The organism is Variovorax sp. RTB1 (assembly GCF_035018765.1).
GTDB lineage: Bacteria > Pseudomonadota > Gammaproteobacteria > Burkholderiales > Burkholderiaceae_C > Variovorax.
The window spans coordinates 1-94,245 of record NZ_JASJXG010000018.1 but is presented as its reverse complement, the minus strand read 5'-3'; the positions used below and the strand labels follow the sequence as shown (position 1 = coordinate 94,245).

At 63.0% G+C, this 94,245-nt stretch carries 88 protein-coding genes, 1 tRNA gene, 2 pseudogenes and 1 riboswitch; of the genes and pseudogenes, 48 read left to right on the top strand and 43 right to left on the bottom strand.

Translation table 11 applies throughout. The features are described from left to right. Window positions 1-74: 74 nt before the first annotated feature. The 3 genes from QN397_RS13565 to QN397_RS13555 all read right to left on the bottom strand — a co-directional run bounded on the left by QN397_RS13565 (window position 75) and on the right by QN397_RS13555 (window position 2,768). Complete coding sequence (locus tag QN397_RS13565; protein ID WP_323501117.1) at window positions 75-788, bottom strand: hypothetical protein; 714 nt, start codon at window positions 786-788, stop codon at window positions 75-77. 490 nt (window positions 789-1,278) lie between these two features. Then, window positions 1,279-2,460, bottom strand: a complete 1,182-nt coding sequence (locus tag QN397_RS13560) for an AAA family ATPase (RefSeq protein WP_323501116.1) — start codon at window positions 2,458-2,460, stop codon at window positions 1,279-1,281. Next, window positions 2,418-2,768, bottom strand: a complete 351-nt coding sequence (locus tag QN397_RS13555) for a hypothetical protein (protein WP_323501115.1) — start codon at window positions 2,766-2,768, stop codon at window positions 2,418-2,420. Before QN397_RS13555 ends, QN397_RS13560 begins: the two co-directional genes overlap by 43 nt. A 132-nt stretch (window positions 2,769-2,900) precedes the next feature. Between QN397_RS13555 and QN397_RS13550 the strand changes: the two genes are divergently transcribed. Next, window positions 2,901-3,494: a hypothetical protein gene (locus tag QN397_RS13550; protein WP_323501114.1), complete on the top strand. Its 594-nt coding sequence runs from the start codon at window positions 2,901-2,903 to the stop codon at window positions 3,492-3,494. A 4-nt stretch (window positions 3,495-3,498) separates the two neighbouring features. After that, window positions 3,499-4,728 (top strand): site-specific integrase, encoded by a 1,230-nt coding sequence (locus QN397_RS13545; RefSeq protein ID WP_323501113.1) that lies wholly within the window; start codon window positions 3,499-3,501, stop codon window positions 4,726-4,728. A 97-nt stretch (window positions 4,729-4,825) separates the two neighbouring features. Here the strand turns inward: QN397_RS13545 and QN397_RS13540 are convergent. From QN397_RS13540 to QN397_RS13520, 5 genes and pseudogenes are all read right to left on the bottom strand, one after another. After that, window positions 4,826-4,901, bottom strand: a tRNA-Asn gene (locus tag QN397_RS13540). A 64-nt stretch (window positions 4,902-4,965) separates the two neighbouring features. Further along, window positions 4,966-7,143 carry a TonB-dependent siderophore receptor gene (locus QN397_RS13535; protein WP_323501112.1) on the bottom strand — a complete coding sequence of 726 codons (2,178 nt, stop codon included), beginning with the start codon at window positions 7,141-7,143 and terminating at the stop codon, window positions 4,966-4,968. 63 nt (window positions 7,144-7,206) lie between these two features. Then, a riboswitch (TPP riboswitch) is annotated at window positions 7,207-7,315 on the bottom strand. 74 nt (window positions 7,316-7,389) lie between these two features. Beyond that, complete coding sequence (locus QN397_RS13530) at window positions 7,390-7,752, bottom strand: DUF1428 domain-containing protein (protein ID WP_323501111.1); 363 nt, start codon at window positions 7,750-7,752, stop codon at window positions 7,390-7,392. 192 nt (window positions 7,753-7,944) lie between these two features. Beyond that, window positions 7,945-8,127: pseudogene (locus tag QN397_RS13525) on the bottom strand (MFS transporter); the annotation flags it as partial. Window positions 8,128-8,130: 3 nt separating this feature from the next. Next, a complete protein-coding gene (locus tag QN397_RS13520) occupies window positions 8,131-8,565 on the bottom strand; it encodes a VOC family protein (RefSeq protein ID WP_323501110.1) in 435 nt (144 codons plus the stop codon). 153 nt (window positions 8,566-8,718) lie between these two features. Here QN397_RS13520 and QN397_RS13515 point away from each other — a divergent pair, with 153 nt between their 5' ends. Then, window positions 8,719-9,390: a TetR/AcrR family transcriptional regulator gene (locus QN397_RS13515; RefSeq protein WP_261802326.1), complete on the top strand. Its 672-nt coding sequence runs from the start codon at window positions 8,719-8,721 to the stop codon at window positions 9,388-9,390. Window positions 9,391-9,437: 47 nt separating this feature from the next. On the opposite strand, the gene QN397_RS13510 is transcribed toward QN397_RS13515, so the two are convergent. The 12 genes from QN397_RS13510 to QN397_RS13455 all read right to left on the bottom strand — a co-directional run bounded on the left by QN397_RS13510 (window position 9,438) and on the right by QN397_RS13455 (window position 21,663). Next, window positions 9,438-10,508: an NAD(P)/FAD-dependent oxidoreductase gene (locus tag QN397_RS13510; RefSeq protein WP_323501122.1), complete on the bottom strand. Its 1,071-nt coding sequence runs from the start codon at window positions 10,506-10,508 to the stop codon at window positions 9,438-9,440. Further along, window positions 10,466-10,795: a ferredoxin FdxA gene (fdxA, locus tag QN397_RS13505; RefSeq protein WP_323495865.1), complete on the bottom strand. Its 330-nt coding sequence runs from the start codon at window positions 10,793-10,795 to the stop codon at window positions 10,466-10,468. The genes QN397_RS13510 and fdxA overlap by 43 nt, the downstream gene beginning before the upstream one ends. Before the next feature lie 40 nt (window positions 10,796-10,835). After that, window positions 10,836-12,182, bottom strand: a complete 1,347-nt coding sequence (locus QN397_RS13500; protein WP_323501109.1) for a sulfate adenylyltransferase subunit 1 — start codon at window positions 12,180-12,182, stop codon at window positions 10,836-10,838. Continuing rightward, window positions 12,182-13,135 (bottom strand): sulfate adenylyltransferase subunit CysD, encoded by a 954-nt coding sequence (gene cysD / locus QN397_RS13495; RefSeq protein ID WP_323501108.1) that lies wholly within the window; start codon window positions 13,133-13,135, stop codon window positions 12,182-12,184. Before cysD ends, QN397_RS13500 begins: the two co-directional genes overlap by 1 nt. 27 nt (window positions 13,136-13,162) lie before the next feature. Continuing rightward, on the bottom strand, window positions 13,163-13,789 hold the full coding sequence (locus tag QN397_RS13490) for a phosphoadenosine phosphosulfate reductase family protein (protein ID WP_187051775.1): 627 nt from the start codon (window positions 13,787-13,789) through the stop codon (window positions 13,163-13,165). Next, window positions 13,786-14,193 (bottom strand): DUF934 domain-containing protein, encoded by a 408-nt coding sequence (locus QN397_RS13485; protein ID WP_323501107.1) that lies wholly within the window; start codon window positions 14,191-14,193, stop codon window positions 13,786-13,788. Before QN397_RS13485 ends, QN397_RS13490 begins: the two co-directional genes overlap by 4 nt. Next, window positions 14,190-15,968, bottom strand: a complete 1,779-nt coding sequence (locus tag QN397_RS13480) for a nitrite/sulfite reductase (RefSeq protein WP_323501106.1) — start codon at window positions 15,966-15,968, stop codon at window positions 14,190-14,192. Before QN397_RS13480 ends, QN397_RS13485 begins: the two co-directional genes overlap by 4 nt. Before the next feature lie 427 nt (window positions 15,969-16,395). Then, window positions 16,396-16,659 (bottom strand): hypothetical protein, encoded by a 264-nt coding sequence (locus QN397_RS13475; protein WP_187051778.1) that lies wholly within the window; start codon window positions 16,657-16,659, stop codon window positions 16,396-16,398. A 180-nt stretch (window positions 16,660-16,839) separates the two neighbouring features. Next, entirely contained in the window at window positions 16,840-18,387 is a 1,548-nt protein-coding gene (locus QN397_RS13470; protein ID WP_323501105.1) for an alpha/beta hydrolase, read from the bottom strand. 175 nt (window positions 18,388-18,562) lie between these two features. Beyond that, entirely contained in the window at window positions 18,563-19,486 is a 924-nt protein-coding gene (locus QN397_RS13465; RefSeq protein ID WP_323495872.1) for a transglutaminase family protein, read from the bottom strand. Window positions 19,487-19,508: 22 nt separating this feature from the next. Further along, a complete protein-coding gene (mnmC, locus tag QN397_RS13460; RefSeq protein WP_323501104.1) occupies window positions 19,509-21,365 on the bottom strand; it encodes an FAD-dependent 5-carboxymethylaminomethyl-2-thiouridine(34) oxidoreductase MnmC in 1,857 nt (618 codons plus the stop codon). Between the two features lie 25 nt (window positions 21,366-21,390). After that, on the bottom strand, window positions 21,391-21,663 hold the full coding sequence (locus QN397_RS13455) for an oxidative damage protection protein (RefSeq protein ID WP_187051782.1): 273 nt from the start codon (window positions 21,661-21,663) through the stop codon (window positions 21,391-21,393). A gap of 144 nt (window positions 21,664-21,807) precedes the next feature. On the opposite strand from QN397_RS13455, the gene QN397_RS13450 reads away from it, so the two are divergent. The 7 genes from QN397_RS13450 to QN397_RS13420 all read left to right on the top strand — a co-directional run bounded on the left by QN397_RS13450 (window position 21,808) and on the right by QN397_RS13420 (window position 27,997). Further along, window positions 21,808-22,854: a sulfate ABC transporter substrate-binding protein gene (locus QN397_RS13450; protein ID WP_323501103.1), complete on the top strand. Its 1,047-nt coding sequence runs from the start codon at window positions 21,808-21,810 to the stop codon at window positions 22,852-22,854. A 118-nt stretch (window positions 22,855-22,972) separates the two neighbouring features. Next, window positions 22,973-23,932: a sulfonate ABC transporter substrate-binding protein gene (locus tag QN397_RS13445; RefSeq protein ID WP_323501102.1), complete on the top strand. Its 960-nt coding sequence runs from the start codon at window positions 22,973-22,975 to the stop codon at window positions 23,930-23,932. Between the two features lie 19 nt (window positions 23,933-23,951). Beyond that, on the top strand, window positions 23,952-25,133 hold the full coding sequence (ssuD, locus tag QN397_RS13440; RefSeq protein WP_323501121.1) for an FMNH2-dependent alkanesulfonate monooxygenase: 1,182 nt from the start codon (window positions 23,952-23,954) through the stop codon (window positions 25,131-25,133). Between the two features lie 2 nt (window positions 25,134-25,135). Continuing rightward, on the top strand, window positions 25,136-25,921 hold the full coding sequence (ssuC, locus tag QN397_RS13435; protein WP_323501101.1) for an aliphatic sulfonate ABC transporter permease SsuC: 786 nt from the start codon (window positions 25,136-25,138) through the stop codon (window positions 25,919-25,921). A gap of 14 nt (window positions 25,922-25,935) precedes the next feature. Then, on the top strand, window positions 25,936-26,925 hold the full coding sequence (locus QN397_RS13430; RefSeq protein ID WP_323501100.1) for an aliphatic sulfonate ABC transporter substrate-binding protein: 990 nt from the start codon (window positions 25,936-25,938) through the stop codon (window positions 26,923-26,925). Between the two features lies 1 nt (window position 26,926). Continuing rightward, complete coding sequence (locus QN397_RS13425; RefSeq protein ID WP_323501099.1) at window positions 26,927-27,748, top strand: ATP-binding cassette domain-containing protein; 822 nt, start codon at window positions 26,927-26,929, stop codon at window positions 27,746-27,748. A 33-nt stretch (window positions 27,749-27,781) separates the two neighbouring features. After that, entirely contained in the window at window positions 27,782-27,997 is a 216-nt protein-coding gene (locus tag QN397_RS13420) for a TOBE domain-containing protein (protein ID WP_323501098.1), read from the top strand. Window positions 27,998-28,024: 27 nt separating this feature from the next. Here the strand turns inward: QN397_RS13420 and QN397_RS13415 are convergent, their stop codons facing one another. From QN397_RS13415 to cyoA, 9 genes are all read right to left on the bottom strand, one after another. Continuing rightward, complete coding sequence (locus QN397_RS13415; protein WP_323501097.1) at window positions 28,025-29,032, bottom strand: tripartite tricarboxylate transporter substrate binding protein; 1,008 nt, start codon at window positions 29,030-29,032, stop codon at window positions 28,025-28,027. A gap of 140 nt (window positions 29,033-29,172) precedes the next feature. After that, window positions 29,173-30,441, bottom strand: coding sequence for a rhodanese-like domain-containing protein (locus QN397_RS13410; protein ID WP_323501096.1), 1,269 nt, complete (start codon window positions 30,439-30,441; stop codon window positions 29,173-29,175). Between the two features lie 40 nt (window positions 30,442-30,481). Next, a complete protein-coding gene (locus QN397_RS13405; RefSeq protein ID WP_323495881.1) occupies window positions 30,482-31,051 on the bottom strand; it encodes a response regulator transcription factor in 570 nt (189 codons plus the stop codon). Further along, a complete protein-coding gene (locus QN397_RS13400) occupies window positions 31,041-32,384 on the bottom strand; it encodes an ATP-binding protein (RefSeq protein WP_323501095.1) in 1,344 nt (447 codons plus the stop codon). Before QN397_RS13400 ends, QN397_RS13405 begins: the two co-directional genes overlap by 11 nt. A gap of 4 nt (window positions 32,385-32,388) precedes the next feature. Beyond that, complete coding sequence (locus tag QN397_RS13395) at window positions 32,389-33,105, bottom strand: SURF1 family protein (RefSeq protein ID WP_323501120.1); 717 nt, start codon at window positions 33,103-33,105, stop codon at window positions 32,389-32,391. Beyond that, on the bottom strand, window positions 33,102-33,503 hold the full coding sequence (gene cyoD, locus QN397_RS13390; protein WP_187051797.1) for a cytochrome o ubiquinol oxidase subunit IV: 402 nt from the start codon (window positions 33,501-33,503) through the stop codon (window positions 33,102-33,104). The genes QN397_RS13395 and cyoD overlap by 4 nt, the downstream gene beginning before the upstream one ends. After that, window positions 33,500-34,117: a cytochrome o ubiquinol oxidase subunit III gene (gene cyoC, locus QN397_RS13385; protein ID WP_323501094.1), complete on the bottom strand. Its 618-nt coding sequence runs from the start codon at window positions 34,115-34,117 to the stop codon at window positions 33,500-33,502. Before cyoC ends, cyoD begins: the two co-directional genes overlap by 4 nt. Before the next feature lie 28 nt (window positions 34,118-34,145). Then, window positions 34,146-36,149, bottom strand: a complete 2,004-nt coding sequence (gene cyoB, locus QN397_RS13380; RefSeq protein ID WP_323501093.1) for a cytochrome o ubiquinol oxidase subunit I — start codon at window positions 36,147-36,149, stop codon at window positions 34,146-34,148. 100 nt (window positions 36,150-36,249) lie between these two features. Further along, on the bottom strand, window positions 36,250-37,329 hold the full coding sequence (gene cyoA, locus QN397_RS13375) for a ubiquinol oxidase subunit II (RefSeq protein ID WP_323501092.1): 1,080 nt from the start codon (window positions 37,327-37,329) through the stop codon (window positions 36,250-36,252). Between the two features lie 163 nt (window positions 37,330-37,492). Here cyoA and QN397_RS13370 point away from each other — a divergent pair, with 163 nt between their 5' ends. The 3 genes from QN397_RS13370 to QN397_RS13360 all read left to right on the top strand — a co-directional run bounded on the left by QN397_RS13370 (window position 37,493) and on the right by QN397_RS13360 (window position 40,511). Continuing rightward, window positions 37,493-38,830, top strand: a complete 1,338-nt coding sequence (locus tag QN397_RS13370) for an MFS transporter (RefSeq protein ID WP_416352150.1) — start codon at window positions 37,493-37,495, stop codon at window positions 38,828-38,830. Between the two features lie 130 nt (window positions 38,831-38,960). Then, the gene (gene epsC, locus QN397_RS13365) at window positions 38,961-39,899 is read left to right on the top strand and encodes a serine O-acetyltransferase EpsC (protein WP_323501091.1); all 939 of its coding nucleotides are present in this window, start codon (window positions 38,961-38,963) and stop codon (window positions 39,897-39,899) included. 54 nt (window positions 39,900-39,953) lie between these two features. Next, window positions 39,954-40,511, top strand: a complete 558-nt coding sequence (locus tag QN397_RS13360; RefSeq protein ID WP_323501090.1) for a DsbA family protein — start codon at window positions 39,954-39,956, stop codon at window positions 40,509-40,511. Between the two features lie 79 nt (window positions 40,512-40,590). Here the strand turns inward: QN397_RS13360 and QN397_RS13355 are convergent, their stop codons facing one another. Further along, the gene (locus QN397_RS13355) at window positions 40,591-41,574 is read right to left on the bottom strand and encodes a ketopantoate reductase family protein (protein WP_323501089.1); all 984 of its coding nucleotides are present in this window, start codon (window positions 41,572-41,574) and stop codon (window positions 40,591-40,593) included. Window positions 41,575-41,689: 115 nt separating this feature from the next. On the opposite strand from QN397_RS13355, the gene QN397_RS13350 reads away from it, so the two are divergent. After that, window positions 41,690-42,244 carry an NAD(P)H-dependent oxidoreductase gene (locus QN397_RS13350; RefSeq protein ID WP_323501088.1) on the top strand — a complete coding sequence of 185 codons (555 nt, stop codon included), beginning with the start codon at window positions 41,690-41,692 and terminating at the stop codon, window positions 42,242-42,244. A 42-nt stretch (window positions 42,245-42,286) separates the two neighbouring features. Here the strand turns inward: QN397_RS13350 and QN397_RS13345 are convergent, their stop codons facing one another. Beyond that, a complete protein-coding gene (locus QN397_RS13345) occupies window positions 42,287-42,916 on the bottom strand; it encodes an FMN-dependent NADH-azoreductase (protein ID WP_323501087.1) in 630 nt (209 codons plus the stop codon). 148 nt (window positions 42,917-43,064) lie between these two features. On the opposite strand from QN397_RS13345, the gene QN397_RS13340 reads away from it, so the two are divergent. The 8 genes from QN397_RS13340 to QN397_RS13305 all read left to right on the top strand — a co-directional run bounded on the left by QN397_RS13340 (window position 43,065) and on the right by QN397_RS13305 (window position 49,764). Then, window positions 43,065-44,003, top strand: coding sequence for a LysR family transcriptional regulator (locus tag QN397_RS13340; RefSeq protein WP_323501086.1), 939 nt, complete (start codon window positions 43,065-43,067; stop codon window positions 44,001-44,003). Between the two features lie 122 nt (window positions 44,004-44,125). Further along, a complete protein-coding gene (locus QN397_RS13335; RefSeq protein ID WP_323501085.1) occupies window positions 44,126-44,767 on the top strand; it encodes a peroxiredoxin in 642 nt (213 codons plus the stop codon). Between the two features lie 20 nt (window positions 44,768-44,787). After that, entirely contained in the window at window positions 44,788-45,333 is a 546-nt protein-coding gene (locus tag QN397_RS13330) for an RBBP9/YdeN family alpha/beta hydrolase (protein ID WP_323501084.1), read from the top strand. Further along, on the top strand, window positions 45,330-46,343 hold the full coding sequence (locus QN397_RS13325) for a sulfate ABC transporter substrate-binding protein (RefSeq protein ID WP_323501083.1): 1,014 nt from the start codon (window positions 45,330-45,332) through the stop codon (window positions 46,341-46,343). Before QN397_RS13330 ends, QN397_RS13325 begins: the two co-directional genes overlap by 4 nt. Further along, window positions 46,340-47,230: a sulfate ABC transporter permease subunit CysT gene (gene cysT / locus QN397_RS13320; RefSeq protein ID WP_187051808.1), complete on the top strand. Its 891-nt coding sequence runs from the start codon at window positions 46,340-46,342 to the stop codon at window positions 47,228-47,230. The genes QN397_RS13325 and cysT overlap by 4 nt, the downstream gene beginning before the upstream one ends. Then, the gene (gene cysW, locus QN397_RS13315; RefSeq protein ID WP_187051809.1) at window positions 47,227-48,120 is read left to right on the top strand and encodes a sulfate ABC transporter permease subunit CysW; all 894 of its coding nucleotides are present in this window, start codon (window positions 47,227-47,229) and stop codon (window positions 48,118-48,120) included. Before cysT ends, cysW begins: the two co-directional genes overlap by 4 nt. Before the next feature lie 16 nt (window positions 48,121-48,136). After that, window positions 48,137-49,234 (top strand): sulfate ABC transporter ATP-binding protein, encoded by a 1,098-nt coding sequence (locus QN397_RS13310; RefSeq protein ID WP_323501082.1) that lies wholly within the window; start codon window positions 48,137-48,139, stop codon window positions 49,232-49,234. Beyond that, window positions 49,231-49,764: a disulfide bond formation protein B gene (locus QN397_RS13305; protein WP_323501081.1), complete on the top strand. Its 534-nt coding sequence runs from the start codon at window positions 49,231-49,233 to the stop codon at window positions 49,762-49,764. Before QN397_RS13310 ends, QN397_RS13305 begins: the two co-directional genes overlap by 4 nt. On the opposite strand, the gene QN397_RS13300 is transcribed toward QN397_RS13305, so the two are convergent. Continuing rightward, window positions 49,734-50,426: a mobilization protein gene (locus tag QN397_RS13300; protein WP_323501080.1), complete on the bottom strand. Its 693-nt coding sequence runs from the start codon at window positions 50,424-50,426 to the stop codon at window positions 49,734-49,736. The genes QN397_RS13305 and QN397_RS13300 overlap by 31 nt on opposite strands. A 71-nt stretch (window positions 50,427-50,497) precedes the next feature. Further along, window positions 50,498-51,256: a hypothetical protein gene (locus QN397_RS13295; protein ID WP_323501079.1), complete on the bottom strand. Its 759-nt coding sequence runs from the start codon at window positions 51,254-51,256 to the stop codon at window positions 50,498-50,500. A 94-nt stretch (window positions 51,257-51,350) separates the two neighbouring features. On the opposite strand from QN397_RS13295, the gene smc reads away from it, so the two are divergent. The 6 genes from smc (at window position 51,351) to def (ending at window position 59,580) form a co-directional block, all read left to right on the top strand. Next, complete coding sequence (smc, locus tag QN397_RS13290) at window positions 51,351-54,866, top strand: chromosome segregation protein SMC (protein WP_323495899.1); 3,516 nt, start codon at window positions 51,351-51,353, stop codon at window positions 54,864-54,866. A 13-nt stretch (window positions 54,867-54,879) separates the two neighbouring features. Then, the gene (locus QN397_RS13285) at window positions 54,880-55,977 is read left to right on the top strand and encodes a cell division protein ZipA C-terminal FtsZ-binding domain-containing protein (RefSeq protein WP_323501078.1); all 1,098 of its coding nucleotides are present in this window, start codon (window positions 54,880-54,882) and stop codon (window positions 55,975-55,977) included. 38 nt (window positions 55,978-56,015) lie between these two features. Then, window positions 56,016-58,124: an NAD-dependent DNA ligase LigA gene (gene ligA / locus QN397_RS13280; RefSeq protein ID WP_323501077.1), complete on the top strand. Its 2,109-nt coding sequence runs from the start codon at window positions 56,016-56,018 to the stop codon at window positions 58,122-58,124. Window positions 58,125-58,259: 135 nt separating this feature from the next. Then, window positions 58,260-58,523 (top strand): hypothetical protein, encoded by a 264-nt coding sequence (locus QN397_RS13275; protein WP_323501076.1) that lies wholly within the window; start codon window positions 58,260-58,262, stop codon window positions 58,521-58,523. A gap of 99 nt (window positions 58,524-58,622) precedes the next feature. Continuing rightward, window positions 58,623-59,021 carry a hypothetical protein gene (locus tag QN397_RS13270; RefSeq protein ID WP_323501075.1) on the top strand — a complete coding sequence of 133 codons (399 nt, stop codon included), beginning with the start codon at window positions 58,623-58,625 and terminating at the stop codon, window positions 59,019-59,021. Between the two features lie 19 nt (window positions 59,022-59,040). Further along, window positions 59,041-59,580: a peptide deformylase gene (gene def, locus QN397_RS13265; protein WP_323501074.1), complete on the top strand. Its 540-nt coding sequence runs from the start codon at window positions 59,041-59,043 to the stop codon at window positions 59,578-59,580. An 18-nt stretch (window positions 59,581-59,598) separates the two neighbouring features. Here the strand turns inward: def and QN397_RS13260 are convergent, their stop codons facing one another. Then, complete coding sequence (locus QN397_RS13260; protein WP_187051829.1) at window positions 59,599-60,003, bottom strand: DoxX family protein; 405 nt, start codon at window positions 60,001-60,003, stop codon at window positions 59,599-59,601. Window positions 60,004-60,117: 114 nt separating this feature from the next. Here QN397_RS13260 and QN397_RS13255 point away from each other — a divergent pair, with 114 nt between their 5' ends. Genes QN397_RS13255 through QN397_RS13245 form a run of 3 tightly spaced genes read left to right on the top strand, consistent with a single transcriptional unit; the run spans window position 60,118 to window position 63,196 of the window. After that, complete coding sequence (locus QN397_RS13255; RefSeq protein ID WP_323501073.1) at window positions 60,118-61,161, top strand: amino acid ABC transporter substrate-binding protein; 1,044 nt, start codon at window positions 60,118-60,120, stop codon at window positions 61,159-61,161. Beyond that, on the top strand, window positions 61,158-62,150 hold the full coding sequence (locus QN397_RS13250; RefSeq protein WP_187051831.1) for an amino acid ABC transporter permease: 993 nt from the start codon (window positions 61,158-61,160) through the stop codon (window positions 62,148-62,150). Before QN397_RS13255 ends, QN397_RS13250 begins: the two co-directional genes overlap by 4 nt. Then, a complete protein-coding gene (locus QN397_RS13245; RefSeq protein WP_323501072.1) occupies window positions 62,147-63,196 on the top strand; it encodes an amino acid ABC transporter permease in 1,050 nt (349 codons plus the stop codon). Before QN397_RS13250 ends, QN397_RS13245 begins: the two co-directional genes overlap by 4 nt. Before the next feature lie 42 nt (window positions 63,197-63,238). On the opposite strand, the gene pgm is transcribed toward QN397_RS13245, so the two are convergent. The 4 genes from pgm to map are packed head-to-tail and all read right to left on the bottom strand — an operon-like array spanning window position 63,239 to window position 69,088. Beyond that, a complete protein-coding gene (gene pgm, locus QN397_RS13240; RefSeq protein ID WP_323501071.1) occupies window positions 63,239-64,900 on the bottom strand; it encodes a phosphoglucomutase (alpha-D-glucose-1,6-bisphosphate-dependent) in 1,662 nt (553 codons plus the stop codon). A 13-nt stretch (window positions 64,901-64,913) separates the two neighbouring features. Further along, the gene (locus QN397_RS13235; RefSeq protein WP_323501070.1) at window positions 64,914-65,600 is read right to left on the bottom strand and encodes an HAD family hydrolase; all 687 of its coding nucleotides are present in this window, start codon (window positions 65,598-65,600) and stop codon (window positions 64,914-64,916) included. Window positions 65,601-65,630: 30 nt separating this feature from the next. Beyond that, entirely contained in the window at window positions 65,631-68,234 is a 2,604-nt protein-coding gene (locus QN397_RS13230; protein ID WP_323495910.1) for a [protein-PII] uridylyltransferase, read from the bottom strand. A gap of 29 nt (window positions 68,235-68,263) precedes the next feature. Then, on the bottom strand, window positions 68,264-69,088 hold the full coding sequence (gene map / locus QN397_RS13225; protein ID WP_323501069.1) for a type I methionyl aminopeptidase: 825 nt from the start codon (window positions 69,086-69,088) through the stop codon (window positions 68,264-68,266). A gap of 133 nt (window positions 69,089-69,221) precedes the next feature. Between map and purL the strand changes: the two genes are divergently transcribed. Beyond that, the gene (gene purL, locus QN397_RS13220) at window positions 69,222-73,283 is read left to right on the top strand and encodes a phosphoribosylformylglycinamidine synthase (protein ID WP_416352326.1); all 4,062 of its coding nucleotides are present in this window, start codon (window positions 69,222-69,224) and stop codon (window positions 73,281-73,283) included. 75 nt (window positions 73,284-73,358) lie between these two features. Here purL and QN397_RS13215 read toward each other — a convergent pair whose 3' ends face one another. From QN397_RS13215 to QN397_RS13195, 5 genes are read right to left on the bottom strand one after another with little or no spacing between them, the layout of a single operon-like run. Then, window positions 73,359-74,144: a peptidylprolyl isomerase gene (locus tag QN397_RS13215; RefSeq protein ID WP_323501068.1), complete on the bottom strand. Its 786-nt coding sequence runs from the start codon at window positions 74,142-74,144 to the stop codon at window positions 73,359-73,361. 25 nt (window positions 74,145-74,169) lie between these two features. Then, complete coding sequence (locus tag QN397_RS13210) at window positions 74,170-74,457, bottom strand: BolA family protein (RefSeq protein ID WP_323501067.1); 288 nt, start codon at window positions 74,455-74,457, stop codon at window positions 74,170-74,172. Then, complete coding sequence (locus tag QN397_RS13205) at window positions 74,454-74,993, bottom strand: septation protein A (RefSeq protein ID WP_323501066.1); 540 nt, start codon at window positions 74,991-74,993, stop codon at window positions 74,454-74,456. The genes QN397_RS13210 and QN397_RS13205 overlap by 4 nt, the downstream gene beginning before the upstream one ends. Then, window positions 74,990-75,406 carry a peptide-methionine (R)-S-oxide reductase MsrB gene (msrB, locus tag QN397_RS13200; RefSeq protein WP_323501065.1) on the bottom strand — a complete coding sequence of 139 codons (417 nt, stop codon included), beginning with the start codon at window positions 75,404-75,406 and terminating at the stop codon, window positions 74,990-74,992. Before msrB ends, QN397_RS13205 begins: the two co-directional genes overlap by 4 nt. Next, window positions 75,403-76,971 (bottom strand): protein adenylyltransferase SelO, encoded by a 1,569-nt coding sequence (locus QN397_RS13195; RefSeq protein WP_323501064.1) that lies wholly within the window; start codon window positions 76,969-76,971, stop codon window positions 75,403-75,405. Before QN397_RS13195 ends, msrB begins: the two co-directional genes overlap by 4 nt. Window positions 76,972-77,134: 163 nt before the next feature. Here QN397_RS13195 and QN397_RS13190 point away from each other — a divergent pair, with 163 nt between their 5' ends. From QN397_RS13190 to QN397_RS13115, 16 genes and pseudogenes are all read left to right on the top strand, one after another. Next, complete coding sequence (locus QN397_RS13190; RefSeq protein ID WP_323501063.1) at window positions 77,135-78,778, top strand: 3-(methylthio)propionyl-CoA ligase; 1,644 nt, start codon at window positions 77,135-77,137, stop codon at window positions 78,776-78,778. A gap of 182 nt (window positions 78,779-78,960) precedes the next feature. Further along, complete coding sequence (locus tag QN397_RS13185) at window positions 78,961-80,196, top strand: branched-chain amino acid ABC transporter substrate-binding protein (protein WP_323495917.1); 1,236 nt, start codon at window positions 78,961-78,963, stop codon at window positions 80,194-80,196. A 102-nt stretch (window positions 80,197-80,298) separates the two neighbouring features. After that, window positions 80,299-81,246 (top strand): branched-chain amino acid ABC transporter permease, encoded by a 948-nt coding sequence (locus tag QN397_RS13180; protein WP_323495918.1) that lies wholly within the window; start codon window positions 80,299-80,301, stop codon window positions 81,244-81,246. 2 nt (window positions 81,247-81,248) lie between these two features. Further along, window positions 81,249-82,544: a branched-chain amino acid ABC transporter permease gene (locus QN397_RS13175; RefSeq protein WP_323495919.1), complete on the top strand. Its 1,296-nt coding sequence runs from the start codon at window positions 81,249-81,251 to the stop codon at window positions 82,542-82,544. Continuing rightward, window positions 82,544-83,314 carry an ABC transporter ATP-binding protein gene (locus QN397_RS13170; RefSeq protein WP_323501062.1) on the top strand — a complete coding sequence of 257 codons (771 nt, stop codon included), beginning with the start codon at window positions 82,544-82,546 and terminating at the stop codon, window positions 83,312-83,314. Before QN397_RS13175 ends, QN397_RS13170 begins: the two co-directional genes overlap by 1 nt. A gap of 2 nt (window positions 83,315-83,316) precedes the next feature. Then, window positions 83,317-84,012, top strand: a complete 696-nt coding sequence (locus QN397_RS13165) for an ABC transporter ATP-binding protein (protein ID WP_323501061.1) — start codon at window positions 83,317-83,319, stop codon at window positions 84,010-84,012. Window positions 84,013-84,139: 127 nt separating this feature from the next. Continuing rightward, entirely contained in the window at window positions 84,140-86,245 is a 2,106-nt protein-coding gene (locus QN397_RS13160) for a 3-hydroxyacyl-CoA dehydrogenase NAD-binding domain-containing protein (RefSeq protein WP_323501060.1), read from the top strand. Window positions 86,246-86,294: 49 nt separating this feature from the next. Next, a complete protein-coding gene (locus tag QN397_RS13155; protein ID WP_323501059.1) occupies window positions 86,295-87,782 on the top strand; it encodes a M20 family peptidase in 1,488 nt (495 codons plus the stop codon). A gap of 67 nt (window positions 87,783-87,849) precedes the next feature. Further along, a complete protein-coding gene (locus QN397_RS13150; protein ID WP_323501058.1) occupies window positions 87,850-89,025 on the top strand; it encodes an acetyl-CoA C-acyltransferase in 1,176 nt (391 codons plus the stop codon). Between the two features lie 142 nt (window positions 89,026-89,167). Then, window positions 89,168-91,033, top strand: coding sequence for an acyl-CoA dehydrogenase (locus QN397_RS13145; protein WP_323501057.1), 1,866 nt, complete (start codon window positions 89,168-89,170; stop codon window positions 91,031-91,033). Continuing rightward, the gene (locus tag QN397_RS13140) at window positions 91,033-91,224 is read left to right on the top strand and encodes a hypothetical protein (protein WP_323501056.1); all 192 of its coding nucleotides are present in this window, start codon (window positions 91,033-91,035) and stop codon (window positions 91,222-91,224) included. Before QN397_RS13145 ends, QN397_RS13140 begins: the two co-directional genes overlap by 1 nt. Window positions 91,225-91,231: 7 nt before the next feature. After that, window positions 91,232-91,522, top strand: coding sequence for a Dabb family protein (locus tag QN397_RS13135; protein WP_409053090.1), 291 nt, complete (start codon window positions 91,232-91,234; stop codon window positions 91,520-91,522). A 40-nt stretch (window positions 91,523-91,562) separates the two neighbouring features. Then, entirely contained in the window at window positions 91,563-92,360 is a 798-nt protein-coding gene (locus tag QN397_RS13130) for an SDR family oxidoreductase (RefSeq protein WP_323501055.1), read from the top strand. A gap of 13 nt (window positions 92,361-92,373) precedes the next feature. Beyond that, on the top strand, window positions 92,374-92,808 hold the full coding sequence (locus QN397_RS13125; RefSeq protein WP_187051853.1) for a PaaI family thioesterase: 435 nt from the start codon (window positions 92,374-92,376) through the stop codon (window positions 92,806-92,808). Between the two features lie 36 nt (window positions 92,809-92,844). Continuing rightward, a complete protein-coding gene (locus QN397_RS13120; protein WP_323501054.1) occupies window positions 92,845-93,861 on the top strand; it encodes an NADP-dependent oxidoreductase in 1,017 nt (338 codons plus the stop codon). Window positions 93,862-93,930: 69 nt separating this feature from the next. After that, window positions 93,931-94,245: pseudogene (locus tag QN397_RS13115) on the top strand (DNA alkylation response protein); the annotation flags it as partial.

Genomic DNA, 94,245 nt, shown 5'->3' with positions numbered 1-94,245 from the left:
GGGTGAGAACTTGTTCGACTTGTTCATGGCTCAATCCTCTCAGAGTGTTGAGCCTCCTCAAAAACCGGGGCGATTCAAGCTTCAATGCGATGCAGCTCGCGTTTTGCGAGAAAGTGGCGCCGCAGCTTCACTTCAAGACGGACAAGACGCTCGCCCTGCGCGCGAATGATTTCCACCGGCGCCCCGACCGGCCAGGAGATTGTTTTCTCTTTCGTCTTGTTGTAGACGGTGATGAGGAAATCGGGGAAGTCGAAGTACAAGGTGCGGTTGGTGGTGTGCTTCTCGTGAATCTTCAGGGGAAGCATCGCGTGCAACGATTCGCCCAGTGCCTTCACTCGCAGATCGGCCTCCGCTTGGCTGCCGAGTGGATAGAGGAAGGTCAAGGTGACCGTCTCCATCGTGATGTGCTCCGCCCGCAGCGTTGCAAGCGCACCGGCGGACAAGCCCGCTTGTGCGAGGACGATCTTGACCAATTTCACCCCCGCCGTCGCCGCCGCCCACACGTTCGTCTCGTGGGTGTAGTTCTGACCGAACAGTGCGCTTGGCAGGCTCAGATCGGCAACGACGGCATTGGGCAAAGACTCGGGGTTGTCGTCAGCCTGCATGAAGTCTAGGGTCAAATTCGCACCGGAGAGAGGGCTGGCGAACTTCTTCGGCCGGAAGTATTCGGTGCGTTTCCCCACGCGCCGTCGCATGACCTGTCGTTGCGCAGCGAGCTGGCCGATCCGTTCGCGGGAGAAATCCGAAAGATGGCTTAGGTCCAGCCTGATCGTGAGTGAATCCGTCATGGGGTTAATAACTCGAAGGCGAGGTCGGAGTGTTTTGAAAGCAGTGCGTCGGCCAATCGGGACTAAGCATTGGGAGAGTCCAAAGTGCAAGCAAACAGCGCTGAGGAATGGGCTATCAATGAGCTATGAGGACTCAATGAGCTATGAGGGTTTCTGCTGTATTACATAGGCGGCGATGTCGTTGTTCGATCCATCCCGCCGTCTGCCCATTGCGGCACCTCCGCAACCGCTGCCTGCCGCTGCATCTCCGCTTTCGCCACGAAGCGCTCTAAAAAAAGCGCGCACTTAAATTCGGTAAATATGTTTACCGAGACAGGGCGAAGTCCTTGCGTTCGATCCACACTGAAGACGCGTCGGCGATGGTGCGTAGAACACGATTTCGCGCGACCAGCCCCGGCGGAGGCGGACTTCCCGTAGTGCCGAAGCCATCCCGCAATGGCGATGTCGCCGATTTCACGATTGCACGCGCTAGTGTTCGCAATCGTGAAATTCATGCCGCTGCGCCAGGGGCGCCGTGTTTGTTTGTCTTGTTCGCCTGGGGCGGTTCATGCGTTGAGCGCGCACTGCTGCGCTTGCCGGTCGGCGTAACGCTGCGTGTTTCGCCCAGCGTGTCGCGCTGCCGCCGGGCTTCCTTGATGTCCGCTTTCGTGTCCGCCGATTGCGCGCCCTTAACGCGGCTGACCTTCGCCTGCGCCACGTTGAGTGTTGTCGCGACGTTCTTGCCCGCGACGCCCTCCAGCAGCAAGTCGACAATCTGTTGATCGATTGCCGTTGGCGGCTTTTTGCCGGTCAGCTCGAACAAGTGCCGCATCTTGTCTTCGTCGGGGTCGGTGGTGAACGTGTAGCCGAAGACCTCCGGGACATCCGCATGCAGTTCGCGTTGCTTTTCCAGCGTGACCAGAAACCGGGTGCCGTTTGCAGGCTTGCCGCGCGGGTCCACGTCAAGCTTTATGAAGTAATCCAGCATGTCCTCGTGAATGCTGGAGCCGCGTTGACCTCGGCCCGATTTGCCGGTGTGATGCACCAGGAGCACCGCGATGCCGACTGTTCGCAAGCGCGCCAGCCAGCGCTTGATAGGCGCAAACGACGCACCGTCTTCCCTGCCCGAACTCGTCCATGCCGACAAGTTGTCGATGATCAGCATCCGACAATCCTCGGGCAGCATGTTCTCGATGCGGCGCTGATCCTCTTCGACATCGATGTGGCCGATGACGTCTTCCATCGCATCGCGGCCGATGATCTGCAAATTCTTGCCGGCGAGCCGACGCGTTTTCTCTTGCGGGTCGCTGTTCGTGATCATCTTCAAGCGTTGAGCCAACGTGCGCGTGTGCATCTCGCCGTCTAGGTAGACGACGACGGCGCCGGCACCCACGCCCCACGGTTTGCAGGATTTGCCACCGGCAATCGCATAGGCGATGTACAAGGCGAAGATCGACTTGCCCAGCCCGCGCTCGGCGGCGAGCATGCCGGTCGACCCGGCGGTGATCAGGTCCCCGAGCAGCGGAACTTCGTCCTCGAACGTCCAGTTTAATAACTCCGCCATAGGGATGCTGCTGGTGCGCGGAGGACGCGACCTCACGCGCAGATTGAGCCTTCGGGAGAGCAGGCCCGCTTCAGGATCGACCTTGCTCATTGCTTGTCGTTCCCGGCTTGTGTGAACGGTGCCGGCCACGGCTGCAGGGGAGCGGTCGACAGTTGCGTGCCGCTGGCACGCAGCGCTGCCCGCGAGGGCATCTGGGCCTTGAGTTCTGACGCGAGCAGTCGGCCCTGCGCGGTGCTTGTGACGCGACCTGCCGCCAACCAGCGGTCGAGATCGTTGCGGAAGTACCAGACCTTCTTGCCGCGTTTCACGAACACCGGGCCCGTGCCCTGACTAGCCATGTTCGCCAGCGTTCCGGCCGCATTGCCGGTGTACACGCCTGCACCTTGGCGGGTGGTGCGACCGTCCAGGGTCCACAGAACTTCTCCGGATTTAGACATCTTTTTTTTCCTTTGTTCGCGTTACGTGTATTCAAGTTGATATCAGCGAAATCGTAGAAGCCATTATGCGTCAAGTTGAATGTATACTAACGTTCATGATTGATCGTGAACAACCATGAACGGAGGACTCTGATGGCTATGCAACGACGCAGCGCGAGGGGCATATCGAAAAGCGAGCCCTTCGTGATTCGCTTTGACCCGAAAACCAAATACCTTGTGGAGCTTGCCGCGCGTGCACAGCGTCGCTCGGCTTCGAGCTTCATCGAGCAAGCCGTGGTGGAAGCCCTCAAGACCGTTGAAGTCGAATTGCCGAGCGACGGCAGCGTGCCGCTCGCCACGATGGGCACAGCTTTTTGGGACGTCGATGACGCCGACCGCTTCGTGATCCTCGCGACCCTGGCGCCGACTCTTCTGACGTTTGACGAACAGGTGCGCTGGAAGCTTGTGAATGAGACTTTCCGGTACTGGAAGGGCGGCTTCGAGGACAGCCCGGAGACGCGCGCACGACTGCGCCGCTTTGCTTGGCTGTTCCACATTGCCGTGGCGCACGACTACACCGCCAAGCAGCTCGCTGACGCACTGAAGGGAGACGAGGTTCTGCGCGAGGAGTTATCCGACCTTAAGAAGGAAAGTGACGGGTCTGTCGCAAGCTGGCTAGACGACACAGGGGGCTCGACACCTGAGCATTTGCCCGCGAGGAAAGCAAAAACAAAGAGCAAGGGGTAGGACCGTGGCCAAGCAGTTCACCAAGCTCGACCGCCGTGCACTGCGCCAGCTCAAGCCGGGTCATAAGGTGCAGGAGCACGGCATCGGCTTCGAGAGACTTGATAGCGGCGACGGTCTCTACACCGTGAACATCATGGTCGACGGGGAGCGCATTCACCGCGTCGTCGGGCGCGAGTCGGAGGGCACGACGCGGACAGCCTGCGAGGCCTTTATCGAGAAGGCCCGTACCGACGCGCGGCACGACCGGCTCTCGCTGCCACGAGGCCGCAAAGTCGCTTTGTCGTTCAAGGATGCGGCCACGAGGTACATCGCGAAGTTGCGCGAGGCGGGCGGGAAAAATATCGACACCAAGGATCAGCACCTGCGGCAGCATCTAGTCCCATTTTTTGGTGCGACACCGTTGTCGAAAATCAGCGCGTTCGATGTTGAGCGGTACAAGAAGCATCGCCTGGGCCAAGTGGTGCAGGCAGGAGGCGATTGGCGCAGCGGCAAGAGAGTGGCGCGAGACACCGGCAGGACAACAAGCCCCGGCACCGTTAACCGCGAACTAGCCACCCTGTCGCATCTCTTCAGTCAGTCGGGCGAATGGGGTTGGATATCGAGCGCAAAACCGAAGATGCGGCGCATGAAGGAGGGCGACGGTCGCATCGTCTACCTAACGCAAGACCAGGTGCATGCCTTCCTCGCTGCGGCAGAGCTATCGAACAGTACGCAGCTTCACCCTTTCGTGCTCATCGCGCTCGAAACGTCGATGCGGATGTCCGAGGTGCTGTCGATTCGCAAGGAGCACGTCAACATCGCCCAGCGCGTTATCTACATCCCGAAAGCTAAGGCCGGCGCACGCGATCAGCCAATGACCGAAAACCTGGCGGTCTTCCTCGAGAAGTACATCAAGCAATCGGTGACGAAGGAGAGCGAGTGGCTGTTTCCTTCGCTGACGAAAAAGGACGGAACGCCCATGTCGAAGAGCGGACACACGGTAGCGATACAGAAGCCGTTCAAAGATGCTGCGATTGCCGCGGGTCTCGACCCGACAAAGGTCGTTCGTCACACGCTGCGGCACACGGCGATAAGTCACCTGGTTCAGTCCGGCGTCGACTTGCCGACGGTCAAGCGCATCAGCGGGCACAAGACCTTGTCGATGGTTGAGCGCTACTCACATCAGAGCGGCGCGCACATCCAAGCTGCTATGGACAAGCTGCAGAGCCGCTACGCGGCAATCAAGCTCAGCTGACACGATTACACAGGAACTACACAAAGGCATTTCTGAATGACAAAAGCCCGCTATCGTATTGATAGCGGGCTTTCTTTTGCCTGTGAGGCTTTAACTATGGCTCCTCGACCTGGGCTCGAACCAGGGACCTACGGATTAACAGTCCGGCGCTCTACCAACTGAGCTATCGAGGAATACAGCCTCAGATTATAGCGTGGCTTTTTCGGGCTTCCTGGCTGGGGCTCACGCGTCGTCGCATTACAGCGACGCGGTGAACGCGAGCCTCAGCGTACGGGGTGCGCCGGGGAACAGGTAGACGTGGCCGAACTGGTAGGGCGACTCTTTCCAGTAGCTGCGGTCGGCCAGGTTTTCGACGCCTACGGTCCAGCTCGTGTTCACGTTGTTTAGCTTGGTGTCGTAGCGCAGCGCGGCGTCGAAGCGGGTCCACGACGGCAGCTGGATCGATCCGTCGGGCAGCACGTTGCGTCGGCCTTCGTGCGACATCAGCAGTTGCGTGCTCAGGCCAGGCACGGCGGCAAACTGGTAACCGACCAGCGCGCGCACTACCTGGTTGGGCACGTTGGTCGGATGCTGTCCGTTGGCGGCAGGGTCTAGCGTGCTGTCGCGACGCTTGGCGTCGATCAGGGTCACGCCCCCGCCAAAGCGCCACGGTCCTGTTGTCCATTGCGCATTGGCTTCGAGTCCGCGGTGCACGGCGCGGCCGTCGTATTGACCGCTGCACAACGCGCCGCTGGCGTCGCAGCTGTCGAGGTTGGTCATCGGCCGCGAGATGTCAAAGTACGCCACTTGCCAATTGAGGGCACCGTCCGCCACGTTGCCGCCGCCCTTCAGGCCGATCTCCCACTGCTTGGAGGTGAGGGCGGGCAAGGCTTCGCCGGCATTGCTGTACTGCGACGCCCTGTTCGGCACGATCTCCGATTCGACGCCTTTGCCCCAGCTCACATAGCCGAGCAAACCGGGCTGAAACGCGTAGCTGGCCGCGACCCACGGGGTGGTGATGTTCTGGCTGTACTGCGTCGGGTCGGAGCCGTCGGTGCGCACGCTGCCGCGACTGAGGTGCGTGTAGCGCACGCCGAGCCATGTCGTGAACTTGTCGTTCCAATGGATGGCGTCTTGCACCGTGTACTCGGTCGAGCGCTCGTCGCGATTGGTGTTGGGGATGTCCATCGTCGGGTCGGCCGGCACCACCGCCGTACCGAAGATGTTGCCGGTGCCGACGTAGTTGTAGGCCTGGTCTTCGAACCGGTTGCGCACGCGGCTTTGCAAGATGCCGAAGCCGAGCTCGTGCTTCACGCTGCCGGTCATCACGTTGCCCTTCAGGTTGACTTGGCCGGCGGTCAGTCGACGTCGTTCGTTTTCGCTCCTGAAGTCGTAGAAGTCGAAGGTGCCGTCGGAGCAGTAGCGGTCGTAGTTGCCTTCGGCGCTGCAGCCAAAAGCGTAGGCCAGGCGATCGTCGGTCTTGAGGCGCTGCTGGCCGATCTGCGCACTCCAGCGCCAGTCGGCGTTGATGGCCTGCGTGAAGCGAAGGCTGCCGGTCAGCGCATTGAATACCGAGGGTTGGGACCACGGCTGGTTGTTCAGGTTGAGGCGCGGATTCGGCACCGGAGGCAACACGTTGCCGAGCAGGCTGTAGCCGTTCTGGCTCGGCTGCGCCTTGTGGCTGTATTCGATCTCCGCTTCGAACAACGAGTCCGGCGTGATGCGCCAATCCGCCGCGAGCGAAAAGAGGTTGCGGTTGCCGTCCAGGTTGTGCGTGAGCGGCTTCAGGTTTTCGTTGACGGCATTGAGCCGGTAGCCGAACTGCTTGTCGTCGCCAAAGCGGCCGCCGAGGTCGACCGCGCCCAGCACGCTGCCGCGGCTCGTCGTTTCGATACGCACTTCGCGCAGGTCTTGCGATGTCGGCCGCTTGACGACGTAGTTGACCAGACCGCCGGGGGCGCTGGTGCCGGCCTGGATGCCGCTGGTGCCGTGCAGGATCTCGACGCGCTCCTTGTTGTCGAGCGGAATCGACGTTTCGGCGCTGATGGGCAAGCCCTCGCGCCGGTAGTTGAAGCGGTTGTCCAGCACGAAGCCGCGCACCGTCAGATAGTCCCAGTAGCCGGCCGCGTTGTAGGCATCCGTCACCGACGAATCGAACTTTGTGAGGTCGGCCAGCCGGCGTGCGCCACTGTCCTGGATCTGCTTGCTGCCGATGACAGTTGCGGTGATGGGCAACTCGCGCAAAGGCACGTCGCCGAATCCGCTGATGTCCGCTTGCAACGGTGCGGTCTGGTCGTTCACGGTGATGGCGGGCAGCGTGGTTTGCGCCTGGGCGCTCGCGGCCGCGATCAGGAACAAAGTGGCCAACGCCTGGGGAACAGGCGCAGTGCGCCATCGGGGGCCAGACTTCTTCTGGGCGGAACTGCGGGGTGCCATGACGTTCTTCCGACGTGATGGCAGGTCGGCTTGCGGAGCTTTCTGCAGACTGAGAGAAGTGCTGCGGCCCTGGACATGCTTCCCTGCGCGAGGATTACCTCAATCAGGTTCAAAGGGACTTTCTCAGTCTCGGCGCAGAAAGATCAGCGCTTCAACACCCCTAGCGGCCTTGCGCCGGAGCGCAAGGTGACCGAATTCTAGCGACAGAAAAGCAAGGGCGAGTCGTGATGCGACCCGCAAGCCCTATCAGAGTTCGACGAGTGTCTTGAAGCCGCCCCAGATCATGCGTTTGCCGTCGAACGGCATCGCCTTCGGGTCCATCATGTCAGCCAGTCGCGGGTCTTTCATGACCTTGGCGTTGACGGCGTCGCGCTGCTTGCGCGAGCTGAAAACGATCCACGAGAAGACGACCGTTTCATCGTCTTTCAGCTTGACGCTCTGCGGGAACGACGTGAGCTTGCCTGGCTTCACATCATCGGCGACACACTCGATGTACTCGAGCGCGCCATGCTCTTTCCATATCTTGCCGGCCTTGCGCGCGAGGCGCCGGTAGGCATCCAGTTTGGCGGTCGGAACCGGAACGACGAATCCATCGACATAGCGAGCCATGGCAGAACTTTCTGAACGAGGGTTGAGAGGGGAACTTGGAGAGGTAGTCGAGGGGCGCCGTCATGAGGACGGGGTGGTCGACGAGGAGGGCGATGCCGCCGCCGACGGCGAGGCGGTGCGCAGCCACACCGCGCCGATCACACCGGCCGCCGCCGCGAACAACGCGCCGACCGTAAATGCCTGTCGGTAGCCCGCATTGACGACCCACACCAACGACGTCTCGGAGAACTTGAGATCGGCGCGGATCGAAGGCAGCGCGACATTCACGATGGTCGTGTCGAGCACGATCATCAGCACGCCGAGGCACAGAACCATCAGCGTGAGCCAGCGCTTGCGCGAGTCGAGCGAACTGCCAACGCGGGGAATGCCGCTCATGTATCAGGTCGGCGATGTCGGATCGGACAAGCCGGCGTTGACCATCCACGGCGTTCCGAAGCGATCGACCGTCATGCCGAATGCTTCGGCCCAGAAGGTCTTGCCGAAGGGCATGCGCACCTGTCCGCCCTCCGCCAGCGCGTCGAACACGCGCTTTCCTTCGGCGACATCCGGGTAGGTGAGGGTGACGGTAAAGCCCTTCATGCCGTCGTATGGCATGCCGGAACCGTTGTCCGATGCCATCAGCACCTGGCCGTCGACCACGAGTCGCGCATGCATGATTCGCTCGGCGGTGCCCGGTGGAAATTTGGTGGCGTCGAAGTCGGGCATTTCGGCGTGCGTCACCATCATTTCGAGCTTGCCGCGAAGCGCCTTCTCGTAGAAGCGCATGGCTTCGGCGCAGTTACTTTCGAAGAAGATGTAGGGCTGGATGTTCATGGCGATACTCCTTGGGTTAGGGAAAAAGATGCGGGGAAATGTTGACGTTGCAGTTGGCGGCGAAGCGTGTTGTGTTTCTTCGAATCTGATTTTGTGTACGCCGTACACAATAGAATAGCAAAGAGAATGGACGCTGTCCACATGGAGAAAGCAATGCGTCCCCGCGAACACCTGGTGCCGCCCGACCCGATCGTCGTTCCCGCGCCGGCGCGCAGCACCTATCGGCATGGCGATCTGTACCGTGCCTTGCTCGACGCCGGCATTGAACTCGCTCGTGCTGGCGGCCCCGACGCTGTGGTCTTGCGTGAAGCGACCCGGCGCGCTGGCGTGGTCCCCAACGCCGCATATCGGCATTTCGCGAGTCGTCAGGAGTTGCTGCAGGCCGTCCGCGCTGCGGCGGTTTCTGCCGTCGCGGTGGCCATGGAGGCTGAACTCGACAAGGTGCCGCGAAGGCTGAAGGGCGCCGCCGCGGCACGCGCCGCCTTGCGGGCAGTGGGCACCGGATACATGCGTTTTGCGCTGGCTGAAACCGGCTTGTTCCGGATGGCTTTCGTCGCGCCGGAAAAAATCGACATCACGCATGAGGAGGCAAAGACCGGCAACACCGGACTCGATCCTTTTCAGTTGCTGGGCGCGGCCCTCGATCAGATGGTCGAAGCCGGCGTGTTAACGCCCGAGCGCCGGCCGGGCGCTGAGTTTCTGGCTTGGGGTGCCGTTCACGGGTTGGCAATGCTCACCATCGACGGCCCGCTGCGAGGGATACCGGCGGTGCAGGCAGAAGCCATGGGCCAGCGGCTTCTCGACATGGTGGAAAAGGGCATCTAGCTGGTTCTTGCTAGTTGCTAGCGCGAAGCGCGCCGAGGAGTATCTGATTAGCGCGGGTGATCGACACCCAGCAGGGTGTGCAAACGCGTGCTGGTCGTCGTGTACTGCAGCGGGATCGACTTGCCCGGAAACACGATTTCGGCTGCGCCCCAGGCCGCCAGTGTCGCCTCGTGAAACCCGCAGACGATGAGCTTCTTCTTGCCTGGATAGGTGTTGATGTCGCCGACAGCGAACACGCCGCGTTCGCCGGTTTCGAACTTTGCCGTATCGACCGGCACTTGCTTGCGTTCGAGCGCCAGTCCCCAATCGGCAATGGGCCCGAGCCGCGGCGAAATGCCGAGGCAGGCGATGAGCGCATCGAGTGGCAGATCGACTGTTTGCGCGTCGGGTGTCGTGATCTGCAGGCGGCGCTCGTCGAACGCAGTCGGTTGACCGACGCTGAAGCCGAGCTTGCCATCGGCTACCAGCATGCGAAAGCGGGCGACGGTGGCTTCTTCGGCCTGAAACCCGTCGCGGCGATGCAGCAGCGTCACGCGTTGCGCGATGTCGATCAGCCGAATGGCGGTGTCGAGCGCAACGTCGTCACCACCGTTCACCACCACCGTCTTGCCGGCAAAGCCAGTCAGTGATTCGGGGTGATAGAAAAGCCGTGTGCCTTCGAATTGCGCGATGCCGTCGATGGCGATGCGCTTCGGCACAAAGGCGCCGACACCGCCTGCAACGAACACGGTTTTCGCCAGAAATGCGGTGCCGTTGGAGGTGCTCAAAAGGAAGCGGTTGTCCGCCTGACGTTCTAGCGTCGCTACCTGCTCGCCGAAGTGAAACTCCGGCTTGAACGGTGCGACCTGCTGCAACATCGACTCCGCAAGTTGACGACCGCTGGTAACTGGCGTGCCCGGAATGTCGTAGAGCGGCTTGTCTGCATACAGGGCCACGCATTGCCCACCCGCAGCAGGCAGCGCATCGACGATGTGGCAGGAGATTTCGAGCAGGCCAAGTTGGAAGGCCTGAAACAGCCCGACCGGGCCGGCGCCGATGATGAGGGCGTCGGTCTCGATCGGCGTGCCGAGAGTGGTCAGCGCACCAGCTCCCCGATCTTGTCGGTCTTGTCTTTCCAGTCGTCGGCGTCGGCCGGCGGCGGCTTGCGCTTGGTGATGCTCTTCCAGCCGTCGGCCAGTGCCAGCTCGGCATTGAGCTTGATGAAAGCCAGCTGGTCTGCCGGCAGGTCTTCTTCGGCGTAGATCGCGTTGACGGGGCACTCGGGAATGCACACCGCGCAATCGATGCACTCGTCCGGATCGATCACCAGCATATTGGGACCCTCACGGAAGCAGTCGACGGGGCACACGTCCACGCAGTCGGTGTATTTGCAGCGGATGCACGATTCGGAGACGACGTGTGTCATGTTCTTTTGAGAGGCAAAGCGATCGGGGAAACCCTGAATTTTAACTGGCGGGTTGCACCAGCACTGCAGCCGAGGTCTTGTTGGTGGCGGTGTCGACCAGCACCAGCGAGCCGAGGGCGCGCGATTGCGAAAACGGCAGCACAGCGAGCGGCTGTTGCAACGCCAGCACGATGTCGCCGATGGCGTTGGCTTCCAACTGCGCAGTCGGCTCGGATTCGAGCGTCGTGATGTTCACTCGGTCGATGATGCGAGCGACCTTGGCCTTGACCCAGCGATGCCCTTGCAGCGCCCAGTAGATGCGGCCGGCCACCAGCGGTTCATCGTCGAGCCAGGCGACGGTGGCGGTGATTTCCCGCACCGGCTCGAAGGCGTCGGGCGCCAGCAGCCAGTCGCCGCGCGACACATCGAGTTCGCGATCCAACACGATGCCGGCGCTGTGGCCCGCATGCACGGTCTTCGGCTGACGCGTATGGCTCAGCACCTGCGCAACGGTCGCGGTCTGGTTGCTCGGCAGCACGGTCACGCGCTGGCCGGGCTCGACGTGTCCGCTGGCGACCCGGCCCCAGAAGATGCGGCGGCCTTGCGAGGTGTCGGCCGATGACGAGAACTTTTCGACCCACTGCACCGGAAAGGCAAACGGCACGGCTTCGTCTTGCGCGGTCACCGGCAGTTGCTCCAGCAGTTCGAGCAGGGTCGGACCGCTGTAGCCGCACCAGTCGGCGCGCTCGGTGCAATGCGTCGCGACGTTCCAGCCCTTCAGCGCGGAGATCGGCACGATGGCAGCGACCGCCACACCGGCCGCTTCGGCAAAGCCGTTGATCGCCGAAGAGATACGCTCAAAGGCGAGATCGGCATCGTCCATCGCGTCGAGCTTGTTGACCGCGAAGACGATCGACTGCACGCGCAGCAGGTTGCACAGCAGCGTATGCCGGCGGGTTTGCGGCAGCAGGTCCTGCTGGATCACTTCACCGTCGAGCACTTCGCCGGCCCATCCCAGCTTGGTCGCGTCGACCAGCACCACGGCGGCGTCGGCGGCCGAAGCGGCGGTCACCATGTTGCGGGTGTATTGCTCGTGTCCGGGCGCGTCGCCGATGATGAACTTTCGCTTGGCAGTAGAGAAATATCGGTAGGCCACGTCGATCGTGATGCCTTGCTCGCGCTCGGCCGACAAGCCATCGGTCAGCAACGCAAGGTCGGTTTCACCACCGCGCTGCACGCCTGCCAGCTGGTCTTGCAGCACGGTCTTGCTGTCGACCAGCAACCGGCCGATGAGCGTGCTCTTGCCGTCGTCCACGCTGCCGCAGGTAATGAAGCGCAAAGCCGTACCGGTGTCGCCTGCGTGGTTCAGGACTTCGGTCAAGTCAGGTGCGAGGGTCGTTGCGTTCATCAAAAGTACCCATCTTTCTTGCGCTTTTCCATGGAAGCCTCGGACGTCATGTCGTCCATTCGCGTGGCGCCGCGCTCGCTGACATTCACCGTCAGCGTTTCGATGACGACATCACCCGCATCGGCTGCCAGGCTGGCGACCGGGCAGGTGGTCGTGATGTCGCCCACGGTGCGAAAGCGCACGTCGCGGACTTCGATTTGCTCGCCGGCGCGCGGCGGCGTGAGTTCGGTCACCGGCACCAGCAGGCCGCGGCGCTCGACCACTTCACGCTTGTGCGTGTAGTAGATCGAAGGCAACTCGACGTTCTCGCGCTCGATGTATTGCCAGACGTCGAGCTCGGTCCAGTTGGAAATCGGAAAGACTCGAAAGTGTTCGCCGGGTGCGTGCCGCGTGTTGAAAAGCGTCCACAACTCCGGGCGTTGATCTTTCGGCTGCCACTGCCCGAACGAATCTCGGTGCGAAAAGATGCGCTCCTTGGCACGCGCCTTTTCTTCGTCGCGCCGGGCACCGCCGATGAGCGCGTCGAAGCGGAACTCTTCGATGGCTTCGAGCAGCGTGACCGACTGGTGCGCGTTGCGCGACTCGCCCGCATGCGCCAGACGCACGGTGCCGCGCGCCATCGAATCTTCGACGCTGCGCACGATCAACTCCGCTCCTAGCTCATTCGCACGGTGATCACGAAAGGCCGTCACTTCAGGGAAGTTGTGGCCGGTGTCGATCATCAGCAGCGGATAAGGAATGCGCCCCGAGCCGAACGCCTTTTCGGCGCACTTCAACAGCACCAGCGAATCCTTGCCGCCTGAAAACAGGAGGGTGGGACGCTCGAAGGCGCCGGCGACTTCACGCAGGATAAAGATCGTCTCTTCTTCGAGCGCATCGAGTTGGGCGTTGGAAAGGCGCGCGGGAGAGTGCATGTCGGGGAGCAGCAGATCGGCTTCGGTACGGGCGTTCATCGGGAGGGGCTGTTCAAGGTTGCGACGTCAATGCGCGAGGTGCAGACCACACTCGCGGTTGTCTTCGCCCTTGGTCGGGTCCACGTAGTCGAAGTTGTTGGGCAGGCCATGCGCCTCGCAGTATTCGTACAGGTCTTTCGACGACCAGTGAAGCAGCGGCGCGAGCTTGATCAAGCCATCCGGATTGAGGCTGACCGGGTCCATTTGTGCACGCACGGCGGTGTCGGTGGCACGCAGTGCGGTGAACCAGACCTTCGGTGCGGTCTCGCGCAGCGCACGCGCGAAGGGCTCCAGCTTCACCTCTTGCGTGAACGCGGCATGGCGCGGGTCGTCCAGCGCGGGCGTCGGGCCGTCCACTGCTTCGCGATGCGCACGCGAACGGCGCGGCAGGTAGATGTGCAGATTGAGCCCCAGCTGCTTTGTCACTTCATCGGCAAATCGGTAGGTAGCCTCGGTGTTGTAGCCGTTGTCCATCCAGATCACCGGCACGTCGGGCTTCGCGCGCGTGACCATGTGCAGGATCACAGCTTCAAAGGGGCGGAAATTGGTGGTGACGATCGCGGGCTGGCCCAGGCCGATCGCCCAGTCCACGAGACCCTGGGCATTGCGGCCGAGTTCGGCGTTGACGTGCTGGAGGTCGAGGTCGGTGTTCATGTCGCGAAATGCGGCGCGGTGTGTATCGCGTCGCCCTGATAGAAGCCGGAGAAACGTTCGAACTGGCGTTGCGCCGCCGAGGCGTCCACGCCTTCTTTCAATACCGCGCTGCTGAAGCCGGTGCGCTCCATCTGCACCAGCTGGTCGATCAGCACGTCGCCGGTGGCGCGGATGTCGCCCCTGAAGCCGAGACGGCGGCGCAGCAAAAAGGCCTGGCTATACGCACGTCCGTCGGTGAACTTGGGGAAGTTGAGATCGATGCGCTCGACGTCGGCCAGGCACACCTCGATCGCGAGCGGATCGGCATCGTTGGCGAGTTGCATGACCTTGGGGTCGCCGTCGTCGACATGGTCTTCGTTGGCGACGAGCTGCAATGTGTACTTCGTTTGGCTGGAGGCGGTCATGCCGTGGCCTCCACCTTGAAGCGTGCACCATTGGCCGACGCCTTGAACGGATCGTGCCCGACGCGGCGCAGCGTGTCGATGAAAGTCTCGCCCGCATTGCGCGTGTCGCGGTAGGTGCCGAGCACCGCTTCGATCACCTCCGGCACCTCGGCTGCTGAGAAGGAAGGGCCAACCGCCTTGCCGGCCTGCGGCGTGCCGCTGAGCGCGGAGCCGTCCGAGCCGCCGAGCGAGACCTGGTACCACTCCTTGCCGTCCTTGTCGACGCCCAGGATGCCGATGTGCCCGCTGTGGTGGTGGCCGCAGGAGTTGATGCAGCCGCTGATGTGCAGATCGATTTCGCCGAGGTCGTCGAGCTCGTCGAGGTCTTGATAGCGCTCGGTGATGGCTTCGGCGATCGGGATCGAGCGCGCATTGGCCAGCGCGCAAAAATCTCCGCCGGGGCAGGCGATCATGTCGGTGAGCAGGCGCACGTTGGCGCTGGCAAATCCGGCTTCGCGTGCGTTCAGCCAGAGCGCGTGCAGGTCTTCGGCATGTACCCAAGGCAGCACGACGTTCTGGTCGTGCGTGACGCGTGCTTCGCCGGCCGAGAAGCGGTCCGACAGCTGCGCGATGGTGTCGAGCTGGTCGGCATCCGCATCGCCCGGCGCCTGGTGCAGGCGCTTGAAAGACAGCGTGACCGCGCGCAGGGCGGGGTTCTTGTGCGGTGCCACGTTGCGTGCCAACCAGCGTGCGAACTGCACGTCGTCGGCCGCATGCTTCTGCAGGTCGATGGCGGTTTGCTCGGCGCTCTGCAGCACTCGCGTGGCTAACGTCGGCGGGACGAAGGTGGCGGACACGCGGTCGTATTCGGCCTTCGTGATGGTGTGCGGCGCACCGTCATGCTCGACGATTTGCGTGTATTCGGCCTCGACATCGTCGATGTAGCGCTGGCCTTCGGCCTTCACCAGGATCTTGATGCGTGCCTTGTAGATGTTGTCGCGCCGGCCGTAGCGGTTGTAGACCCGAACCACCGCTTCGAGGTAATTCATGATCTGGTCCCACGGCAGGAACTGGCGCAGTACGGTGCCGATGATCGGGGTGCGGCCCATGCCGCCGCCGACCTGAACGCGAAAGCCCAGTTCGTCGGCATCGTTCTTCACCAGATGCAGGCCCACGTCGTGCCAGCCGGTGGCGGCGCGGTCTTCGGTGGCACCGGTGATGGCGATCTTGAACTTGCGCGGCAAAAAGGCGAACTCGGGGTGCAGCGTGCTCCACTGCCGCATGATTTCAGCGAACGGCCGCGGGTCGGCAATCTCGTCGATGGCGATGCCGGCGCGCTCGTCGCTGGTGATGTTGCGAATGCAGTTTCCGCTGGTCTGGATGCCGTGCATGTCGACCGACGCCAGGAGGTCCATCACATCGGCGCTCCTGGCCAGAGGAATCCAGTTGTACTGAACGTTCTGGCGCGTCGAAAAGTGCGCATAGTGCGTCGGCAGTTTCAACGTGCCGAGCTTGCCTTGCGTCTTGAGCGCCGTCTTGTAGACCTCGGCCTCCGGCTCGTCGTATTCGCGCGCGATGCGCGCCAGTACGCGAATTTGCCTGCTCGACAGTTCGCCGTAAGGCACGGCTACGCGGAGCATCGGCGCATAGCGTTGCACATACCAGCCGTTTTGCAAGCGCAGCGGCTTGAACTCGTCTTCGGAGAGCTTGCCGCCCTGCCAGCGTTCCAGCTGGTCGCGGAATTGCGCTGCACGCAGGTGCACGAACTGACGGTCGAATTCTGTGTATTGGTACATCGTGATAAACGTTCTGGGGGCGATCGTGGTGCCACGGTCCGCTGCAACCAGGGAGCCCGGACTTTAAAAGCACGCCTTATCTAAGCAAACTATTTTTTGGTTCGCGCCTTATGCGGATAAGCATATTCTTCAACGCCCATGCGGGTTGCCGGGCGATTGGGGGCGCGCTCCGGATAAGAGCGACGTGCTGCGGAGAGACTCGGGTGAGGAATCGCGGCGCGCATTGGCACCGGATATTAGCGAGGGCGCGGCGAGGGTGCGGCGAAGCGGCGTCGAGCGGATGTCGACGGCTATCGCTGACTGTCGTCAGCGTCTGTCGCTGGACACGGATCGGCGATCGATCGGACAGCGCGCAAAAAGGCCTGTCCGGTCGACTACCCGATCGAGTCCGATCAAGGCAAGGTGCGCTCTGCGGCGCACCGGCAATTCACTGAAGCGAGGTCGGCGCGAAGTCGATGCGGGGTTGTTCGAAGTCGAGCACGGGTGGCAGCGGGCGGCGGTCGAGCACGCGGGAACTCAAGCGGCGCTGCAACGCGGTGGTGCCCGCCATCAGTGCCAGGCCGTGGCTCGGCAGCGGGCCTTCGGCGGCAGCGACCGCACGACAGGCTGCACCGTCCTGGCGCTGCAGGATCCAGTAGTAGTGGCCAGGAATGGGTTCGTCGACGATCAGGGCTACTCGGTCGGTGTTCACGTCTTGGTCCTTTCGGGGGCGTTCAGGAAGAACATCGGTTTTAGTTCTGCCGTCCGAAGGGGACAAGCGCATTAGTTCACATTTAGTAACTATTGCAATATTTGGAGAGGATTGTATGTATGGCGCTCAATGAAAAAGAGGCCGAAAGGCCTCTTTTTTTGCTATCGCTTCAAGCGACGTTCATGGGGGGCAAGTGCCGCCGGGCGAAGCCGCAATCGCACCCCGAAGTGCAGCCACGTTTGGATTGGTGTCGTCGTTCGGGTTCGTTGTATTACGTGTGTAGGTGCAGCCATACGCCGGTGCGGCAACAGTTGCCGCGGTCACCACATCGTCGCCGCCTGGCTTCACGCCGTCACGTTCCCACTTGATCATTGCGTCGAAGGTTTCGGCCATTTCCGCAGTGGTGAAGTCGCAATGCGAAGCGCCGCGAACCGCGCGCTGTACCAGCCATGTGCTGTTGCCGTTGGCCGCCACGCGCTGCTGGTAGATCTGCTCCATGCTGAAAGGCACGTAGAAATCGCCGAGCGTGTGGAGCGTGACCACTGGAATCTTGAACTGCCCGTTGGTCTTCGGAATCCAGCGCAGGCCGTCGGTGCGAAGCCGGTTGGCGTCGACCGCCGCGGTCAGCTTGAGTGCCGAAGCGTTGAGCGTTGTCGAGCCCGCCGCGTCGCCATCGATCGTGTAGGTCAAACGGTTGGTGTCGATCACGCTCTTGTTCAGGATGCCGTTGATGGTGCCGTCGCCGCCAAAGACGCCGATGACGATCGGGAAGGTACCGCCGTAGGCGAAGCCCACCGCAGCGATCGGACGCTCGCCACCGGTCAGGTTTTTCACCACGCTCTGGTACTTGACGCCGACACCCGCGGTTGCGGTCACCGGAGCGGCTGGGAAGCTGGCAGTGAACAACGTTCCAACCACCTGCGCAGAAATGTCGGTCCAGTTGAGGAACGGATATTTCGGCAGGCTCGCTTCGACCTGCGCAGTTACCTGCGCGCCGGCAAAGTAGTCGAACAACTCGGTGTCGCCCAGCACGCCGCACATCGGCGCGGCGCCGTTGTACTTGACCTTGTTGTTTTCGGTTGCATAGGCCTCGTCTTCAATGGCCGCCGCAGTGATATGGCCGCCCATCGACACGCCCGTGATGTAGATCTTGCTCGGCGCGGCCAGCGTGCGATTGTTGGCCGCAGCGATCTTGTTGAACCCGAGCGCCAAGGCGTTGGTGTCTTCGATGCCGGCGCGCACGTCGTAGAAGTTCTTGCTGTAGCTCGACGCGGCCCAGGCGTATCCGTTCTGGATCAGGTAGCGCCGGATGCCCGGATTGTCGACAGTCAGTTGATTGCCTTGACCGCGGTAGCCATGCGCATACATGACCAGCTTGCCGTTCCAGTTGGCCGGCACTTCGACGCGATAGAGCGCACCGCCGAGCACGCCTTGCCAGCGGCTGGTCGTCGTGTTGACGACCGTATCGGACGGGTCCACCACGAGCGCAGCAAAGGTCGTTGCGGCTGCATCGGCGGGCGAGGGCGCAAACGAAGTGCGGCTATCTTGCAGGCGCTTCTCCTCGGGGGCCGGTGCAGGGGCAGGTGCGGGCGCAGGGGCCGGTGCGGGTGCAGGCGTTGGCGCTGCTGCGATGGGAAGGGGACCGTTGTAACCACCACCGCCGCCGCCGCCGCAAGCGGCAAGGGACAGCGTTGCAATGACGAGAAGCGGGATGCGCTTTTTGCTCATGAATGTCTCCGTACTTTGTGTTGTTGTGCCGTTCGGCGGGGTGAGCGTATGGCGCACCAAAATCAACGGAGCAGGGACTTTCCCTGAGGTGGTATCGCGCGCGCGACAACGAGGCGGAGTCGGCCTTTCGTCCTACGAAACTTTTATCGAACCCTTACGTGGTCTGCCTGAAAAATCAGTGCCGGCGGCGCGTCACGACGACCGTTGCTGTCATTCCTTCGTACGAGTCGGGCGCGCCGAACCAACTGCCGGCAATGGGCGCAGCCTGGGACGGATCGCGCGCCACTCCGACTCGGATCAACTGCGCGCTGCCCATCAGATTGTTGGTCGGGTCGTAGGCGACCCAGCCCGCGCCCGGAAGGTACGCGTGAAGCCATGCGTGCGTAGAGCCGGCTCCTGTGGTGGCGCTGATACTGCCGGCCGCCGGACCCGCTGCCGCCGCCTCGATGGCGCGCGAGTCGAGCGCTGCGTCGTACAGATAGCCCGACACGAAACGCGTCGCCACGCCCAGCCGCCGTGCCGCCTCCATCATCAACAGCGCGTAGTCGCGGCAACTGCCGCTGCCGAGCTGGAGCGTTTCGAGCGGCGTCTGCGTGCCTTCTTCATCGCGCGCTGCATAGGTCAGGCTCTTGCCGATGTGCGCGTTCATGCGCGCCAGCACATCGCGCGTGCTGTTGGGTGCGTCGGTCTGCAAAAACTGGTGCGCCCAGCGAATCAACTCGCCTTGCGGGTCGTCGTGGTGCGGACGCAGGTAATGCTCGAGGTCGAGCCGGTCCTGGACCGAATAGGCAAAGGGCAGGAACTCCGCCGCCGGGTGCAGCACCAGCTGGTCGAGCAGCGACGGCACCTGTTCGATGGTGAAGGAGCAGACGATCTTCAGTTCGGTCGCCTCTCCCAGCGGTTGCACCAGCGCGACCGAGTTGGAATGCGGGTCTTGAATCAGCCGGATGTTGGCGCCGAGGCTGACCTTGAGGTCGGTCGCCAACACACGCAGATCGTGGCTGTCGCGCGGGCGGAACATGATCCGGTGCAAGCCGAAGGTGACGGGCTTGTTGTAACGGTAAGTGGTGGTGTGGGTGATGTCGTAGCGAAGGGCCATCCCGCATTCTCACGCCACACCTTCAGTCTTTGACCGGCTTGGCGAGGCGCCGTGTGTCGAGCGCCCTTGCCAGCGTCGCCGGCAAAGGAAGTGGCTCGCCGTGCCAGTGGGCTGCGAGGAGTTCGGCGCAGAGGGCGGAGAAGGTGAGGCCGCGCGAGCCCATCGCGGTGCTGACCCAGACGCCGGGCCAGCCTGCTTCATCGAGCGGGCCGACCAGCGGGCGGCGGTCGGACGAGGCGCAACGGATGCCGACCCATGCGTTGGCTGCGGCGACGTCGAGTAATGCTGCGGCGCCTGGGTGAAGGCGCGTCAGCCGATCGCGGTTGCGTCCGGTGTCCGATGCGTGCGGTTCCAGATCGACACTGTCGCGATCGAAGGTGGCGCCGGCAAGCCAGAGCGAACCGGTTGCTTCGGCATCGGTTGCCGGCACGCGCGCGATCAGATGACCGTCGCCGTTGATCGGCATGTCCGGCAGATCGGCATCGTGTGGCGCGTGGCCCCATGCGACTTGGCCACGCACCGGTTGCAAAGGCAATGCAGGCGCGAGGGTGCGGCTGTCGATGCCGGCCGCGATGACCACGCGATCGGCCTCGACCAATATGTCGCCGCGCGCATCGACGAGGCGCCAGGACGCGTCGTGGCGCACGAGTCGCTCCACGCGCGTTTCATACCTCACGGTGATTGGAGGCTGGTTCAGCCACGCTTCGACCAAACTCCTCGGGCGCACCCACGCAGCGCGCGCATGCCAGAGTGCCGGCGCATCCGCAGGGAGGCCACTCAGCTGCAGGCGTTCGACATCGGCTGGCCATGACTCGTTCGGCCCTGCCGCTTGCCACGCGGCAGGCACCCTCACATCGCCATCCGAGCGTCTCTCGATCACGCCCGTGCCCCGCCAATCGACACCCGCTTCGAGCAAACGTTGCAACTCGATCCAGGTGGCGCGAATGCCCGCTCGGGTGAGGCGGGAAAGCAGCGCATCGTCTGCCGACACGTGGGGTGCGAGCAGCCCGACCGGCAAGCCGGACGCGCCGGCCGCAGAACCACCGCCCGCATCCAGCACGGTGACGCGCCAGCCACGCCGCGCCAGGCTCGCTGCCACAGCGGCACCCGCCAAGCCCGCGCCGATGACCGCGCAATGCCCCGGCAGCTCGACCCGTACCGGCAAGGGATCGCGTCGCCGCACGGTCCACGCTGGCGCGAACGTGCCCGCAAGGCAGTCCCGCTTCGGCGGCAGACCGATGCGTTTGCCGACCGTGAATCCGCACTGCGCCAGCGCATCGCGCACCGCCCGTGCGATCGTCCAGGTCGCGATGCCGGTGCCTTGCCGCGCGAACCGCGCCACCTGCTTGAGCGTGTCGGCCGACCACATCTCGGGATTGCGCTGCGGACTGAAGCCGTCGAGAAAGATGCTGTCGGCCTCGAAGCGCTGCGCCCGCAGCATCGGCTGGGCGTCGCCGACGCAGAGCGTGAGCGTGACCTTGCCGTCGTCGAACGTGAGCCGATGAAAGCCGGGCAGCAGGCCGTGCCACTGCGCTGCGAGCGCTTCGGCCATGTCGGCCAGTTCCGGGTACGCCGCTGCGGCGCGAACCAGATCGGCCGGCGCCACCGGGTGCGCCTCAATCGAGACGAAGTGCAGCAGGCGCGGCCTGTTGTCGTCCGCGCGCCACGCGTGCCACGTTGTCAGAAAGTTGAGACCCAAGCCAAAGCCGGTTTCGAGAATCAGCCATTGCGGCCGATTTGCCCAGGCTTGTGGCAAGCCGCAGCCGCCTAGAAACACATAGCGCGACTGCGCAAGCGCGCCGGTTTCGGTGTGATAGATGTCGTCGAAGCGCTCGCTGCGCGGAACGCCGTCGGCACGCCAGTCGACCGGTTCGGTCATGCGACGGGCGCGCCGGAGATTGCGGTCAGGCGGTGGGAGGGGTATAGCCCTGAACCACGTCGGCACCATCGCCGAAGAAGTGCTTTTCCATCTGGCGCTTCAAGTATTCACGGGCACGTTGGTCGGCCAAATTGAGCCGGTTTTCGTTCACCAGCATGGTCTGCTGCTTGAGCCACGCCGCCCATGCCTCTTTGCTGACGCTCGCCCAGAGGCGCTTGCCGAGATCGCCCGGGTAAGGCGGAAAGTCGAGGCCTTCGGCTTCCTTGCCGAGCTTGACGCATTGGACCATTCTTGCCATTTGGGGTGCCTTCGGGGTGGTTGGGTCGCGCGGAGCGCCCTTAGTTGATTTCGTTATTTAGAACTGAGAACTCAGTCGTTCCAGTTTCTATATGCCGGTTCCAGAATCCGCAGCTTCACCGATATGCCTGTGAGCAGCACAACCATGAAATTTCGCCGCGACTTTATCAAGCTTTCCCTCGGCGCTGGCCTGGCCAGCGCGTTCACCCTCGCTGGCTTGACGGCATCGCCCGCCTTCGCGCAGGGCGCGGCACCGGTCACGCTGCTCAACGTGTCTTACGACCCGACCCGCGAGTTGTACGTCGACTACAACAAGGCTTTTGCTGCGTACTGGAAAACCAAGACCGGCCAGGACGTGACCATCAAGCAGTCGCACGGCGGCTCGGGCAAGCAGGCCCGATCGATCATCGACGGCATCGACGCCGACGTGGCTACGCTGGCGCTTGGCGGTGATATCGATGCACTCGTCACGCACGGCGGACTGGTCAAGGCCGACTGGCAAAAACGCCTGCCGCACAACTCGGCACCGTACACATCGACCATCGTGTTCCTCGTCAAGAAGGGCAACCCGAAGGGCCTGAAGGACTGGGACGACCTCACCAAGGCAGGCGTGCAGGTGATCACGCCCAACCCCAAGACATCGGGCGGCGCGCGCTGGAACTACCTCGCGGCATGGGAGTTCGCCAAGCGCAAATACGGCAGCGAGGCCAAGGCGCAAGAGTACGTCGCCAACCTCTACAAAAACGTCCCGGTGCTCGACACCGGCGCACGCGGTTCGACCATCACGTTCGTGCAGCGCGGCGTGGGCGACGTGCTGCTCGCCTGGGAAAACGAAGCCTTCCTCGCGTTGAAGGAATTCGGCCCCGAGAAGTTCGAGATCGTGGTGCCTTCGATCTCCATCCTGGCCGAGCCCAGCGTGACCGTGGTCGACAAGGTCGTCGACAAGAAGCGCACGCGCGCCGTCGCCGAGGAATACCTCAAGTACCTGTACTCCGACGAAGGCCAGGACGTGGCCGGCCGCAACTTCTATCGCCCGACATCGGAGAAGGCCAAGGCCAAGTACGACAAGCAGTTTCCCAAGCTGACTTTGGTGACCATCGACGATGCTTTCGGTGGTTGGGCCAAGGCCGACAAGGCGCACTTTGCCGACGGTGCGTCGTTCGATCAGATCTACACGGCTAAGCAAAAGTAGCCGAGCAGAAGCAAGCAGGCGCGGCAATCCCAGCCGCCTCTGCACCGATCCGTACAGATGTCTCGCAACGCCGCCCAAGCGCGGTGCGGGAGTGCCTTTGCCTGAAAGAAACCGACCCATGACAACCACCGTTTCCATTCCGCGTCGCCGCCTGGTGCAGGGCGTGGCAGCCGCCATCGCGTTGCCGTCGTTCGCCGCACTCGCGCAAGCGCCGTCGCGCCAATTTCGCATCGGCAACCAGAAGGGCACGCTCAACATCCTGAAAGGCCGCGGCACGCTCGAAAAGCGGCTTGTGCCCTTGGGTGTTTCGGTCAAGTGGACCGAGTTCAATGCCGGCCCGGTGCAGCTCGAAGCGCTCAACATCGGCTCGATCGACTTCGGCGATGTCGGTGAGGCGCCGCCCATCTTCGCGCAGGCGGCAGGCGCACCGCTGGCCTACGTCGCTGCCACCGTGCCGCGGCCCGGTGCAGAGGCCGTGCTGGTGCCGAAGGGCTCGACCATCCGCACGGCCGCCGATCTCAAGGGCAAGAAGGTCGCGCTCAACAAGGGCTCGAACGTGCACTACTTCATCGTCAAGCTGGCCGAGAAGGCGGGCCTGAGTTACGCCGACCTCAACCTCGTCTTTCTGCCGCCGCCCGATGCGCGTGCCGCCTTCGAAAAAGGCTCTATCGATGCGTGGGTGATCTGGGACCCGTTCCTGGCCGCCGCACAACAGTCGCTCGACGCGCACCTCCTGGCCGACGCGAGCGGCGTGGTGGGCAATCGCGGCTATTACTTTTCGTCGCTCGACTACGTCGCCAAGAACGCCGACGTGCTCGCCATTGCGACCGAAGAGCTCAACAAGATCGACGTGTGGGGCGCCGCGAACAAAGGCGAACTTGCCGCTGAACTGTCTGCGCTATGGGGCTTGCCGAAGCCGGTCGTCGATGTGTCGGTGGGCCGCGCGGCCTACGGCATCGGCCCGATCACCAAAGCCATCCTCGGCGAGCAGCAAAAGATCGCCGACACCTTTTTCGAGCTGAAGCTGATCCCCAAGAAGATCAAAGTGCTCGAAGCCGCGTCGGTCAACCTCGCGTGAAGACGGAATCGATATGACGATGCAAATTTTCTGGTTCTTGCCGACCCATGGCGACAGCCGCTACCTCGGTACGGCCGAAGGCGCGCGGGCCGTCGACCTGGACTACCTGCAGCAAGTGGCCGGCGCGGCCGACAGCCTTGGCTACGAAGGCGTGTTGATCCCGACTGGCCGCTCGTGCGAAGACCCGTGGGTCATCGCTGCCAGCCTGATCGGCTCGACCAAACGCTTGAAGTTTCTCGTTGCCGTGCGCCCCGGTTTGCATCAGCCCAGCCTGGCCGCGCGCATGGCCGCGACCTTCGACCGGCTCTCCGGCGGGCGGGTGCTTGTCAACCTCGTGACGGGCGGCGACCAGTCCGAGCTCGAAGGCGACGGCGTGTACCTCGACCATGCCGCACGCTACGAACAGTCGGCCGAGTTCATTCGCATCTGGCGCGAGATCATCACCCGCAGCCACGACGGGCAGAGCTTCGACTACGAAGGCAAGCACTTGAGCGTGAAGGGCGCCAAGCTGCTGTTCCCGCCCACGCAGAAGCCGTATCCGCCAGTGTGGTTCGGTGGCTCGTCGGCGGCGGCGCACGAGCTCGCGGCCGAGCAGGTCGATACGTACCTCACATGGGGCGAGCCGCCTGCAGAGGTCGCAAAGAAGATCGCAGACGTCAGGGCCCGTGCGGCGCGCAAGGGTCGCACCGTCAAGTTCGGCATCCGGCTGCATGTAATCGTCCGCGAGACCGACGACGAAGCCTGGCGCGCGGCCGAGTCGCTGATCAGCCGCGTCGACGACGCGACCGTGATCAAGGCGCAAGCGGTGTTCGCCAAGATGGATTCCGAAGGTCAGCGCCGCATGGCCGCGTTGCATGCCGGCGGCGCGAAACGCACGCGTGCCGACCTGGAGATTTCGCCGAACCTGTGGGCCGGCGTCGGACTCGTGCGTGGTGGTGCGGGTACCGCCCTGGTGGGCGATGCGAAGACCGTAGCCGCGCGCATCGAGGAGTACGCGGCGCTCGGGCTCGACAACTTCATCCTGTCGGGCTATCCGCATCTGGAAGAGGCGTATCGCTTCGCGGAACTGGTGTTTCCTTTGTTGTCGCGTCGCGCTCAGACGCAGCTCGGATCACGCCTTGCCGGTGGCTCGCTGACCGGACCGTTCGGCGAGGTGGTCGCCAATCTCGATGCGCCATCGCGTCTGCAATCGCAAAGCTAAAAATGTCGCACCCCCCAAGTCTTCGTGCACTGCGTGTCGCTTCGATTCCCTGGCTGGTGCCGGTCACTCTCATCGTGGTCTGGCAGATCGCCTCGTCGCTCGGCTGGTTGTCGACGCGCGTGCTGCCCGCGCCACTCGCCGTGCTGCAGGCTGCGTGGACGCTGGCCGCATCGGGCGAGTTGTGGACGCACGTCAAGGTGAGTGCCGGCCGCGCACTCGGTGGGCTCGCCATCGGCGGCAGCCTGGGCCTCGGGCTGGGCCTGCTCACCGGTTCGGTCAAGCTCTTCGAGACACTGCTCGACTCGACCATCCAGATGGTGCGCAACATCCCTGCGCTGGCATTGATCCCGCTCGTCATCCTGTGGTTCGGCATCGACGAGACGGCCAAGCTGTTCTTGATCTCGGTGTCGGTGTTCTTTCCGATCTACCTCAACACTTTTCACGGCATCCGCAACGTCGATCCGCAGTTGATCGAGATGGGCCGCACCTATGGCCTGACCCGCTGGCAGCTGTACCGCGAGGTGATCCTGCCGGGCGCGCTGTCGTCGATCCTGGTCGGCCTGCGCTTCTCGCTCGGCTTGATGTGGGTGATCCTGATCGTGGCCGAAACGATCTCGGCGCAGTCCGGCATCGGCTACCTCACGATGAACGCCCGCGAGTTCTTGCAGACCGACATCGTGCTGGTCGGCATCCTTCTTTATGCGCTGCTGGGCAAGGCTGCCGATTTGTTCGCGCGCGGGCTGGAAAGCTGGTGGCTGAGATGGCATCCGGGTTACCAAGCCAAGTGATCGAGCCACAAACCATGACTGCATCTTTTTCATTTACGCGCAGAAGCGCACTCGGGACGCTGGCAGCACTCGCTGCATCTGCATCTGCATCTGCATCTGCATCTGCATCGGCATTTGCGCAAACCACATCCGCCACGGTCCGCATCGGCTATCAAAAGTCGTCGACGTTGATCGTCGTGCTCAAGACCCAGGGCACGCTGGAGCGTCGGCTGGCGCCACTGGGTGTCAGGGTCAGCTGGCACGAGTTCACCAGTGGCTTGCCGCTGCTGGAAGCGCTCAATCTCGACAACCTCGATGTCAGCGCCGACGTGGCCGACACGGTGCCGGTGTTCGCGCAGGCGGCTGGCGCCAAGCTGACTTTCGTAGCGCAAGAGGCGCCGTCGCCGGCGGCGCAAGCCATCGTTGTCCGGGCCAATTCAGCGGTCAAGTCGGTGGCCGATCTCAAGGGCAAGAAAGTTGGTTTCGCAAAAGCGGCCGGCGTGCACTACCTGCTGATCGCCGCGCTCGCCAAAGCCGGCTTGTCTTTCAAGGACATAGAGCCCGCCTACCTTACGCCGGCCGATGGCCGCGCCGCCTTCGAGAAGGGCGCGATCGACGCCTGGGTCGTGTGGGACCCGTTCCTCGCCGCCGCGCAGCAGCAGTCGTCCGTGCGGGTGATTGCCGATGGCACCGGCATCGCGTCTTACCAGCGCTACTACCTGGCCGCGACGCGCTTTGCAGACGCGCGGCCCGATGTGCTTGAAGTGCTGTACGTCGAGCTCGAAAAGGCCGGCAAATGGGTCAAGCAAAGCCCGAAAGAAGCGGCGGCCTTGCTGGCGCCCGTGTGGGGCATCGATGCCGCCATCGTCGAACGCGCGAATGGCCGTCGCAGCTATGCCGTGCGCCCCGTCGTGCCCGAGCTGCTGACGGAACAGCAACGCATCGCCGATGCGTTCTTCGCCGAAAAGCTGTTGCCGAAAAAGCTCGATGCACTCGATGTGCCGCTCTTCAAACCAAGGGGTTGAGATGAATGCAGGAACCAGTGCTGGCGGCGTGCGGCTCGAAATCCGTGGCGTGCACAAGCGCTACGGCGCGCGTGAAGTGCTGCGCAATACACAGGTCGACATCGCGCCTGGCCAGTTCATCGCCATCGTCGGACGCAGCGGTTGCGGCAAGAGCACGCTGCTGCGGCTGGTCGCTGGACTGGAGCCGGCCTCGGACGGCACGCTCAGCACCAACGGCCGAAAGATCGACGGGCTGCACGACGACACCCGCATCATGTTTCAGGAGGCGCGTCTGTTGCCGTGGCGTCGCGTGCTCGACAACGTCACGCTCGGGCTGCCAGCGGCCTTGCGCTCGCGCGGCCGCGAAGTGCTGGCGCAGGTCGGGCTGGCCGATCGGGAGAACGAATGGCCGGCGCGCCTCTCAGGCGGGCAGCGGCAGCGCGTCGCGTTGGCGCGCGCGCTGGTGCATCACCCGCGCTTGCTGCTGCTCGACGAGCCGCTGGGCGCGCTCGACGCGCTGACCCGCATCGAAATGCACCGGCTCATCGAGAACCTGTGGCAGCAGCATCGCTTTACCGCGCTGTTGGTCACGCATGATGTGCAGGAGGCGGTGGCGCTGGCTGATCGCGTCATCCTGATCGAAGACGGCCGCATTGCGCTGGACGAGAACATCGCGCTGGCCCGGCCGCGCTCGCAGGGTGACCCGGCGTTTGCAGCCATCGAGAAACGCATCCTCGATCGCGTACTGCAAAAGCCCGATGCAGAGATCGCCGAACCGTCGGATCCGGCCAACGACACGCGCTGGGCCGATGGTCCAGCGCACGCGCTCAGGTGGGCTGTCTAGCCCCGGCGTCATTCAATTTCCGAGGAGTCCTTCATGTCCATTCAAGCTATCAACGTACGCAACCAGTTCAAGGGAAAGATCAAGGAGATCATCCGCGGCGACGTGGTGTCCGAGGTCGATGTCGAAACGGCCTGGGGCATCGTGACCTCGGTCATCACCACGCGTTCGGTCGACGAGCTGCAGCTCAAGCCGGGTTCCGCCGTGGTCGCACTGGTGAAGTCGACCGAGGTATCGATCGCCAAGCTCTGATGCGCCAGACGGTCTGTCATTCGCGGGCTACTCCGCTTTGATGCCGACCGCTTTCACGATCTGCGCATAGCGCCCGTATTCAGCGGCGACCTGCTTTTGAAACTCGCGTTGCGATTGACCGGTCGCTTCGATACCCTGCGCCGCCCACTCGGCGCGCACCGCAGGAGACTGCACGATGCGACCGGCGTCGGCAGCAATGGCATCGATCACGACCTGCGGCGTGCGCGCCGGCGCAAACAGGCCGAACCACGTTCCTGCTTTAAAGCCCGCGTAGCGCTCCGCAACGGTCGGCACGTCGGGCAGCAAGGCATGCCGGCGCTCGCCCGTGGTACCCAACGCCACCAGCCGACCGCTGCGGATGTGCGGCAGCGCCGGCCCGACCGCGATGAACATCACGTCGACCTGGCCGCCCAGCACGTCCTGCAAGCCCAGCGGCCCACCGCGGTAAGGAATGTGCGTCGCATAGATGCCGGCGCGCGCCTTCAATATTTCCATGGCCAGCTGCTGCGGACTGCCATTGCCGGCCGAAGCGAAGTTGTAGCGGCCGGGCTGCGCCTTGGCGGCACGCACGAAGTCGGCGAGCGAATAGAAACCGGTCTTCGGATTGGCCACCAGCACGAAGTCGATCTGGCCGAGCGAGACCACCGGCAACAGATCGCGCTGTGCGTCGTAGGGCAGGTCGTGCTGGATGTTCGGCAGGATGGTGATCGGCCCGTCGGCACCGACCAGCAGGCTGTAGCCATCGGCCGGGGACTTGGTCAACGCGTCGGCCGCGAGGATTCCGGCGGCGCCGGCGCGGTTGTCCACGACCACGGGTTGCTTCCACTGCTCGGCGAGTCGCATCGCGAGCGAGCGCGCCAGCACGTCGGGTGAACTGCCGGGCGTGTTGGCGACTGTGATGTGGACGGCCTTGGTCGGGAAGGTCTGCGCCTGGACGGGGAGAGCGAGCGTTGCCGTTGCGAATGCGAGCACAAGTGCGGAGGCGAAGGTTGCGAGCTTCGTGAGGACAGGTTTGAAGACAGGGTGAGCGCGCATCGCGGAGCCTTTGGTCGAAGAGAGCAAAGGGCGCGATTCTCGTGGTGCGAGAGCGATCGGCAAACGACCGTTTCGTCAGATGCATAGTTGCCAGCGGCATAAGCAGAGGCAGAGGCAGAGGCAGCGCCCTTCGATTAGCGTCAGATCACCTTGAAGTAGTGCGTGCCATCGCGTGCGAGTTGCGCGACCAAGCCGTACTCCCAATCGAGATACGCCTGCATGGCTTCGGGCGGCGCATCGGTGCCTTCGTAGGGGCGGCGGTAGCGATGCGGGTTGGGCGCAGGGCGTGCGGCGGCTGCATCGAACGGCGGGCCCGCTTCACTGAACGCGTCTGCCGCAGGCGCAGCGACCACGTAGACATCCCAGCCCATTTGCGCGAGCCACGAAGCGGTCATGGGCGCACGCACGCCGTCGTCGTCGGCCAGCACGATGCGGGCGCCGCGCACCGGAACATGGTGATCCGTCTCCTGCACCAGCTGGCCGCCGGGTGCGCTGGCGAAGCCCGGCAGATGGGCTACGGCATATTCCTCGGGCGTGCGCACGTCGAAGCGATAAAGCGTGCGGTCGGGTGCGTCGAGTGAGTCGATGGCATCGAGCAAAATCCGGCGCACGCCAGCGCGATCGGCGACGCGCCTCGCGTCTGCGCGGGCCTGCGCGCGATGCGCATCGCTGACCACGTCTGGCGCTCGTTTCTGCGCGCCCTGGTCCAACACCTGGCCGGCCAGCTTCCAGCCGATCGTCCCGTTGCGCAGCGCGGTCACCGGATTGGGAATGCCCGCATTCACCAGCGACTGCGTGCCGATGATGCTACGCGTGCGTCCCGCGCAATTCACGATCACCCGCGTGGCCGGGTCGGGCGCCAGTTCGCGCACACGCAGGACCAGCTCGGCACCCGGCACGCTGGTCGCGGTCGGGATGCTCATGGTCTGGTACTCGTCGAAGCGGCGCGCGTCGAGCACGACGACATCAGCTTTCGCGTCGATCAGCGCCTTCACTTCTTCGGCGGAAAGCGAAGGGGTGTGGCGCTCGTGCTCGACCAGTTCGCCGAACGATTTACTTGGCACGTTGACGTCGCGAAAGACTTCGCCGCCCGCTGCGCGCCAACCGTCGAGGCCTCCTTCGAGCCGATGCACCTGCGTATACCCATGTGCAGCGAACCGGCCGGCGGCGTCTGCCACCAGGTCTTCGCCGTCCTGCTCGCCGTAGAGGACGATGACGGTGTCGAGTCGTGGAATACGCCGCTTCGCATCGGCTTCGATGCATGCGAGCGGCAGGTTAGCCGCCCACAGCGGATGTTCCTGCGCGAAAGGATGTTCTTCGCGCAGGTCGAGCAAGGCAATCTCGTCGCGTGCCATCAAGCGGGCGCGCACCTGTTGGAAGGTGAGCGCGTCAGTAGGGGTGTCGGACATGCCCGAAGTATCGCCAGGATTGCATCGTTCCGCGGCGTGCCTATTTGACCTGCTGCTTCTCGAGCTTGCGCGCCAGCGTGCGGCGGTGCATCCCCAGCCGCCGCGCGGTCTCCGAGATGTTGAAGCCGGTCTGTGCCAGCGTCTCGTGAATGCGCTCCCATTCGAGCGTCTTGATCGACGATGAGCGGTTGGTCAGTTCGACTTCGGCATTGCCCGCCGCTCGGCCGAAGGCGGCCTCGATGTCATCGGTGTTCGACGGTTTCGCCAGGTAGTAGCAGGCGCCGAGCTTGATGGCCTCGACGGCCGTCGCGATGCTGGCAAAGCCGGTCAGCACCACGATGAGCATGTCGGGGTCGTGCGCATGCAGTGCGCGAACGCAGGCCAGGCCCGATGCTTCGCCGTTCAGCTTGAGGTCGACCACGGCGTAGCCGGGCGTTCGGCCCGACGTTTCTTCGTTGCCCTCCTGACCATCGCCTTCCACCAGCGCAAGCGCCGAATCGAGGCTCGTCGCGAGCATCACAGCGTAGCCGCGCCGCTCGAACGAGCGGCCGAGCGTCCGGGCGAAGGCGGCATCGTCTTCGATGATGAGCAGCAGGCGTTCAGTTTCCATCTTCATCGTCCTGATCTTCTTCTTCGTCTTCTTCTTCGAGGGTGATCGCTGCCAGGGGCAAGGTGATCGTCACCACGGCACCGCCTTCGGGCCGGTTGCGCGCGACCACGCTGCCACCCAGCGTGCGCGCCACGTTGACGACGAGGAACAGCCCGAGTCCGCCGCCGGTACGTCCCTTGCTCGACTGGTAAGGCTTGCCGAACTGGGCCAGCATTTCTCGCGGGAACCCGGGACCCGCATCGGTGACCGTCAACGTCAACGCTTTGGCGTCGACATCGTGCATCACATCCAGGCCCACGCCATGCGGCGAAGCCTCGATGGCGTTGTCGAGGACGTTGCACACCATCTGCTTCAGGGCCGAGTCCGACACCATCGGCATGTCGGGCGCAAAGAGGTTGCGGTAGACGAAGACGCGGCTGTTGCGCGTGGTGCGCCACTCTTCGGCCAGGTCGTCGAGGAAGGTGCAGATGGTCGTCTTGACGGACGACTCGCCACGCGCTTCGCCGGCCGACAGCAGGATGCCGCTCACGATGGTCTTGCAGCGCTGCACCTGTGCCTGCATTTCGCCGACCTCCTGCAACAGCTCGGCATCGGCGGTGAAAGCCGGCATGCGCCGCCAGTCGCCGAGGATCACGGCCAGCGTGGCCAGCGGCGTCCCGAGTTCGTGCGCCGCACCCGATGCGAGCAGGCCCATGCGCACGATGTGCTCTTCTTCGGTGGCACGCTGGCGCAGGTCTGACAGCCGCGCATCGCGCTCGCGCAAATTGCCGTTGATGCGTGTGATGAAGACCACCAGCAAGCCCGCATTCAGCGCAAAGCAGATCAACATGCCCTGCAGGTACGGACTGGACAGACCGTGGCTCAGGTCGGATGAAAGCGGCAGGGGCCGGCCAAACACCGCAAGGCCGACGAAACACGCAGTGGTGATGCCGACCATCGTGCGGACGGACCACGCATCGAGCAGTACGGCTCCCAGGGTGACCTGCAGCAGGTACAGAAAAACGAAGGGATTGGTGACGCCGCCACTCAGGTAGAGCTGCGCAGTCAGGGCGCCGACATCGACCAGCAGCGAGACGAAGAGTTCGGTCTTGGTGACCGCTCGCGGCACACGCCAGCGCAGCAGGCTCGCAAGGTTGAACGCGGTGAGGCCGGCCAGCACTGCGAGCATGAGGTTAATCGGCAGACTGATGCCGAAGCCGTAGTACACGACTTCGATCGTGACAAGTTGGCCGACCACCGCGATCCAGCGCAACTGGATCAGCTGCTGCATGTTCTTCAAGCCGCTGGCATCGTCGAAACGTCCGGCACCGACAGCTTCCATGGGGCTCGTCATGAGATCAGCCGAGGCGTGGTTTGCGTTCTTCGCGGACGAACCACCAGGCAGCGAGAGCGGTCATCAGCGCCAGCGCAAACCAGGTGAACACGTAGACCAGATGATTGTTATAGAACGCGATCACGGTGAGACCCGCCCTGGGCCATTGAGTGTCAGTCTCTGTCGATGGGGCATCCTCGTCGACGAAAAAGGGTGCTGCATCGGCCACGTTGCGCGCAGTCGCGATGGCTGCCACATCGCGAGAGAACCATCGGTTCGAAGCAGGGTCGTTGTGTCTCAGGAAACCGCCACGGGGTTCGGTCATGCGCAACAGGCCCGTGACATCGACCTCGCCGACGGGCTCGGTGGTCTTGCGCTTTGCACGATCGACTTCGTCCGGCGGCACGAACCCGCGATTGACGAGGATCGCACTGCCATCTGCGCGGCGCAAAGGCGTCAGTACCCAAAAACCGCTTCCGAGTTTGGTACTGGCCTGAACCAAAGTCTCGCGCTCGTACAGAAACTCCCCTCTGAGCTTCACGTGCCTGTACTCGTCATCGGAATTGTTCACTTCCGCCCACTGCGCCATTGCCGGCGGTGAGGTGGCAGGGAGGTGAACACGCTGGTCGACCCGTGCAATCAGATCGAGCTTCCAGGCCAATCGCTCTATCTGCCAGATGCCGAGCGCAATGAATCCGGAAAACACCAGAAACGCGCAACTGGCCAGTGCAATTCGCTTCAAGGCATGTTCTTCATTTCCTGCATGGACGGCGGCATCATGTTGTAGTTCAGGTGGTACATCACCCAGATCGAGCCGCTGAGCGTGATCACGACCAACACCAGCGTGAAGACCAGCGCCAGCAACGACCACCCGCCTTCTGTCTTGGTGCTCATGTGCAGGAAGTAAATCATGTGAACAACGATCTGAACCGCAGCCAATGCAAGGATGACGAATGCCGTGGTGCTCGACTTGTCGAATACCTTGCCCATGACGATCGCGAACGGGATCGCAGTGAGGATGACCGCCAGCACGAATCCGGTCATGTACCCGTTGAATGTGCTGTGCGGACCACCAGCGTCGTCTTCGTGATGTCCGTCGTGCGGTCCGTGAGGTGAAGTTGCTTCGATGTGTGCGCTCATTGCAGGGATCCCATCAGATAGACAAAGGTGAAGACGCCGATCCAGACGACGTCCAGGAAGTGCCAGAACATCGAAAGGCACATCAGTCGCCGACGGTTCTCCAGGATCAGGCCGCTGCGCGATACCTGGACCATGAGCGTCACGAGCCACACGATACCGAAGGCCACGTGCAAGCCGTGCGTGCCGACCAGCGTGAAGAACGACGACAAGAATGCGCTGCGCTGGGGTCCAGCGCCTTCGTGGATAAGGTGCGCAAATTCATACAGCTCCAGGCCGATGAAGGCGGCGCCCAGCAGACCGGTCACCGCGAGCCATGCCAACACCGGTCGCAGTCGCTTGCGCTGCATCTCGAGCATGGCAAAGCCATAGGTGATGGACGACAGCAGCAGCATCGAAGTGTTCAGCGCCACCAGCGGCAGGTCGAACAGGTCTGCACCCGAGGGGCCGGCGGCGTAGTTGCGGCCCAGCACTGCATAGACCGCGAACAGCACGGCAAAGATGAGGCAGTCGCTCATCAGATAGAGCCAGAACCCGAGCAGCGTGCCGTTTTCCGGGTGGACCTCTTCGGCTACGAAAAATCGCAGATTGGCGGGCGTACTGACTTTTTCAGCCATGGTGCCGGGCGGTGGGGAAACAGTGAACTCAGACATGGCTGGCCAGCAGTTGCGTACGTTCGCTTTCGATGCGGAAGACTTCGTCCGCACCGATGTAGAACTCGCGTTTGTAGTTGAAGGTGTGCCCGATGGCGACGACCACGATGGCAAGGAAGGACAGGGCGGCGAGTGGCCACATGTGCCAGATTGCCGCGAAACCGAATACCGCGCTGAGCCCGGCCAGGATGATGCCGGCGCCGGTGTTCTTGGGCATGTGGATGGGAATGAAACCTTGCAACGGCCGCACGTAACCCCTCTTCTTCATGTCTGTCCAGGCGTCGCCGTCATGAACTTGTGGCGTGAAGGCAAAGTTGTATGCCGGTGGTGGTGACGAGGTCGACCATTCGAGCGTACGGCCATCCCACGGGTCGCCGGTGGTGTCACGCAGTTTTTCGCGGTCGCGGAAGGTCACGTAGAACTGGATCAACATCGACAGGATGCCGAGGGCGACAAGGAACGCGCCGAAGGCGGCGATCTGGAACCAGATCTGGAGCGACGGGTCGTCGAAGTGACTCATGCGCCGTGTCACGCCCATCAGGCCCAGCACATAGAGCGGCATGAACGCAAACCAGAAGCCGGTGATCCAGAACCAGAACGACACTCGGCCCCAGAATGGATCGAGTTTGTAGCCGGTCGCCTTGGGGAACCAGTAGTTGATGCCGGCAAACGCACCGAACACCACGCCACCGATGATCACGTTATGGAAGTGGGCCACCAGGAACAGGCTGTTGTGCAACACGAAGTCGGCTGGAGGCACTGCGAGCAGCACCCCGGTCATGCCGCCGATCGTGAAGGTGATCATGAAGCCGATGGTCCACAACATCGGCACCTCGAAGCGGATGCGGCCGCGGTACATGGTGAACAGCCAGTTGAATATCTTCGCCCCGGTCGGGATGGAGATGATCATCGTGGTGATGCCGAAAAACGAGTTGACGCTGGCACCCGAACCCATGGTGAAGAAGTGATGCAACCAGACCAGGTAGGAGAGGATCGTGATGACGATCGTCGCGTACACCATCGAGGCGTAGCCGAACAGGCGCTTACCCGAGAAGGTCGAGACCACTTCGGAGAACACGCCGAACAACGGCAAGATCAGGATGTAGACCTCCGGGTGACCCCAGATCCAGATCAGGTTGACGTACATCATGGCGTTGCCACCGAAGTCATTGGAGAAAAACGCAGTGCCCACGTAGCGGTCGAGCGCCAACAACCCGAGTACCGCGGTCAGCACCGGGAAGGCGGCGACGATCAACACGTTGGTGCAGAGCGCGGTCCAGGTGAAGATGGGCATCTTCATCAGACCCATGCCCGGTGCGCGCATCTTGACGATCGTCGCGATCAGGTTGATGCCCGACAACAACGTGCCTATGCCCGCGACCTGCAATGACCAGATGTAGTAATCGACCCCTACGTCTGGGCTGTAGGCAATCCCCGAGAGCGGTGGATAGGCCAGCCAGCCGGTGCGCGCGAAGCCGCCGAAAAACAGCGACATCATGACCAGCACGGCGCCACTGGCCGTCATCCAGAAACTCAGGTTATTGAGAAACGGGAATGCAACGTCGCGTGCGCCGATTTGCAGCGGCACTGCGAAATTCATCAGACCCGCGATCAGCGGCATGGCGACAAAGAAAATCATGATCACGCCGTGCGCGGTGAAGATCTGGTCGTAGTGATGTGGCGGCAGGTAACCCACCGAATCGCCGAAGGAGACGGCCTGTTGCAAGCGCATCATGATGGCGTCGGAGAAGCCGCGCAGCAGCATCACCAGACCCAGAATGATGTACATGATTCCGATTTTCTTGTGGTCGATGCTGGTGAACCATTCGCGCCAGAGGTAGCCCCATACGCGGAAATAGGTCAGGGCGCCAAGCATCGTTGCGCCGCCGAGTCCGATGGCGATGAAGGTCACCAGCAAGATCGGGTCATGAAAAGGGATCGCGTCCCAAGTAAGGCGGCCGAAGACGAGCTTCGTAATATCTAGATGGTCGAACATCGTGGGTCCGGGTGACGAAAATTAGGCTGCGCAATGTGGCGCAGTGAGGGGCAGTCGGGTTGAAGCAGCTTTGCGGACAGTCGCGCGATGCGGATGCTCGTCAGAGCGGACGGTCCGCGGAAGACAGCGCGATGTCTGCCGGATAGTCGCGGGCGGTGCACATCGCACCGACGTACAGCCGTGCGGGCTTCGGGTCGACGCCGGGTGTCGGGCGCGCTGCAGAAGCACTCGAGGCCAAGTTGACGGCGCCAGGAACGCCGAGGCCACCCCTTGCGTCGATTGCCATCATGTCTTTCATGCACATCTTGTTGTTCTCGACGCAGCGGTTCAGGATGGCTTCGTAGAGCCCGGTTGCCACGGTGGCATACCGACGTACCGGGTCGCGCTCGCTGGGCTGTTCGAGCTGCTTGTAGCCATCGCGGGTCAATTCCGTTTTGTCGGCCTTGGCGGTTTCGACCCACTTGTCGAACTCGGCCGTGCTCATGCCGTGAAACTTGAAGCGCATGCCGGAAAAGCCGGCGCCGCTGTAGTTGGCTGAAAAACCATCGAAGGCACCTGGCTTGTTGATCACCGCGTGCAGCTTGGTCTCCATGCCGGGCATGGCGTAGATTTGCCCAGCCAGTGCAGGAATGAAGAATGAATTCATGACCGACGATGCAGTGATCTTGAAACTAATGGGCCGGTCAACCGGCGCGGCCATCTCGTTCACCATGGCAATTCCTTGTTCGGGGTAGATGAACAGCCACTTCCAGTCGAGTGCCACCACTTCGACGACGAGCGGCTTGACGTCTGCCGGAATGCTTCGCTCGGCGTCCAGCCGCGCCAGGGGGCGGTAGGGGTCGAGCGTGTGAGTGCTGATCCAGGTCAGCGCGCCCAAGGCAATCACGATCAACAGCGGCGCTGCCCAGATGACCAACTCGAGCTGGGTCGAGTGATTCCAGTCAGGGCGGTAATCGGCATGCGCGTTGGCGGCCGATTTTCTGTAGCGCCACGCGAAAACCACCGTCAGCACGATCACCGGAACGATGATGAGCAGCATCAGCAGCGTCGACGTGATGATCAGGTTGCGCTGCTGGACGGCGATGTCGCCCGAAGGGTTCATGGACACCATGTTGCAAGCCGACAGGAGTGCAATGGCGGGTAGGAAAAGTAATCCGCGAAGTTTCTTGAGCTGGGTCATACCGGACAATTTAAAGTGGACTCGGTCTTGATAATTCGCAGAATCTACGCCGATCGGGCTATTCTTGGCATTGGACGTTTTGTCCTATGGCAACTTTCCCCAACCAGTGCGAACCTGTCGCATTCAAGCGAACGAAATCCATCCTTAAACACGAGCAAGAACGATGTCCAGCGTCAGTCAGCAACATAACGATCTTTCGCCACAGGGCATGGAGGAAGACACCCGCCGTGTGACGGCCAACCATTCGGGCATCGCGCCGAGCGAGATCGCGGTCGGAGTGATCATTGGTCGTGCTTCCGAATACTTCGACTTCTTTGTATACGGTATTGCTTCGGTTTTGGTTTTCCCGGCGGTCTTCTTTCCTTTTGCCCAGCGCCTCGAAGGCACGCTGTACTCGTTCGTAGTGTTCTCGTTCGCCTTCATTGCGCGGCCGATCGGAACCATGGCGTTCATGGTCATCCAGAAGCGCTATGGAAGGGGCATCAAGCTGACGGCTGCTTTGTTCCTGCTCGGTTTTTCGACGGCGGGGATGGCCTTCTTGCCAGGCTTCGTGAGCCTCGGTTTTACTTCCATCGTGCTGTTGTCGATTCTGCGGTTTTGCCAAGGCATGGCGTTGGGCGGTTCGTGGGACGGCCTGTCGTCCCTGTTGGCCCTTAACGCGCCGCGCAGCCGTCGCGGTTGGTACGCCATGATTCCGCAGCTCGGTGCGCCCATCGGTTTCATCATCGCCAGCGGACTGTTCCTGTTTTTGTATGCCAACCTTTCGGCGATGGACTTTCTGGATTACGGCTGGCGCTACCCGTTCTATGTGGCGTTTGCGATCAATGTCGTGGCACTCTTTGCCCGGCTGCGGCTCGTAGTGACCAACGAGTACGAGCATCTGCTGAAAGAGAACAAACTGGAGCCGGTGCCGGTCGGTGCGTTGTTGAAGGCGCGCGGCCCCAATCTTTTCATCGGCGCCTTCGCCGCGCTGGCGAGCTATGCGCTCTTCCATTTGGTGACCGTGTTTCCGCTTTCTTGGATGACGTTGTACTCGACCCAAACAGTCGAAGACGTGCTCAAGATCCAGATGTACGGCGCGGTGATCTGCGTTGCGGCTGTCGTCGTTTCCGGTTGGATCGCGGACCGTTACGGGCGCAGAAACACGCTCGGTACGCTCGCCATCCTCATCGGCGCATTCAGTCTGTTCGCGCCCTGGCTGCTCGGTGGCGGTCCGATGTTGCAAGACCTCTTCATCCTGGTCGGCTTCGGGCTCCTCGGCTTGTCCTACGGCCAGGCGGCGGGCGCGGTCACGGCCAACTTCGAGGCGCAATACCGCTACACCGGCGCCGCGCTCACATCCGATCTCGCGTGGCTTATCGGCGCGGCTTTCGCGCCGCTGGTGGCGCTCGGTTTGTCGGCCCGTTTTGGACTGGTCGCCGTCAGCGTGTACCTGCTGTCCGGTGCGATTTGTACGTTGATCGCCCTGCGGGTGAATCGCGCGCTCGAAATCCGGGACTGACAGGGACCTGGTCCCGATGGGTCTGCCTCTCGTGGGCTCATTCGGCCCACGACAGCGGGGGCCGGCCAATAGTGGGATGCTCTGTGCATTCAGAATCGACGTCCATCAAAAACATGTACGGGGGCAGCGTATGGCAGGGTTTCAGGTAGACGAGATCGTGAGCGGCCTGCATCAGGTGCGGCGCAATTGGCGTGAATCTCAACAGCGATCGCAAGAGGGCGGTGAGCGCGAATTGCCGTCGCGCGACGTGATGGCCGAAGTGGTCGAGGCGCTCACGGGCGCGCTCTTTCCGATGCGGCTCGGCCCCACGGATCTTCGGCAGGAGAGCGAAGACTTCTACGTCGCCCACACGCTCGATGCCGCGTTGCATCAACTTCATGCACAGGCGACTCTCGAGTTGCGGCACACGCGGCGTCATTCAGCGGCCGAGTTGGCTGAATTGAGCGCCGATGCGCAAGAGCGGGTCCGCGCCTTTGCGGCCGAGTTGCCCGGCATTCGCACGTTGCTCGACACCGACGTGATGGCGGCCTTTCATGGCGACCCGGCTGCGCGCAGCGTCGACGAGGTCCTGCTGTGCTATCCCGGCGTGCTGGCGATGATCCACTACCGCATGGCGCACCCGCTGTACAAGCTGGGCCTGACCTTGCTGGCACGCATCGTCGCCGAACGCGCGCATGCACAGACCGGGATCGACATTCACCCGGGCGCGCAGATCGGCGCCGGGTTTTTCATCGACCATGGGACGGGTGTCGTGATCGGCGAGACGGCCGTCATCGGCGAACGCGTGCGTCTTTACCAGGCGGTCACCTTGGGGGCCAAACGCTTTCCGACAGATGGCGCAGGGCATCTCAAGAAAGGCTTGCCACGGCATCCGGTGCTCGAGGACGAGGTCGTCATCTACGCCGGCGCGACCATCCTTGGGCGGGTGACGATCGGCAAGGGCGCGACCATCGGTGGCAACGTGTGGGTGACGCAAGACGTCCCACCGGGCTGCAGCTTGACGCAGGCGCAATCCCGAGAAGTTACGCGTGAACCGAACGTCGCGCCTCCCGGACTCGTCACGAGCTGAAACGAAATTTTCGGGGAGATGCGGCGTCGCGGGGGGAGGTTCACAATAACTTCCATGAACGCACACACCGCATCCACCAAGGCCAATCCTTTGTTGGCGCCAGACAGCGCCACCGACCACATTCATGGTTCGAAATCGGCTCGCGTCACGCTGGTCGAGTACGGAGATTTCGAGTGCCCTTCGTGCGGTCAGGCGCATGCCGCGCTGAAGATCATGCTGGCGCATTTCGGGCCGAACCTGCGTTTTGTCTACCGTCATTTTCCGCAGCGCGAGGTGCATTCCCATGCGGAGCTGGCGGCCGAAACGGCCGAAGCGGCCGGCGCACAGGGCAAGTTCTGGCAGATGCACGACCTGCTGTTCGCCCACCAGCAGCACCTCGATGAAAAGCACCTGCACCAGTACGCGAAAGAGTTGGAGCTCGACATACCCCGCTTCGAGAACGAGATGCGCGACCACGTCTACCTGCAGCGTGTTCAGGAGCAGGTGGCTGGTGCGGAGCGGCTGAACGTGCGCGCCACGCCGACTTTTTATGTGAACGGCGTTTTTACCGATGTGTCGTTCGGCCTGGAACATTTGCACCAGGCTATCGACAAGGCACTATCGGGGGCCTGAGCTGTGTCGCGTCATCACATCGGCAGGCCGGACCATTTGCCGGAGCTTCCTGGCCCTTGCTTCGACGCTGCTTCGTCGCTTACCTGGCGGCAGTGGCGGACACCGCAAGGCGACCGCGTTGCGCTTCGTAAGTCTTGAGGTGCACATAGGCCGTGCGCAAAGCGGACGGTGCTGAGACATCTGAATCAGGCCCTGTCCGCGCCCCAACCCTGCTCCCCGTGGCAGCGCGCCCAAGCAAGTCCCCCACGATGTGATCGGCCTCGATCGCGGCGCCGCGCACGATGTCCTTGTACATCGACGCGGTGATGGACGACCCGGCCGTCGTGACCATCGTGCGGCCCCGTTCGATGGCGCCGGCGCGTGGCGCGAAGCCGTTGTGCGCCGCGATGGCGCTGCACTCTTCGAACAACGCCAGCGCCACATCCTGGCCGCCCGCACTCACGATGTCGCCAATGGGTGCACGCATCGAACTCGTGAGGCTCGCCACCGTCGCGATAAAGATCCACTTCTCCCACATCTCCTGCAGGATGTCGGGCGTGGCACGGGCATCGAACTTCGCACCGGCAAACTGCGCTGCGATGGCGTCGACCCTTGTCGATCGTGTGCCGTCGCGCTCGCCGAACGCCAGCACTTGCAGGTCGGCAAGATGCAGCACGGTGCCTTCGTCGTCGAGCGTTGCCGAGATCATGCAAAGGCCGCCAAGCACTCTCTCATCGCCGAAGCGCGATGCCAGCGCATCGATGTGGCGCATGCCGTTGAGCAGCGGCAGGATGACCGTGTCGGGGCCGACCGCGGGCGCGAAAGATTCCATCGTCTCGGCCAGGTCGTAAGCCTTGCAGCCGACGATGACGACGTCGTACGGCGCGTTGATCTCGTCGGCGAGAACATGTGGCGGATTCGGCAGAAGCAGGTTGCCCATGCCGCTTCGAATGACCAATCCGGTCTTCTCTATTTGCGTCGCGCGGCGCGGTCGCAGCAAAAAGGTGACGTCGCGACCGGCCTCGAGCAATCGGCCGCCGAAATAACCGCCGAGTGCGCCGGCACCCACTACGAGAAAACGCATTTGCACTGCTCCAGAATCAGACCATGACGCGGCCAGTGAAGTGGCCATGAAACCGATCGATGATGCGCGCTTCGGTTAATGTTTGCGACTCGTCCAACCAAACCCTGGAGATCCCATGAGCCAAACCAAAATCGGTGTCGTCATCGGCAGTCTGCGCAAGGATTCGATGAACCGCAAGCTGGCACTGGCGCTTGCATACCTTGCCCCTTCCGACTTCACGCTGGAGCATTTGCGCATCGACGATCTGCCGCTCTACAACCAGGACGACGACGGCAACCAAGCCGCGTCGGTGAAGCGGTTGAAGACCGAGATTGCGGCCACGCAAGGGCTGCTCTTCATCACGCCCGAGTACAACCGCTCGATCCCTGGTGTCCTGAAGAACGCGCTGGATCACGCATCGCGACCCTATGGCCAGAGTGCGTGGGGGGGCAAACCGGCGGCCGTGATCGGCATTGCCGGCGGCGCCATCGGGACCGCGCTGGCGCAGCAGCATCTGCGCAATGTGCTGGCCTATCTCGACGTGCCGACATTGGGCCAGCCCGAGGCGTTCATCCAGATGAAAGACGGCATGTTCGACGACAAGGGCCACATCGGCATCGAGCCGACCGAGAAGTTCTTGCAGAACTGGATGGACAAGTTCGCGGCTTGGGTCAAGACGCACAACGGTTGAAGCCACGCGCCGGCGAACTGAGACGCCGGCGCGCCGGAGCGCTCAGGCCGCCAGGGCTTCGCCTTGGACAGCTTCTTCGATCTGCTTTTGCGCTGTCGCGATGGCCGCGGCCTTCACCGCATCGCCCATCGCCAGCCCTTCGGCCCGAACGAACTTGACGTCGCTGATGCCGAAGAAGCCGAAGATCGCCTTGAGGTAAGACTCCTGGTGCTCCAAGGCTTGACCGCCTTCGGTCGTCGAATACACGCCGCCGCGCGAGATCAGCACGAAGACCTTCTTGCCGCCGGCAAGACCGACAGGGCCTTTTTCGCCGTACTTGAAAGTGCGGCCTGGTTGTGCAAGGCGGTCGATCCACGCCTTGAGCTGGGTCGGCACCGTGAAGTTGTAGAGCGGCACGCCAATGACGATGACATCGGATGCCAGAAACTGGCTCACCAGCTTTTCTGACACTGCGTTTTCGCGTGCCTGCGCTTCGGTCGGCTGCGCTTGCACGCCAATCTTGCTGCCAAGCGCGTCGGCGCTGAAATGGTTGGGGGTGTCGACGGCCAGGTCGAGATAGTCGACGGTGGTGTCTGGGTGGGACTTGCGGAATTCAGCGACCGTTTCGGCGCTGAGCTGGCGCGACACGGAGCCGGCGCCCAGGATGCTGGAGTCGATGTGGAGCAGTTTCATGGTCAATCCTTGGTGCGCGATGGTGAGTCGCGTTGTTGTTCAGTCCGCCGACACGGTTTGATCGGCAAGAAGAGAATTCTATTTTTGAGTCGATTGATTGATAAGTAGCCAAAAATGGCTTATATCGTTCTGAAAACAGGACGATGAAATGCAAGACCTCAACGACATGGTGTTCTTTGCCGAGGTGGCTGAGCGCGGTGGTTTCGCGGCGGCCAGCCGGGCGCTCGGCGTGCCCAAGTCGCGTCTCTCGCGACGGGTCGCCGATCTCGAAGCGCAGCTCGGCGTTCAACTGATGCAGCGCAGCACCCGCAGCCTCTCGCTCACGCCCGCGGGAGAGGTGTATTTACGGCACTGTGCCGCCATGCGTGACGCCGCGCAGGCCGCAGCCGAAGCGGTTGCGCAGGTGCAAACCGAGCCGCGAGGCACCGTGCGCATCAGCTGTCCGGTGACCATGGCGCACAGCACCGTCGGCCCGTTGTTGCCAGAATTCTTGAAGCGATATCCGGCGGTTCGCATCGAACTTCGCGTGCTGAATCGGCCTGTCGATCTGGTCGAAGAAGGCGTCGACGTTGCTTTGCGCGTGCGACCCACCATCGAAGACAGCGCAACGCTGGTCGCCAAATCCTTCGGCGTCAGCCGCGGCTTGCTGGTCGCCACGCCCGCGCTTTTGGCGCAGCAAGGTCCAGTGCGCGTGCCGGCCGACCTGAGCCGCCTCGATACCGTGGCGATGTCGGCGGGCGAAGGTCGGGCGCACTGGCATCTCGAAGGACCGAAGGGTGCGGTGTACGACCACGCGCATTCGCCCCGCTATCTGGCTGACGACCTGGCCACGCTGCAGTTCGCGGTGCTCGATGGCGTCGGTGCATCCGTGTTGCCCGACTACATGTGCCGTGCGGCTGTGGTATCGGGTCGCCTCATCGAGGTGCTGCCCGGATGGGGCCCAGCGCCTGCGATCTCGCACGCCGTGTTTCCGGCGCGCCGGGCGTTGGTACCGGCGATTCGGGCGCTGATCGACTTTTTGGCCGAAAACATCAATGGTGACGAGCCGCATGCTCTTTTCGGACATGAACTCATGCGTCGACCTTGACCAGTGCAGCTGCCCTTATGCGAAAAACACCATAAACAAACAAGTAGACAGTCGTTTGTCGAGGGGTCAAAGCTCCGGACAATCGTTGGCTACCGCTGAATCCAGCACCCCAAGGAGCGACCATGGCAACTTTGCGACTCGGCGACACCGCCCCCAATTTCACGCAAGACTCCAGCGAAGGCCCGATCGATTTCTATGACTGGGCCGGCAATTCATGGGTCGTGCTGTTCTCGCATCCTGCGGACTTCACGCCGGTGTGCACGACCGAACTTGGCAAGACCGCGGCGCTCGCCACCGAGTTCGCCAAGCGTGGCGTCAAGCCGATCGCCTTGAGTGTCGACCCTGTCGGCAAGCACAAGGAATGGATCGCCGACATCAACGAGACGCAGAACACGACCGTCAACTTTCCGATACTGGCCGACGCCGATCGCAAGGTGTCCCACCTGTACGACATGATTCATCCGAACGCTTCGGCCACGGCCACCGTGCGCAGCGTGTTCATCATCGACCCCAAGCACGTGGTGCGCACCACCTTCACTTACCCCGCCAGCACCGGGCGCAACTTCGACGAGATCCTGCGCGTCATCGATTCGCTGCAGCTCACCGATGGCTACAAGGTCGCGACGCCGGTGAACTGGAAAGACGGCGACGACGTGGTCATCATCCCGAGCATTCAAGACCCGGCAGAGATCGCCGAGCGCTTTCCGAAGGGTTTCAAGGCGGTCAGGCCTTATCTGCGGCTCACGCCTCAGCCGAACAAATAAACCGCGGCGCACTCTCACGCGTGAAGCAGCCTCGCATCGTTATCGTTCCTGGCTGGCGCGACTCCGGCGCAGGCCATTGGCAGACGCTGTGGCAAGAGCGCATGCCGGGCGCCCAGCGCGTCGTACAGGACGATTGGGTTTCGCCAACGCGCGCAGCCTGGGTCGGTGCTCTGACCAAGCTCGTGCTCGAGGGTGACGAGCCGGTGGTGATTGCAGCGCACAGCCTCGGTTGCATCGCGGTGGCGCACCTGCCGCCCGAAGCCGCCGCGAAGGTGCAGGGCGCTCTGCTGGTGGCGCCGGCTGACCCGGAACGCCGCGCCGTGCTGTATGACTTCGCACCGGTGCCGTATGCGACCTTGCCGTATCGCAGCATCGTGGTGGCGAGCAGCAACGATCCGTTTTGTCCGGTGCGACTGGCTGGCGCGTATGCCCGCGCATGGGGTAGCGAATTCGTCCGGATGCAGAATGCGGGCCATATCAACAGCGACTCCGGGCACGGGCCCTGGGCGCTCGGCCTGGCACTCTTCCAGTCGTTGTATTCAGAAGAACTTTTGGCAATCTCATGACTTTCAGATTCAAGACCTTCGTCGCGACTTTCGCGCTCGCTTCTTCGGTGCTGGCCGCACCGGCCTTCGCCCAGAGCACCACCTTGCTCAACGCTTCTTACGACGTGGCGCGCGAGTTCTACAAGGACTACAACGCGGCCTTCGTCGCGCATTACAAAAAGGTCACCGGCAAGGACGTGAAGATCGACCAGTCGCACGGCGGCTCGAGCGCACAGGCCCGCAGCGTGGCCGATGGCCTCGACGCCGATGTGGTCACGATGAACACCAGCACCGACATCGACTTTCTGGCTGGTGTCGGCGTGGTCGCCAAGGACTGGCCGAAGAAGTTTCCGGACAACGCGTCGCCGACCACGTCGACCATGCTGATCCTGGTGCGCAAAGGCAACCCGAAGGGCATCAAGGACTGGGACGACCTGATCAAGCCGGGCATGCAGGTAGTCATCGTCAACCCCAAAACCGGCGGCAACGGGCGCTATGCCTACCTCGCGGCTTGGGGCTATGTGAAGAAGAAGGGCGGTACCGACGCGCAAGCGGCCGAGTTCGTCGGCAAGCTGTTCAAGAACGCGCCGGTCCTGGCACGCGGCGGCCGCGACGCCACCACCGCTTTCCTGCAACGCAACATCGGCGACGCGCTCATCACCTTCGAATCGGAGGTGATCTCCATCGACCGCGAGTTCGGCGCTGGCAAGGTCGATTCGGTATATCCGTCGATCAGCATCGTTGCCGAGAATCCGGTCGCCGTGGTGGAGCGGACGACGGCCAAGAAGGGCACCGGCGAACTTGCCAAGGCCTACCTCGACTGGCTGTACTCCGACGAGGCGCAGGAGATCGCTGCCAAGCATGCGTTGCGCCCGCGCTCGCAAGCCGTGCTGAAGAAGTACGCCGACACCTTTAAGCCGTTGCAGCTGTTCACGGTGCAGGAACTCTTCGGCAGCCTCGGCGACGCACAGAAAGTGCACTTCAACGACGGCGGCCAGTTCGACAAGCTCTACACGCCCGGCAGCAAGTGACCGCCGTGTCTCCAGCGTTGCCATCTGCGGCAACGCCCCTCGCGCCAGCGACGGCCCGGGGCACTTCCAGAAAGGTGCTGCCGGGCTTTAATTTGACGCTCGGCTACACCGTGATGTATCTCAGCATCATCGTGCTGATCCCGCTGTCGGCACTGGTCTTCAAGACCTTCACGCTCACCTGGGACCAGTTCTGGGTGGCGGTCACTGCGCCGCGCGTCATGGCGTCGTATCGCCTGACTTTCGGTGCGTCGCTGATCGCCGCGCTGGTCAATCTTGTGTTCGGTCTGCTCGTGGCGTGGGTGCTGGTGCGCTACAAGTTTCCGGGCAAGCGAATCGTCGATGCGCTGGTCGACTTGCCCTTCGCACTGCCTACCGCGGTGGCCGGTATTTCGCTGACCGCCTTGCTGGCGGGCAACGGATGGGTCGGACAGTTCCTCGAACCGCACGGCATCAAGCTGGCCTTCACGCCCGCGGGCATCGTGATCGCGCTGATCTTCATCGGCTTGCCTTTCGTGGTGCGCACCGTGCAACCGGTGCTCGAAGACACCGAGAAAGAACTAGAAGAAGCCGCGTCATCGCTGGGTGCAACGCGCCTGCAAACCTTCATGCGGGTGATCCTGCCAGCCATCATGCCGGCGCTGCTCACCGGCTTTGCGATGGCGTTCGCCCGCGCCATCGGCGAGTACGGTTCGGTCATCTTCATCGCCGGCAACATGCCGATGATCTCGGAGATCACCCCGCTCATCATCATCGGCAAGCTGGAGCAATACGACTACGCGGGGGCAACCGCGGTCGCGTTGGTAATGCTGGTGTTGTCGTTCTTGTTGTTGCTGGTCATCAATGGCTTGCAGACGTGGCAGCGCAGGCGCGCCGGAGCGCCGTTGTGAGCGCGCCGGCCAAGGTGATTCGCAGGGCGCAGGCCGGCACGACCGAGTCGCCATGGGTCAAGTGGACATTGATCGCCATTGCGCTGGCGTTCATGTTTCTCTTCCTAGTGTTGCCGCTGGCCGCCGTCGCCACCGAAGCGTTGCGCAAAGGCTTCGGCGCGTATCTCGAAGCGTTGAAAGAGCCGGACGCGTGGAGCGCGATCGAGCTGACGCTCATCGTGGCGGCCATCACGGTGCCGCTGAATCTCGTCTTCGGGGTGGCCGCAGCCTGGGCCATCGCCAAGTTCGAGTTCCGCGGCAAGTCGTTGCTGACGACGCTGGTCGACCTGCCGTTCGCGGTGTCACCGGTCGTTGCGGGGCTGATCTACGTGCTGGTGTTCGGAGCGCAGGGCTGGTTCGGGCCATGGCTGCAAGCGCACGACATCAAGATCATCTTCGCGGTGCCTGGCATCGTGCTGGCGACAGTGTTCGTGACCTTCCCGTTCATCGCGCGCGAACTCGTGCCGCTGATGCAGGCTCAAGGCACCGACGAAGAGCAGGCGGCCATCGTGCTCGGCGCGACCGGCTGGCAGACCTTCTGGCGCGTGACGCTGCCCAACATCAAGTGGGGCCTGCTGTACGGCGTGATCCTCTGCAACGCGCGCGCCATGGGCGAATTCGGCGCGGTGTCGGTGGTTTCGGGCCACATCCGCGGGCAGACCAATACGATGCCGCTGCATGTCGAAGTGCTCTACAACGAGTACCAGTCGGTGGCGGCTTTCGCCGTCGCATCGCTGCTGGCCATCCTCGCGCTGGTCACGCTGGTCATCAAGACGGTGATCGAATGGCGGCACGAGCGCGAGATGAAGGCCATTGCCGAGTTGCCGCCCGAGCGGCCCGCAGCAGGCTGACAAAAAAGAGAAACGCATGAGTATTGAAATCCGCGACATCAGCAAGCGATTCGGTGAATTCCAGGCGCTGCGCAACGTCAACCTCGACGTCGAATCGGGGGAGCTGGTCGCGCTGCTCGGCCCGTCGGGCTGCGGCAAGACCACGTTGTTGCGCATCATCGCGGGCCTGGAAACGGCCGACGCCGGCAGCATCCTCTTTTCAGGCGAAGACACCACCGACGTGCATGTGCGCGAGCGGCAGGTCGGCTTCGTGTTTCAGCATTACGCGCTGTTCCGTCACATGACGGTCTTCGAGAACGTGGCCTTCGGATTGCGCGTCAAGCCGCGCAGCACGCGTCCGGCCGAAGCCAAGATCAAGGAGAAGGTGATGGACCTTCTCAAGCTGGTGCAGCTCGATTGGCTGGCCGACCGCTATCCGTCGCAGTTGTCGGGCGGCCAGCGCCAGCGTATCGCGCTGGCCCGTGCGCTCGCGGTCGAACCCAAGGTGCTGCTGCTCGACGAACCCTTCGGCGCGCTCGACGCCAAGGTGCGCAAGGAGTTGCGGCGCTGGCTGCGCCGCCTGCACGACGAGCTGCACGTGACCAGCATTTTCGTGACGCACGATCAGGAGGAAGCGCTCGAAGTGGCCGATCGCGTGGTGGTCATCAACAAGGGGCAGATCGAGCAGGTCGGCTCGCCGCAGGACGTTTGGGACAAGCCCGCGAGCCCGTTCGTCTACGGCTTTCTCGGTGACGTCAATCTGTTCCATGGCCGCGCCGACCACGGCGAAGTTCAGCTCGACGGCATGCGCTTCGATGCGCCCGAACACAGTGGCGCCCGCGATGCCAAGGCGCTGGCGTATGTCCGGCCGCATGACCTGAGCGTCGCGCGCTACACGCCGGGTGCCGCTGGAATCGTCGCGACGTTGACGCGAGCCATCGTCGTCGGACCGACCGCGCGGCTGGAACTTGAACCCGTCGAATCGAATCCGGATAATCCGGGCTTCGGAACCATCATCGAAGCGCAACTTCCTGCGCAACAGTTCCGGGACTTGGGTTTGCACGAGGGCGACACGGTCGTCGCCACGCCGCGCAAGGCCAAGGTGTTCGTTGAAGAAGACTGGGTTTCCCCTTGATCGATTGGTACTTCGGCGCACCGCGCCGCGCCTATGCGCTGATTTGCCTGGCCTGCGTTGCGATGCTGGCCTTCGGCCTGTACCTGCAGCACGTGGTCGGCCTCGAGCCGTGCCCGATGTGCATCGTGCAGCGATACGCGCTGGTGCTGGTGGCGTTGTTCTCGGCGCTGGCGGCCGCGACGAACAAGAAGGGCGTGCAGGTCGCCGGCGGCCTGTTGATGCTGCTGTCTGCGCTGGCCGGTGGCTACACCGCGGCGCAACAGAGCTGGTTGCAGTGGTATCCGCCCGAAGTGGTTTCTTGCGGCCGCGACTTCTACGGAATGATCGAGACCTTTCCGCTGAAGCGCGCACTGCCGATGATCTTTCGCGGCGGTGGCGATTGCTCGCAGATCGACTGGACCTTTCTGAAGCTGTCGATCGCCAACTGGTCGTTCATCGCGTTCGTGGGCTTCACGGTGCTTGCCCTGATATTGCTGGCCCGCCGCGGCGGGCCGCGTGCTTACAGCGGCAGGGTGTCGAAGGCGGCGTAAGCCGTCGCAAGCCACGCCTTCACGCGCTGGCGTTCCAGCAGGCCCAGCGCGTGCGGGCCTTCGCGGTCGTTGACCGCTTTCCAGAAGCTGCTGTTCTGCGCGTCGATCTTGCGCATGCTCGCATCGTGCAGGCGCGGCATCGCGATGACCAACGCGTTGTGTTGCTGGGCCTTCGACAGCGACTGCGACGCCAGCAACATCCCGAAGTCGCTGCCGCGGCCGTAGTTCTGCACCACGATGTAGTTGGGGCGGTCGCCGAAGGTGTCGATCAGCGTGCCGAGCAGGTCGGTCGAGTCCTTGCCGTCGTCCAGCACATGCCAGAAGTTGACGGTTACACCGATGTCCTTGAAGACATCGAAAAGCGCCGATTCCTTGATCCAGCGTGACAGCGGTGCCAGCGTCTGCGCAGCCAGGTCGACGATCACGTTTTGCTGGGGATTGTGCTCAAAGCCGTTGACGACCGTGTCGAGCCCTTCGAAGCTGTCGACCACCACGGGCGACGCAAAGCCTTCGTAGAAACGGGTGAAGGAACTGTGCGAACGGTCGGTGTCGAAGCCGACGAAGGGACGGCTGTGGTCGATGAAGTACTGCGCGAGCACCCGTGCCGTGACCGACTTGCCGACGCCGCCTTTTTCGCCGCCGATGAAATTGATCGAGCTCATGGGTGTGCCTGGAAAAGTTGGGGTTAGGGGGTGGAGCGAGGCTTTATTTTAGAGGCCGAAGCGACATGGCTTCAGGGCCTGGCCATCGCAAAGAATGGCCCGAGGCTGCCGAGAATCCAGTTCTGGCTGAAGTCGAGCGCGGCACGTCGGTACTTCTCGTCGGCCTGCGCCGCCATCAGGTCGAGTCGCGCCGTCACCTTGGAGAGCTCACGGTCGGCCACCAGGTTGCGACCACGCTCGCTGATCTCGGTGGCAAGCAGCAAAGGCTGGCCGTCCGGACCGGTCTTCGAGCCGAGTAACCACAGCGAAATTTCGATGTTGCGGGCTGCCCGGTAGGCGTTCTCGGCATTGACGCCATCGATCATCGTTTGTTCCCAGGTGTCGCCGTTGGCCTGCTTCAACATGGAGGCCCAGCCAATCACCAACGCCGCCACCCGGTCGCCCGTGTAAGGCTGCGGCGTGGTCTCGAAGCCGAGCCGGATCGCGTCGATGCCTCTTGCGCCTTTCAACTCCGGCAACGGCTTGTCCTGCATCACCGCGTCCCATGTGCGCTGGATGGCGTCGTCGGCGCTCGGCGCCCATTTGCGCCACTCGCGCGGGTTGCGACGGTACAGGCTGAGTTGCACTCGACGGATCGATTGCAGGTTGTCGCGCAGCGCCAGGTTGGCGACGCGATTGGCGCCTGTCTGCATCCACTCCTGTCCGCCGTACGGCTCGGCGCGCTGGGTCGAATTGAAGCTGCTGCAACCGGCCAGAACCAGCGACAACGCCGTGACGGCCAGCATCGCGGGGCGACGCGCTGAAAGGGGTGTCTTTGGGAGTTCTCTCATGGGTGCGCACGTTATCATCGACCTTCCGGGTAGCAGCGCGCAACCTCGCGTTTTTCCTTACAAATCAACACCTTGGCACCCAGGCCAACACGTCGTGCGTCTCAATTCAATCAAGCTTTCAGGCTTCAAGTCGTTCGCTGAACCCACCAACTTTTTGCTGCCCGGCCAACTCGTGGGCGTCGTCGGCCCCAACGGCTGCGGCAAGTCGAACATCATGGATGCGGTGCGCTGGGTGCTCGGCGAATCGCGTGCGTCGGAGTTGCGCGGCGAATCGATGCAGGACGTGATTTTCAACGGCACCACGACCCGCAAGCAGGCCAGCCGTTCGAGCGTCGAGCTGGTGTTCGACAACGCCGACCATCGCGCCGGCGGCCAGTGGGCACAGTTCACAGAGATCGCGGTCAAGCGCGTGCTCACCCGTGACGGCACCAGCAGCTACTACATCAACAACCAGCCGGTGCGCCGGCGCGACGTGCAGGACGTGTTCCTCGGTACCGGGCTCGGACCGCGTGCCTACGCCATCATCGGCCAGGGCACGATCAGCCGGATCATCGAGTCGAAACCCGAAGAGTTGCGCCTGTTCCTCGAAGAAGCTGCCGGTGTATCTAAGTACAAGGAGCGCCGCCGCGAGACCGAGAACCGCCTGGGCGACACGCGAGAAAACCTGACTCGTGTCGAAGACATCCTGCGCGAACTCAATGCCAATCTCGAGCGCCTCGAAAAGCAGGCAGAGGTCGCGGCGCGCTACAACCAGCTGCAGGGCGATGCCACCCGAAAGCAACATCAGCTGTGGTTTTTGAAGCGAACCGAAAGCGAAGCGGACCAAGCCAAGGTCAAGGCCGACGCGGCCAAGGCAGTCAACGATCTCGAGTCGCGCATGGCCGACTTGCGGCACATCGAGGCCGAACTCGAAACCGTTCGGCAAGCGCACTATGCGGCCGGCGACCAGGTCAACCAGGCGCAGGGCAAGCTCTACGAAGCAAGCGGCGAAGTCGGCCGGCTCGAAGGGGAAATCCGCTTCGTTGTCGAAGGCCGCCAGCGTGTCGAGCAGCGGCTCGTTCAACTGCGCGAACAGATCGGGCAATGGGGCACGCGCCGCGCCGATGCGGCGGCCGAAATAGAAACGCTGGCCGACCAGGGTGTGGCGGCCGAGGAGCAGGCCATCACGCTGGCGGCGCAACTGGAAGACCACGACACGCGCCTGCCGGAGCTTGAAGAGGCACAGCAGCGTGCACAGGCCGAAGCCAACGCCCAGCGCGCCACTGTCGTGCAGGTCCAGCAGCAGATTCAGGTGCTGGCCGCAGACCAACGCAACATCGAAGACCAGTCCCGCCAACTGACGCTGCGCAGCGAAAAACTGCGCACCGACAAGAACGCGCTCGCAGCGCCCGACGAGGCGAAGCTGGGCGACCTGCAAGCACAACACGAGAGCGCACAAGAAGCCGCGACCGAAGCCGATGCTCGCTTGCAGGATCTGCAGGACAGCGTACCGCAGCTCGACGACGACCGCCGCACGCGGCAGCAAGCCGTCAACACCGAGGGCGCGCGCCAAGCCGATCTTTCGGCGCGCCTCGAAGCGTTGCGCGCGCTGCAGGAGAAGGTCAAGACCGACGGCAAGCTCGCGCCGTGGCTCGCCAAGCACGGCCTCGACGGCATGCAGGGATTGTGGAGTCGCATCCACATCGAACAGGGTTGGGAAAACGCGCTCGAATCCGCGTTGCGCGAGCGCATGGGCGCGCTTGAAGTCAGCCGGCTCGACATGGTTCGCGCCTTTGGTGCGGATGCGCCGCCGGCCAAGCTGGCCTTCTACAGCCCGCCGTCGGCCGGCGTGCCGCAAGGGCAGGGCACGTTGCCTCGATTGTCCGAGCTGCTGCGCCTCAACGATGCGGGATTGCAGGCCTTGCTGGTCGAATGGCTGCACGGTTGCTACACCGCGCAGAGCTTCGAAGAAGCGCTCGCCTTGCGCGAAAAGCTGCAGCCCGGCGACGTGGTCTACGTGAAGAGCGGCCATTCCGTTTCGCTGCACAGCGTCAGCTTTTATGCGCAGGATTCGGAGCAGGCCGGCTTGCTCGCGCGCCAGCAGGAGATCGAGAACCTGGAGCGGCAGTTGCGCGCCCAGACGCTCATCAACGAAGACGCACGCACCGCTTTGGTCCGGGCCGAAGCCGCCTATGCCGACGCCGCTTCGCGACTGGTCACCGCGCGCCGCGAAGCCGCCGAGACGCAATCGCGCGCACACGAGCTTCAGGTCGAAACGCTGCGCCTGTCGCAACTTGCCGAGCAGACCCGTGCGCGCAGCGAGCAGTTGGCAACCGACCTTGGCGAAGTCGATGCGCAACTCGATGAACTGCAGGAAAAGCGCGTGACGGCCGAGTCGCGCTTCGAGGAACTCGACATGCAGCTGGCCGACAGCCAGGAGCGGCATGCGCAACTCGACGAGTACGTGATAGAGGCGGGCAGGGCGCTCACCGCTGCGCGGGAGCAGCACCGCAGCCTGGAGCGCCAGGCACAAGAAGCCACGTTCTCGCAGCGCACGCTCGAAGCGCGGCGCGGCGAACTCAATCGCGCGATCGAAACGGCTGCGCAGCAGAACGTCGCGCTGGCCGACGAAGAAGAGCGCGCCAGGGCCGAGTTCGGCCGGCTCTCCGATGCGGCGGCGCAGGCCGGCCTGCAGGACGCGCTGTCGCTCAAGCTGGAACGCGAGACATCCCTCGGCGCCACGCGCAGCCAGTACGACGACCTCACGCTCAAGCTGCGCGCCAGCGACGAACGGCGCCTGACGCTCGAACGCGAGCTCGATCCGCTGCGTCAACGTATCACCGAATTCCAGCTGAAGGAACAGGCGGCGCGCCTCGGCTCCGAGCAATATCAGCAGCTGTTGGCCGATGCCGAAGCCGACCTCGATGCCATCGCGCTGTCGATCGAAACCGACAAGGTGCGCATCCCCGGCATGCAGGCCGAAATCGATCGGCTGCATCGCGAAGTCGCTGCCCTCGGCGCGGTCAATCTGGCAGCACTCGACGAGCTGGCGACGGCCAGCGAGCGCAAGATTTTTCTCGATGCGCAATCGGCCGACCTGAACGAAGCCATCGGCACGCTCGAAGATGCGATCCGCAAGATCGATGGCGAGACGCGCGAACTGCTCGGCGGTACGTTCAAGATCGTCAACGAGCACTTCGGCCGCATGTTCCCCGAGCTGTTTGGCGGCGGCAATGCGCGCCTCGTGATGACCGGCGACGAGATTCTGGATGCGGGCGTGCAGGTGCTGGCGCAGCCGCCAGGCAAGAAGAACCAGACCATCCATTTGTTGTCGGGTGGCGAGAAAGCGCTGACAGCGATCGCGCTGGTTTTCGCGATCTTCCAGCTCAACCCGGCGCCGTTCTGCCTTCTGGACGAAGTCGATGCACCGCTCGACGACGCCAACACCGAGCGCTATGCCAAACTCGTTACCGCCATGAGCCGCGAGACCCAGTTCCTTTTCATCAGCCACAACAAGATCGCCATGGAAATGGCCGAGCAACTGATCGGGGTGACCATGCAGGAGCAGGGCGTGTCGCGCATCGTGGCAGTCGATATGGACGCTGCGGTGTCCATGGTCGAAGCGGCTTGAAAGCGAACAGACCATGAGCAGTCTCACGATCGCGCTGGCGATTCTCGGCGGTTTGTTTCTCGCGGCCGTCATAGGCTACGACGCTTGGATGTCGCGCCGCAATTCTCCGAGGCAACCCGACAACGTCGATGGCGAGCCGTACCGCGCGACGATGCCGGCGTCGCTCTCGCCGGAAGACCCGGTGCGCTATGTCGAACCGCATCAGGTGCCGGGCAACGAGCGGCACGAGCCGTTGTTCGACCCCGATCTACCAGCGCCGGCCGCGTTACCGATTCCATCCGCGGACCGCCGCGGAGGGCTCGATCCGCTGATCGACGTCATCGCGCCGGTGTCGCTCGATGGGCTGGCGTCCGGCGATGCCGCTATTGCCGCGATGCCATCGACACGCCGTGCCGGCAGCAAGCCGGTCGCCGTCGAGGGCCTCAACGAACACACTGGCGAATGGGAGCTGCCGGCGCCGGGCCAGCGCTACGGCGCTTTCCAGGTCGGCGTGCAATTGGCCAACCGCACCGGGGCGCTGAACGAGATCGAGTATTCGGAGTTCGTCGTCAAGGCGCAGGCTTTCGCCGACGCGCTCAACGGCGCACCGGAATTTCCGGAAATGCTCGACGAGGTGGCGCGCGCTCGCGAACTCGACCAGTTCGCCAGCGCGCACGACGCCCAACTCGGCTTCGTGCTGCGTGCGCTGCATGCTGCGTGGAGCCCCGGCTACGTGCAGCAGAACGCGGCGCGGCTCGGTTTCGTTGCCGGCATGATTCCCGGGCGCATGGTGTTGCCGACGTCGGAAGTCGGCTTGCCGCCGATCCTCGGCCTGTCATTCGACACGCAAGCCGCCCTGGCCGACGACCCGGCGCAGTCGGCCATTCGCGAACTGACACTGAGCCTCGACGTGCCCCAGGTCGACCGCAGCGAGCGTCCCTTCGAACGCATGCGGGAAGCTGCAGCGACGCTGGCGCGCGAGATGGACGGCGTGGTCACCGATGGCGACGGCCAGCTGCTGCGTGACGACACGATGGACGTGATCGGCGCAGACCTCGAGCAGCTGTACGACACGCTCGAATCGCGCGACTTGGCGGCCGGCACGCCGTTAGCACGCAGGCTGTTCAGCTAAGACCACGGACTTTTTCGAACGACTCCCGGAGACATACGATGACGAAGCGCGATCAGGCCGCAAAAGAGGCCGAACGCGACCCCGCGAATGAAGCCGCAGCGCTGACTGAAAAGCTGCGCCATCATGCGCATCTGTACTACGTGCTGGATGCGCCCGAGCTGCCCGACGCCGAGTACGACAAGCTGTTCCAGCGGCTGCAAGCGATCGAAGCCGAACATCCCGCGTTGCGAACGCCCGATTCGCCAACGCAGCGTGTGGGCGGCAAGGTGCTCGAAGGCTTCGTCAAGATCCGCCATAGCGTGCCGATGCTGTCGATTCGCACCGAGACCGACATCACCTCGACCGGTGCCAGCGCTTTCGATGCGCGCGTGCGGCGCGAACTCGGCCTGGCCGAAGACGCGGCGCAGATCGCTTATGTGTGCGAGCTCAAGTTCGACGGCTTGGCCATCAACCTGCGCTACGAACACGGCGTGCTGGTGCAGGCCGCGACGCGCGGCGACGGCGAAGTGGGCGAAGAGGTCACGCAGAACATCCGCACGGTTCAGCAGATTCCTCTGAGGCTTGCCGGCGAGGCGCCCCCGCCACCGGTGGTCGAAGTGCGAGGCGAGGTCTACATGAAGCGCGCCGATTTCGACGCGCTGAACGACCGCCAGCGCGGGAAGATCGCGGCCGGCCAGAAGAACGAGAAGGTGTTCGTCAATCCGCGCAACGCTGCGGCCGGCGCGGTGCGGCAACTCGATCCTGCCATCGCAGCCGCCCGGCCATTGAGCTTCTTCGCGTACGGCCTGGGTGAGGTCTCGCCACCCGAACAAGGCGGCCCCGATCGCCCGACGCAGTTCGATTGGCTGCAGCAGTTTCATTCGTGGGGATTTCCGGTCGCGACGCAGACGACGCGTGCCAGCGGTGCCGTCGAACTTATCGCCTTTCACGAGAACATCGGACGGCAGCGCGATGCCTTGCCATACGACATCGACGGTGTGGTCTACAAGGTCGACAGCGTCCAGCTGCAGCGGCGGCTGGGCTTTGTATCGCGCGAGCCGCGCTGGGCCGTGGCGCACAAGTACCCGGCACAGGAGCAGTTGACGACGGTGCAGGCGATCGAGATCCAGGTCGGGCGCACCGGCAAGCTCACGCCGGTCGCCAAGCTGGCGCCGGTGTTCGTCGGCGGCGTCACGGTAACCAATGCCACGCTGCACAACGAAGACGAAACGCGGCGCAAGGATGTGCGTGTCGGCGACACGGTGATCGTGCGCCGCGCGGGCGATGTGATTCCGGAAGTCGTGGGACTGGCGCCCGACAGCGCTGCTTTGCCGGACGACCAACGCGGCCCTGTCTTCACCATGCCGCACAAGTGCCCGATCTGCGGCTCCGACGCGGTGCGCGAAGAGGACGAAGTGGACTACCGCTGCACCGGCGGCTTGTTCTGCGCAGCCCAGCGCAAGGAAGCGATATTGCACTTCGCGGCCCGCCGCGCGGTCGAGGTCGAAGGCTTGGGCGACAAGCTGGTCGAGCAGCTGGTCGACGCCAACCTCATCCGTACCTTGCCCGATCTGTACAAGCTCGGTTTCACCACGCTGGTCGGGCTCGATCGCATGGCGGAAAAGTCGGCCAGGAACATCGTCGATGCGCTCGAAAAATCGAAAGAGACGACCTTGCCGCGCTTTTTGTTCGGGCTGGGTGTGCGGCACGTCGGCGAGAGCACCGCGAAGGATCTGGCCAAGCACTTCGGCAAGCTCGACTCGATCATGGACGCCACCGAAGCTGAGCTGCTTGAAGTGAACGATGTCGGCCCGGTGGTCGCACAAAGTTTGCGAACGTTTTTCGACCAACCTCACAACCGCGAAGTGGTCGAGCAGCTTCGCGCTTGTGGCCTGACCTGGAAAGAGGGCGAGCCCGCGCCGCGCATTGCGCTGCCGCTGGCTGGCAAGACCTTTGTCATCACCGGGACCTTGCCGACGCTGAGCCGAGACGAGGCCAAGGACAAGCTCGAAGCCGCAGGCGCCAAAGTGGCGGGCTCGGTGAGCAAGAAGACCGACTACGTCGTGGCAGGCGAAGAAGCGGGGAGCAAGCTCGAGAAGGCGAAGACGCTCGGTGTCGCGGTGATCGACGAAGCGGCGATGCTCGCGCTGTTGACAAGCGCGGCATGACGTTGGCGTTCGAATGACGCGGATGTGAGAGCGCGGATGTTACGGCTGCTTTACGCAGCGTTACCCAGCTTCACAAAACTTGGGTCAACAACGGCGCAGCGCTCGCGTTGGATGATTCTGACCAGGAGAACCCTCATGAAATATCTGCGTTCGATCGCCATGGCTGCAACAGCCGGCACCATGTTGCTTCTCACCGGCTGCGTGGTCGCACCTCCGGGCTATCCCGGCTACCAGGGCTACAACGAATACGGCCAGGCGGTTTATGCCCAGCCGGGCCCCGTGGTCGTTCCGGCGCCGGCCATCTCTATCGGCATCGGGGGCTACTATCGTGGCGGCGGCTACGACCGTGGTTACTACGGCGGCCGAGGCGGGTACTACGGTCATGGCGGCTGGCGCTGACGTCCCGTTTGGTTGATCGCACATGCGAGCATCCGCTGATGGCGTCTGCACAGCCTCACGAAGCACTGTCGCCACCGTCTGGTGCATGAGGAATTCCTGATGAGAACAAGTGTTCGTATTGCAGCTGCCTGGGCTGCGGGTATCGCAGGCGCACTGGCTTTGAGCGGTTGTGCGGTCGCACCGGCCGGCTCCGTGGTGTACACCGACGCGGGCTACCCGGCCTATTCCGCTCCGTACTACGCCGACCCATTTGTCGTCGCGCCGCCGGTGTATCTGGGCCTCTATGGCAACTACGGATATTCCGGCTATTACGGCGGTCGCGGCTACTACGGTGGGCGTCCGGGGTACTGGAACCGTCCCGGCGCGTATGGCCGACCGGGGTATGGTCCAAGGCCAGGCTTCACGCCGCGTCCAGGCTTCGCACCCCGACCCGGTTACGGTGGTGGTGGCCGGCCGGGCTATGGCGGCGGGCGCGGCGGCGGCGGCTTCAGGCGCTGAGCCTCGCGATAATCTCGGCATGGCCACACACGAAATTTTGAAGATGGGCGACCCCCGTTTGCTGCGCATCGCGCTGCCGGTGGACGCATTCGATACCGACGAGTTACACCTGTTGGTGCGCGACATGTTCGAGACCATGCACTCGGTGAGTGGCGCCGGCCTGGCCGCGCCGCAGATCGGCGTCGATCAGCAACTGGTGATCTTCGGCACCGACGCTGTCAATCCACGCTACCCGGACGCGTCGATCGTGCCGCGCACCGTCCTTGTCAATCCCGTCATCACACCGCTCGGCGATGAAGAAGAAGAGGGCTGGGAGGGTTGCCTTTCGGTGCCGGGCTTGCGCGGAGTGGTGCCGCGCTTTGCCAACATCCGCTACACCGGATTCGATCCGTATGGCGACCCAATCGACCGCACCGTGAGCGGCTTTCATGCGCGGGTCGTCCAGCACGAGGTCGACCACTTGCTCGGCAAGCTGTACCCGATGCGCGTGCGCGACTTCTCGCGCTTCGGCTTCACCGAGGTTCTGTTTCCAGGCCTCGATGCAAGCGAAGATGACTGACTCTGCCAGCGCAGGAGACTAGTTGAAACGGCCGGTGCGGCCGCCGAGGCTAAAGCCGCCTGCGCCCAGAAAACCGACCGCTACCGCCGCCGCCAGGAACATGCCTTGCAACTCGAGTTGCCAGCCGCCTTGCTTGCTCAGCGCGCTCAGGTCGCCCATGTGCACCAGGTAGATGGCGAACAACATGTTGAGTGCAATGATCCAGGCGGCGGGCCGGGTGAAGAACCCGATGATGATGAGCGCCGGCGCAATGACTTCGCCGATGTAGACGCCATAAGCCAGCAACGGCGGCAAGCCGTGCGACGTCAGCTGGCTCGAGACGAAACCGACGCCCCCTTTCAGTTTGGCGATGCCATGCAGCAGGATGAGGATCCCAAGGGCAAGGCGGAGGATCAGTTTGCCGGTGTCATCGCTTCGGGTCATTGGGTTTCTCCGTTATCAGGTTGAGGTGCGAGGATGTTAATGAACTGTGGGGCGCATCCTGCGTACACTGCCAAAAATCGTTCTACGCACTTTTAGGCACTGAATCACAACACCATGAAAAGCATTCGTCCGACGCTCGTACCGGCTGCCGCTGCAGCCCTTTCCATCCTTGCGCTTGGCGCTTCGGTGTCGGCTTTTGCCGGCAAGACGCTCGATGCGGTCAAGCAGCGCGGCACCGTCAAATGCGGCGTCACCAACGGCGTCGCCGGTTTCTCCGCACCGGACACGCAAGGCAACTGGTCGGGCCTCGACGTCGACAGCTGCCGCGCCATTGCGGCGGCGGTGCTGGGTGATCCCAAGAAGGTCGACTTCGTGCCGCTCAATTCGCAACAGCGCTTTTCCGCCCTGCAGGCCGGCGAGGTCGACATCCTGGCGCGCAACACGACATGGAACCTGACGCGCGATGCCTCGCTCGGCTTCAACTTCACGACGATCAATTACTACGACGGGCAGGGCTTCCTGGTGCCGAAGAAGATCAAGGTGACGAGCGCCAAGCAACTCAAGGGGGCGACCATCTGCACGCAGTCGGGCACCACCAACGAGAAGAACGTGTCGGACTGGTTCAAGGCGCAGAACATCCCGATCAAGACCGTCGTGTTCGAAAGCTTCGAGGCCTCGTTCAAGGCCTTCTTCGCAGGCCGTTGCCAGGCCTTCACGACCGATGCCTCGGCCCTTGCCGGCCTGCGAAACAAGGAGGCGCCCAATGCCGACGACTACCTGATCCTGCCGGAACTGATCTCCAAGGAACCGCTCGCGCCACTGGTGCGCCGTGGCGACGACGAGTGGTTCGCCATCGCCAAGTGGGTGCCCAACGCGCTCATCGAGGCGGAGGAGGTCGGCATCACGCAGGCCAACATCGACACGCTCAAGACCGACAGCAAAGACCCGGCGCAACAACGGCTGCTCGGCACCAGCGACGACCTCGGCAAGCTGCTCGGGCTCGACAAGGACTGGTCGTACCGCGCGATCAAGGCGGTCGGCAATTACGGTGAAATCTTCGAACGCAACGTCGGACCGAAGTCGGTGTTGAAGCTGCCGCGCGGCGTCAACAACCTGTGGAGCAAGGGCGGCCTGATGTACGCCCCTCCTGTCCGGTGAAGGGGGCGGCGTCCGGCCGCTGGATCGCCTGGGTCGTTCAGGCCCTGCTGCTCGCCGCCATCGCGGGCGGTGCCGTCTGGCTGGTGTTGCATGCGCTGGGCGTTTTGCGCGCACGCGGCGTGCAGTCGGGCTTCGATTTTCTGCTTGACCCGGCCGGCTTCGGCATTGGTGAGGGCTGGCTCGATTTCGAGGCGGGGCAACCCTACTGGCGCGCTTTTCTGGCGGGCCTGATCAACACGCTGCGCGCCGCGGTGCCGGCCTCGATCCTGGCCGTCGTGTTCGGCACGTTGATCGGCATCGGCCGGCTCGCGCCGCACGTGCTGGTGCGCGGCATCTGCGGCGCGTACGTGCAGACGCTGCGCAACATCCCGCTCCTCGTACAGATGCTGATGCTGTACTTCGCACTCACGCAGCTGCTGCCCGATTCGACCGAAGCCATCGAGCTGGTGCGCGGCGTGTGGCTCAGCAAGGACGGCCTGACGATCCCGTGGCCGGTGCGCGAGGCCGGCGCCTGGTGGCCGTCGCATTTCGACTGGCCCGAGCGCAGCAGTTTCAACGTGACTGGCGGTGCGGCACTTAGCCCGGAATACCTCACGGTGGTGATCGGGCTCGCGGCGTACACGGCCGCGTTCGTCGCGGAGATCGTGCGGGCCGGCATCGGTTCGGTCTCACAAGGTCAGAAGCTCGCTGCGCAGGCGCTCGGCCTCACGCCGCTGCAGCAGCTGCGCATCGTCGTACTGCCGCAGGCGCTGCGGGTGATCGTGCCGTCGCTCACAAACCAATTGCTGAGCCTCACGAAGAACTCGTCGCTGGCGGTGGCGGTCGGCTATCCGGAGCTGATGTCGATCGCCAACACATCCTTCAACTCGACCGGCCGCACCTTCGAATGCATCGCCATCATCATGGCGGTCTACCTGGCGTTGTCGTTGTCGATCTCGGGCGCGATGAATTTTTACAATGCGCGGGTTGCGTTGCGGGGGTGGCAATGAACGACCGGATCGCCTGGCGCAGCGAACTGTTCGGCTCGCCGGTGCGAAGCGTGTTCACGGTCGTGCTGCTGGCGTTGTTCGCATGGGTCGGCGTATACGTGTTCGACTGGGCCGTGTTGCACGCGGTGTTCCGACCCGACGCCGAGGCCTGTCGAGCGGCCGGCCATCACGGTGCCTGCTGGGGCGTGATCGCCGAAAAATGGCGCCCCATTCTGTTCGGCCGCTATCCGTACGAAGACCAATGGCGTCCCGCTGTCGCCGTTGCCGTGCTGACCACGACGACGCTGCTGAGTGCCTGGCCGCGCAGCTGGCGCGTCTGGCTGCTGCCGCTGTGGGTCGTCACGCTGGTGGTTTTCGTGGTGCTGATGCGCGGTGGCTGGCTCGGCCTTGTCTACGTGCCGACCAGCCGTTGGGGTGGCCTTCCGCTGACCATCAGCCTGGCGGTGGTCAGTCTGGCGCTGGCATTTCCGCTGGCGTTGCTGCTGGCTTTGGGGCGCCGCTCCCAATGGCCGGTGGTGCGTACGCTGAGCGCCACGTACATCGAACTGGTGCGCGGCGTGCCGTTGATCTCGGTGCTGTTCATGGCGTCGTTTTTGCTGCCGCTGCTGTGGCCTGCTGGATGGCAGCTCGACGTGCTGGTTCGGGTGCTGGCTGGCCTGGCGTTGTTCGTCGCCGCCTACCTGGCGGAGATCATCCGTGGCGGACTTCAGGCGGTGCCGCGCGGGCAGACCGACGTGGCGATGGCGCTGGGCTTCGGCCGCTGGCCGGTGCAGCGCGACATCATCCTGCCGCAAGCGCTGCGGCTGGTCGTTCCTGCCCTGACCAACAGCGTGGTCGGCACGTTGAAAGACACCTCGCTCGTGACCATCGTCGGCTTGTTCGAACTGACCGGCGCGCTGGGCCTGGCGCTCGGCGGTGATACGACCTGGCGGCCGTTCTACCTCGAAGGCTACCTGTTCCTTGCCGCGGTCTACTGGGTGCTGTGCTTCAGCCTGTCGCGCTACAGCGCGTGGCTGGAGCGCCGGCTGTCAACGGGGCGCGACTGACGCGCCAGGCGCAGTGTCTGCTCGACGTCCGATTCGATCCGTTCAGTCGCCCAGCGCCTGGTCCACCACCGTCTGCGCCTCACCCAGAATCCGCTGCAAATGCGCTTCACCCAGGAAGCTCTCGCCGTAGATCTTGTAGATGTTCTCGGTGCCCGAAGGCCGTGCCGCGAACCAGCCGTTCTCGGTCATGACCTTGACGCCGCCCAACGCTGCGCCGTTGCCCGGTGCGTTGCTCAAGACGTTCACGACTTTTTCCCCGGCCAGTTGCGTGGAGGTGATCTGCGCTGGCGACAACGTCGACAGGCGCTTCTTTTGCGCCGGCGTGGCGGCCGCATCGACTCGATCAGACACCGGCTTGCCGAGCGCGGCGGTCAACTCGGCATAGCGCTCGCCCGGGTCGCGCCCGGTCTGCGCCTTGATCTCGCCAGAGAGCAGGGCGGCGATGAGTCCGTCCTTGTCGGTCGTCCAGACCGCGCCATCGCGACGCAGAAAGGTCGCGCCGGCGCTCTCTTCGCCGCCAAAGCCGAGCGAACCGTCGACCAGTCCGTCGACGAACCACTTGAAGCCGACCGGCACCTCGTACACCTTGCGGCCCACGCTGGCAGCCACGCGGTCGATCATGCTGCTGCTGACCAGCGTCTTGCCGACGGACGCCGATGCCGACCAGTGCGGGCGGTGGGTGAAGAGGTAATCGACCATCACCGCCAGGTAACTGTTCGGCTGCATCAGGCCCGACGTGCGCGTGACGATGCCGTGACGGTCGTGGTCGGTGTCGCAGGCGAAGATGATCGGAAAGCGCTCCTTGTGTTCCACCAGGCTGTGCATCGCGTAGGGCGACGACGGATCCATGCGGATGCGCCCGTCCCAGTCGAGCGACATGAAGCGAAACCGCGGGTCGACCTCAGGGTTGAGCACTGTCAGCTTGAGCTTGTAGCGCGCGCCGATGGCCGCCCAGTAGTTGACGCCGGCACCGCCGAGCGGGTCGACGCCCATCTCGACTTCGGCACCGCGGATGGCGTCCATGTCGATCACGCTGGCGAGGTCTTCGACGTAATTGTTGAGGAAGTCGTGGCGATGCGTGGTCGATGCTTTAAGCGCCTGCGCCAGCGGCATCCGCTTCACGCCGGCAAGTCCGTTGGCCAGCATCGCGTTGGCTGCAGCCTCGACCGCCGACGTGATGTCGGTGCCGGCCGGTCCCCCGTTCGGCGGGTTGTATTTGAAGCCGCCACTCTCGGGCGGATTGTGCGAGGGCGAGACCACGATACCGTCGGCCAGCCCGCTGCCCGGGCCGATTTTTCGACCGCGGTTGTACACCAGGATGGCGTGCGACACGGCCGGCGTCGGCGTGTACTCGTCGTCTTTCGACAGCATCAGCTCGACGCCATTCGCGGCCAGCACTTCCACCGCACTGGCGAACGCCGGCGTCGACAGCGCATGCGTGTCGATGCCCAGAAACAAAGGGCCGTCGATGCCCTTTTGCTTCCGAAAGTCGCAGATGGCCTGCGTGATCGCCAGCACATGCCACTCGTTGAACGAGTCGTCGAAAGACGAGCCGCGATGGCCCGAAGTACCGAAGGCGACGCGCTGCGCCGCCACCGACGCATCGGGCCGGCCGCTGTAGTAGGCCGAGACGAGCCGCGGCACATTGACCAGCGAAGCGTACGGTGCCGGCTGGCCGGCGAGGGGGCTGATGTTCTGGCTCATGTCATGTCTCCGGTCATGTCTCCGGCAAAGCCGGCCACTGGTAGTCGACGAGATCGCCGATGCGCTCGACGGTGATGTCGGCAGGCGCATAGGCGGCAAGGGCTTGCGTGTCGAGCGCGTAATGGCCCTGGCGCACGAAAACGGTGGTCAGGCGCGCACCCCAAACGGCCTTCATGGCCGACAGGATGCGCAGCTTGTCGTCGATCATCACGTAGTGCCGGGCAGGGTAGGCCGCGGAGATGGCGTCCAGCATCTGCTCTTTGTGCACGTAGATCAGGACGCGGCCTTCGACGGCGTCCCAGAGCGCAGCCTGTTGCACTTTGCGCGGTTGAAAGACGACATCGCCGTCCGACACGATGGCGACGGGGCCACGTTGCCGAAGCGCCTTCAGCGCATCCAGTGCGCCCGGATACACACGGTCGGCGAACGGGTAGTCGATCAGGTAGCCGGACATCAGCAGCAAGCGCGAGTCCTTCATGCCACGCAGGCTCTCGTCGTTGCGATAGTGCTGCAGCGCGCCGAGGTAATCGACGTAGCCAAGCTCGGTCCGCAGCGTTTCCAGCGTTTCCCAGTAACGATCGGCGCTGGCCATGCCGAAGGCCTCTTCGAGATGTTGCCGCAGGTCGGCAATGATCCGGTCGTTGTCGAGCAGCGTGTTGTCGACATCGATGAGGTAGACGGTGTCGGTGGGCTCGGTCATTGAAAAAACTCCGGAATGTTCGGTGGCTGATCAGGGCGCGAGCGCTTCGAGCAACTCGGTCTGGATGGCCAGCTGGGCGCGCTGGCCCTGCAGCTCGGGGCCGCTGATCAAAAAGCTGTCTTCCACCCGCTCGCCCAGGGTCGTAACCTTGGCGAGTTGCAGATTCAGGTGATGGTGCGCCAGCACCCGTGCCACCGAATACAACAGGCCTGCACGGTCACTCGCCGAGATGTTGAGAACCCAGCGCTGCGCCTTGTCGTCCGGCACCAGGCTGATGCGCGGGTTGATTGGAAAGCTGCGCACGCGGCGCGACACGCGGCCCTTGCTCGGCGCGGGCAGCGGTCCGGTTTCTTCGAGCGCCTTGGCAAGGCCGGTCTCGACCATGCTCATCAGGTCGCGGTAGTGCTCCGGCGCGAAGGCGGTCACGATCTGGAAGGTGTCGAGCGCGTAGCCGTTGCTCGTGGTGTGGACCTTGGCGTCGATGATGCTGAACGACGACTGGTCGAAGTAGCCGCAGATGCGCACGAACAGATCGGGCTGGTCGGGCGTGTACACGACCACCTGCAGTCCCTCGCCGATGGGCGACAGCCGAGCCCGCACGATGGGCTGCGTCGACGGATCGATCGGCACCCCGCGCATCGGCACGTGACGCGACAGCTGCTTGGCATGCCAGGCAATTTCCGACGCGTCGTGCCGCATGAAGTAGCCGACATCGAGCGTCTCCCACAGTGCCTTGTGCGACTCGAAACGCTCCGCATACAAAGCCAGTTGCACCAGGGCGTCGTGCTTGCGCGCTTCGATCTCGGCACCCGCATCCGGCATGTGGCCGCCGAGCGTACGCAGCGTGGCGCGGTACAGGTCTTCGAGCAGCTTGCCTTTCCACGCGTTCCAGACACGCGGCGAGGTGCCGCGGATGTCGGCGATGGTCAGCAGGTAGAGGCCGGTCAGGTAACGCTCGCTGCCGACACGCTTGGCGAAAGCGCCGATCACTTCCGCGTCGCTCAGGTCCTGCTTTTGCGCAACCGTGCTCATGGTCAGGTGCTCGGTCACCAGAAATTCGATGAGCTTCGTGTCTTCGCGGCCGATGTCGTGCTGCTGGCAAAAACGCCGCACGTCACGCGCACCGAGCGTGGAGTGATCGCCGCCGCGGCCCTTGGCGATGTCGTGGTACAGGGCCGCCACATAGAGCACCCACGGCTTGTCCCAGCCGGCCGCGAGCTGCGAACAAAACGGGTACTCGTGCGCGTGCTCGGCCACGAAAAAACGCCTTACGTTGCGCAGCACCATGAGGATGTGCTGATCGACCGTGTAGACGTGGAACAGGTCGTGCTGCATCTGCCCGACGATGCTCCGGAACACGCGCAGGTAGCGGCCCAGCACCGACGTCTGGTTCATCAGCCGCATCGCGTGCGTGATGCCGCGCGGTTCCAGCAGCATGCGCATGAAGGTGATGTGATTCACCCGGTCGTTGCGAAACTTGCTGTCCATGACGCGGCGCGCGTTGTACAGCGCCCGCAGCGTGCGCGGCGACAGGCCGTTCACTCCGATGGTCTTCTGATACAGCAGGAACGTTTCGAGAATCGCGTGCGGATCGCGCTGGTACAGGTCGTCGCTGGCGATCTCGATCAACCCGCCTTTCTCGAAGAAGCGGTCGTTGATACGGGTTGGCTGATCGGCCTGCGGCTGCAGTCGCTCGGCGATGTTGAGCAGCATGATCTGGTTCAGCTGCGTCACCGCCTTGGCCGCCCAGTAATAGCGCCGCATCAGCGCCTCGCTGGCCTTGCGCTGCGAAATGCCCTCGTAGCCGAAGGTGGCTGCCACGGCCGTCTGCAAGTCGAACACCAGCCGGTCTTCGCGCCGGTTGGCGATCACGTGAAGGCGCGCGCGAATCAGGCTGAGCAGCGCCTCGTTGCGCTTGATCTGCTGAACTTCGAAAACGGTCGCCAAGCCGCTTTTGGCGAGGTCGTCCCAGCGACTGCCGAAGCCTGCCGCCTTGGTCATCCACAGAATGGTCTGCAGGTCGCGCAGCCCTCCCGGCGATTCCTTGCAGTTGGGTTCCAGCGCGTAGGGCGTGTTGTCGTACTTTTGATGCCGATGCCGCATTTCTTGCGACTTGGCAGCGAAGAAAGCCTGTGGGTCGATGGCCGCCGTGAAGCGTTTGCGAAAGCTGGTGTAGAGCTTCTTGTCGCCGGCGATCAGCCGCGATTCGAGCAGCGACGTCTGCACCGTGACGTCTTTTTCGGCCTCACCCAAGCATTCGTCGATGGTGCGAACGCTCGACCCGATCTCGAGACCGGCATCCCAGCAGCGGCCGATAAAAGCCTCGATGCGGCCGGGGTCGATGGAGTCGGCATGGCTGGCCGGCAGCAACAACAGCACATCGACATCGGAATACGGAAAGAGCTCGCCGCGACCGAAACCGCCGACGGCTGCCAGCACCAGCTCATTGCCGAAATCAGCGTCTTGCCAGAGCATGCGCAGCGTCTCGTCGGCCAATGCCGACAGCTGGCGCAACACACCGTGCACGCTGCGAGTCGGTGCGCGGGCAAAGCGCAGCGTGTCGAACAGGGCGAGCTTGTCTGCGCGATACGACTCGCGCAGCATCCCCACGTCGATGTTCGGAGCTTCGATCACACCATGTCGGTCGAACGGGCTGTCATCGATCAGGTTTTGGTGGCGGTGACGAACGAAGGCGGCGGCGGGCTGCCGGCCGACAGGGTCAGCACCTCGTAGCCGGTTTCGGTCACCAGCACCGAATGCTCCCACTGCGCCGACAACGAATGATCGCGCGTGACGATGGTCCAGCCGTCGTACTGGCCGGCCTTCGCGTCTTCCTTGATGTCGCGCTTGCCGGCGTTGATCATCGGCTCGATGGTGAAGATCATGCCGGGCTTGAGTTCCTCCATGGTGCCGGGGCGGCCATAGTGCAGCACCTGCGGTTCTTCATGAAAGTTCCGGCCGACGCCGTGTCCGCAAAACTCGCGGACGATCGAGAAACCATGCCCTTCAGCGAACTTCTGAATGGCGTGCCCGACGTCTCCCAAATGCGCGCCGGGACGCACCTGCAGGATGCCGTGCCACATCGCGTCGTAGGTGATGGCGCACAGGCGCTTGGCCGCGATCGACGCGTCGCCGATCACGAACATCCGGCTGTTGTCACCGAACCAACCGTCCTTGACGACGGTAACGTCGATGTTCATGACGTCGCCCTTCTTGAGGGGCTTGTCGTTCGGGATGCCGTGGCAGACCACGTGATTGACCGAGGTACACAGCGATTTAGGGAAGGGCACGCTGCTGGCGCCCATGTAGCCGACTGTCGCGGAGGTGGTGCCTTGCTCGACCATGTACTCGGCCGCCAGGCGGTCGATTTCATTGGTCGTGATGCCGGGCTGAATGAAGGGCGTGAGGTAGTCCAGCACCTCGGAGCCCAGCCTGCCGGCCACGCGCATCGCGGCAATGCCTTCGGCGTTGTTGTAGGTAATGCTCATGCCTGAATTATCCCATCGGCCCCCCGTTAAACTTGAAGGCTCATGCGGATGGCCCCAGTCAGCGGCCATCCGGTCTGAAGTTCTTCTTTGTTCTTCCTTTTCTCCGGTCGGTCTCCCGGCCCAGGCCATCATCGTGACGCAGTCCGTTCCCACCGCCACTTCTTTAGTGACTCCTGTCGTGACCTTGTTCGAGGGCGGGACCGCACTCAGTGACTTTCGAGCGCGCCAGTTGCTGCCCCGGCTGCAGGTCATCGAGCCGAAGATCGACGGGCTTGCCGCGCGATTCGTGCACCTGGTCGTCACCGACACCGCGCCGACGGCCGCGGAGCGCGAGCATCTGGCCGCATTGCTGACCTACGGCGAGCCCTTCCTGGCGCCGAAAAGTTCCACCACGCTGGTCGTCACCCCGCGGCTCGGTACGGTCTCGCCGTGGGCTTCGAAAGCGACCGACATCGCGCATAACTGCGGGCTCGCCCTACGCCGCGTCGAGCGCGTCACGCAATACCACTTGAGTTTGAAATCACCCCTCATCGGCAAGGCGCCGGTGCTCGGCGACGAAAAGCTGGTGGCGGTCGCCGCGCTGCTGCACGACCGCATGACCGAGTCGGTGCAGCCAGGCGTCGAAGGTGCGGCCGCACTGTTCGCGGAACTGCCGGCGCAGCCAATGGTGCAGGTCGACGTGCTGGTCGGGGGCAGGGCGGCACTGGCCGCAGCCAACACGACCTTCGGCCTGGCGCTGGCCGACGACGAAATCGACTACCTGGTCGACGCCTTCACCAAGCTCGGGCGCAACCCGAGCGACGTCGAGCTGATGATGTTCGCGCAGGCCAACAGCGAGCACTGCCGCCACAAGATCTTCAATGCCGACTTCACCATCGACGGCAAGGCGCAGCCTCAAAGCCTGTTCTCGATGATTCGCCACACGGAGAAGCAGAACCCTCAGCACACGGTGGTGGCGTATTCAGACAACGCCTCGGTGATGGAAGGCTCGCACATCGAGCGCTTCATGGCCGACGCTTCCGGTAGCTACCAGAAGGACGACGCACTGCACCACGTGCTGATGAAGGTCGAGACCCACAACCATCCGACCGCCATTTCGCCATTTCCGGGCGCATCGACAGGTGCGGGCGGTGAAATCCGCGACGAGGGCGCGACCGGCCGCGGCTCCAAGCCCAAGGCCGGCCTGACCGGTTTTACCGTGTCGACGCTGTGGCCCGACGCCGCCGCCCAGTATGGCAAGCCGGAGCACATCGCGAGCCCGCTGCAGATCATGACGGAGGGTCCGCTGGGCGGCGCCGCGTTCAATAACGAATTCGGCCGGCCCAATCTGCTCGGCTACTTCCGTGAGTACGAGCAGCCGATCACCAGCGACGTCGACACGGTGCAACGGGGTTATCACAAGCCGATCATGATCGCCGGCGGCCTGGGGAGCATCGACGCCATCCAGACCAAGAAAATCCAGTTTCCGGCCGGCTCTCTGTTGATCCAGCTGGGTGGTCCGGGCATGCGCATCGGCATGGGCGGCAGCGCCGCGAGCTCGATGGCGACTGGCGCCAACGCGGCCCAACTCGACTTCGACTCCGTGCAGCGCGGCAATCCGGAGATCGAGCGGCGCGCGCAGGAGGTCATCAACCATTGCTGGCAGCAGGGCGCGGCCAATCCGATCCTGGCGATTCACGACGTCGGCGCCGGCGGCCTGAGCAATGCATTTCCTGAACTGACCAACGATGCCGGCCGCGGCGCTCGCTTCGACCTGCGTGCGGTACCGCTCGAAGAGTCCGGCATGGCGCCTAAAGAAATCTGGTGCAACGAAAGCCAGGAGCGCTACGTGCTGGCGATTGCCTCGGAATCGCTGGAGGTCTTCAAGGCGTTTTGTGAACGGGAAAGGTGTCCGTTTTCGGTCGTGGGCGTGGCGACCGAGTCGCGGCAGCTGATCGTGGCCGATGAAAGCGCAGCAACCGAGCCGGTCGACATGCCTATGGATGTCCTCCTTGGCAAGCCCCCCAAAATGCACCGCGACGTCAAGTCCGTCCCCCGCCGATTCAAGCCGCTCGAACTTACCGGCGTCGACCTGCAAAAGGCCGCGATCGACGTGCTCTCGCACCCGACCGTAGCCTCGAAGCGCTTCCTCATCACCATCGGCGATCGTACCGTAGGTGGCCTCACGCACCGCGACCAGATGGTCGGTCCGTGGCAGGTGCCGGTGGCCGACTGCGCCGTCACGCTGGCCGACTACAAGGGCTTCGCGGGCGAGGCGATGAGCATGGGCGAGCGCACGCCGCTGGCCGTATACGACGCGCCGGCTTCTGGCCGCATGGCAGTCGGCGAGGCGATCACGAATCTGCTGGCGGCGCCGATCGAGTTGTCGCGCGTCAAGCTGTCTGCCAACTGGATGGCGGCGTGCGGTGAGCCTGGCGAAGACGCGGCGCTGTACGAAACCGTGAAAGCGGTGGGTCTGGAGCTGTGCCCGGCGCTCGGCGTGTCGATTCCGGTCGGCAAGGATTCGCTGTCGATGCGCACGCAGTGGACCGAACCACAAGGCCCCTCCGGTGACGGCGGCGCGAAGAAAAAGGTCACCTCGCCGGTGAGCCTGATCGTCACCGCCTTCGCCACGCTGACCGACGTGCGCGGCACGCTGACGCCGCAGCTCGATGCCACCGAACTCGACACGACGCTGGTGCTGATCGACCTCGGGCGCGGCCAACACCGCATGGCCGGCAGCATCCTTTCGCAGACGCTCGGCCAGAGCGGCGACGTGGTGCCCGACCTCGACGATCCGGCGCAACTGGTCGCACTGGTCAACGCGGTGAACGCCTTGCGTGCCGACGGCAAGATCCTGGCGATGCACGATCGCAGCGATGGCGGGCTGTTCGCTGCCGCCTGCGAGATGGCGTTCGCAGGGCATGTGGGCGTGTCGCTCAACGTCGACATGCTGGTTACCGAAGGCGATGGCATTTCGGACAGCCGTATGGAGACGGGTGACGCGAAGAACTGGGCGACGCAAGTGAGCGCACGGCGCGAGGAGCTGACGCTCAAAGCGCTCTTCAACGAAGAGCTCGGCATGTTGCTGCAAGTGCGCACCGCCGATCGCAACGACGTCATGCAGTTGTTGCGCACGCACGGGCTCAGTGCCCACAGCCACTTCGTCGGCAAGACGCGGCCAGCCGCTGCGCCGATGGACAGCGGCAAAGGCAAGGTCGAAGTCTGGCGCGATGCCAAATCGGTCTTCAGCGCCAGCCTGCACGACTTGCACCAGGTCTGGGATGCCGTCAGCTGGAAGATCGCCCGCGAGCGCGACAATCCCGCCTGCGCCGACGCAGAACACGCGTCAGCCGGTGATCCCCAAGACCCCGGCCTGCACCTCGAGTTACCCGCTCCCCCGGCGGGAGAGGGTTGGGGCGGGGGCGACAGCTCCGCGGCCTATTTGAAGACTCGCCCCAAAGTCGCCATCCTCCGCGAGCAAGGCGTCAACTCGCACGTCGAGATGGCCTACGCTTTCACCGAAGCCGGCTTCGAGGCGTTCGACATCCACATGACCGACCTGCAGACCGGCCGTGCCGACCTGGCGGACTTCAAGGGTGTGGTCGCGTGTGGTGGATTCAGCTACGGCGACACGCTGGGTGCAGGCATCGGCTGGGCGCGCAGCATCACCTTCAACCCGAAGCTCTCGGCGCAGTTCCAGTCGTTCTTCAGCCGTACCGACACTTTCGGACTCGGTGTGTGCAATGGCTGCCAGATGTTCGCCGAGCTGGCCGACATCATTCCCGGTGCCGAAGCCTGGCCGCGCTTCACGACGAACCAGAGCGAACGCTTTGAGGCGCGCCTGTCGATGGTCGAAGTGCTCGAATCGCCGAGCCTGTTTTTTGCCGGCATGGCGGGGGCCAAGCTGCCGATCGTGGTTTCGCATGGCGAGGGCTATGCCAACTTCAAGCACCGCGGCGACGCAGCGAAAGCCATCGCATCGATGCGCTTTGTCGACAACCACGGCCAGCCGACCGAGCAGTACCCGTCCAACCCGAACGGCAGCGCCGGCGGATTGACGGCGGTGACGACGGCCGACGGCCGGTTCACGGCAGTGATGCCGCACCCGGAGCGGGTGTCACGCAACGTGCAAATGAGCTGGACATCGGGCGACCGAAGTGCGCTAAGCCCGTGGTCGCAACTTTGGCGCAACGCGCGCAAGTGGGTTGGGTGAACGGCCCATGAAAAAAGCGGCCCGCAGGCCGCTTTTTCTTTGTGCCGCAGTGTTCCGCGGCGCTCTTTTCGACGCTTACTCGATCTTGGCCGCGGCGCGGAGATCTTCCTGGTACTTCTGCAGGCGCTGCTGCTGCAACTGTTGCGTGATCTGCGGCTTGACTTCGTCGACCTTCGGCAACTGCGCCTGGCGCACGTCGTCGAGCCGGATGATGTGATAGCCGAACTGCGACTTGATCGGTTCCGATGTGGTCTCGCCCTTCTTGAGCTTGATCAGCGCTTCCGAGAATTCAGGAACGAAACTTCCCGGATTGGCCCAGTCGAGGTCGCCGCCCTTCGCGCCCGAACCTGGGTCCTTGCTCTGCTTTTTGGCAATGTCTTCGAACTTGCCGCCCTTTTTGAGGTCCGCCATGATCTTGTCGGCTTGGTCTTTCGTTTCAACCAGGATATGCCGTGACTTGTATTCCTTGCCGCCGTTGGCAGCGACGAACTTGTCGTACTCGGCCTGCACTTCGGCATCGGTCACCGGATGTGTCTTCTTGAAGTTTTCGAACAGCTGGCGAATCATGATGGCCTGGCGCGCCAGTTCGAGCTGCGCCTTGTAGTCGTCATTGGCATCGAGCGCCTGCTTTTGCGCTTCTTGCATGAACACTTCGCGGGTGATGACTTCCTCGCGAAGTTGCGGCTGCATTTCAGGAGTGACCGGGCGGCCCGCGGCAGCAAGTTGCTGGGCCAGCATGTCCATGCGGGTTTTGGGGACTGCCTTGCCGTTGACGATGGCGGCGTTTTGCGCCAGTGCTGCAAAAGAAAACGTGCCGATCAGCATCGTGGCCGTGACGGCCTTCAGGATTTGTTTTTTCATGGGAGAAGGTGGGAAAGTGAGGACCCTAAAGGGTCTCGATGGCAATGGCGTGAAGGCCTTGTGCGATGAAATTCTCCAAGGAATGATACACAAGGCGATGGCGCGCCAAACGGGACTTTCCGTCGAACAACGGCGAAGCGATGCGCACCCTGAAATGGGTGCCGTAGCCCTCGGCGTTGGCGCCCGAGTGGCCAGCATGCGAGGCGCTTTCATCGAGGACTTCGAGCGATGTGGGCTGCAAGGCTTCACGCAATGCTGCCTCCAGCGAAGCAGTGGTCGGAAGCGCAGTGGTCACGGTGGTCTCGGTGTTCACGATGACTGCTCGTCCGATTTCAGATGCGGCGAAATGTAGAGGCCTTGCGCGACCAAAAACGCGATCGGGAACACGTAGCCCCAAAGCTTGAAATTGACCCAAGCCTCTGTCGTGAAGTACGCCGCCACATAACCATTGATCGCCGCCATGAAGAGGCAATAGCAAATCCACGCGATGTTCAGGTGCGTCCAGATGCGGTCGGGCAATTGCAGTTGCTGGCCCAGCATCATCTGCAGGAAGTTCTTCTTGGCGACCCAGTAGGCAATGGCGAGCGCAACCGCCATGGCCGAATACAAGACCGTCGGCTTCCATTTGATAAAGCGGTCGTCGTGCAACACCAGCGTCAGCGTGCCGAACAGCAGGATCAACACCAGCGTCGCCTTCTGCATCGTCTGTAGCTTGCCCTCCCTGAAGTAGGTGATGAGCATTTGCAGCACGGTCGCGCCCATTAGCACGGCGGTCGCGGTGTAGATGTCGGAAAGCTTGTACGCACCGAAAAACAGCAGGATGGGAAAGAAGTCGAGGACAAGCTTCATTCAGGCTTTTTCTGGAAATCCAGCGAGGCGGAATTCATGCAGTAGCGCAGGCCGGTGTCGGTCGGGCCGTCTGGAAACACGTGACCGAGATGCGCGCCGCAGTTCGCGCACACGTTTTCGGTGCGCGTCATGCCGTGCGAACGGTCGACGATGTCCTTGATCGCGCCCGGCACGGCTTCTTCGGAAAAGCTGGGCCAGCCGCAGCCGGCGTCGAACTTCTTGCCGGCTTCGAACAGCTTGGCGCCGCAACAGATGCAGTGATACGTGCCGTCGGCCCATTCGGTTTCGTACTTGCCGGTGTAGGGGCGCTCGGTGGCCGCATGGCGCGTAACCTCGAAGGCGACGGATTCAGCGCCTTTTTCGGCCAGGATGGCCTTCCATTCGGCGTCGGTTTTCTGGACGGGTGTGGTCATGAGGAGCAGCTGATTTCGATGGAGGAAGCCCAGTCGGGCGGGAAACCGGCATATTGGTCGAAGCCGGGATGTTCTTCAAACGGGGTTTCAAGCAGTCTGAGCAAGCGCTCGATGCCGCTGAAGTCTTTGCCGGCACCGGGCGAAGTGCCTTGCGCCAGTTCGATCGCCTGCTGCCCGAGGTGGTTCCGCAGAACGAACTTCGGGTTGGTCGCGAGCATCAAGCGGACTGCCACGTCGGACGCGACGCCGGCGTGACGCCTCGAAAATGATAGCAGCCAGGCGTCGAAGCCCTCGCGATCGATGAAAAGGTCGCGCACGGGTTCAGCATTGGCAGCGGCGGCGCCTTCTACATTGGCCGCGCCGACATGGTGCGACAAGCGACGCCAGAAGATCGTCCAGTCGACTTTCTCTGCCGCCAGCAGTTTCAGCACTCCCTCTATGAGCGCGCGGTCGCCTTCAGCCGGCTCCGACAGGCCTTCGAGCCCGAGCTTGGCCCGCATCCGCGCTTCGAACGCGCTCGGAAACACCGATTTGTACGACTCCAGTGCGGCCACCGCGACCTCCTGCTCGCCGATCAGCGGCAGAAGCGCTTGCGCCAGGCAAAACAAATTCCAGTAAGCGACGTTCGGCTGCTGGTTGAAGGCATAGCGGCCGCTGGTGTCGCTGTGGTTGCAGATGTGCTGCGGATCGAAGCCGTCAAGGAACTGGAACGGGCCGTAGTCGATCGTGAGCCCCAGGATGCTCATGTTGTCGGTGTTCATCACGCCGTGGCAAAAGCCGACCGCTTGCCATTGCGCCATCAACGCGGCTGTGCGCTCGCTGACGGCCTCGAGAAAGGCGGCGTAGGCGTTGCCGCCGAATCGGTCCGTCGTCCGGCAGGCCGGATAGAAGTTGTCGATAACGAAGTCGGCCAGTGTCCGCAACTCGCCTTCTTTCTGATTGGCAGTGAAGTGCTCGAAGTGACCGAACCGGATGAAGCTCGGTGCGACACGCGCGACGACCGCGGCCGTTTCGATTTCTTCGCGCCGCACGCGGGCATCGGAGCCGGTCACGCTCAGCGCGCGCGTGGTCGCAATGCCCAGGCCGTGCATCGCCTCGCTGCAGAGGAACTCGCGGATGCTCGACCGCAGCACCGCCCGGCCGTCCCCCATGCGAGAGTAGGGCGTGAGGCCGGCGCCCTTCAATTGCAATTCGAATCCCGACGTTTCGGGGTTCGCAGCGGTTTCGCCGAGCAGGATCGCGCGCCCGTCCCCGAGCTGGCCAGCCCACACGCCGAACTGATGGCCGCTGTAGACGCTCGAGAGCGGCGCCATCCCGGCAAGCAGGGCGTTGCCGGTGAGCACGCCGAGGGCCGAGTCGGAGGCGAACCAGTCGGCGTCGAGCCCGAGCAGCCGCGCGGTCGCGTCGCTGCGGCCAACCCAGTACGGATCGGGCAGGGGTGTCGGCTGCAGCCGGGTGAAGAAAGCCGAGCTGAGCGCGGCGAATCGATTGTCGAAGTGCAACCCGCTGTCTGAATCGGCCAGCGGGGCAACGACAGCAAGCTCGGCAATGGAAGACGTAGTCATGCTTCCATTGTCCGGCAGTTGAAAAGGCCGCACGCGCCGCACGGACCCGAGCGTCGACATGGGGCATTCCCCCATCGGCGCGCTGCTGCACTGCGCAATACTCCCGCAACGATTTCTTTTGCTATTTTTCGTTTTCGCTTTTCGATCTTTAAGGAATTTCCCCATGCTGGGTTTGATGCAAGACCAACCACTTTCGATCTCGTCGCTGATCGAATTTGCCGAGCGCCACCACGGCGACGCCGAAATCGTTTCTCGTCGGGTCGAAGGCGACATTCACCGCAGCACCTGGAGCCAGATCGCATCCCGATCCCGCCAGGTCGCCAACGCGCTGGATGAAGAGCAACTGATCTTCAGCGACCGCGTCGCCACGCTGGCCTGGAACGGTTATCGCCATCTGGAGCTCTACTACGGCGTCAGCGGTACCGGCCGCGTGCTGCACACCATCAACCCGCGACTGCATCCCGACCAGATCGCCTGGATCGCCAACCACGCTGAAGACCAGATCCTGTGCTTCGACATGACCTTTCTGCCGCTGGTGCAGGCGGTGCACGCACGTTGCCCATCGATCAAGAAATACGTCGCACTGTGCGATGCCGACAAGCTGCCCGCCGATACCGGTATCCCGAACCTGGTGAGCTATGAAGCGTGGATGGGTACCCATTCGACCGTCTACGACTGGCCGACCTTCGACGAAAACTCGGCGTCGAGCATGTGCTACACGAGCGGCACCACCGGCAACCCGAAGGCCGCGCTTTACAGCCACCGCTCGACCATCCTTCACGCCTACGCTGCGGCGTTGCCCGACGTGATGTGCATCTCGGCACGCGACTCGGTATTGCCGGTAGTGCCGATGTTTCACGTCAATGCCTGGGGCATTCCGTACTCGGCGGCGCTCGTGGGTGCCAAGCTGGTGTTCCCGGGGCCGGCGATGGACGGCAAGTCGATCTTCGAACTCATCGAATCCGAAGGCGTGACCTTCGCGGCAGGCGTGCCGACGGTCTGGCAAATGATGCTCGGCCACATGCAGACCAACGACCTGAAGTTCTCCAAACTGAACCGCACGGTGATCGGTGGTTCGGCCTGTCCGCCGGCCATGATCAAGGCCTTTCAGGACCAGTACAACGTCGAGGTGCTGCACGCCTGGGGCATGACGGAGATGAGCCCGCTCGGAACGCTGTGCACTTTGAAGAACAAGCATCTTTCGCTGCCACCCGAGGCGCAGACCCTCATCCGCATGAAGCAGGGCCGCGCGATCTTCGGCGTCGACATGAAGATCGTCGACGGCGCAGGCGAGGAGCTGCCGTGGGACGGCAAGGCGTATGGCGATTTGCTGGTCAAGGGCCCGTGGATCGTCAAGGAATACTTCAAGGGCGAGGGCGGCGACCCGCTCATTCCCGACGCGCAGCACCGCGGCTGGTTCCCGACAGGCGACGTCGCGACCATCGACGCCGACGGCTACTTGCAGATCACCGACCGCAGCAAGGATGTCATCAAGTCAGGCGGCGAGTGGATCAGCTCGATCGACATCGAGAACATCGCCGTCGCGCATCCAGCCATCGCGATGGCGGCCTGCGTGGGCGTGGCGCATCCGAAGTGGGACGAGCGGCCGATCGTTGTCGTGGTCAAGAAGCCTGGGGGCGAGGTCACACGCGAAGAGTTGCTCAAGTTCTACGAGGGCAAGACTGCCAAGTGGCAAATTCCCGATGACGTGGTGTTCATCGAAGCGATCCCGCTGGGCGCTACGGGGAAAATTCTCAAGACGAAGTTGCGGGAGCAACTGAAGGACTACAAGCTGCCGAGCGTCTGAGCAAGCGATTTGCGCGGGGGTGTCGCGCGTTTCTACCGAACGGTAGAACTTGCATGTCGCATGGGTGATAAGAATGGCCCTTTGTGCTTTCCCGCTTACGGGCATTCCCTGACGGATGGGGGTGAAAACGCTTGTAACCTTGCCCGGCGCAACACGCCCTCAGGCCACACCAGGAGACCAGATTGAAGTACACACTCAAACTCATTGCCGCCACAGTACTGCTCGTCAGCGCTGCCGGCGCTTTCGCCCAGAAGGGAGAAACCGTCAAGATCGCGATGATCGAAGGTCTTTCGGGGCCTTTCGCCAACGTCGGACAGAACCAGTTGAAAAGTTGGCAATTCGTCGCGGCGAACTTGACGGCTGCCGAAAACCCAGCAGGCATCAAATTCGAGATCGAAGGCTTCGACAGCAAAAGCTCGCCGCAGGAAGCGCTCAGCCTGCTCAAATCGGCCACCGATCAGGGATACCGGTACGTCACGCAAGGCAACGGCTCGAATGTCGCAGTGCCGCTGTCCGACGCGGTTGGCAAATTCAATGATCGAAACCCCGGCAAAGAGGTGATTTACCTTAACTACGCCGCTGTGGACCCGAGCCTGACCAACGATAAGTGCAACTACTGGCACTTTCGGCTCGACGCCGACACCAGTATGAAGATGGAGGCGCTGACCTCGTTCATGAAAGATCGACCCGAGGTCAAAAAAGTCTATCTGCTGAACCAGAATTACTCCCACGGCCAGCAGGTCGCCAAGTACTTCAAGGAAGGCATGGCGCGTAAGCGACCCGATTCTCAGATTGTCGGTGATGACCTCGTGCCCCTTGGCCAAGTAAAGGACTTCGCGCCCTACGTCGCCAAAATCAAGCAGTCGGGCGCCGACACCATCGTCACCGGTAATTGGGGTCAAGACATGACCCTGTTCGTTAAGGCGTTGAACGACGCAGGCATGACCATTCCCGTGTATGCCTACTACGCCGGCGTCTCGGGCACCCCGACCGCACTGGCAGCGGCCAAGACGCCGTTGCAGGTCTACCAGATTGCCTACAACCACTCCGAATACACCGGCCGTATGGGGCAACTGGCGCGGGACTTTCAGAAGAAGTTCGACGACGATTTTTATACCTTCTCGATTTATAACGGCCTTGTCATGCTGAGTAACGCCATGGCCAAGGCGAAGTCGACGGATCCGGTCAAGGTCGCGGCTGCACTCGAGGGTCTCAAGTTCAATGGCTTCAACGGCGAAGCTGAAATGCGCAAGAGCGATCACCAGATGCAGCAGGGCATGTGGATTTCCAAATGGGAAAAGAACGGCGGCACTCACACCTACAACGATGAGAAGACGGGCTTCTCCTTCGTGCCGGTGAAGTACCTCGAGCCCTACATTGCCAGCACGCCCACCAGCTGCCAGATGAAACGTCCGTAATCGTCAGGCTGTCATGACGCAAGAACGCCGGCAAGCGATGCGAGTCGCTTCCCGGCGTTGTTTTTGGATCTACACGCTGCAACCGGCACCAACGACGCCTTCATGGAATTTTTCACTATCTCGCTTCTAAATGGGTTGAGCTACGGCTTGCTCCTTTTCATGCTCAGTTCGGGCCTTACGCTGATCTTCAGCATGATGGGTGTGCTTAACTTTGCGCACACCAGCTTTTATATGCTGGGTGCATATTTCGCGTACACCTTGTCAGGCATCGTCGGCTTCTGGCCGGCACTGCTGATCGCACCATTGATGGTCTTCGTGATCGGCGCTGCGTTCGAGCGCTATTGCCTTCGCCGCGTGCACAAGTTCGGGCATGTCCCGGAACTGCTCGTGACCTTCGGCTTGTCGTACCTGATTCTCGAAGTGGTACAGCTGGTATGGGGGCGGGCCACCGTGCCTTACGGCTTGCCGTCCCAACTGCAGGGGCCGCTCTTCACAATGTTCGGTACGCAGTTCCCACGATCGCGGTCGTTCATCATGCTGCTGGCGTTGCTGATGTTGCTGTCGGTCTGGCTGCTTCTGACGCGCACCCGCATCGGTCTGGTGATCCAGGCCGCGCTGACCCACCCGGAAACGGTTGAGTCGCTCGGGCATAACGTACCGCGTGTCTTCATGATGGTTTTTGGTGGCGGCGCGGCGCTGGCGGCCCTGGCTGGCGTCATTGCCGGCAACACCTACGTCACTGAGCCGGGCATGGCCGGCGCTGTGGGCTCGATCGTTTTCGTGGTGGTAGTAGTGGGCGGGATGGGTTCGCTGGCGGGGGCGTTTCTCGCGTCGTTGTTGATTGGCTCGTTGCAGACCTTCGCGGTAGCCATAGACCAGTCGATGGCAAGCGGACTGCAGGCCATCGGCATCCAAGTAACCGACCAGACTTTCGGGCATGAACTGCTGCAACTCAGCGTTGCGCAGGTGGCGCCGATCCTGCCGTACCTGATGCTGGTGTTGATACTGATCTTCCGGCCCAAGGGCCTGCTCGGAAAGCGGGAGGGCTGATCATGGTGTCTCCTGCCTCCTATCGATTAAAGCCCTGGAACATCGGGCGCCTGGTCATCTGGACGTTGTTCGCGTTGGTGCTTTTGGTTGCACCGCTGGTGTTTCGCAGCAGCCTTGCGCTCACCATGCTGTCGCAGATGGGCTACCTGACCATCATCTGCCTGAGCTACAACATCCTCCTGGGCCAAGGCGGCATGCTGAGCTTTGGGCATGCGGTGTACACAGGTCTTGGTGCATTCATCGCTGTCCATGCAATGAATCTTGCCGCACAAGGCAGGATCCCTATTCCGCTGGTACTGGTTCCGTTCATCGGTGGATTCGCGGGAATGTTCTTTGCGATGCTGTTGGGGTACGTGACGACTAAAAAGTCCGGCACGACCTTCGCGATGATCACCCTTGGCATAGGCGAATTGGTCGCGGCCATGTCGCTCATGTTTCCTGGGTTCTTCGGCGGCGAGGGGGGCATCACCACCAACCGCACCTATGGGACCTTCTTCGGTTGGAACTTTGGTCCCCAGATCCAGGTTTACTACCTGATCGCTGTTTACTGCTTCATTGCCACCGGCCTCATGTTCGCCTTCACTGGTACGCCGCTCGGGCGCATGCTCAATGCGGTACGCGACAACCCCGAGCGCGTTGAATTCATCGGCTACAACACGCAGCGCGTGCGCTACCTCAGTTTTGTCGTCGCCGGCTTCTTTGCCGGTATCGGTGGCTCGCTGGCAGCCGTCAATTTCGAGATCGTGAATTCGTCGGACAGTCTCAGCGGTGTGCGCTCGGGCGGCTACTTGCTGTTCACCTTCTTGGGCGGCGCCACGTTCTTCTTCGGGCCGATCATCGGAGCCGTACTGCTCGTGTTTGCATCGGTGCTGCTCTCGGAGCTGACCAAGGCGTGGTTGCTCTATCTGGGGCTTGTCTTCCTGTTAATGGTGATGTTCGCGCCGGGCGGTGTGGCGAGCCTGATCATGATGAACCTGCGGGTGGCCAAATTCGGTAAATTCAAGCGCTTGTGGGTGCTTTACGGTGGGCTTATCTTCACTGGGGCCGTGGCGGCCGTCGGTGCTGCTGCACTGGTCGAAATGGTCTACCACGTCCAGCTCAATTCCGCGCTGGGCCCCAACGTCAAGTTCTTCGGCTTCCCGCTCGACACTTCGAGCGTGACGAGTTGGGCCGCTGCTGCTGTGTTGACGGCCGTCGGCATCGCGCTGCTCGACTTGGTGAGGCGTCGCTTTGCGCGCGTCTGGGGTAAGGCGCAGGAAGAAATCGAAGCCGAAATCAAGTGGCGGGAGACAGCGTGATGACCGTTGCACTCGAACTCAAGAATCTGCGTAAGAGTTTCGGCAAGACCGACATCATCCGCGGGATCGACATTGCGGTGAATGCGGGCGAACGCATCGGCGTGATCGGCCCTAACGGTGCCGGCAAGTCGACGCTTTTCAATCTCATCAGCGGGCGGCTCGCACCGAGCAGCGGCGAAGTGCTTCTGAACGGCAAGCGCATTGATGGCAAGCCGCCTTACGAGATCAACAGGCTGGGCTTGTCGCGCAGCTTCCAGATTACTAACATCTTCCCCAAGCTCAGCGTCTTCGAGAACCTGCGCTGCGGTGTGCTGTGGAGCCTGGGTTACCGATACACCTTCCTGCGCTTTCTATCGAGTCTCCACGATGCCAACGAGCGCACCGAAGAACTGGTGCGCCAAGTCGGCCTCGAGAAAAAGCGCGACGTTCTGGCGGTGAATCTCACCTATGCCGAACAGCGCGCTCTGGAGATCGGTGTGACCATCGCGGGCGGCGCCAGCGTAATACTGCTGGATGAGCCGACCGCGGGTATGAGCAAGACCGAGACCTTGCATTTCATCGCCCTCATCAAGCAAGTGACGATCGGCAAGACGCTGTTGACGGTGGAACACGACATGGGCGTGGTGTTTGGCCTAGCCGACAAGATCGCCGTCGTCGTCTACGGCGAGATCATCGCCTTCGACACGCCGGCTGCAGTGCGCGCCAACGCACGTGTGCAGGAAGCGTACCTGGGCTCATCGGTAGCCGATGCGCAAAGCGAGGGTCATTGATCATGTTGAAGCTTCAAGATATCCACGCGTATTACGGCAAGAGCCACGTGTTGCACGGCGTTTCTTTCGACGTCAACGCGGGGGAAATCGTCGCGCTGCTCGGGCGCAACGGCTCGGGCCGCTCGACCACCGCCAAAGCGATCATGGGTCTGGTTCACGCCGAAGGCGGCCTGCACTGGAAGGGCCAGGACGTGCTGCGTAAAAAGGCCTACGAGATTGCGCACATGGGCATCGGCTACGTGCCGGAGAACCGCGACATCTTCTCGAACCTCACGGTGCATCAAAACCTGTTGCTCGGCCAGAAGGGTTCGGGCAAGGGCAGCCGCTGGAGCTTCAACGACATGTACGAAATGTTCCCGCGGCTGAAAGAGCGGGAGCACACCGAGGCGGGCGTACTGTCGGGTGGCGAGCAGCAGATGCTCACACTGTGTCGCACGCTGATGGGCGACCCCGATCTCATCATCATCGACGAGCCAACCGAAGGTCTGGCGCCCAAAATTGTCGAGCTCGTGGGGCAGTATCTAAAGACGCTCAAGGACAAGGGCATCTCGGTTTTGCTGATCGAACAGAAGTTGACCATCGCCATGCGCATCTCCGATCGGGTGCTGGTCATGGGCCATGGCAGCATCGTGTTCGACGGTACGCCCGACAGCCTGCGCGCAGATTCGGGCACTCGAAAAGAATGGCTCGAGGTCTAGCCTCTCGTTGATTTGTCCCCGCAGCGACTGAAGCCGATTGCCGGGCGTTCGTAAACGCCTAAAATTTCAGGGAAAAGAACACTCGTGCTTTTTTCTCCAGTTTTTATTCCCACCTAAGGAACGCGCCATGACGGCTGAATACAAAGTGATCGGCGATGTCGCCGTGATCACCCTGACCAACCCTCCGGTCAACGGTCTCGGCTTCGCAACGCGCATAGGCATCACCGATGGCCTCGCCAAGGCAAATGGCGATCCGGCCGTCAAGTCGATCGTGCTCACCGGCGCCGGCAAGGCGTTCTCCGGTGGTGCCGACATCAAGGAATTCGGCACGCCCAAGGCGCTGCAAGAACCCAATCTGCTGAGCGTGATCCTCTCGCTCGAAGCCTCGGCCAAACCCATCGTCGCGGCGATTCACTCGGTCTGCATGGGCGGCGGGCTCGAACTGGCGCTCGGTTGCCACTACCGCATTGCGGCGCCCGGCACCAGCGTGGCGCTGCCTGAAGTCAAGCTCGGCCTGATTCCCGGCGCTGGCGGCACGCAGCGCCTGCCGCGCGTGCTCGGCGTCGAGACCGCACTCAACATGATCGTCAGCGGTGAAGCCGTCAAGAGCGAATTGCTGGCGAGCCTGCCGGGCCAGAAACTGTTCGACAAGCTCGCGTCGTCGCCTGAATCGCTGATGGACGAGGCCGTCGAGTTAGCCAAGTCGGTCGCCGGCAAGACCGGTGACGCGTTGCCGCTGGTACGGAATCTGCCATGCAAGCATCCGCAAGGCGACGCCTACTTCCAGTTCGCGAAAAATATGGTCGCCGGCATGTCGAAGAACTACCCGGCGCCGCTCAAGTGCGTCGAGGCCGTGCAGGCCGCAACGACGATGAAGTTCGACGCGGGCATGCTTGAAGAGCGCCGCGTGTTCACCGCGCTGATGTTCACTCCCGAGTCGCTGGCATTGCGCCACCTCTTCGTGGCCGAGCGTGCCGCCAGCAAGATCCCTGATGTGGCTGACGACACGCCTCAGCGCGCGGTCAAGTCGGTCGGCGTCATCGGTGCCGGCACCATGGGCGGCGGCATCTCGATGAACTTCTTGAACGCGGGCGTGCCGGTCAAGATCCTCGAAATGAAGCAGGACGCACTCGACCGCGGCATCGCCACCATCAAGAAGAACTACGAATCGCAGGTCAAGAAGGGCAAGCTCAAGCAAGACAAGTACGACCAGCGCATGGCGATGCTCAGCACCACCTTGAGCTACGACGACCTGAAAGACTGCGACCTCATCATCGAAGCCGTGTTCGAAGAACTCGGCGTGAAAGAGGCGGTGTTCAAGGAACTCGATCGCGTCGCCAAGCCTGGCGCCATTCTCGCGTCGAACACTTCCACGCTCGACGTCGACAAGATCGCAGCCTTCACCAAGCGCCCGCAGGACGTGGTCGGCATGCACTTCTTCAGCCCGGCCAACGTGATGAAGCTGCTCGAGGTCGTTCGCGGCAAGGACACCGCCAAAGACGTACTCGCTACGGTGATGGGCGTCGCGAAGAAGATCAAGAAGACCGCGGTGGTGTCCGGCGTCTGCGACGGCTTCATCGGCAACCGCATGATCGAGCAGTACAGCCGCCAGGCCGGTTTCCTGATCGACGAAGGCGCGACGCCGCAACAGGTCGACAAGGCGGTCGAGAAGTTCGGCTTTGCCATGGGCCCGTTCCGCATGGGCGACCTGGCCGGCAACGACATCGGCTGGGCGATCCGCAAGCGCCGCGCCACCGAGCGCGCCGACATGAAGTACAGCCGCACCGCAGACAAGCTGTGCGAGCTTGGTCGCTTCGGCCAGAAGACCGGGGCAGGGTGGTACGACTACCAGGCCGGCAAGCGCGATGCCATTCCGAGCAAGCTCGTGCTGGACATGATCGAGCAACACCGCAAGGACGAAGGCATCACACCTCGCAAGATCTCGGACGACGAGATCGTGCAGCGTCTGGTGTATGCGCTGGTCAACGAAGGTGCGCACATTCTCGAGGACGGCATCGCCAGCAAGTCCGGTGACATCGACATGGTCTACCTCACAGGCTATGGCTTCCCGATCTTCCGCGGTGGCCCGATGCACTACGCCGGCCAGGTCGGCCTGTTCAACGTGTCGGAATCGATGAAGCGTTTTGCCAAGAACCCGCTCGACGACGCGAGCTTCTGGCAGCCGGCGCCGTTGATCCAGAAGCTAGTGTCTGAAGGCAAGAGCTTCAGTTGAGCGTGCCCGAGCCGGACTGCCGACGTCACCGTCACCCCGACAGCGCACGATGATCAAACGCATTCTTCTGGCGCTGTTGCTGGTGGTGGGCGTTCTCGTCGTCGCTGTCGCAGGCAAGACGTGGCTGACGCCGTCGCGGCAGATCGCGGTGGCACCGGTCGCCAAGCCGGCGATCGACGCCGAAGCGGCCGCCAAGCGGCTGTCGAGCGCGATCGTGCTGCACACCGTGGCGAGTGCGGATGACCCGACGCTGAACGCTGCCGAGTTCGACAAGCTGCATTTGTTGCTTGCGCAGCAATACCCCAAGTTGCACGCCACGCTGAAGAAGGAAGTGATCGGGCAGCATGCGTTGCTGTACACCTGGGCTGGCACCGACGCCAAGGCACCACCGATCGCGCTGATGGCGCATCAGGACGTGGTGCCCATTGCATCCGGTACAGAGAAGAGTTGGTCGCAGGACCCGTTCAGCGGCCTGGTGCATGACGGCTACATCTGGGGTCGCGGCACCATGGACAACAAGGGCAACCTGTTGTCTCAGATGGAAGCCATCGAGATGCTCATCGGCAGCGGCTTTCAGCCGAAGCAGACCGTTTATCTCATTGCCGGCGACGACGAAGAAGTGAATGGCTTGCGCGGTGCCAAGCCGATTGCCGAGTTGCTCAAATCCCGGGCCGTGCGGCTGTCTTGGGTGCTGGACGAAGGGCTGGCGGTCATCGACGGCGTGATCGGCGGACTCGACAGGCCGGCTGCACTGGTCGGCCTGGCGGAGAAGGGTTACGGCACCTTCTTCCTGTCGCTCGACGCGGCGCCCGGCCACTCGTCGATGCCACCGCCGCACAGTGCGATCGGCACCATGGGCGCCGCACTCGCGCGTCTCGAGAACGACCAGATGCCGGCCTCGATCGGTGGTGTGGCGGGCGAGATGTTCGCCACGCTGGCGCCCGAAATGAAGGGCATCAACCGGGTCATGCTGTCCAACCTCTGGCTCACCACGCCGCTCGTCAAGAGCCAGCTTGAAAAGAACCCGAGCACCAATGCCACTCTGCGCACGACCACCGCGCTGACCATCCTGCAAGCGGGCAACAAGGACAACGTGCTGCCCGGTCATGTCGACGCGGCGGTCAACTTCCGGTTGTTGCCGGGCGATACGCTGGCCAGCGTCGAAGCGCACATGCGCAAGGCGCTGGGCAACGACACCATTCAGGTGAAGTCGTATGCCGGCAACGCCGAGCCATCGCCCATCTCGCCGACCGACAACGCCGGCTACCGAGCCATCCAGCAGACGCTGCGGCAAGAGTTTCCTGAAGCGGTGGTTGCTCCCGGGCTCATGACGGCGGCCACCGACTCGCGCCACATGAGTATCGTGAGCGACGCCATCTATCGCTTTTCGCCATTGCGGCTCGACCCTCAAGACCTGAGCAGGTTTCACGGCACCAACGAGCGCATCTCGGTTTCGAACTACGCCGAGATGATCAAGTTCTATCGTCAGCTTCTCATCAATGCGTCGGGCCCGATCGGTCCTACGCCGGCTCTATGAGCTCTCGCTCTTTTTCGTCCCTCCTTCGTTCCATTTTCCGTTTCATTCTTCTAGCAAGGACATCCCCATGACCAGCGCCGTGATCGTTTCAACCGCCCGTACTCCGCTTGCCAAGAGCTGGAAAGGTGCCTTCAACATGACGCACGGCGCCACCCTCGGCGGCCACGCGGTGCAGCACGCCGTGCAGCGCGCGGGCATCGACCCGGCCTCGGTGGACGACGTCATCATGGGTTGCGCTACGCCTGAAGGCGCTACCGGTTCGAACATCGCGCGACAGATCGCCCTGCGCGCCGGCCTGCCGGTCACCACGTCGGGCATGACCATCAATCGCTTTTGCTCGTCGGGTCTGCAGACCATTGCGACTGCGGCGCAACGCATCATTGCGGGCGAGGGCGACGTCTTTGTGGCCGGTGGCGTCGAGAGCATTTCCTGCGTGCAGAACGAAGCCAATCGTCACATGATCACCGACCCTGCGCTCATGAAGATGAAGCCGGAAATCTACTGGAACATGCTGCAAACGGCCGAGCAGGTCGCCAAACGCTACAACATCGGCCGCGAGGCGATGGATGAGTACGGCGCCGCCAGCCAGCAGAAGGCTACCGCCGCGCTCGAAGCCGGTCGCTTCAAGGATGAAATCGCGCCGATCACCGTGCTGGCCGGTGTGGCCGACGCCGTCCTCGGTCTGCGCACCAAAGAAGTCACCATCGAGAACGACGAAGGCATTCGCGCCGGCACCACCAAGGAAGGCATCAGCGGCATTCGCCCGGCCATGCCCGGCGGTGTGATTTCAGCCGGCAATGCCAGCCAGTTTTCGGATGGCGGCGGCGCCTGCGTGCTGGTCCACGAAAAGTACGCAGAGCAAAAGGGCTTGAAGCCGATCGGTCGATTCCTCGGCTTCGCGGTTGCAGGTTGCGAGCCCGACGAGATGGGCATCGGCCCGGTCTTCGCCATCCCCAAGGTGCTGAAGCGTCTCGGCCTGACGGTTGCCGACATCGACCTGTGGGAACTGAACGAAGCCTTTGCGGTGCAGGTCATCTACTGCCGCGACAAGCTCGGTATCCCGGCGGAACTGCTGAACGTCGATGGCGGCGCGATCGCCGTCGGCCATCCCTACGGCGTGAGCGGCCAGCGCCTGACCGGCCACGCGCTCATCGAAGGCAAGCGCCGCGGTGCCAAAAAAGTGCTGGTCACGATGTGCATCGGCGGCGGCATGGGCGCTGCGGGCGTGTTCGAGGTCATTTGACTCGCCCCCCAGAGGCTCGCGCACTTCGTGTCGCTCGCCTTCCCCCCTGCCGGGGGGCAACACCGGCGGACTGGCGGAGCCAGTTCCGCGGTGTTTCACGAATATGGCCGAGTCGTAGTCGGCGTTCTATCTCGAGATTGCCATGAGCCTCCGTCCCACCCTCGACTTTCTCCTTTACGACTGGCTCGATGCCGAGTCGCTCAACCAGCGCGAACGTTTCAGCGATCACTCGCTTGAAACCTTCGATGCGGTGCTCGACACCTGCGAGCGCATCGCGCGCGAAAAGTACGCGCCGTTCAATCGCACGGTCGACACGCAGGAGCCGCACTTCGACGGCGAAAAGGTCATCCTTCCGCAGGCCACGCACGACGCGCACAAGGCCTTTGTCGACTCCGGGATGATGAGCGCGGCGCAGGACTACGACATCGGCGGCATGCAGTTGCCGTACACCTTGAGCGCGGCTGCCAACTGTTTTTTTGCGATGGCGTCGGTCAGCATCGGCTCCAACATGCTGACCAGCGGCAATGCCAATCTGTTGATGGTGCACGGCACCGAGATGCAGAAAGAAGTGTTCGCAAAGAACGAATTTTCCGGCCGCTGGGCAGGAACCATGTGCCTGTCCGAGCCGCAGGCCGGATCGTCGCTGAGCGACGTCGTGACGCGTGCGGTGCCCGATGGCGCCGACTTCCAGAACGACCCGCTCGGGCCGCGCTACCGGCTCACCGGCAACAAGATGTGGATTTCGTCGGGCGACCACGAGCTGACCGAGAACATCGTTCATATCGTGCTGGCCAAGATCCCGGACGAAAACGGCAAGCTGGTGCCGGGCACGCGCGGCATCTCGCTTTTTATCGTGCCGAAGAAGATGGTCGACACCGCCGGCAACCTGACCGGTGAGCGCAACGATGTGGCGTTGGCCGGCCTCAACCACAAGCTCGGTTGGCGCGGCACCACCAATACCCTGCTGAATTTCGGCGAGGGCAAGTACCCGGTCGACCAGCGCGCGGGTGCCGTGGGCTATCTCGTCGGCTCGGCCGGCAAAGGCCTGCACTGCATGTTCCACATGATGAACGAGGCACGCATCGGCGTCGGCACCGCCGCGACAATGCTCGGCATGGCCGGCTACTACGCTTCGCTCGACTACGCCAAGGCGCGGCCGCAGGGACGGCTCATGAAGAAGCCCACCGACGGAGCGACAGCCGGGCCGGGCGCAGCCGTCAAAGACTCGGCGAGTCCCCAAGTGCGCATCATCGAACACGCCGACGTGCGCCGCATGCTGCTTGCGCAAAAGGCGTACTGCGAAGGCGCGCTGGCGCTGGAGCTGTACTGTGCCAAGCTGGTCGACGAACAAAAAACCGGTGGCGCGCAGGGCGCCGACGATGCGCGGCTGCTGCTCGAAGTGCTGACGCCCATTGCCAAGAGCTGGCCGAGCGAGTGGTGCCTCGAAGCCAATTCGCTGGCCATCCAGGTCCACGGTGGCTATGGCTACACACGCGACTTCCCGGTCGAGCAGTATTGGCGCGACAACCGCCTGAACATGATTCACGAAGGCACGCACGGCATCCAGGCCGCCGATCTTCTGGGCCGCAAAGTGCTCATGGAAGGCGGGCATGGCCTGAAGTTGCTGGCCGGCCGCATGACCGACACGGCGCGTCGCGCATCGGAAGTGCCTTCGCTCGCCGACCACGCCAAGGCCTTGCTCACGGCGTTGCAACGCATCGGCACCGCCACCGAAGCCGCCTGGTCGACCGGCAACCCGAACGACGCGCTCGCCAACGCGGTGCCTTACATGCAGGCGTTCGGCCACACGGTGCTGGCCTGGATATGGCTCGACGTGGCACATCGGACGCTCGAAGTCGATGCGACGCAGTCGAACGCCGCAACGGCCGGACGCGTCGGCGCCGCCGCTTACTTCTTCCATTACGAACTGCCCAAGATCGGCGCCTGGCTCAACGTGGTGGAGAGCCGTGACCCTACCTGCACCGCACTACCTGAAGACGCGTTTTGATGACGGAAAAATCGCACGCTGCCCTCGAAAAGTGGACATGGGTGCTGATCTACGTCGGCTTGTTCGTCATGGCCCTCGGCATAGCGACCGGTCGCACGAATCCTGTGCTCGGATGGTCGATGGCGGTGCTTGGCGGCGTGGTCGCGCTGGTCGGATTCGTGCTCATCTACGTTCGCTCGCGACTCGACTGAGAACGACATGGCAATGATCAAACATATCGTGATGTGGAAGCTGCTCGATGCGGCCAAGGCACAGGACTTCAAGCAGTTGCTCGACACCTGCAAAGGCATCGTGCCCGGCATGCGCGAGTTTGAAGTGGCGACGCGCGCAGAGGGCTTGGAGGCCAACCATGACGTGGTGCTTTATTCGGTGTTCGACGACGCCGCGGCGCTGCAGGCTTATCTGGTCCACCCGACGCACAAAGAGGTGAGCGCTACGCTCGGAACGCTGCGCGAATCGCGCGCCGTGCTCGACTTCCGGGCCCACTAGAACCATCGAGACTTATTAAAACCATCGGAGAACCTCGCCCATGACCGCACGCACCACCCAACAACTGTTCGACCTCACCGGCAAGACCGCACTCATCACCGGTGGCTCGCGCGGCCTCGGCTTGCAGATGGCGCATGCCCTCGGCGAGGCTGGCGCGCGCGTCATGTTGAGTTCACGCAAGGCCGAAGACCTGGAGCAGGCCGCAGCGGAGCTGCAAGCCGCGGGCATCGACGCACGCTGGATCGCCGCAGATTGCTCGAAGGAAGAAGACACGCGACGCCTGGCCGACGAAACGCTGGAGCGCATGGGCGCCATCGACATCCTCGTCAATAACGCCGGCGCAAGTTGGGGCGCTGCAGCCGAAGACCATCCGGTGGCAGCCTGGGACAAGGTAATGAACCTCAACGTGCGCGGCTACTTCATCCTGGCGCAGCAGGTCGCCAAGAACTACATGATCCCTAAGAAGGCCGGCCGCATCATCAACATCGCGTCGATTGCCGGGCTGAACGGCAACGGTCCGGACATGAAGACGCTGGCCTACAACACGTCCAAGACTGCGGTGATCGGCTTTACGCAAACGCTGGCCGCCGAATGGGGCCGCTACAACATCAACGTGAACGCGATCTGCCCCGGTTTCTTCATGACCAAACTGGCGGCCGGGCTGATCAAGCAATTGGGCGAAGAGAAGATGGCCGCCGCGGCGCCGCTCAACCGTCTGGGCGATGAAGAAGACCTGAAGGGCATCACGCTGCTGTACGCGAGCGATGCCGGCAAGCACATCACCGGCCAGTGGCTGGCGGTCGATGGCGGCGTGAGCGTAGTGCTCGGCGCATCCTGAGCGAGGCAGCGGCATGAGTCTTTCTTTCGGCGTCGTCATTCCGTTCGTCGATCACCTCGGGTTCACGCTCGAGCGCTTCGAGGGCGGCGAATCGGAGCTGCACTACACGGCGCAGCCGGAACACCTGAACAGCTTCTTCGTGACCCACGGCGGCGCGTGCATGACGTTGATGGACGTCACGATGGCAGCTGCCGCGCGCAGCATGCAGCCCGAGATGGGTGTCGTCACCATCGAGATGAAAACCAGCTTCATGCAACCGGCCCGCGGGCCATTGGTCGGCAAAGGCCGGTTGATGCATCGCACCGCGACGATGGCTTTCACCGAAGCCACCATCTTCGACGAGCAGGGTCGCGCCTGTTCGCACGCCACCGGCACCTTCAAGTATGTGAAGCGTCTGCCGGTCGATTCCAAAACCGTCAACAGCATGCAACCGCTGTCGACGGACTGAACTTCAACGACCGATCATCCGAAGCGAGAGATTTCCATGCCGACCAATAAACAGATCCACCTCGACAACCGCCCCGAGGGCGAAGCGACCGCCAGCAATTTCAAGCTGGTGACCGCAGAGACGCCGCCGCTCGCCGACAACCAGGTGCTGGTGCGTCATCACTTCATGAGCCTCGACCCGTACATGCGTGGTCGCATGAACGACTCGAAAAGCTACACGGCCAACCAGCCGACCGGCGCCGTATTTCAAGGCGGTACCGCGGGCGAAGTGGTCGAGAGCAAGCACCCTAAATTTCAGGTCGGCGACAAGGTGGTCGGCTTCGGCGGCTGGCAGCAATACAGCGTGGTCGACGGCTCTGTACCCGGCTCGCTGAAGAAGGTCGACACCACGCACGTTGCGCTGTCTCACTACCTCGGCGCGGTCGGCATGCCGGGCGTCACGGCTTGGTACGGACTGGTGAAAATCATCGCGCCGAAGGAGGGTGAAACGGTTGTCATCACCGCAGCCTCGGGCGCGGTCGGTAGCGCTTTCGGCGCGCTCGCCAAGGCACGCGGCTGCCGCGTGGTCGGCATCGCTGGCGGACCGGACAAATGCAAGTACGTGGTCGAAGAGTTGGGCTTCGATGCCTGCATCGACTACAAGCAGCATCCCGACGTCAAGAGCCTGAGTGCTGCACTCAAGGAAGCCTGCCCCGACGGCATCGACGGTTACTTCGAGAATGTCGGCGGCTACATCTTCGATGCGGTCATGCTGCGTCTCAACGCCTTCGCGCGCATCGCGATGTGCGGAATGATCGCCGGCTACGACGGCGCGCCGTTGCCGCTCGCCAACCCCGCGCTATTCCTCATCAATCGGGTCAAGCTCGAAGGCTTTATCGTCAGCGAACACATGGAAATCTGGCCGGAAGCGCTGGCCGAACTAGGAGGGTTGGTCGGCACCGGCAAGCTCAAGCCGCGCGAGTCGATTGCCGAAGGCATCGAGGCCGCGCCGGAAGCTTTTCTGGGTTTGCTGAAGGGCAAGAACTTCGGCAAGCAACTGGTCAAGCTGATTTGATCTGTCGTCTTAGCCGATTGAGCTGATTCTGCCCAGCCCACCACCAGCACAACGAAGAGGAGGCCGGCCATGGACACGACACACGACGTCTTCAACCAGCCCTCTCCGCTGGTGGGCTACAACCTGTTCGAAACCAATCGACCGCTTCGCGATGCGTTGAAGTTCAACGCGCCCGACCTGCAGACGGCCGGCTTGCACGAGCTGGGCGAGACGATCGGAAGCGCGGAGATGCAGACGCATGCGCGGCTTGCCAATGTCAACGGGCCGCAGCTGCATACGCATGATCGCTTTGGGCGGCGCATCGACGAGGTGGAGTTTCATCCGAGTTACCACGTGTTGATGAAGGCGGCGGTGGGGGCCGGGTTGCATGGGACGCCTTGGGGG

Bases quoted from the DNA above. Each gene is read 5' to 3' on its own strand.
- QN397_RS13565 (WP_323501117.1), bottom strand. From the start codon at position 788: ATGACGGATTCACTCACGATCAGGCTGGACCTAAGCCATCTTTCGGAT.
- QN397_RS13555 (WP_323501115.1), bottom strand. From the start codon at position 2,768: ATGTCTAAATCCGGAGAAGTTCTGTGGACCCTGGACGGTCGCACCACC.
- QN397_RS13550 (WP_323501114.1), top strand. From the start codon at position 2,901: ATGGCTATGCAACGACGCAGCGCGAGGGGCATATCGAAAAGCGAGCCC.
- QN397_RS13535 (WP_323501112.1), bottom strand. From the start codon at position 7,143: ATGGCACCCCGCAGTTCCGCCCAGAAGAAGTCTGGCCCCCGATGGCGC.
- QN397_RS13530 (WP_323501111.1), bottom strand. From the start codon at position 7,752: ATGGCTCGCTATGTCGATGGATTCGTCGTTCCGGTTCCGACCGCCAAA.
- QN397_RS13520 (WP_323501110.1), bottom strand. From the start codon at position 8,565: ATGAACATCCAGCCCTACATCTTCTTCGAAAGTAACTGCGCCGAAGCC.
- QN397_RS13515 (WP_261802326.1), top strand. From the start codon at position 8,719: ATGCGTCCCCGCGAACACCTGGTGCCGCCCGACCCGATCGTCGTTCCC.
- fdxA (WP_323495865.1), bottom strand. From the start codon at position 10,795: ATGACACACGTCGTCTCCGAATCGTGCATCCGCTGCAAATACACCGAC.
- QN397_RS13500 (WP_323501109.1), bottom strand. From the start codon at position 12,182: ATGAACGCAACGACCCTCGCACCTGACTTGACCGAAGTCCTGAACCAC.
- cysD (WP_323501108.1), bottom strand. From the start codon at position 13,135: ATGAACGCCCGTACCGAAGCCGATCTGCTGCTCCCCGACATGCACTCT.
- QN397_RS13490 (WP_187051775.1), bottom strand. From the start codon at position 13,789: ATGAACACCGACCTCGACCTCCAGCACGTCAACGCCGAACTCGGCCGC.
- QN397_RS13485 (WP_323501107.1), bottom strand. From the start codon at position 14,193: ATGACCGCCTCCAGCCAAACGAAGTACACATTGCAGCTCGTCGCCAAC.
- QN397_RS13480 (WP_323501106.1), bottom strand. From the start codon at position 15,968: ATGTACCAATACACAGAATTCGACCGTCAGTTCGTGCACCTGCGTGCA.
- QN397_RS13470 (WP_323501105.1), bottom strand. From the start codon at position 18,387: ATGAGCAAAAAGCGCATCCCGCTTCTCGTCATTGCAACGCTGTCCCTT.
- QN397_RS13465 (WP_323495872.1), bottom strand. From the start codon at position 19,486: ATGGCCCTTCGCTACGACATCACCCACACCACCACTTACCGTTACAAC.
- mnmC (WP_323501104.1), bottom strand. From the start codon at position 21,365: ATGACCGAACCGGTCGACTGGCGTGCCGACGGCGTTCCGCGCAGCGAG.
- QN397_RS13455 (WP_187051782.1), bottom strand. From the start codon at position 21,663: ATGGCAAGAATGGTCCAATGCGTCAAGCTCGGCAAGGAAGCCGAAGGC.
- QN397_RS13450 (WP_323501103.1), top strand. From the start codon at position 21,808: ATGAAATTTCGCCGCGACTTTATCAAGCTTTCCCTCGGCGCTGGCCTG.
- QN397_RS13445 (WP_323501102.1), top strand. From the start codon at position 22,973: ATGACAACCACCGTTTCCATTCCGCGTCGCCGCCTGGTGCAGGGCGTG.
- ssuD (WP_323501121.1), top strand. From the start codon at position 23,952: ATGCAAATTTTCTGGTTCTTGCCGACCCATGGCGACAGCCGCTACCTC.
- ssuC (WP_323501101.1), top strand. From the start codon at position 25,136: ATGTCGCACCCCCCAAGTCTTCGTGCACTGCGTGTCGCTTCGATTCCC.
- QN397_RS13430 (WP_323501100.1), top strand. From the start codon at position 25,936: ATGACTGCATCTTTTTCATTTACGCGCAGAAGCGCACTCGGGACGCTG.
- QN397_RS13425 (WP_323501099.1), top strand. From the start codon at position 26,927: ATGAATGCAGGAACCAGTGCTGGCGGCGTGCGGCTCGAAATCCGTGGC.
- QN397_RS13420 (WP_323501098.1), top strand. From the start codon at position 27,782: ATGTCCATTCAAGCTATCAACGTACGCAACCAGTTCAAGGGAAAGATC.
- QN397_RS13415 (WP_323501097.1), bottom strand. From the start codon at position 29,032: ATGCGCGCTCACCCTGTCTTCAAACCTGTCCTCACGAAGCTCGCAACC.
- QN397_RS13410 (WP_323501096.1), bottom strand. From the start codon at position 30,441: ATGTCCGACACCCCTACTGACGCGCTCACCTTCCAACAGGTGCGCGCC.
- QN397_RS13405 (WP_323495881.1), bottom strand. From the start codon at position 31,051: ATGGAAACTGAACGCCTGCTGCTCATCATCGAAGACGATGCCGCCTTC.
- QN397_RS13400 (WP_323501095.1), bottom strand. From the start codon at position 32,384: ATGACGAGCCCCATGGAAGCTGTCGGTGCCGGACGTTTCGACGATGCC.
- cyoD (WP_187051797.1), bottom strand. From the start codon at position 33,503: ATGAGCGCACACATCGAAGCAACTTCACCTCACGGACCGCACGACGGA.
- cyoC (WP_323501094.1), bottom strand. From the start codon at position 34,117: ATGGCTGAAAAAGTCAGTACGCCCGCCAATCTGCGATTTTTCGTAGCC.
- cyoB (WP_323501093.1), bottom strand. From the start codon at position 36,149: ATGTTCGACCATCTAGATATTACGAAGCTCGTCTTCGGCCGCCTTACT.
- cyoA (WP_323501092.1), bottom strand. From the start codon at position 37,329: ATGACCCAGCTCAAGAAACTTCGCGGATTACTTTTCCTACCCGCCATT.
- QN397_RS13370 (WP_416352150.1), top strand. From the start codon at position 37,493: ATGTCCAGCGTCAGTCAGCAACATAACGATCTTTCGCCACAGGGCATG.
- epsC (WP_323501091.1), top strand. From the start codon at position 38,961: ATGGCAGGGTTTCAGGTAGACGAGATCGTGAGCGGCCTGCATCAGGTG.
- QN397_RS13360 (WP_323501090.1), top strand. From the start codon at position 39,954: ATGAACGCACACACCGCATCCACCAAGGCCAATCCTTTGTTGGCGCCA.
- QN397_RS13355 (WP_323501089.1), bottom strand. From the start codon at position 41,574: ATGCGTTTTCTCGTAGTGGGTGCCGGCGCACTCGGCGGTTATTTCGGC.
- QN397_RS13350 (WP_323501088.1), top strand. From the start codon at position 41,690: ATGAGCCAAACCAAAATCGGTGTCGTCATCGGCAGTCTGCGCAAGGAT.
- QN397_RS13345 (WP_323501087.1), bottom strand. From the start codon at position 42,916: ATGAAACTGCTCCACATCGACTCCAGCATCCTGGGCGCCGGCTCCGTG.
- QN397_RS13340 (WP_323501086.1), top strand. From the start codon at position 43,065: ATGCAAGACCTCAACGACATGGTGTTCTTTGCCGAGGTGGCTGAGCGC.
- QN397_RS13335 (WP_323501085.1), top strand. From the start codon at position 44,126: ATGGCAACTTTGCGACTCGGCGACACCGCCCCCAATTTCACGCAAGAC.
- QN397_RS13325 (WP_323501083.1), top strand. From the start codon at position 45,330: ATGACTTTCAGATTCAAGACCTTCGTCGCGACTTTCGCGCTCGCTTCT.
- QN397_RS13310 (WP_323501082.1), top strand. From the start codon at position 48,137: ATGAGTATTGAAATCCGCGACATCAGCAAGCGATTCGGTGAATTCCAG.
- QN397_RS13300 (WP_323501080.1), bottom strand. From the start codon at position 50,426: ATGAGCTCGATCAATTTCATCGGCGGCGAAAAAGGCGGCGTCGGCAAG.
- QN397_RS13295 (WP_323501079.1), bottom strand. From the start codon at position 51,256: ATGAGAGAACTCCCAAAGACACCCCTTTCAGCGCGTCGCCCCGCGATG.
- QN397_RS13285 (WP_323501078.1), top strand. From the start codon at position 54,880: ATGAGCAGTCTCACGATCGCGCTGGCGATTCTCGGCGGTTTGTTTCTC.
- ligA (WP_323501077.1), top strand. From the start codon at position 56,016: ATGACGAAGCGCGATCAGGCCGCAAAAGAGGCCGAACGCGACCCCGCG.
- QN397_RS13275 (WP_323501076.1), top strand. From the start codon at position 58,260: ATGAAATATCTGCGTTCGATCGCCATGGCTGCAACAGCCGGCACCATG.
- QN397_RS13270 (WP_323501075.1), top strand. From the start codon at position 58,623: ATGAGAACAAGTGTTCGTATTGCAGCTGCCTGGGCTGCGGGTATCGCA.
- def (WP_323501074.1), top strand. From the start codon at position 59,041: ATGGCCACACACGAAATTTTGAAGATGGGCGACCCCCGTTTGCTGCGC.
- QN397_RS13260 (WP_187051829.1), bottom strand. From the start codon at position 60,003: ATGACCCGAAGCGATGACACCGGCAAACTGATCCTCCGCCTTGCCCTT.
- QN397_RS13255 (WP_323501073.1), top strand. From the start codon at position 60,118: ATGAAAAGCATTCGTCCGACGCTCGTACCGGCTGCCGCTGCAGCCCTT.
- QN397_RS13245 (WP_323501072.1), top strand. From the start codon at position 62,147: ATGAACGACCGGATCGCCTGGCGCAGCGAACTGTTCGGCTCGCCGGTG.
- pgm (WP_323501071.1), bottom strand. From the start codon at position 64,900: ATGAGCCAGAACATCAGCCCCCTCGCCGGCCAGCCGGCACCGTACGCT.
- QN397_RS13235 (WP_323501070.1), bottom strand. From the start codon at position 65,600: ATGACCGAGCCCACCGACACCGTCTACCTCATCGATGTCGACAACACG.
- map (WP_323501069.1), bottom strand. From the start codon at position 69,088: ATGAGCATTACCTACAACAACGCCGAAGGCATTGCCGCGATGCGCGTG.
- QN397_RS13215 (WP_323501068.1), bottom strand. From the start codon at position 74,144: ATGAAAAAACAAATCCTGAAGGCCGTCACGGCCACGATGCTGATCGGC.
- QN397_RS13205 (WP_323501066.1), bottom strand. From the start codon at position 74,993: ATGAAGCTTGTCCTCGACTTCTTTCCCATCCTGCTGTTTTTCGGTGCG.
- msrB (WP_323501065.1), bottom strand. From the start codon at position 75,406: ATGACCACACCCGTCCAGAAAACCGACGCCGAATGGAAGGCCATCCTG.
- QN397_RS13195 (WP_323501064.1), bottom strand. From the start codon at position 76,971: ATGACTACGTCTTCCATTGCCGAGCTTGCTGTCGTTGCCCCGCTGGCC.
- QN397_RS13190 (WP_323501063.1), top strand. From the start codon at position 77,135: ATGCTGGGTTTGATGCAAGACCAACCACTTTCGATCTCGTCGCTGATC.
- QN397_RS13180 (WP_323495918.1), top strand. From the start codon at position 80,299: ATGGAATTTTTCACTATCTCGCTTCTAAATGGGTTGAGCTACGGCTTG.
- QN397_RS13175 (WP_323495919.1), top strand. From the start codon at position 81,249: ATGGTGTCTCCTGCCTCCTATCGATTAAAGCCCTGGAACATCGGGCGC.
- QN397_RS13170 (WP_323501062.1), top strand. From the start codon at position 82,544: ATGACCGTTGCACTCGAACTCAAGAATCTGCGTAAGAGTTTCGGCAAG.
- QN397_RS13165 (WP_323501061.1), top strand. From the start codon at position 83,317: ATGTTGAAGCTTCAAGATATCCACGCGTATTACGGCAAGAGCCACGTG.
- QN397_RS13160 (WP_323501060.1), top strand. From the start codon at position 84,140: ATGACGGCTGAATACAAAGTGATCGGCGATGTCGCCGTGATCACCCTG.
- QN397_RS13155 (WP_323501059.1), top strand. From the start codon at position 86,295: ATGATCAAACGCATTCTTCTGGCGCTGTTGCTGGTGGTGGGCGTTCTC.
- QN397_RS13150 (WP_323501058.1), top strand. From the start codon at position 87,850: ATGACCAGCGCCGTGATCGTTTCAACCGCCCGTACTCCGCTTGCCAAG.
- QN397_RS13145 (WP_323501057.1), top strand. From the start codon at position 89,168: ATGAGCCTCCGTCCCACCCTCGACTTTCTCCTTTACGACTGGCTCGAT.
- QN397_RS13140 (WP_323501056.1), top strand. From the start codon at position 91,033: ATGACGGAAAAATCGCACGCTGCCCTCGAAAAGTGGACATGGGTGCTG.
- QN397_RS13135 (WP_409053090.1), top strand. From the start codon at position 91,232: ATGGCAATGATCAAACATATCGTGATGTGGAAGCTGCTCGATGCGGCC.
- QN397_RS13130 (WP_323501055.1), top strand. From the start codon at position 91,563: ATGACCGCACGCACCACCCAACAACTGTTCGACCTCACCGGCAAGACC.
- QN397_RS13125 (WP_187051853.1), top strand. From the start codon at position 92,374: ATGAGTCTTTCTTTCGGCGTCGTCATTCCGTTCGTCGATCACCTCGGG.
- QN397_RS13120 (WP_323501054.1), top strand. From the start codon at position 92,845: ATGCCGACCAATAAACAGATCCACCTCGACAACCGCCCCGAGGGCGAA.